The 115343-nt window shown below is 71.3% G+C and carries 82 protein-coding genes and 4 pseudogenes (1 of these 86 running past the window's edge); 34 read left to right on the top strand and 52 right to left on the bottom strand.

From position 1 onward, the window contains the following. Positions 1–712 carry the 3' portion of a cobalt ECF transporter T component CbiQ gene (cbiQ, locus tag ACFYZ3_RS17515; protein ID WP_388518093.1) on the top strand. It extends 38 nt beyond the left edge of the window, so the window shows 712 of its 750 coding nt (coding positions 39–750); its start codon lies beyond the left edge, outside the window; its stop codon occupies positions 710–712. Beyond that, complete coding sequence (locus tag ACFYZ3_RS17510; RefSeq protein ID WP_388518090.1) at positions 709–1563, top strand: ATP-binding cassette domain-containing protein; 855 nt, start codon at positions 709–711, stop codon at positions 1561–1563. The genes cbiQ and ACFYZ3_RS17510 overlap by 4 nt, the downstream gene beginning before the upstream one ends. A 47-nt stretch (positions 1564–1610) precedes the next feature. Here ACFYZ3_RS17510 and ACFYZ3_RS17505 read toward each other — a convergent pair whose 3' ends face one another. From ACFYZ3_RS17505 to ACFYZ3_RS17480, 6 genes are all read right to left on the bottom strand, one after another. After that, positions 1611–3227: an MFS transporter gene (locus tag ACFYZ3_RS17505; protein WP_388518087.1), complete on the bottom strand. Its 1617-nt coding sequence runs from the start codon at positions 3225–3227 to the stop codon at positions 1611–1613. 186 nt (positions 3228–3413) lie between these two features. After that, positions 3414–4061 (bottom strand): TetR/AcrR family transcriptional regulator, encoded by a 648-nt coding sequence (locus ACFYZ3_RS17500; protein WP_388518084.1) that lies wholly within the window; start codon positions 4059–4061, stop codon positions 3414–3416. 148 nt (positions 4062–4209) lie between these two features. Beyond that, positions 4210–6507 (bottom strand): glycosyl hydrolase family 18 protein, encoded by a 2298-nt coding sequence (locus ACFYZ3_RS17495; RefSeq protein WP_388518081.1) that lies wholly within the window; start codon positions 6505–6507, stop codon positions 4210–4212. A gap of 98 nt (positions 6508–6605) precedes the next feature. Continuing rightward, on the bottom strand, positions 6606–9347 hold the full coding sequence (locus tag ACFYZ3_RS17490) for a TIR domain-containing protein (RefSeq protein ID WP_388518078.1): 2742 nt from the start codon (positions 9345–9347) through the stop codon (positions 6606–6608). Between the two features lie 2 nt (positions 9348–9349). Continuing rightward, positions 9350–10051 (bottom strand): hypothetical protein, encoded by a 702-nt coding sequence (locus ACFYZ3_RS17485; RefSeq protein WP_388518076.1) that lies wholly within the window; start codon positions 10049–10051, stop codon positions 9350–9352. 232 nt (positions 10052–10283) lie between these two features. After that, entirely contained in the window at positions 10284–10895 is a 612-nt protein-coding gene (locus tag ACFYZ3_RS17480; protein WP_388518073.1) for a TetR/AcrR family transcriptional regulator C-terminal ligand-binding domain-containing protein, read from the bottom strand. A gap of 147 nt (positions 10896–11042) precedes the next feature. Between ACFYZ3_RS17480 and ACFYZ3_RS17475 the strand changes: the two genes are divergently transcribed. Next, entirely contained in the window at positions 11043–12539 is a 1497-nt protein-coding gene (locus ACFYZ3_RS17475; RefSeq protein WP_388518070.1) for an MFS transporter, read from the top strand. Positions 12540–12562: 23 nt separating this feature from the next. Here the strand turns inward: ACFYZ3_RS17475 and ACFYZ3_RS17470 are convergent, their stop codons facing one another. The 18 genes from ACFYZ3_RS17470 to ACFYZ3_RS17385 form a co-directional block, all read right to left on the bottom strand. Beyond that, positions 12563–13111 (bottom strand): DUF1062 domain-containing protein, encoded by a 549-nt coding sequence (locus ACFYZ3_RS17470; protein WP_388518067.1) that lies wholly within the window; start codon positions 13109–13111, stop codon positions 12563–12565. 186 nt (positions 13112–13297) lie between these two features. Next, a complete protein-coding gene (locus ACFYZ3_RS17465; protein ID WP_388518064.1) occupies positions 13298–14512 on the bottom strand; it encodes an FAD-dependent monooxygenase in 1215 nt (404 codons plus the stop codon). Further along, on the bottom strand, positions 14509–15906 hold the full coding sequence (locus ACFYZ3_RS17460) for an MFS transporter (RefSeq protein ID WP_388518061.1): 1398 nt from the start codon (positions 15904–15906) through the stop codon (positions 14509–14511). Before ACFYZ3_RS17460 ends, ACFYZ3_RS17465 begins: the two co-directional genes overlap by 4 nt. 14 nt (positions 15907–15920) lie before the next feature. Then, positions 15921–16664 carry a YoaK family protein gene (locus tag ACFYZ3_RS17455; RefSeq protein ID WP_388518058.1) on the bottom strand — a complete coding sequence of 248 codons (744 nt, stop codon included), beginning with the start codon at positions 16662–16664 and terminating at the stop codon, positions 15921–15923. A gap of 14 nt (positions 16665–16678) precedes the next feature. Beyond that, positions 16679–18499 (bottom strand): gamma-glutamyltransferase family protein, encoded by a 1821-nt coding sequence (locus tag ACFYZ3_RS17450; protein WP_388518055.1) that lies wholly within the window; start codon positions 18497–18499, stop codon positions 16679–16681. Positions 18500–18504: 5 nt separating this feature from the next. Continuing rightward, positions 18505–19587, bottom strand: a complete 1083-nt coding sequence (locus ACFYZ3_RS17445; protein WP_388518742.1) for a DUF3500 domain-containing protein — start codon at positions 19585–19587, stop codon at positions 18505–18507. A gap of 25 nt (positions 19588–19612) precedes the next feature. Then, positions 19613–20398 (bottom strand): alpha/beta fold hydrolase, encoded by a 786-nt coding sequence (locus ACFYZ3_RS17440; RefSeq protein WP_388518052.1) that lies wholly within the window; start codon positions 20396–20398, stop codon positions 19613–19615. Between the two features lie 192 nt (positions 20399–20590). Further along, complete coding sequence (locus ACFYZ3_RS17435) at positions 20591–21208, bottom strand: TetR/AcrR family transcriptional regulator (protein WP_388518049.1); 618 nt, start codon at positions 21206–21208, stop codon at positions 20591–20593. An 82-nt stretch (positions 21209–21290) separates the two neighbouring features. Continuing rightward, complete coding sequence (locus ACFYZ3_RS17430) at positions 21291–22439, bottom strand: pyridoxal phosphate-dependent aminotransferase (protein ID WP_388518046.1); 1149 nt, start codon at positions 22437–22439, stop codon at positions 21291–21293. Continuing rightward, positions 22436–23095, bottom strand: coding sequence for an RraA family protein (locus tag ACFYZ3_RS17425; protein ID WP_388518044.1), 660 nt, complete (start codon positions 23093–23095; stop codon positions 22436–22438). Before ACFYZ3_RS17425 ends, ACFYZ3_RS17430 begins: the two co-directional genes overlap by 4 nt. Before the next feature lie 109 nt (positions 23096–23204). After that, positions 23205–25466 carry a peptidylprolyl isomerase gene (locus tag ACFYZ3_RS17420; RefSeq protein WP_388518041.1) on the bottom strand — a complete coding sequence of 754 codons (2262 nt, stop codon included), beginning with the start codon at positions 25464–25466 and terminating at the stop codon, positions 23205–23207. After that, entirely contained in the window at positions 25463–26554 is a 1092-nt protein-coding gene (locus ACFYZ3_RS17415; RefSeq protein WP_388518038.1) for a hypothetical protein, read from the bottom strand. The genes ACFYZ3_RS17420 and ACFYZ3_RS17415 overlap by 4 nt, the downstream gene beginning before the upstream one ends. A gap of 117 nt (positions 26555–26671) precedes the next feature. Continuing rightward, positions 26672–28591, bottom strand: a complete 1920-nt coding sequence (locus ACFYZ3_RS17410; protein WP_388518035.1) for a RiPP maturation radical SAM C-methyltransferase — start codon at positions 28589–28591, stop codon at positions 26672–26674. A 29-nt stretch (positions 28592–28620) separates the two neighbouring features. Continuing rightward, the gene (locus tag ACFYZ3_RS17405; RefSeq protein WP_361006902.1) at positions 28621–29427 is read right to left on the bottom strand and encodes an ABC transporter permease; all 807 of its coding nucleotides are present in this window, start codon (positions 29425–29427) and stop codon (positions 28621–28623) included. Next, the gene (locus ACFYZ3_RS17400; protein ID WP_388518031.1) at positions 29414–30181 is read right to left on the bottom strand and encodes an ABC transporter permease; all 768 of its coding nucleotides are present in this window, start codon (positions 30179–30181) and stop codon (positions 29414–29416) included. The genes ACFYZ3_RS17405 and ACFYZ3_RS17400 overlap by 14 nt, the downstream gene beginning before the upstream one ends. Then, entirely contained in the window at positions 30178–31158 is a 981-nt protein-coding gene (locus ACFYZ3_RS17395) for an ABC transporter ATP-binding protein (protein WP_388518028.1), read from the bottom strand. The genes ACFYZ3_RS17400 and ACFYZ3_RS17395 overlap by 4 nt, the downstream gene beginning before the upstream one ends. Next, positions 31155–33488, bottom strand: a complete 2334-nt coding sequence (locus ACFYZ3_RS17390) for a putative PEP-binding protein (protein WP_388518025.1) — start codon at positions 33486–33488, stop codon at positions 31155–31157. The genes ACFYZ3_RS17395 and ACFYZ3_RS17390 overlap by 4 nt, the downstream gene beginning before the upstream one ends. An 18-nt stretch (positions 33489–33506) precedes the next feature. After that, positions 33507–33647, bottom strand: a complete 141-nt coding sequence (locus tag ACFYZ3_RS17385; protein ID WP_162833366.1) for a hypothetical protein — start codon at positions 33645–33647, stop codon at positions 33507–33509. Between the two features lie 192 nt (positions 33648–33839). Between ACFYZ3_RS17385 and ACFYZ3_RS17380 the strand changes: the two genes are divergently transcribed. Together ACFYZ3_RS17380 and ACFYZ3_RS17375 are read left to right on the top strand one after the other, a co-directional pair. Next, entirely contained in the window at positions 33840–34448 is a 609-nt protein-coding gene (locus ACFYZ3_RS17380) for an MBL fold metallo-hydrolase (RefSeq protein WP_388518739.1), read from the top strand. Continuing rightward, positions 34445–34990: a tyrosine protein phosphatase gene (locus tag ACFYZ3_RS17375; protein WP_388518022.1), complete on the top strand. Its 546-nt coding sequence runs from the start codon at positions 34445–34447 to the stop codon at positions 34988–34990. Before ACFYZ3_RS17380 ends, ACFYZ3_RS17375 begins: the two co-directional genes overlap by 4 nt. Here ACFYZ3_RS17375 and ACFYZ3_RS17370 read toward each other — a convergent pair. Together ACFYZ3_RS17370 and ACFYZ3_RS17365 are read right to left on the bottom strand one after the other, a co-directional pair. Then, positions 34974–35786 carry a hypothetical protein gene (locus ACFYZ3_RS17370; RefSeq protein ID WP_388518019.1) on the bottom strand — a complete coding sequence of 271 codons (813 nt, stop codon included), beginning with the start codon at positions 35784–35786 and terminating at the stop codon, positions 34974–34976. The genes ACFYZ3_RS17375 and ACFYZ3_RS17370 overlap by 17 nt on opposite strands. A 77-nt stretch (positions 35787–35863) precedes the next feature. After that, positions 35864–36508, bottom strand: coding sequence for an RNA polymerase sigma factor (locus ACFYZ3_RS17365; RefSeq protein WP_388518016.1), 645 nt, complete (start codon positions 36506–36508; stop codon positions 35864–35866). A gap of 288 nt (positions 36509–36796) precedes the next feature. Between ACFYZ3_RS17365 and ACFYZ3_RS17360 the strand changes: the two genes are divergently transcribed. Beyond that, entirely contained in the window at positions 36797–37972 is a 1176-nt protein-coding gene (locus ACFYZ3_RS17360; protein ID WP_388518013.1) for a PP2C family protein-serine/threonine phosphatase, read from the top strand. On the opposite strand, the gene ACFYZ3_RS17355 is transcribed toward ACFYZ3_RS17360, so the two are convergent. Then, positions 37956–39383, bottom strand: a complete 1428-nt coding sequence (locus tag ACFYZ3_RS17355; RefSeq protein WP_388518010.1) for a non-reducing end alpha-L-arabinofuranosidase family hydrolase — start codon at positions 39381–39383, stop codon at positions 37956–37958. The two genes, ACFYZ3_RS17360 and ACFYZ3_RS17355, sit on opposite strands and share 17 nt — an antisense overlap. 390 nt (positions 39384–39773) lie before the next feature. Between ACFYZ3_RS17355 and ACFYZ3_RS17350 the strand changes: the two genes are divergently transcribed. Beyond that, a complete protein-coding gene (locus tag ACFYZ3_RS17350) occupies positions 39774–41207 on the top strand; it encodes an endo-1,4-beta-xylanase (RefSeq protein WP_388518007.1) in 1434 nt (477 codons plus the stop codon). Positions 41208–41343: 136 nt separating this feature from the next. Here the strand turns inward: ACFYZ3_RS17350 and ACFYZ3_RS17345 are convergent, their stop codons facing one another. Both ACFYZ3_RS17345 and ACFYZ3_RS17340 read right to left on the bottom strand, forming a co-directional pair. Further along, positions 41344–42003 carry an MSMEG_1061 family FMN-dependent PPOX-type flavoprotein gene (locus tag ACFYZ3_RS17345; protein WP_388518736.1) on the bottom strand — a complete coding sequence of 220 codons (660 nt, stop codon included), beginning with the start codon at positions 42001–42003 and terminating at the stop codon, positions 41344–41346. Positions 42004–42045: 42 nt separating this feature from the next. Further along, positions 42046–42468: pseudogene (locus ACFYZ3_RS17340) on the bottom strand (NUDIX hydrolase); the annotation flags it as partial. Positions 42469–42537: 69 nt separating this feature from the next. On the opposite strand from ACFYZ3_RS17340, the gene ACFYZ3_RS17335 reads away from it, so the two are divergent. Beyond that, on the top strand, positions 42538–43266 hold the full coding sequence (locus tag ACFYZ3_RS17335) for an SDR family oxidoreductase (protein ID WP_388518004.1): 729 nt from the start codon (positions 42538–42540) through the stop codon (positions 43264–43266). Positions 43267–43352: 86 nt separating this feature from the next. Here the strand turns inward: ACFYZ3_RS17335 and ACFYZ3_RS17330 are convergent, their stop codons facing one another. Continuing rightward, entirely contained in the window at positions 43353–44327 is a 975-nt protein-coding gene (locus tag ACFYZ3_RS17330; protein ID WP_388518001.1) for a helix-turn-helix transcriptional regulator, read from the bottom strand. Positions 44328–44463: 136 nt separating this feature from the next. Between ACFYZ3_RS17330 and ACFYZ3_RS17325 the strand changes: the two genes are divergently transcribed. Both ACFYZ3_RS17325 and ACFYZ3_RS17320 read left to right on the top strand, forming a co-directional pair. Beyond that, a complete protein-coding gene (locus tag ACFYZ3_RS17325; protein ID WP_388517998.1) occupies positions 44464–44859 on the top strand; it encodes a RidA family protein in 396 nt (131 codons plus the stop codon). Positions 44860–44909: 50 nt separating this feature from the next. Beyond that, positions 44910–45035, top strand: coding sequence for a hypothetical protein (locus tag ACFYZ3_RS17320; RefSeq protein WP_388517995.1), 126 nt, complete (start codon positions 44910–44912; stop codon positions 45033–45035). An 83-nt stretch (positions 45036–45118) separates the two neighbouring features. Here ACFYZ3_RS17320 and ACFYZ3_RS17315 read toward each other — a convergent pair whose 3' ends face one another. The 3 genes from ACFYZ3_RS17315 to ACFYZ3_RS17305 all read right to left on the bottom strand — a co-directional run bounded on the left by ACFYZ3_RS17315 (position 45119) and on the right by ACFYZ3_RS17305 (position 47326). Further along, a complete protein-coding gene (locus ACFYZ3_RS17315) occupies positions 45119–45640 on the bottom strand; it encodes a hypothetical protein (RefSeq protein ID WP_388517992.1) in 522 nt (173 codons plus the stop codon). Between the two features lie 184 nt (positions 45641–45824). Next, on the bottom strand, positions 45825–46715 hold the full coding sequence (locus ACFYZ3_RS17310) for an ABC transporter permease (RefSeq protein WP_388517989.1): 891 nt from the start codon (positions 46713–46715) through the stop codon (positions 45825–45827). Continuing rightward, on the bottom strand, positions 46712–47326 hold the full coding sequence (locus ACFYZ3_RS17305) for an ABC transporter ATP-binding protein (RefSeq protein ID WP_388517986.1): 615 nt from the start codon (positions 47324–47326) through the stop codon (positions 46712–46714). The genes ACFYZ3_RS17310 and ACFYZ3_RS17305 overlap by 4 nt, the downstream gene beginning before the upstream one ends. Positions 47327–47588: 262 nt before the next feature. Between ACFYZ3_RS17305 and ACFYZ3_RS17300 the strand changes: the two genes are divergently transcribed. Then, complete coding sequence (locus tag ACFYZ3_RS17300; RefSeq protein ID WP_388517983.1) at positions 47589–48950, top strand: NAD(P)-binding domain-containing protein; 1362 nt, start codon at positions 47589–47591, stop codon at positions 48948–48950. A gap of 89 nt (positions 48951–49039) precedes the next feature. Here ACFYZ3_RS17300 and ACFYZ3_RS17295 read toward each other — a convergent pair whose 3' ends face one another. Continuing rightward, the gene (locus ACFYZ3_RS17295; protein WP_388518733.1) at positions 49040–50386 is read right to left on the bottom strand and encodes a hypothetical protein; all 1347 of its coding nucleotides are present in this window, start codon (positions 50384–50386) and stop codon (positions 49040–49042) included. 823 nt (positions 50387–51209) lie between these two features. On the opposite strand from ACFYZ3_RS17295, the gene ACFYZ3_RS17290 reads away from it, so the two are divergent. The 9 genes from ACFYZ3_RS17290 (at position 51210) to ACFYZ3_RS17250 (ending at position 75791) form a co-directional block, all read left to right on the top strand. Beyond that, positions 51210–52418, top strand: coding sequence for an SDR family oxidoreductase (locus ACFYZ3_RS17290; RefSeq protein ID WP_388517980.1), 1209 nt, complete (start codon positions 51210–51212; stop codon positions 52416–52418). A gap of 67 nt (positions 52419–52485) precedes the next feature. Then, the gene (locus ACFYZ3_RS17285; RefSeq protein WP_388517977.1) at positions 52486–54069 is read left to right on the top strand and encodes a PfaD family polyunsaturated fatty acid/polyketide biosynthesis protein; all 1584 of its coding nucleotides are present in this window, start codon (positions 52486–52488) and stop codon (positions 54067–54069) included. Positions 54070–54119: 50 nt separating this feature from the next. Then, positions 54120–60374: an SDR family NAD(P)-dependent oxidoreductase gene (locus tag ACFYZ3_RS17280; RefSeq protein ID WP_388517975.1), complete on the top strand. Its 6255-nt coding sequence runs from the start codon at positions 54120–54122 to the stop codon at positions 60372–60374. A gap of 62 nt (positions 60375–60436) precedes the next feature. After that, entirely contained in the window at positions 60437–67171 is a 6735-nt protein-coding gene (locus ACFYZ3_RS17275) for a beta-ketoacyl synthase N-terminal-like domain-containing protein (RefSeq protein WP_388517973.1), read from the top strand. Between the two features lie 252 nt (positions 67172–67423). Next, positions 67424–69046: an Hsp70 family protein gene (locus ACFYZ3_RS17270; protein WP_388517970.1), complete on the top strand. Its 1623-nt coding sequence runs from the start codon at positions 67424–67426 to the stop codon at positions 69044–69046. 30 nt (positions 69047–69076) lie between these two features. Then, on the top strand, positions 69077–70255 hold the full coding sequence (locus ACFYZ3_RS17265) for a tetratricopeptide repeat protein (RefSeq protein WP_388517967.1): 1179 nt from the start codon (positions 69077–69079) through the stop codon (positions 70253–70255). Continuing rightward, on the top strand, positions 70252–70857 hold the full coding sequence (gene grpE / locus ACFYZ3_RS17260; protein WP_388517964.1) for a nucleotide exchange factor GrpE: 606 nt from the start codon (positions 70252–70254) through the stop codon (positions 70855–70857). Before ACFYZ3_RS17265 ends, grpE begins: the two co-directional genes overlap by 4 nt. Positions 70858–70868: 11 nt before the next feature. Then, a complete protein-coding gene (locus ACFYZ3_RS17255; protein WP_388517962.1) occupies positions 70869–72812 on the top strand; it encodes a caspase domain-containing protein in 1944 nt (647 codons plus the stop codon). A gap of 18 nt (positions 72813–72830) precedes the next feature. After that, positions 72831–75791, top strand: coding sequence for a CHAT domain-containing protein (locus ACFYZ3_RS17250; RefSeq protein WP_388517959.1), 2961 nt, complete (start codon positions 72831–72833; stop codon positions 75789–75791). A 712-nt stretch (positions 75792–76503) separates the two neighbouring features. On the opposite strand, the gene ACFYZ3_RS17245 is transcribed toward ACFYZ3_RS17250, so the two are convergent. Then, positions 76504–77037 (bottom strand): hypothetical protein, encoded by a 534-nt coding sequence (locus tag ACFYZ3_RS17245; protein ID WP_388517956.1) that lies wholly within the window; start codon positions 77035–77037, stop codon positions 76504–76506. A gap of 96 nt (positions 77038–77133) precedes the next feature. Between ACFYZ3_RS17245 and ACFYZ3_RS17240 the strand changes: the two are divergent. Next, positions 77134–78194, top strand: a pseudogene (locus tag ACFYZ3_RS17240) (amidohydrolase family protein). A gap of 588 nt (positions 78195–78782) precedes the next feature. Next, entirely contained in the window at positions 78783–78968 is a 186-nt protein-coding gene (locus ACFYZ3_RS17235) for a hypothetical protein (protein WP_115744656.1), read from the top strand. Positions 78969–79199: 231 nt separating this feature from the next. Here the strand turns inward: ACFYZ3_RS17235 and ACFYZ3_RS17230 are convergent, their stop codons facing one another. From ACFYZ3_RS17230 to ACFYZ3_RS17210, 5 genes are all read right to left on the bottom strand, one after another. Beyond that, positions 79200–80972 (bottom strand): amylo-alpha-1,6-glucosidase, encoded by a 1773-nt coding sequence (locus ACFYZ3_RS17230; RefSeq protein ID WP_115744655.1) that lies wholly within the window; start codon positions 80970–80972, stop codon positions 79200–79202. 88 nt (positions 80973–81060) lie between these two features. Further along, positions 81061–81927 carry a carbohydrate ABC transporter permease gene (locus ACFYZ3_RS17225; RefSeq protein WP_115746640.1) on the bottom strand — a complete coding sequence of 289 codons (867 nt, stop codon included), beginning with the start codon at positions 81925–81927 and terminating at the stop codon, positions 81061–81063. Next, on the bottom strand, positions 81924–82895 hold the full coding sequence (locus ACFYZ3_RS17220; protein WP_387065088.1) for a carbohydrate ABC transporter permease: 972 nt from the start codon (positions 82893–82895) through the stop codon (positions 81924–81926). Before ACFYZ3_RS17220 ends, ACFYZ3_RS17225 begins: the two co-directional genes overlap by 4 nt. A 20-nt stretch (positions 82896–82915) precedes the next feature. Continuing rightward, the gene (locus ACFYZ3_RS17215) at positions 82916–84157 is read right to left on the bottom strand and encodes an extracellular solute-binding protein (protein ID WP_115744653.1); all 1242 of its coding nucleotides are present in this window, start codon (positions 84155–84157) and stop codon (positions 82916–82918) included. A 123-nt stretch (positions 84158–84280) separates the two neighbouring features. After that, complete coding sequence (locus ACFYZ3_RS17210; protein ID WP_115744652.1) at positions 84281–85324, bottom strand: LacI family DNA-binding transcriptional regulator; 1044 nt, start codon at positions 85322–85324, stop codon at positions 84281–84283. Between the two features lie 420 nt (positions 85325–85744). Here ACFYZ3_RS17210 and ACFYZ3_RS17205 point away from each other — a divergent pair, with 420 nt between their 5' ends. Then, positions 85745–89407, top strand: coding sequence for a LamG-like jellyroll fold domain-containing protein (locus tag ACFYZ3_RS17205; protein ID WP_388517949.1), 3663 nt, complete (start codon positions 85745–85747; stop codon positions 89405–89407). Between the two features lie 981 nt (positions 89408–90388). Here the strand turns inward: ACFYZ3_RS17205 and ACFYZ3_RS17200 are convergent. After that, entirely contained in the window at positions 90389–90544 is a 156-nt protein-coding gene (locus ACFYZ3_RS17200) for a hypothetical protein (RefSeq protein WP_205351065.1), read from the bottom strand. A 282-nt stretch (positions 90545–90826) separates the two neighbouring features. Here ACFYZ3_RS17200 and ACFYZ3_RS17195 point away from each other — a divergent pair. The 3 genes and pseudogenes from ACFYZ3_RS17195 (at position 90827) to ACFYZ3_RS17185 (ending at position 93684) form a co-directional block, all read left to right on the top strand. After that, positions 90827–92034, top strand: a pseudogene (locus ACFYZ3_RS17195) (ABC transporter permease). Positions 92035–92221: 187 nt separating this feature from the next. Then, on the top strand, positions 92222–93070 hold the full coding sequence (locus ACFYZ3_RS17190; protein WP_115744650.1) for an oxidoreductase: 849 nt from the start codon (positions 92222–92224) through the stop codon (positions 93068–93070). Next, positions 93067–93684, top strand: a complete 618-nt coding sequence (locus ACFYZ3_RS17185) for a TetR/AcrR family transcriptional regulator (protein WP_115744649.1) — start codon at positions 93067–93069, stop codon at positions 93682–93684. Before ACFYZ3_RS17190 ends, ACFYZ3_RS17185 begins: the two co-directional genes overlap by 4 nt. 291 nt (positions 93685–93975) lie before the next feature. On the opposite strand, the gene ACFYZ3_RS17180 is transcribed toward ACFYZ3_RS17185, so the two are convergent. Next, entirely contained in the window at positions 93976–94752 is a 777-nt protein-coding gene (locus tag ACFYZ3_RS17180; protein WP_115744648.1) for an alpha/beta fold hydrolase, read from the bottom strand. Positions 94753–94865: 113 nt separating this feature from the next. On the opposite strand from ACFYZ3_RS17180, the gene ACFYZ3_RS17175 reads away from it, so the two are divergent. Beyond that, on the top strand, positions 94866–95735 hold the full coding sequence (locus ACFYZ3_RS17175; RefSeq protein ID WP_162833362.1) for a helix-turn-helix transcriptional regulator: 870 nt from the start codon (positions 94866–94868) through the stop codon (positions 95733–95735). A 251-nt stretch (positions 95736–95986) separates the two neighbouring features. On the opposite strand, the gene ACFYZ3_RS17170 is transcribed toward ACFYZ3_RS17175, so the two are convergent. Beyond that, complete coding sequence (locus ACFYZ3_RS17170; protein WP_115744646.1) at positions 95987–96181, bottom strand: hypothetical protein; 195 nt, start codon at positions 96179–96181, stop codon at positions 95987–95989. Positions 96182–97159: 978 nt separating this feature from the next. On the opposite strand from ACFYZ3_RS17170, the gene ACFYZ3_RS17165 reads away from it, so the two are divergent. Genes ACFYZ3_RS17165 through ACFYZ3_RS17150 form a run of 4 tightly spaced genes read left to right on the top strand, consistent with a single transcriptional unit; the run spans position 97160 to position 102307 of the window. Continuing rightward, entirely contained in the window at positions 97160–98524 is a 1365-nt protein-coding gene (locus ACFYZ3_RS17165) for a helix-turn-helix domain-containing protein (protein ID WP_388517944.1), read from the top strand. Beyond that, positions 98521–99258, top strand: coding sequence for a toll/interleukin-1 receptor domain-containing protein (locus ACFYZ3_RS17160; protein ID WP_115744645.1), 738 nt, complete (start codon positions 98521–98523; stop codon positions 99256–99258). The genes ACFYZ3_RS17165 and ACFYZ3_RS17160 overlap by 4 nt, the downstream gene beginning before the upstream one ends. Then, positions 99255–101243, top strand: a complete 1989-nt coding sequence (locus ACFYZ3_RS17155) for a hypothetical protein (RefSeq protein WP_388517940.1) — start codon at positions 99255–99257, stop codon at positions 101241–101243. The genes ACFYZ3_RS17160 and ACFYZ3_RS17155 overlap by 4 nt, the downstream gene beginning before the upstream one ends. After that, positions 101240–102307, top strand: a complete 1068-nt coding sequence (locus tag ACFYZ3_RS17150) for a hypothetical protein (RefSeq protein WP_388517938.1) — start codon at positions 101240–101242, stop codon at positions 102305–102307. Before ACFYZ3_RS17155 ends, ACFYZ3_RS17150 begins: the two co-directional genes overlap by 4 nt. Positions 102308–103133: 826 nt before the next feature. Here ACFYZ3_RS17150 and ACFYZ3_RS17145 read toward each other — a convergent pair. From ACFYZ3_RS17145 to ACFYZ3_RS17120, 6 genes are all read right to left on the bottom strand, one after another. Continuing rightward, positions 103134–103526 carry a type II toxin-antitoxin system death-on-curing family toxin gene (locus tag ACFYZ3_RS17145; protein ID WP_388517935.1) on the bottom strand — a complete coding sequence of 131 codons (393 nt, stop codon included), beginning with the start codon at positions 103524–103526 and terminating at the stop codon, positions 103134–103136. Next, positions 103523–103717, bottom strand: a complete 195-nt coding sequence (locus ACFYZ3_RS17140) for a ribbon-helix-helix protein, CopG family (RefSeq protein ID WP_030862426.1) — start codon at positions 103715–103717, stop codon at positions 103523–103525. Before ACFYZ3_RS17140 ends, ACFYZ3_RS17145 begins: the two co-directional genes overlap by 4 nt. Positions 103718–104335: 618 nt before the next feature. Continuing rightward, on the bottom strand, positions 104336–105520 hold the full coding sequence (locus tag ACFYZ3_RS17135; RefSeq protein ID WP_388517932.1) for an ABC transporter permease: 1185 nt from the start codon (positions 105518–105520) through the stop codon (positions 104336–104338). Positions 105521–105627: 107 nt separating this feature from the next. After that, a complete protein-coding gene (locus ACFYZ3_RS17130) occupies positions 105628–106353 on the bottom strand; it encodes an ABC transporter ATP-binding protein (protein WP_388517929.1) in 726 nt (241 codons plus the stop codon). Next, positions 106350–107438, bottom strand: a complete 1089-nt coding sequence (locus tag ACFYZ3_RS17125; protein WP_388517927.1) for a hypothetical protein — start codon at positions 107436–107438, stop codon at positions 106350–106352. The genes ACFYZ3_RS17130 and ACFYZ3_RS17125 overlap by 4 nt, the downstream gene beginning before the upstream one ends. Before the next feature lie 70 nt (positions 107439–107508). Further along, positions 107509–108216, bottom strand: coding sequence for a hypothetical protein (locus ACFYZ3_RS17120; protein WP_388517924.1), 708 nt, complete (start codon positions 108214–108216; stop codon positions 107509–107511). Between the two features lie 112 nt (positions 108217–108328). On the opposite strand from ACFYZ3_RS17120, the gene ACFYZ3_RS17115 reads away from it, so the two are divergent. The 3 genes from ACFYZ3_RS17115 to ACFYZ3_RS17105 all read left to right on the top strand — a co-directional run bounded on the left by ACFYZ3_RS17115 (position 108329) and on the right by ACFYZ3_RS17105 (position 111591). Further along, positions 108329–109081: a response regulator transcription factor gene (locus tag ACFYZ3_RS17115; protein WP_388517921.1), complete on the top strand. Its 753-nt coding sequence runs from the start codon at positions 108329–108331 to the stop codon at positions 109079–109081. 34 nt (positions 109082–109115) lie between these two features. Beyond that, positions 109116–110909, top strand: a complete 1794-nt coding sequence (locus ACFYZ3_RS17110; protein WP_388517918.1) for a sensor histidine kinase — start codon at positions 109116–109118, stop codon at positions 110907–110909. A gap of 187 nt (positions 110910–111096) precedes the next feature. Beyond that, entirely contained in the window at positions 111097–111591 is a 495-nt protein-coding gene (locus tag ACFYZ3_RS17105; RefSeq protein ID WP_388517915.1) for a hypothetical protein, read from the top strand. Between the two features lie 70 nt (positions 111592–111661). Here the strand turns inward: ACFYZ3_RS17105 and ACFYZ3_RS17100 are convergent. The 3 genes and pseudogenes from ACFYZ3_RS17100 to ACFYZ3_RS17090 form a co-directional block, all read right to left on the bottom strand. After that, a pseudogene (locus tag ACFYZ3_RS17100) lies at positions 111662–111902 on the bottom strand (transposase); the annotation flags it as partial. Between the two features lie 47 nt (positions 111903–111949). After that, entirely contained in the window at positions 111950–113191 is a 1242-nt protein-coding gene (locus ACFYZ3_RS17095; protein ID WP_388517912.1) for an amidohydrolase family protein, read from the bottom strand. Between the two features lie 182 nt (positions 113192–113373). Then, on the bottom strand, positions 113374–113817 hold the full coding sequence (locus tag ACFYZ3_RS17090) for an Rrf2 family transcriptional regulator (RefSeq protein ID WP_388517910.1): 444 nt from the start codon (positions 113815–113817) through the stop codon (positions 113374–113376). Positions 113818–115343 lie beyond the last annotated feature (1526 nt).

Raw genomic sequence — 115343 nt, 5'->3', positions numbered from 1 at the left:
GCGCCGCCGCCATCCCCTGGACAAAGCCGTGCTCGGTCTCGGCCTGACCGTGCTCGCGATCTCGCTGCCGCCCTGGCCGGGTGCCGCGCTGGTGCTGGTGGCGGCGCTGGCGGTGCTGCTCGGCCCGGCGGGCGTGCCCGGGCGTCGGCTGTGGCGGGCCTACCGGGTACCGCTGGGCTTCTGCGTGACGGGGGCGCTGCCGCTGCTGGTGCAGGTCGGGGGCCCGGACGGGTTCCTGTCGGCGGCCGACGGCGGCGCGGTGCGCGCGGGTGGGCTGCTGCTGCGCACCTCGGCGGCCTCGCTGGGGGTGCTGCTGTTCGCGTTCACCACGCCGATGTCCGACCTGCTGCCGCGCCTGGTGCGGGCCGGGGTGCCCGCGCCCGTCGTGGACGTGGCGCTGGTGACGTACCGGATGAGTTTCCTGCTGCTGGACTCGGTGCGCCGGATCCGTCAGGCGCAGGCCGCGCGGCTCGGGCACACCAGCCGGGCGGCGGCCTGGCGTTCGCTCGGCGGGCTCGGCGCCACCGCGTTCGTGCGGGCCTTCGACCGGGCGGCCCGGCTGCAGACCGGGCTCGCCGGGCGCGGTTACGACGGCACCCTGCGCGTGCTGGTGCCCGAGGCCCGGGTGTCGGTGCCGTTCACGGCGGCGAGCGTCGCGCTCCTTGCGGTGCTGGCCGCTCTCACCCTCGTACTGGAAGGACCCCTGTCGTGAGCGAACCGGCGCGGTCACCGGAACCGGCCCTGCCCCTGGTCGCCCTGCGGGGCGCGTCGTTCGCGTACGAGGAGGGGCCGGACGTGCTGACGGGCCTGGACTTCGCGGTGCGCGAGGGGCGCGCACTGGCGCTGCTCGGCCGCAACGGCAGTGGCAAGACAACGCTGATGCGGCTGCTCAGCGGCGGACTGAGGCCGCGTGCGGGGACGTTGACGGTCGACGGGGAGCCGGTGACCTACGACCGCAAGGGGCTGACCCGGCTGCGGACCACCGTGCAGTTGGTGGTCCAGGACCCGGACGACCAGCTCTTCGCGGCCTCGGTCGGCCAGGACGTGTCCTTCGGCCCGCTGAACCTGGGGCTGCCCGACGCGGAGGTGCGCTCCCGGGTCGGGGAGGCGCTCGCCGCGCTGGACATCGCGGCGCTGGCCGAGCGGCCCACGCACCTGCTGTCCTACGGGCAGCGCAAGCGGACCGCGATCGCGGGGGCGGTCGCGATGCGGCCCCGGGTGCTGATCCTCGACGAGCCGACCGCCGGTCTCGACCCGGACGGGCAGGAGCGGTTGCTCGCCACCCTGGACCGGCTGCGCGCGGGCGGCACCACCGTGGTGATGGCCACCCACGACGTCGACCTCGCCCTGCGCTGGTCCAACGACGCCGCCCTGCTCACCCCGGACGGTGTGCGCACCGGCCCGGCCGCCCCGACGCTGGCCCGCGCCGACCTGCTGCGGCAGGCCGGGCTGCGGCTCCCCTGGGGCGTCGCGGCGGCCGGGCTGCTGCGGGCGCGGGGCCTGCTGGCGGACTCGGCGAGGGGTCCGCGGACGGCGGAGGAGCTGGCGGCGCTGGCCGACTGACCGAGCGGGGGCGGGTGCGGGCGGCGCAGGGCGGGGGCGGGGGCGGCTCAGCTCCCGGAACGGCTGAGTTCGGTGTCCCGGGCCTCCGTCGTGTCGGCCTCGGCCTGGGCCGACCGCCGGGCGCGGCGGCCGGGCAGGACGGCGAGGACGATCAACGTGCCCGCGGCCATGATGACGCCGCCGACGAGGCTGGTCGTCGAGACGCCGTGGGCGAAGGCCCGGTTCACGGCGTCGGCGAGGGCCTGCGCCTGCTCGGGTCCGGCGGCCGGGCTGGTGGCGAGCCGCTCGGCGACGGCGAGTCCGCCGCCCACCGAGTCCTGGGCGGTGTCCAGTGCGGCGGCCGGGAGCCGGTCGCCCACCAGGCCGGCCAGTTCGTCCCGGTAGGAGGTGCCGAGGAGGGAGCCCAGGACGGCGATGCCGAGGGAGCCGCCGAGTTCCAGCGCGGTGTCGTTGGCGCCGCCGCCGACGCCGAGTTCGCTCTCCGGGAAGGAGCCCATGATGGTGTCGGTCGCCGGGGAGACGCTGAGGCCGATGGCGAGGCCGAGCAGCAGCATCGGGGCGAGGAAGTCGGCGTAGGTGGAGCCCTGGTCGATCAGGACCAGCAGGAAGACACCGACGGTGCCGATGGCCATGCCGGAGCCGACCATGGCCCGTACGCCCAGCTTCGGGGTCAGCCGCCCGGTCACCGCGGCACCGACGAACACGGCCCCGGCCAGCGGCAGCAGCCGTACGCCGGTCTCCAGCGCGCCGTAGCCGAGGACGAACTGGAGGAACTGCGTGGCGTAGTAGATGGCGCCGTAGGTGCCGAAGAAGAAGAACAGCACCGCGAGCATCGAGCCGCTGAAGGGCCGCAGCAGGAACCTGCGCACGTCCAGCATGGGGTGCGGGTGGCGCAGCTCCCAGGCCACGAAGGCGATCAGACCGGCCCCGGCAACAACCGCCGCGGCGACCGGTCCCGCGCCCCAGCCGAAGTGCGGGCCCTCGATCGTCGCGTATACCAGGCTGCCGACGGAGACGATGGAGAGCAGCCCGCCGACGTAGTCGATGCGGCCCGCACCGGCCGCCCGGGACGGCGGTACGAGGACCAGCGCGCCGATGACGGCGAGGACCGCGACGGGGACGTTGACCAGGAAGGTCGAGCCCCAGGCGTGGTCCTCCAGGAGCCACCCGGCGACCAGTGGCCCGACCGCGATGGCGAGTCCGGAGGTGGCGGTCCAGGCCGTGATGGCGCGGGCGCGCTCGCCCCTCGGGAAGACCGCGACCAGCAGGGACAGCGTGGCCGGCATGACGACGGCGGCGCCGACGCCCATGACGGCGCGGGCCGCGATGACCAGCCCCGTCTCGTGGACCAGGCTGCCCATCACCGAACCGCCCGCGAAGATCACCAGACCGGTGACCAGGGCCCCGCGTCGGCTGTACTTGTCGCCGATCGCGCCGAGCACCAGCATCAGCGCGGCGTACGGGACGGTGTAGCCGTCGATGACCCACTGGAGGTCGCTGCTGCTCAGGCCCAGGTCGGTCGTCATGTCCGGGGCGGCCACGATCAGGGACGTGTTGGCCATGACGACGATCAGCAGGCTCAGGCAGAGCACGAGGAGAGCCCACCAGCGCCGGGCGTAGGGCCCGGGCATCTTCTCGACGGGGGTGGTGGCGAGTAGGGGCATGGAGGCTCCCGGAGACAAGCGAGGGCGAGTTAATTGCCCATGAGTGAGCAGACAAGAGCAGCGTAGTTTGTTGCACATGGACGTGCAAATAAGGCGCCCGCCAACCGGGGGCGCCTACTGAACGGGGAGAGTGGCCTACTCGGCCGAACGGGGAGGGCGGCCTACTCGGCCGAACGGGGGGGCGGCCTACTCGGCCGGGACGGACTTCGCGCGCACCGCCGGGCGCACGGCCTCGACGACGGCCCGCGCCCGCCGCTCCGGCACACCGGCCGCGATGAGCATGGCGGCGGCGGTCCGGGTGCCGTCGTCTTCCAGGGCACCGGTGTTGACCTGCTCCAGGAGCGCGACGACCATCGCCTCGAGCCCCGCGCTCAGCACGGCGGGGGGCAGGTGGGCCGGGAAGGCCCCGTCCCGCTGGCCGCGCTCCAGGATGGCGGTGACCTCGGCGCGGGCCGGGGCCAGGATCTCGGCCACGCGCTCCACGCCCAGGTCGTGCCGGGCCAGGGCCAGCAGCATGCGGTAGCGGTCTCCCACGGACCACATCAGCAGCGTGAAGTGCGCCAGCGCCCGGTCGGCCGGTTCGTCCGGCTGCGCCGCGTCGGCCATCGCGCCCCGCAGCACCTCGGACGCCTCCTCGGCGAGGGCCTCCAGGAGCGCCGCACGCCCCGGGAAGTGGCCGAAAAGGGTACGCCGTACGACACCGGCGGCCCGGGCCAGCTCCTCCAGCGTGGTGTCCGGGTTCCGCCCCAGCTCCCGGCGGGCGGTGGCCAGGATGCGCGCCCGGTTCGACCGCGCGTTGCGGCGCTGCGGCTCACGGGCGACGGGCTTGGTCACGGGAACCTCGGGGCGGTGCGGCGTGCGGGTACGAGTGCGGGGCTCCCATTCTGGCACGGAGGGCACGAGGCCCGGCCGCACCCGGCTCGCCACCGCTTCTGCGCGGAGTGGCGGCGAGCCGGGTGCGCCGTGCCGGGTGCGCCGTGCCTCACTTCAGTCCGTTGTCCAGCGCGGTCATCAGACGGCCGTCCGAGGTGTCGCCGGACATCTCCCAGACGAAACCGCCCAGCAGCCCCTTGGACTTGACCCAGTCGGTCTTCTTCCCGATCGACCAGGTGTCGTCGAAGGACCACCACTGGCCCCCCGGACCGGTGTAGCCGAAGGTGGACACCGACTCCTCGTCGTGGTGGACGGCCATGGACGGGTAGCTGCCGATCAGGTTGCTGTAGCCGCGGACCCCGGCCTCCGCGGGGAACTGGCCGGGTGCCGCGCCGCCCGCGTCCTGCCACTCACCGGCGACGCCGCCCTCGCTGACGCCCTGCCAGCCGCGCCCGTAGAAGGGGAAGCCGACCGTCAGTTTGCGCGGGTTGACCCCGGCGTCGAGATACGTCCGGATCGCGTTCTCGACGCTGAAGTGGAAGGGGTAGGGGTCCTCCGCGTCGGCGTAGAGGTTGGAGGCGTGCCCGGTGCGGTTGGGCTCCCAGGAGTTGTCGCTGCCCGAGCCGTGGAAGTCGTACCCCTGCACGTTGGCGTAGTCGAGGGAGTCGAAGATCCTGGTCAGGTCCCAGCCTGCCTCGATCTTCGCCGGGTCGGCCGGGGTGAACGCCGTGAGCAGCTTGTGCTCGCCGCCGAGCGCGTCGAGCTGGGCGCGGAACTCGGCGAGCAGGGCGGTCAGGTTGTCCTTGTCCTGGGCGCCGTAGTGGTTGCCCGGGTGGCCCTCGGAGCCCGGCCACTCCCAGTCGATGTCGATGCCGTCGAAGATGCCGGCCGCGGTGCCCGGACCGCCCGCGCCGTTGTAGACGGGCAGGTTGCCCTTGATCCACACGTCGATGCAGGACTCGACGAACTTCTTCCGGGACTCCGGCGTCGCGGCGGCGTCCGAGAAGAACTTCGAGTACGTCCAGCCGCCGAGCGACACGACGACCTTGAGGTGCGGGTACTTGGCCTTGAGCTTCTTCAGCTGGTTGAGGTTGCCGCGCAGCTTGCCCCAGCCGTCGTCGGCGACCCCGTCGACGGACTGGGCGGCGGACATGGGCCGCGCGTAGTCGGCGTCCGCGTCACCGGCGCCGGTGCCCTCGTCCGGGTCCTGCGGGTTGCCGGAGGTGCCCTTGGTGACGCCGGCCTGGCAGGTGAGGCCGGTCGGGTCGAGGTTCTCGAAGGCGTAGTTGACGACGTCCAGCTGCTTCGCCGCGCCGGAGGTGTCGAGGTTCTTCACGAAGTACTGGCGCCCGTAGATGCCCCACTGCACGAAGTACCCGACCTTGAGCTGCTTGCCCTGGCCGGCCACGTCGTCGGTGGTCGCCTTCACGGCCGCGGAGGCCGCCGAGGAGTTGTCGGCGGTGTCCCGGGCCTTGACGGTGAAGGTGTAGGCGGTGGCCGGGGAGAGTCCGTCCACCGTGACGGTGGTGGTGTCCGCCCCGACGGTCTTCGCCAGGGTGCCGCCGCGGTAGATGTCGTAGGCGGCCACGGCCACGTTGTCGGTGGACTCGTCCCAGGCCAGGCCGACGGTGGTGGCCGTCCTGCCGGTGGCGCGCGGGTTGCCCGGCGCGGTCGGCGGCGTCGGGTCGGTCGCCGGGTCCACCGTCTCGACGGTGAGCGGTTCACTGGCCGGTCCGACGTTGCCGCGCCTGTCGATGGCCCGGACGGTGAAGGTGTAACTCGTCGCCGGGGTCAGGTCGGTGACGGTCGCGGAGGTGCCGCTCGTGGTGGCGACGGTCTCCGTGCCCTTCAGGACCTCGTAGGAGGTGACGGGGTGGTCACCGGGCCGGGCCGCGGCCCATTTCAGCGTGACCCTGTGCGCGGTGACCGCGGTCGCCTCCGGTGCGCCGGGGGCGGTCGGCGGCACGTCGGGGGTGCCGTCGCACTTGTCGCCGTTGACGGTGCAGCCGGTCGGGGTGCCGACCGGGCCGGTCGCCGAGAACTGGTAGCTGTAGGGCTCGGTGGTACCGCCCGCCGGGACCCTGCCGTTGTAGTAGGCGTTCTCGACGGTCACGTGCCGGCCGGAGACCGTGGCTTCGCCGTAGAGGTGCCCGCTCACGGACACGCCCGGCGGCAGGTCGAACTCCAGGGTCCAGCCGTCGGAGGCGGCCGTGCCGTTGTTGTGGACGACGTATTTGCCCGTCCATCCGGACCCGTTGCTCTGGGAGGTGAAGGTCGCCGTCAGTGTTCCGGCCGCCTGGGCGGGTGCCGCGAGCGCGGTGAGCGCCGCGAGCGGCAGCAGCAACGCGGTCACCAGGGCGGCGATCCGCGTTCTGATCCTGGTCGGTGGTCTGCGCCTGTGGTACATGGCTCTCCCTGTGGTGGTGGGGTGGTACAGGGGTGAGGTGAACCGTGCGCGCGTGAGGGAGTCGAGCGCCCACAACGTAGAAGGTCTGGACCAATGCGTCAACCGTGCGCTCGGGGCTTGCCCGCGCACTGGTCCCGGTAGCCGAAGCTGTCCGAGATCCACTTCTTCCAGTCGGACTCGGACATGTTGTAGGTGATCCGCGCGCACAGGTCGCCCGCCGGGTCCCGGAACATGTGCCAGACCCGGGCCGCCTTGTCGGCTCCCAGGGAGATGAGACGACCGCCGTCCCGGCTGAAGGCGACGGCCTCGGCGGGACCGGTGTGGGCGGGGATGCGGGCGGAGACCTCTCGGGCTCCGTGCGGATGGATCACGACGGAGCCGTCGTCGCCCGCCGAGGCGAACCAGCGGCCGTCGGGGCTGTAGGCGACCGAAAGCACCGTGCCCCGGTGCACCCCCACCCCTACGAACGCTTCGGCATCGTGCTCCTGCCGCCAGACCGTGCCGTCCCGGGTTCCGACGATCAGAGTGCGCCCGTCCGGGCTGATCACCAGGGCGGTGACCCTGTCCTGGGCGTCGAAGGTGCGGACCCTTCCGGCCTTCGCGTCGGCGACGCCCCCGGTGTCGTCGCAGGCGTACGCGACCTGCATCCCGTCCTGGCTGACGGACAGATGCTGCGCCGAGCACCTGATGTCGATCGACGCGCTGGGCGTACCGGCGGCCTTGGCGTCGAGATCTTCGAAGAGGAGCTTGCCCGCGTACGAGCCGACCACGATCTGCCGGCCCCAGGGCATGAAGGCCGCGCTGCTGACCGGACCGACGGAGGAGTCGAGGGCGACCGTGCGCGCCTCGGGCCCCTCCGCCCACAGCCGCAGAGCGTCGGGGCTCACGATCAGCAGGGAGGTGCCGTCGGGCGAGTAGGACAGGCTCAGGACACCCTGCGGGAGGTCCAGTGTCGCCACTTGGACGCCGGTCTCCTGGTCGAAGACGCGCACCCCTTCGCTGCCGCCGACCGCCACCTTGGCCCCGCGGGGGTCGACGGCGAGGGCGTCCGGGGCGCTGGCGTCGTCGGGCCCGGTTCGCAGGAGGGCGTTCCGCGCGTCCCAGCGGCGCAGTGTCGCGTCCTCCCCGAGCGAGACCAGTTCACTTCCGCCGCGCGAGAACGCGACGAAGTCGACGGGACCCGCGTGGCCGGTGAGCGGAAAACCGATCGGGGACCCGGTCGCCGGGTTCCACTGGCGGATCGTCCTGTCGGCCCCCGCCGTGGCGATGCGGGAGCCGCCGGCGGCGAAGGCGATGGCCCGGATCGCGCCCCGGTGACCGGACACGGCCCGGCCCGCCGCCTCACCGGAGTCCGGGTCCCAAAGGCGCAGTCCGCCGTCTTCGGTACCGACGGCGAGGGCATCCCCCTCCGGCGCGAAGGCGATGTCGCTGATCACGTCGTGCGGGTACGGAATGACGACCCCATCGGCACCCACCGCGCCGACGTCCCGGACGTGGACCTCGGACCCCCCGTTGTTGAGCGCGTCGAAGGCGAGCTTTCGGCCGTCGGGGCTGAAGACGACCCGGTCGCCCGTCACGCCCAGGGGTTCTCCGAGGCGCCTTCCGCTGCCGGCGTCCCAGATCCGCAGGCCTCCCCCGGCCACGGCGACGGTCGTCCCGTCGGGACTGAGCGCCAGGGAAGTGGTGGTGCGGCGGTCCGTGGCGAATTCGTTGATCTTCTTCCCGGACGCCGCGTCCCAGAGCACGACGGCCGTTTCGAAGGCCGCGGCAAGACGTTTCCCGTCGCGCGAGAACGCGAGGGCGAGCACCCTGGAATCCGTCATTTCCGCGGCTTCCAGGGCGGGCCCGGACGGGCGGCCGGTGGCGGTACTCCAGAGCGTCGGCCGCTCCTTCCCCCCGAAGGCGACCCGCCCGCCGTCGACCGTCATGGCGGCCCGGCCGTCGGGACCGCTGTCGACTTCGGTGACCCGCAGCAGGTTGGGGCGGGAGTAGGCGGCGTCGAGCGCGGCGTCGTAGGCGGCGCCCTCCACCGACGGTCTCCCGGCGAGGGACCGTGCCGCCATCAGCCGTCCATAGGCTCTGACGTCGTAGCCCGTCTCGGCATTGGCCAACTCGACCTGCGCCCGCTGGATCGCGCTCATCACCGTGGCGTCACGGGCGTTCGCGTTCGCCCGGTCCCTTTCGGCCGTCGCGAACCAGTACTGGATCCCGAAGGAAACGGCCAGGGTGAGGATCAGTGCCATGGCCAGCGCGCCCACGAGCAGCAGTGCCCGGTGTTCCTTGACCTCGGCGTTGTCCAGTGCGCGTTTCGTGGATCCGTGGATCGGAGCCGCCAGCGTCGCCACGGCGTCGCGGAAACCCGCGTGCCACAGGGAGAGGCGGTCGGCGTCACGGGACCAGGTGAGGTCCTGCCACAGCGGTTCCGCCTCGAAGTACCCCGACAGACTCCGCGGCAGGGCGTCGGTCACCGACCAGTCGAAGTCTCCCGCTTCGTCGTCCCACCTGATGGTCCCGTCGGTCAGCGCGATGAGGAAGGTGTCGCTCGTCCTGTTGCGCTGCCAGAACTCGATCTCCTTGCCCACCCACTTCGACTCCGCGGCGGCCGGCGAGGCGAGCAGCACGAAGAACCGCGCGTCGGCGAGCGCGCGCTCGATCGAGGCGCCCAGGGCGTGGGAGGCGGACAGGTCCGTCTGGTCCCGGAAGACGTTCAGTGCCCGGATGCGGTACCACTTCTTGGCGAGGCGGGTGAGTCCGCGCTGGATCGACGGGGCGAGCCGGGAGTCGGCCGCCCGGCTGTACGACACGAAGGCGTCGATCCGCCTGCCGTCACCGCTGCCCATCCCTACGGGCGGGCCGTCCGCCCGGCGTCGCGCCGCAGGTCGTCGGCGTCGTCGCGTGGCCCGGGTACCTGCCCGATCAGCGCGTCGGCCTCGCGGACGCCGGCCAGGCGCGCGAAACCGGCCGCGTAGCCGTGGATGTGCTGCTGCACGAGCTGGAGTTCGGCCCGGCAGGCTGCGTTGTCCGACCAGGTGGATTCCGAGCCGTCCGGATGGGCCAGTTCGAACTCGCGCAACCGCGGGTGCCACTTCGACAGAAACGGCCTCAACTCACGGTTGAGCATGGTGATCGCCAGGTACTCCACCGTCTGGCCGCTGGGGACGACGGGAGAGGGGCGGGTCACCTTCAGCGTCTCCCGCGTCGTCGCGAACAGCCCGTACATCGACGTGAGGGCCTCGCGGACGACGCCCTCGTCGTCGGCGAGGGGTTGGGTGGACACCCGCGTCACCGTTTCGACGAACATGTGCCAGGCGACCTGTCGCGAGTCGTTGTTGACCGCGAAGGTCAGCTCGCTCAGCTGCGGGATGGTGACCTTCACCTCGGTCAGGCGCGCCGCCTTCCGGTACCACTCACTGGCCAGCAGCGCCACCACGGCCGCGAGCGCTCCCGTGACGGCGAAGAGGCTGCGGCTGGTCACCCGGGTGAGGCTGTAGAGGACCAGACCGGCGATCCCGCCGGTGACCGAGGCCAGCAACAGACGGATCACCGCCCGGCGGACGACTCTGACCTCCCAGCGCGGTCGGTCACCAGGCCGCACAGACAGCTTCCTCACCCGCCCCCCTCGAATGTCCGGACGGGGAGAAGATATCGCCCCGGCGGGGCCGGGCGAAGTCGAACACGGGGATTCCGGCCCGGCCGCGAGGGACAGAGGTGTCGCGGCAACACACCTTTGCGCCCGGGCACTTGACGCGGACCGGGCCGTCGTCACCTTGTTCCGTTCAGCCCGTCACCCACACACCCGCGCGCGCGGCGGTGCTCGCCGCGCGGGCCGCACGGTCGGCGTCGGCCTCGGTGAGGGGCCGGCCGGTGTTGAGCAGCGCGTAGTAGAGCGGAGCGGAGACGGCCGCCACGACACCGTGCGGGTCGGTGCCGTCCGGGACTTCACCCCGGGCGACGGCGTCCCGCACACAGCCGGCCCATTCGTCGACGCGTACGGCGTAGAAGCGGTGCAGGGCCTCGGCCGCCTGCTCGTTGCAGAGGGAGGCCGCGATCAGCGCCTTGAAGAGCCGCCCTTGGCGGGGGTCGTCGAGCGTCTTGACGACGAGGCGCGCGTTCGCCCGGAGATCGTCCTCCAGTGCGCCCGTGTCGGCACGGGGCAGCGACTGGTCCGCCATGTCGGCCAGCAGGTCGGCGGCGAGACCGCCCGGGGTCCCCCAGCGGCGGTAGACCGTCGTCTTGCCGACGCCCGCGCGGCGGGCGATCTCCCCCAGGTCGAGCGCGTCGAAGCCCTCGGCGGCGAGCGCGTCGCCCGCCGCCAGGAGGACGGCCTCGCGGATACGGGCGGTGCGGCCTCCGGGGCGCAGGGTCCCGGGGGCGGCTGGGTCCGGCATCACGACTCCCTCGTCTCTCTCACGGCGCGCTCACGACGCCAGGCCTCCACCTTATCGGAACCACAGTTCCTTTACCGCCCGGCATCGTGCTACCTTCCGGAACCGTAATGGAACCTCAGACCCATTAACGATTCCGAAGGGAACGCCATGCCCACCACCACCGCCACCGCCGGGGCAGGGGCCACCGCCGGGGCAGGGGCCGATCCGCAGCGGCTCACCGGCCGGTCGAAGCTGGTCCTCGCGGTCCTGCTGGTCGCTCAGTTCATGCTGGCCGTCGACTTCTCGATCCTGAACGTCGCACTGCCCGCGATCGGCGACGGACTCGGCTTCTCCCTGTCCGACCTTCAGTGGGTCGCCACCTCGTTCGCCCTGTCGGCCGCGGGCTTCACCCTCTTCCTCGGCCGTATCGGCGACCTGGTCGGACGCAAGAGGATCTTCATCGGCGGCATCGGCCTCCTGGGCCTCGCCTCCCTGCTCGGCGGCCTCACCACCAGCCCCGAGGTATTGCTCGTCGCCCGGGTCGCCCAGGGCCTGGCCACCGCCGCCGCCACCCCGGCGGGACTGTCCCTGCTGACGACCTCGTTCGCCGAAGGCCCCCTGCGGCAGAAGGCGCTCGGCATCAACGGCGCCCTGATGTCGGCCGGCTTCACCACCGGAGCGATCCTCGGCGGTGTCCTGACCGATCTGCTCTCCTGGCGCTGGGCCTTCTTCGTCAACGTGCCCGTGGCGCTCGCGGTCGTACTCGTCGCCCCGGCCGTCATCAAGGAGTCCAGGCCCGTCGCCCGGGCCGGCCTCGACCTGCCCGGCGCGCTCACCGTCACCCTCGGTCTGCTCGGTCTCGTCTACGGCATGACCCGGGCCGGCGAGTACGGCTGGACCCACCCGCACGCGCTGGCCGGGCTGGGCGGGGGCGCGCTCCTGCTCGCCGTGTTCGTCCTGATCGAGCGCAGAGTGGCGGCGCCGCTGGTACCGCTCGGGACGCTGGGGCGGCGCAACGTGGCCTGGGGCAATGTGCTGGGTCTGCTCGCCTTCGCCACCGAGACCTCACTGGTCTACCTGCTCACCCTGTACCTCCAGAAGACCCTGGGCTTCTCCGCCCTCGCGGCCGGTGTCTCCTTCGGCGTCCTCGGTGCGGGCACCGTCGTCGGCGGGCTGGTCGCCCCCCGATTGCTCGCCAGGACGTCCACGCCGGCCGTGCTCGTCCTCGGCGGCCTCGTCCAGGCGGTGTCCACGGCGGCCCTGCTCCTCCTCGGTACGACGACCGGGTCGTCCCTCGCCCTGCTGCTGCCCGCCACCTTCTTCGGCGGCGTCGGCAACATGCTGGTCATCGTCGGTTTCATGGTCACGGCCACCAGCGGACTGCCGGACGCCGAACAGGGCCTGGCCACCGGCCTGGCCTCGATGTCCCAGCAGGTCGGCATCACCATGGGCACTCCGGTCATGTCCGCCGTCGTCACCGCCGGCACCGCCGGGGCGGCCACCGCCTCCGCCGTCCACCGGGGCGTCACGACGGCCGTCGCCGTCAACGCGGCCCTGGTCCTCCTCGGCGTCGCCGTCGCCGCGCTCTTCCTGCGCGGCGGCGCCGACCGGCCGTCCGGGGTGACGCCCCGCGGAAGCCGGCCGGCGCCGCGGACACGGTCGTGACCGGCCCCGGTCCCGAGGAGGGCTCAGCGTTTGAGCGTGAAGGTGAAGTCGTCGGACAGCCTGTCGCTCAGCCGGACTGCCGAAACGAGTCTGCCCTCCGTGATCAGTCTCCCGGCCTCGGCCCGCGAAAGACCGCACCCTTCAGCGATCAGCCGCACCGGCCGGACAGGGATCCGCGCCGCGAAGCGAACCGAGACATCGATCACCTCGCAATCCGGGTGAACTGTTCCGCCGGTGTCGAGGCGCCAGGCGTCGTCCCAGTCGAGGGCGACGCGGTTGCGGCGCCGCACGACCGGATCCTGCAGCAGTTCGGCCGCCAGGCCGGGGTCGTTCGCATGCAGGCGGTCCAGCAGCCCGGGCGGTACGGAGCGCACGTTCATCCGCTCCAGGACCGTGAGCTTCGCCGTGTCCCCGCAAGCGGTGCAGTGCACGAGGAGCCAGGCGTCGAGGAGCTTGTGGTGCGCGTTGACGCGGAACTTGCCGCTTGCCCGGAAGTGTCTGGACGCACACGTGTGGCAACGGCGGAGGACGAGGGGCAGGCAGGTGGGTACGACGACCCAGTTGTCGAGCACAGGGGTACACCGGTTTCAGTGAGAAGACCGCAGCAGAAAGGAGCGCGTGGCACATGAGCGGCGCGCGACGGATCAGCACTCGGGGGGTCTCACACGGTGTACAACGGCACGTCCTTGCCTGGGCGACTCGGTCCGGCAGCACGGTAGTGACACACGGCGACGGTCTTCCAGCGGTTTTCGGGCGCCTCACCGCGGGCCGGGTTCGTCGGGGAGGCCGCCGAAGGACGGCAGGACCAGGGCCGAGTGGGCCGGCCGGGGCTGCGGGGCGGGCAGGGCGCTGAGGGCGCGCAGTCGGGCGTTGCGCTGCTCCAGCGCCTGGGCGGTGGTCGGGAAGAGGGTGGCGCCGCCCTCGCCGACCAGGTCCTGGTTCAGGGTCACGAAGTCACGGGTGGCGTGCTCGTACGCGGCGAAGCCCTCGGCGTGGTCCCGGCCGGCGAGTGACCCGGCGAGCATGTAGGCGCCGACGAGGGCGAGGCTGGTGCCCTGGCCGGTGAGGAACGAGGGCGCGTACGCGGCGTCGCCCAGCAGCGCGACCCTGCCCTCGGTCCAGCGCGGCATCCGGATCTGGCCGACCGCGTCGAAGAACACGTCGTCCGCGTCGTGGAGGGCACCCAGGATGCCCGGGACCTCCCACCCGGCGTCGGCGAAGACGTCGGCGAGCAGGGCCCGTTGGGCCTTCGGGTCGCCGAAGGCGTCGTAGGGCGGCTCGGGCTGGGCGAAGTTGAGGAAGGCGTGGACTTCCTCGTCGTCGCCCACGGCGTAGACGGCCGCTGCCCTGCCCGGGGTGTTCCACATGACCGTCTCGTGGGAGAGGCCGAGGGTGTTGGGCATGGTGAACACGGCGAAGCAGTAGCCGAGATGGCGGTGGAACTGCTCCTCGGGGCCGAACAGCGTCTCGCGGGTGCGCGAGTGCATGCCGTCCGCGCCGAAGACCATGTCGAAGGTGCGGCTGCCGCCGCCGTGGAAGGTGACGTCGACTCCGTGGGCGGACTGGTCGAGCGTGTCGACGGAGTCGTTGAAGAGGAACTCCACGTCGTCCCGGACGGCCATGTACAGCGCGTCGGTCAGGTCCCCTCGCCGTATCTCCAGGTCCCGTCCGGTCACTCCGCCGGTGACGGCGTGCGGGTGGAGCGAGGTCACCTCGTCGCCGTCCCCGTCGAGGAAGGTGATCCGGCGCAGGTCGATGTGCGCGTCGCGCAGTCGCGGCAGGATTCCCATCTTCTCCACGACGTCGAGTGCGGTGCCGCGTACGTCGATGGGGTAGCCGCCGCTGCGGAGGGTCCCGGCCTTCTCCACCACGGTGACCTCGTAGCCGTGGCGGTTGAGCCAGAAGGCCAGGGCGGGTCCGGCGATGCTGGCCCCGGAGATCAGGACGCTGCGCCTCGGTGCGGTGCGGGTCATGCTTTGACTCCTTTGCTCATGGTGCGGGTGACGAACAGGGCCGACAGCACGACGATGCCGGCGATGACGAATCCGGTGACGTAGGACGATTCGGCCGCGATCTCCGACCCGGAGGGGGTTCCGGCGGTGAGGAGAGCGCCGCCGAGCTGGCCGCCGACCGCGGAGCCGAGCACGCGGCTCACCAGGATCAGGCTGGTGGCGATGCCGGTGTCGTCCGGGTCGACGGCGGTGGCGGTGCTGGTCATCATCGCCGTGACGCACAGGCCGTTGGCCAGCGCGATCAGCACCTTGCCGACGACGAGGTGCCAGATCTCGGTGTGCACGGCCGCCACGGCGAGCAGGCCGACGGCCATCATGACGACGCCGGTGTTGACGACGGCGCGCGAGCCGAAGCGCCGGTCCCCGAGCCCGCCGAGCGGCCCGGCCAGCGTCGCGGCGATGGCGCCGGGCAGCAGGTAGAAGCCGATCTCGGTGGCGCTGGCCCGGAATCCGTAGCCGTCGCCGCGCTCGTCGAGCAGTTGCGGGACGAGATAGACCGCCATCGTGGTGCCGAGGCAGATCACGAAGGTCAGCACGCACGCCTTCCATATCGCGGGCCGTGCCAGCATGTTCAGGTCGATCATCGGTGCGGCCGCTCGCCGTTCGACCCGCACCCATCCGGTGACGAAGACGGCCAGCAGTACGACGAGGGCGACGAGCACGAGTGGCGCCGAGCCGGCTTCGGGCGCCAGCGCGAGGACGAGCATGAGGGTGACCAGCATCCCGCTCAGGAGCAGCAGGCCGGGCCAGTCGATCCCGGCGTCGTCCGACCGGCCCGGTGGATCGGCCGGCATCAGCCTGTTCACCAGCAGGGTGGACCCGACGACCGCGATCGTCGGCAGCGCGAACATCCAGTGCCGGGAGAGCTGTTCCGCCACCGGGCCGGCCGACAGCATGCCGACCATCGACCCGCCGACGAAGAGTCCGCTGACCACGCCGATGGCCACCTTGGACTCGCCGGCGGGGAGGTGTTTGCGGACCACGATGAACGACAGGGGCAGTGCGCCGATCATGGCGCCCTGCAACACCTGTCCGACCAGCAGCACGGGCAGGTTCGGCGCCAGGGCGGACACCGTGCCGCCGAGCGAGACCACCGCCATCAGGCGGATCAGGACCTTTTTCCCGCCGTAGCGGTCGCCGAACTTGCCCGCCAGCGGGGTGATGAGCGCGCCGGTGATGAGGAGGACGATGCTGAGCAGTGCTCCCTCGGACTGGCTCATGTCCAGTTCGCGTTCCAGGAGCGGGATCGTCGGTGACACCACCGATTCCAGGGCGCCGGTGGACAGTGCCAGTATGCCGAGGGCGCCGACAGCGGCCTTCCCGATGGGGACCGGGGGAGCCAGGGTTGTGGTCATGCGCGTCCTTTCCGTCATGGCCGCAGGAGGGCCGTCGATGGAGCGGTCGAGGAAGCCGGTGCGGGAGCGGTCGACGGAGCCGGTGCGGGAGCGGTCGAGGCAGATCCGGTCGTGGCCGGGGCCGCCCGGCTGCCGAGAGCCGTCACGGCCAGCGCGACGCAGGCCGCCACCGCCACCGCGAGGCCCTCGTGCACCTGGCACAGCAGCGCGCCGGCCGCCGCTCCGGCGACGATGAGCGTGACGGCGGCGGTCCGGCGCAGGGCGCCCCGGCCGCGGGCCGCACCCAGTCGGGAGTCGGCCGCGAGGCCGGTCAGCGTGGAGGTCACGACCACCGTGGTGACGTCCTTGACGGCCAGGTGGCGGGCGATCGCCGCCTGCGCCCCCATGGCCAGGGCGAGTGACGACGCCATGCCCGCCCGGGCGCCGGAGGTGTCCGCGCCGACGACGGCCGGACCGAGGGCCGTCGCGGTCAGGACCAGTCCGACGCCGCCCAGCAGCACCGTGCACCGGCCGCTCCAGCCCGGGGCGGCGGTGCGCAGCACCCGCCCGGCCGTCGCCGCGCCGGCGAGGAAGGACGCGAGCGCCACGACCGGCCCGAGCACCGGCAGCCCCGTACCGCCGCCCGTGGCCGCCATGCCGAGGATGACCACGTTGCCCGTCATGTTGCCCGCGAACACCTGGTCGAGGCGCAGGTAGCCGACGGCGTCGACGACGCCGGTCGCGAAGGTGAGGGCGAGCATCAGAGCGGGCTGCGTCACCCGCAGACTCACGTTCATCGTCCGGCCGCGTAGCCCTGGGCGCCGCGCGGGTTCGCGGCCGCCCGGAGGACGCCGCTGTCCGGATCGCGTGTGACGACGGACAGGCGGCCCTGGCTCCACGGCCCGGAGACGGTCACGTCGTGGCCGCGTGCGCGCAGTTCCTCGACGACCGCCCCGCCCGCGCGCTCCTCGATCACCAGTCCCCCGGGCGTCCAGGTCCGCGGCCAGAACGAACTCGGTACGGCGGTGGTGTGGAAGGCGGGTGCGTCGATCGCCGCCTGCGGGTCCATGCCCAGCGCCAGCGTGCGTACCAGGTAGATGAGTTGCCACTGGTCCTGCTGGTCGCCGCCGGGTGTGCCGAGGGCGGCCACCGGGTTGCCGTCGCGCAGCAGCAGGGTCGGCGTCAGGGTCGTACGCGGCCGTCGGCCCGGTGTCAGGCGGGAGGGGGCGGCCGGGTCCAGCCAGGTCATCTGGAGCCTGGTACCCAGCGCGAAGCCCAGGTCCGGCACCGCGGGCGAGGACTGGAGCCACCCTCCCGACGGTGTGGCGGAGACGATGTTCCCCCAGCGGTCGACGACGTCGATGTGGCAGGTGTCGCCGCGGGTCTCCCCGGTCTGCTGCACGGTGGGTTCGCCCACGCCGTCGGCCTGCCGGTCGGGCCCCCGGGTGACGAGCGGCGGCATGTACGGGGTGACGCCGATGTGGCCGGGCCGGAAGGCGGTGGAGGCGAGCGGGCGGATCAGACTCGCGCGCTCCTTGCCGTACCGGGGGGACAGCAGCCGGCGCAGCACGGCCTCCGCCTCCGCCGGATCGCGGTGCCCGTAGTACGCCTCCCGGTCGGCCATGGCCAGCTTCAGGGCCTCGGTGAGGGTGTGGATGCCCTCGGCGGTCGACGGATCGAGCCGCGCGTCGTCGAAGTGGTCCAGCATGGTGAGGGCCTGGAGCAGCACGGGCCCCTGGGACCACAGGCCCGCCTTGGCCACCGTGGTCCCCCGGAAGCGCGCGGTGACCGCGGGCTCCAGGGACGGCTGGAAGTCGGTGAAGTCGGCGGCGGTGAGGACTCCGGCGTGGTCGCCGCCCGAGGAGTGCCGGTGGGGCACGGCCGCGAACCCGGCGACGGCCTGCGCGACGAACCCGGTGCGCCAGGCGCGCCGCGCGGCGTCGATCCGGGCGGTCCGCGTCCCGCCCCAGGCCGCCGTGCCCGCCGTGCCCAGCCGGCGCAGGGTGCGGGCGTAGACGGGATTGACGAGAGTGGCGTACGGCGCGGGGACGCGGCCCTCGGGCATCCACAGCGCGTACGACGTCGGCCAGTGCGTGCGGAAGAGCTCCTCGACCGTGGCCAGGACGCGCGCCAACTGCGGTACGACCGGCACTCCGTGTTCCGCGTAGTCGATGGCGTAATCGAGGACGTCGGCGAGTTCCCAGGTGCCGAACTCGGCGAGCAGCCAGAGCCAGGAGTCGACGGCGCCCGGGACGGCGGCGGCGAGCGCTCCCGCGCCCGGGACGTGGTCGAGCCCTTCGGCCCGGAAGTGCTCGATGGTGGCGCCGCGCGGGGCGTGCCCCTGGCCCGCCAGTACCTGCGGCGACGGGTCCGCGGCGGTCGCGAGCACGGCGACGAGGTCACCGCCCGGGCCGTTGAGGTGGGGTTCGGCGACGTGCAGCACGAAGGCACCGGCCACGGCGGCGTCGAAGGCGTTGCCGCCCCGCTCCAGTACGGACTGGGCGGTCGCGGTCGCCAGCCAGTGCGTCGACGCGCACATGCCGAAGGAGCCGCGGAGGGTGGGGCGGGTGGTGTGCGCAGGGGCGTCGGGCGGTGACGGTGGTCGACCGGCCATGTCAGTCACGATCCGTTCGGGTGGTGGGCGGCGTGATGGGCGGCCAGGACGTCGCCGCCGAAGTCGGTCTCCGGGTCCCGCCACACGGCGTGCGCGTGGTTGGCGCCGCGGTGGACGTTGGTCCACTCGATGAGCAGCCGGGGGCCCTGAAGCCGGTAGTAGTGCGGCTCGCCCGGCGCGGTCGGGCCGGCCCAGGCGAGGTGTACGGCGTCCAGTGCGGCGGGGTCGTCGTAGCGGGGCAGGGGGGAGACCCCGTCCGGGACGCGGTCGAGGTAGGCGCCGAGCAGGACGCGCAGCAACTCCCGTTGCGCCTGGTCGAGTTCCGCGCCCGGCACGCCCTTGGGCGCCGGGGTGAGGGCCAGCGCCCGCCGTTCGTCACCGTCGAGTCCGGTGGACGGCTGCTCGGCGCGGTCCGGGGTGTGGGTGCCGGGGCGCCAGAGTTCGCCGCGCCTGATCACGCGGTCGCCGACGCGGGCGCTGTTGCCCGCCACGACGTCGTTCGGGGCGCGGGGCAGCAGGATCGCGCGGGCGGCGGCCTCGGGGCGCAGGGAACGGACCAGTTCGCGCGCCGTGTCCTCGGCCGTCCCCAGCGGGCGCAGCGTCGAGCCGCCCAGGAGGGGCGAGGCGGCGGGGTCGGCGCCCAGAAAGCAGGGGGTGGTGGCGACGACGCGCCCGCCCACGACGAGGTTGTTGAGCGAGACGTGGTGGCCGCCGAACCGCCAGCCCCACGGCCGCGGCCCGCCGGGCTCGCCGAAGACGCGCAGGTAGTACATGCCGGGGTCGCGGGTCCGCTCCCTCCCCCAGTTCACCGAGAAGCCCTCGACGTGGTCGAGCACGTTCTCCAGACCGAGCACGGTGGCGACGGTGACGTATCCGGCTTCGGACAGCCCGCCGGCGACCAGTCGCATGGCCAGGCGGTGCTGGGCGGGGCGCTGCTGGTGGAAGGTCAGGCCGCCGTGGTCCGTGGGCGTGTAGTACCAGCGGGTGCGTTCACCCTCGGCCTCGCCCGGGGCCGGTGCCGGTCCGGTCGCGGCCTCGCGCTGGTCGGCGTCCAGGGAGTGCAGCCACGCCCGGGCGGCCTCGGCCATCCGGTCCGCGACGTCGCGGGCGGCGTCAGTCACGTCCCTCGACCCCGAGGAACTCGCGCACCCAGTGGGCGACCGTGTCCGCGAACTCCACCGCGATCCCGTGGCGTCCGCCCTCGATCGGGCGCAGCTCGGCGTCCGGGATGCGTCGTTCCATCAGGAGGGCGCCTTCGTAGGGCGCCAGCCGGTCCTGCGTGCCGTGCACGATCAGGGTGGGTGCGGTGATGTCCCCGAGGCCGTCCCGTATCTCGTGCCGGCGGGCGGCGTCGTGGCGGCGGACGCTCTGCTCGGGGGTGCGGCGGGTGAGGGTCCCGGCCGGCCGGGCACGCTGCCCGCTCTGGCCCTCGGGCGTGAAGAAGAAGTCCGCGGCCGCCTTCTGCCGGTCCTCGTGGGACATCTCCAGGAGTTCGTCGATCGCCGCGCTGCCCATCGCGTAGCTCGGCGTGGTGGCGACCAGGACGAGCGACGCCACCCGTTCGGGGTGCCGGCGTGCGGCGTGCTGGGCGACGGCGCCGCCGAAGGAGGTGCCCAGCAGGTGCGCCCGCGCGAGCCCCAGCGCGTCGAGCAGCGCGACGAGGTCGTCGGCGAGGACCTCGGGCGTGTAGGGATCCGGCGGGTTCACGGTGATCCCCGAGTCGCGCTGGTCGTACGAGATCGCCCTGATCCCCGCACCCAGTCCCGCGCGGAGCGTGGCGAACTGGGTGCGGTCGCTCTCCCCGCCGTGGACGAGCAGGAGCGGCACACCGTCGCCGCTGTCGAGGAACCCGACGTCGAGTTCACCCGCTCGTACGGTCTCTTGCTGCTGCTTGGTCATCACTGACCTCCACTAGAGAGATAATTTTCTTATTCGAGATTCTTCTATCACTTCATGGGCCGCCTGAAGGAAGGCTCCGACGCGGGTGCGTTTGGTGCCTGGCGACGAGGTGCAGCGTGGGTGGACGGCTACGGGCCGGGCGTCATACCCGGGAGCCAATCTGGAGTGATACCGGAGTAGGGGGAGGGGCGGTCAGCCCGCCCGCACCCACCCGCGCAGCGCGCCGCAGTACGCCTCGGTCAGCCGGGCGATGACCTCACGGCGGGACAGACCCGTCTCCCGCAGCAGGTCCTGGATCTCCCGGGGGTCGAAGATCATGTTGCTGAGGAACAGGGCGTGTTCGAGCATCCCGTCCGGCAGGCCGATGTCGTCGAGCAGTCCGCGCACGGGCTCGCTCCAGGCGTCCCGCAGCGCGACGATGATCTCGTTGCCGTCGTGCAGCCGCTCCAGGTAGCCCCGGCGGGACCGCAGTTGCACCAGCGCCGGGCCGTGCTCGGCCAGCAGGTCCACCCACTTGTCCACGAGGGCGTCGAACAGCGGCCGCCCCTGCGCGGCCGAGGCGAGGCTGAAGTCGCGGAGCTCCTCGACGACGCTGAGCACATAGGCCGCCAGCACGTCGTCCACCGAGGAGTAGTAGCGGTACGCGGTGGCCGGACCGATCTCCGCGCGGGACGCGACCGCCTGCATGGTGAGCCGGTCGGGCGCCTCCCGGGCCAGCTCACCGACGGCCTGGAGGAGGCGGCGGTGGTTGCGCCGGGTGTCGCTGCGCGGCTTGCGCCGCCCGCGCGGGGCGGCCTGCTGGTCGGTCACGGGCCTCCTCCGCCTCACAGAAGTGCAGGCAAAGGGTATCGCCTCGGTGTGCCGGCCCCGGCCGAGGTGTCGTGCGCGGCCCTCAGGAGCGCGCCTGGGCGAAGTAGCGGACGATCCGCTCCAGCCCGACCCACAGGTCGTCCTCGGAGGCCGCGAAGGAGATCCGGAGGTGCCCCTCGCCCGAGGGCCCGTACTCGGCACCGGCCCGGACGAGCACCTGGCACGCGGCGAGTTCGCGCGCGACCACCTCCGAGGGCAGGTCCGCGTCGTAGCGCAGGAACCCGTAGAACGCGCCCTCCGGCGGCACCAGGTGCAGTCCGGGCACGCCGGACAGCCGCCCGACGACCAGGTCGCGACGCTGCCGGTACCGGTCGGCCATGGCCCCGACGACGCCGTCCGGCAGGTCCAGGGCGGCCAGGGCCGCGTGCTGGACCGCCGTGTTCAACGAGCCGTTCCAGGTCCGGTGCACCTGGGCCGCCGCGTCCAGCACCTCACGCGGCCCGGTCAGGTATCCCACCCGCCAGCCGGTCATCGCGTACGTCTTGGAGAACGTCTGCACGTACACCGTCCGCTCGCGCAGCGACTCGATCTCCAGCGCCGAGGTCGGTTCGTGGCCCGGGTAGGTCAGCCGGTGGTACGCCTCGTCGCTGACGACCAGGACGTCGGTGCCGTCGAGGAGCTTGCCGAGGACCTCGAGTTCCTCCCCGCGGTGCACGATGCCGGTCGGGTTCGACGGGTTGGAGAAGATCATCATCTTGGCGCCGGGGAGCGCGGCGGCCAGCGCGTCGAGGTCCCAGTGCAGGTCCGGGGCGAGCGGGACGAAGTCCACGGTGCCGCCGGCGAGGACGACCAGGTCGGCGTAGAGCGAGTAGGCGGGCTCCGGGACGACCACTCGGTCGCCGGGGCCGATCGTCGCGAGCACGACCGCCGCCAGCGCGGCGGTGGCGCCGTGGGTGACCAGGACGTCGTCCGCGTCCCACGCCCCGCCGGGACGCTCCGGCAGCCTCGCCGCGAGCGCGGCACGCAGCTCCCGCAGGCCACGCTGGTCGGCGTAGTGGGTGTGCCCCTCGCGCAGGGCGGACACCGCCGCCTGAACCACCGTCGGCGGCGTCGGGAAGTCCGGCTCCCCCATGGCCAGGGAGACGGCCCCCGGCGGGGCCGGGGCGAGGGCCGGGCGGCGCGAACGGCGGCGCAGTTCCGCGATCCGGGAGGCGGGCGGGGTGGCGATCATCGGGCCACCACCGCGCGGTCGGGGCGCGCGGCGAGGATGCGCCCGCGGAGCGCGTCCTCCTTCTCGGCGACCCCGTCGACCGCTTCCACGACCTCCGCCACCCGCCGCCGGGGAACGACGACGACGCCGTCGGCGTCACCGACGAGCACGTCGCCGGCCTCCACGACCATGCCGCCGACCGCCACCGGAGCGCCGACGGCACCGGGCCCGTCCTTGAAGGGTCCGGCGGGGGTGATCGCCCGCGCGTACACGGTCAGGCCCATCTCGGACAGGGCCCGTACGTCGCGGACCGCGCCGTCGACCACGGCGCCGGTGACCCCGGTGTTCACCATGATCTCGCCGATGAGGTCGCCGACCAGCGCGCGGGTCGTGTCCCCGTGGCCGTTGACGACCAGGACGTCGCCGGGCCGGGCCTCGTCGAGTGCCCGGTGGACGGCGAGGTTGTCGCCCGAGCGCACGTCCACCGTGAGGGCGTTGCCCAGGAGGGCGGCGCGTTCGGTGAGCAGCCGGATGCCGCCGTCCATGACCGTCATCCGCTCCAGCGCGTCGCCGACGTGGGCGGCCGGCACCTCCCCCAGACGGCGCGTCCCGGCCGCGGCGGCGCGGTCCCAGCTCGGAGCGACGGACACGCCGTCCGTCGCCGCAGCAATGAACACGATGACACTCCCTTCTCATGACGCACCTCTTAAATGAGGTAGTCATCTCAGATAAGAGTGACCATAGCCGTCCCACCGCCCGGCCACAATGCCCGGCGGCGTCGAGACGCTAGTCGGCCGCGATCGTCACCCGGTCCAGCCGGACCGCCGTCGGTGCCGCGGCGATGGAGCGGACCACGTCCTGGGACCGCTCGTCCGCCACCTGCCCGAAGATCGTGTACTGCCCGTTGAGCCGGGGCGTCGGCGCGAGCGTGATGAAGAACTGCGAACCGGTGCTGTCCCGGCCGAGGTTCGCCATGGCGAGCTGGAAGGGCTGCTCGAATCCCCGGTCGGGGCGGATCTCGTCCGGTATCCGGTATCCGGCGCTGCCGTGCCCGGTCCCCAGCCGGTCGCCGCCCTGGACGACGAACCCGGGCACTCGGCGGTGGAAGACCGTGCCGTCGTAGAAGCCGCCGCGGCCGGTGGTTCCGGTCAGGGGGTCGGTCCAGGCGCGGCTCCCGGTCGCCAGGCCCACGAAGTTGTCCGCGGTGTAGGGGGTTTCGTCGGGACGCAGGGCGAGGCGGATGTCGCCGCACCCGGTGTGGAGGACCGCGGCCAGGGTCCGGTAGGTCCGCAAGGAGGCGGAGAAGGGACGGCGGGCGGGTGTCCGGCGGACCCGGACCGGGGCGTCGCGCAACGGGTCGCCCTGGGGGTCGAACGCGGTCGGGTCGCTGCGGTCCCCGCATCCGACCGTGCCCGGGGCGCCGTTGGCCGGGGCCGACGGGAGCGACAGGGACGACGAGGACGACGGGGACGAGGGCGAGGGCGAGGGCGAGGGCGACGGGGACGACGACGAGGGCGACGGGGGCGACGGGGGCGACGAACCGAGCCACACCGGGTGGCCCTCCAGCGACTCCAGGCGGTGGGCCCGCCACAGCTCGCGGACCTCCGCCGAGGCGTGGGCCAGCAGCGTGTCGAGGTCGGTCGCCGCCTGCGCGTCGAGCACCGCGCGCATGGTCGTCGTGTCGTGGTACTTGTCGAAGAGCGAGCCGTTGTTGTGCTCGAGGGTGAAGCACTGGTCGACGAAGACCCGGTCGGGCAGCTCGTACTGGACGTAGCGCCGCATCATGGCGGCCACCGGGGCCCACGCCTCGCCGCCGAACTCGACGCCCGGACCGGCGAAGGCGTCGGTGGCGAGCCGCAGTGCCGGGCCGTGTCCCCGCTCGCGGCGCACCCGCTGCCAGGTGACGCGGCTGTCGCCCTGGTTGATCTCCGTGATGAAGTCGGCCAGTTCCCGCGGGTGGTGCCGGGTCCTGGCCCGCTCGTAGTGGCCGAGTTCGTTGCCGATCACGTTGTCCAGGTGCCCCGCCAGCTCGGCGCACAGGTGGGGCAGCCATGAGGACAGCCGTACTCCGGCCCTGCGGTCCCCCGCCGCGGACAGCCACTCCAGCAGGTAGAAGTCCGCGGCGAGCGAGGACGGGTCGACGGAGTCGACGAACCAGCGCGGGCTGTGGGCGCGGAGCTCCGCGGCGATCATGGTCAGTGCCTCGTCGCGGCCGATGTCGCCGTCCAGGTGGCGGGGCCAGTGCCGTTCGGCCACGGAGTACAGCCGCGTGTAACGCCACTTGGTGCCGAGCACGTCGGCGCAGGGACGGTGGGCGGGATCCCGCGCGCGGACCAGGTGACCGGCCGTCAGCTCCACGAGGATCTTCGTGAGGACGATGCGCAGCCGGCGCTGGTACGGAGCGCTGCCCGGCAGTCGCCGCACCAGTTCGGTGGACAGATGGCCGTCCGGAAGCGCGCCGGACTTCAGCTGCGCCCAGCCCAGCATGGTCAGTACGGCGTCCGCGAGCGTCGATCCGCGGAAGCGGCGGCAGTCGGCGTACAGGCCCGTGACCGTGCCCGCGTCGGTCAGGAAGCCGGTGGCGGGCGGGGCCGGGGCGAGCGGCACCAGGTGGAGGTCCAGCGTCCGCCCGGACTCGGCGGTGCCCAGGGCCGCGCGGAGGGGAGCCAGGCAACGCCCGTCCCCGAGGAAGTCGTCGACCGCCGCGACGGCCTGCTTGCGGAGCTCCTCGAACGCGGGGAGGGCCTCGGCGAGGGTGGGGGCGGCAGCGGTCAGCGCGGTGGTGACGAGTTCCGTTCCGGGCCGGAGGCGGTCGTCGTCGACGAGGGCGGCGAGGTCCTCCGGCCGCCGGGCGGCGGCCAGGAACGCGGGGATCCCGGAGCCGAGGGCCCCCGCCCAGGACCGCAGACCGTCGCGGTACAGGTCTGCCTCCGGGACGACCGGTCTGGGCAGGAAGGTGGGTTCCCAGGAGCCCGTGCGCCCGATCAGCTCGCGCTGGAGCGCGAGGGCGAGGTCGAGCGTGTCGCTGCGCCGGTGCCGGAACCTCACCTCGCCTCCCGCTGTCCGCACTGCTCGGTGAGCAGACCCGCTTTCCGCAGCTCGGTGACGAGCCGCCGGCACCTCTTCGCGGTGAGTGCGGCGTACCCGGGCGCCCTCGTCGACAGGGCGCCCGCGTACTCGACGACGGCCTCCGGGTCGAGCCCGTGGCTCAGTCCCCACACCAGCGCCGCGTCGTGCGGCAGCCGGAAGTGCCGGCCGGCGGGCTCGACCAGCGTCACCATGTCGTCGTAAACGCGCGGGAAGTACTGCGGGGATCTGCGCAGCGGTCCGCTTCCCTGCCGCCAGAGGGGCCAGTGGGAGAGGTCGACGCCCTGCCAGCCGAAAGTGGCGGTGGCGATGAGGCAGGTCTGGGCGAATGCCGTGAGCGCGGCCAGGCCCCTGTGCGGGTCGTCGGCCAACGGGTTCTCGCGCAGCAGTTGCTGGAAGTGGGCGAAGGGGAAGTCCGCGGGGCCGCTGCGGGCGAGCTGCCGCCACACCCACTTCTCGCCGAAGTAGAGATCGCCGCAGGCCGCCGCCAGCGCCTTCCCGGCACACAGCAGGGCACGCCGTCCGGCCAGCGCGGCCGCGTCCAGGTCGTTCGGGTCGTCCGACCGGCGCAGTCCGAGGCAGTCCTCGGCCGCGAAGAACGCGGCGAGCATCCCGTTGTTCATGACCAGCCGGGCCAGCCGCCTGGGGTGCTCGTCCAGCCGTTCGCGCAGTGCGGCCAGGGCGCCGGAGTCGGTCACGACGTCGCCGGTGCGCAGCCGGACGGCCAGCGCGACCTCCCGGTCCGACAGCGGCGGCCCGGGGTGGTCCGAGCGCAGCCCCGGGGCGAGGACCCGGTCGACCAGCGACTGGAGGGTGCCGAGGCGGAGTTGCTGTACGTCGACACGGACGGTGTCGGCGAACATCTGCCTGCGCACCTCGTCCACCGACGAGCCGACCAGGTAGACGTCGATGTCGCTGGTGGCGCTGCCCAGGCCGACCAGCGAACTGCCGGCGACGAACGCGGCGTCGGCGTCCGTCGACGCGGCGAGGCGCGAGGCGATGCGCCTGCCCAGGCGCACCCGGTCCCCGGCCGACGGCACGGCGGTCATGTGCTCTCCCTCCTCGACACTCCTCGACATTCCTCGGCACTACTCGGCACTACTCGGCACTTCGTGGCACTTTGTGGCGCTCCTTGGCGCTCCTCGGCGCTCCTTGGCGCGGGGCGGCTACCAGCCGGGGTTCTCCGGCAGTGCGAGCCCGAGGTACTTTCCGTCGTCCGAGACCATCACGCCCGCGCGGCAGCAGCGTTCGAGGAAGGCTTCGACCTCGTCCTCGGGGACGGACAGGTCCCGTTCCGCCAGCCGCCGGGAGACCGCCGCCGGGGTGCGGGGGGCGTCACCGCAGATCTCGTAGGCCGGTGCCGTCCAGCCCGTGAGGACGGCCCGTGAGGGCCGGTCGGTCCTGCGGTCGACGAGCGTCAGTTTCCCGGGCAGCCGTTGGTAGACGAGGCTCGGCCGGGCCTCGCCGAAGCGGGTCCGCCAGTGCGCGACGGCTTCGTTGAGCGCGGCGACCTTCTCGTGGGACACGGTGCCGGACGCCTCGTAGTCGAAGAAGTACGCGATCTTCTCCCGGTCCAGCGAGGGTGGGTAGACGTGGCTGTAGCTGGCCCGGGGCCGGACGTTGCCGATGGGGAAGGACGGGTCGGTGAAGTAGGGGCTGAAGCGCTCCAGCCAGATCCGTCCGCAGCCGCCGGGCGGCTGGAGGTGGTGCAGCAGGGGGAGCAGGCGCAGTTGCTCGGCGTAGTCCTCCTCGGTCTCCCCGGGGAATCCCGCCAGGATGTTCCACGCCACGTCGATTCCGTAGTAAGCGGCCCATTTCAGCAGCCGGATGTTGATCAGCTTGCTCGCGCCCTTGCGCATGAGTTTCAGGACGTGGGTGCTGAGGCTTTCGATGCCGGGCTGGATGCGCAGGATCCCGGCGTCCTTCAGGGTGGCGAGCTGGTCGCGGGTGAGATTGGCCTTCACCTCGAAGAACAGGTTGACGTCCCAGTGCTCCTCGGCCAGCCGTGCGCACAGGGTCGAGAAGTACCCCATGTCGAGGATGTTGTCGACGGTGTCGACGTGCACCGCCGGGTAGTCGCGCAGCAGCGCGCCGAGTTCGGCGAAGGCCCGCTCGCCGGACTTGGAGCGGTAGGCCATGCCGAGCGCGTTGAGGCCGCAGAAGGTGCAGTGGTGCTTCTGGCCCCACCAGCATCCCCGGGAGAACTCGACCGGGAGCCGTACGGGTGTGCGGCCCAGCAGCCGGGTGCGGTCGAAGCGGTCCAGCCAGGCGAAGTAGTCCCGGTAGTCGGGGGTGGGGAGGTCGTCGAGGGACTGCGGGCGTTGTGCGTCACCGGTCGGCGGCGCGTCCGTGGCGGCGTGGTCCAGGACGCCGGGGACGGGGGTGCCGGTGCCGTCGGCGATGTTCTTCAGCAGCGCGGGGAAGGCGACGTCGCCCTCACCCGTCACCACGTGGTCGAGCCAGGGCAGCTTCCGCGCGTACTCCGCTCCCATCTCGCCGTCGAAGTTGGCGCCCCCGTAGACCAGCCGCACACCCGGGTGGAACTCCTTGATCTTCCTTCCCAGGGCGAGCGACGCCGTGTTCTGCAGGAAGGTGGAGGTGAACCCGACGACGTCGTACTCCCCCCACTCCGCCCGGGCCGCGCATGCGGTGATCCACTCCGGCAGCTTCTCCCGGCGCAGTTCCACCAGGCCGTCGAGGCCCTCGCCGGTGAGTTCCTCCCAGAGGGACTTCACCTCGGGGTAGGCCGCGAAGTAGTCGTCGTCGGGGGTCACCTCGCCGAACGCGGCGTAGGAGAAGAGCCACTCCCCCATCAGGTGGAGCCGCTCCGAGGCGATGTTGGCCACCGCGTCGTACGCCTCGCTGCCGAAGACGGAGGCGAACTCGACGTTGAGGTAGTGGCTGTCGCAGGCGTGACCGGCCCGGCGGGTGATCGACTGCAGCAGTCCGCACTGGATGGAGGGCGCGTGGATGCGCGCCCAGGGCATGTTCACCAGGGCGACGCGCAGCGCTCTGCCCGGCGGTCCGGCGGACACCGCGTGGTCCGCCTCGGTCCGCACGGCCAGGGGCAGGCGGATGACGCTCATCGGTTCCCCCTCGGGTGTGGGCACAGTGGTCACTCGAAGTCGTCGTGGCCGTGCCGGCTCGCGCGCCGGGCCTGGACGAGGATCGACACGGCCGCCAGGACGGTGAACCCGGCACCGGCGGCGACCTCCAGGCCCAGGTCCCCGAGCCAGGGCCGGCCTGCCGTCCCCGCGCGTACGGCGTCCAGGCCGTGCCGGGCGGGCAGGACCTGGCCGACGGCGTCCACCCATCCCACCCTCCCGGGCGGGACGATCGCGCCGCTGCACAGCATGACCAGGTAGACCAGGACGTTCGGGGCCACCACGTCGGCCCGTCTGCCGACCGTCATGGTGGCTCCGGCAAGGCCCAGCACGCTGAGGGTCAGCGCCATCAGCGCGTACACCCAGGCCCAGGGGAGCAGGCGCAGCGCGAAGTCCGTCATGCCGAGCAGCGGCGCCGCGATCGCGCCCTGGACGACGAGGAGGAGCGAGCCCATGACGGGGTAGGGCAGCGCCCGGGCGATCTGGGTGACGGTGGGCGACAGGGCGCCGGTGCGCACCCGCGCGAAGGTGGCGTACTGCTTGTCCAGGACGGGCACGGCGACCACGCCGTTGACGTTGGTGCCGCTCAGTGCCAGGACGAGCGACCCGGCGAAGGCGTACTCGCGGTGTCCGGGGCCCGCGAGGACGCCGGCGAGCGTGGTGAAGAACAGGATCTGGAGGACCCCGCGCGGCAGGGTGGCACCGAGCAGACCGGCCGGCGTCTGGACCGCGCGGTACTCGAGCCAGCCCATGCGGGCCGCCTCGGCCGCCCGCCAGAGCGGCAGGGCGCGGGGCGTGGCGGTGTCAGGCGAGGTCAAGCGTCCCCTCCTTCCGGGACCTCCGGACGGACCGGTGGTAGGCGAGGCCCGCGACGGCGGCGTAGCCGAGCGTCAGCAGCACGGCGGCGGCCAGCGGGAGGACCGTGATGCCGCCGGTGGCCCCGTCGACCAGGCAGTCCTTGATCCAGTGCAGGCTGAGCAGTTCGGGCGCCCAGCGCAGCCACCCGGGCAGGGCGTCGGTGGGGATGAGCAGCCCGCCCACGGCGAAGACCGGGTACATCAGCGCGTGGGACCACACCAGCCCGTTGCGGGTCACCAGGAAGAGGCAGGACACCAGCACGCCGAGGGCCGTGCCGGAGCACACCAGGACCAGGAGGGACACGGCGATCCATGCCGGGTGCGCCATGCTCAGCGGCAGGCCCAGGGCCGCGGCGGTGACGCCGGTGCTGACGAGGATCGCGGCGACGCTGGTGACGGTCGCGCCGAGGCTCTTGCCCAGCAGGACCAGGTAGGGCGACCAGACTCCCGAGACGCAGCGGGCGAGCGTGCCGAAGCTGCGCTCGCGGCGCAGGACTCCGCCGCTCATCCAGACCGTGGAGCCCCACAGCGCGGTCAGCATCACCGCCACGACGAGTTCGGTCGCGTCTCCGGGTCCGGGGCGGCCGGTCTCCACGGCGATGACGAGGAACACGGCCGGGAGCATGCCGGAGTTGACCAGCAGCAGGGGGTTGCGCCGCATGGCGCGCTGTTCCATGCCGAACGCGGTCGCGAACATCCACAGGGCACCGCTCATCGTGCTCCGCCGACCCGGCTGCCGGCGGCCAGGCGCGCGGCGACGTGCGAGTAGACGTCCTCCAGCCGCACCGGCTCGATGCGCACGTCCAGGACGCTGACGTGCGCCAGTGCCTTCTCCAGCAGGCCGAAGGAGCCGACGTTCCAGTCCCGCACGTGGAGTCGCAGGGTCCAGGCCCCCTCGGCGGTGTCGACGCCGCCGACGGCGATGTCGGAGGACGCGAGGGCCACGGCGTCGGGCGGGGCGCCGGTGCCGCGCACGACGACCGTGGCGGTGTAGCCGGCCTGTCGGGCGAACTCGTCGACCGGCAGGTCCGCGGCCAGGGTGCCGTCGGCGAGGATGATCACCCGGCTCGCGAGCCGTTCGATGTCGAGCAGGTGATGGCTCGTGAGCAGGACGGAGACACCGGTGTCGCGCAGTGCGGCGACGGTGCCGCGCAGACGTTCGGCTTCGACCGGGTCCAGGCCCACGGTCGGTTCGTCGAGCAGCAGCACGCGCGGTTCGGCGATCATGCCGATGGCGATGTGCAGGCGCTGGCGCATCCCCTTGGAGTACGTCTCGACCGCGCGGTCGGCCGCGCCGGCCAGGCCGACCTGCTCCAGGGCGGCGTCCAGCTTGGCGTCCAGGCCGCGTCGGCCCACACCGGCGAGCACGGCGAAGAACCGCAGGTTGTCCCGGGCGCCCAGCTTGGCGTAGAAACCGCGGTCGCCGCCCAGGACGACGCCGGTCATGCGGCGTACCGCACGCAGGTCGCGGGTGACGTCGTGGCCGAAGAGCCGGGCGGTGCCGGTGGTGGGCAGCAGCAGGGTGGCGAGGATCTTGGTGAGCGTGGTCTTGCCCGCCCCGTTGCTGCCCAGCAGGCCCACGATCTCGCCCGCCCCGACCTGGAAGCTGACGTCGCGCAGGGCCACTATGTCGCGTCCGCGGTCGGTGAAGGTGCGGCCGAGCCGCTCCACGAGGATCGCCGGTTCGCTCAACGTCCCGCCTCCGTGGGCCGGTTGTCCGCCGCCTCAGGGGGAAGGGCGGCACGGGCCGCGGCGAGCCGGGCCAGGGGGACCCGCGGCGGCGCGCACGAGACGTGGTCGTATCCCGCCTCGGCGAAGAACCGCACGGCCGCCTCGTCGGCCGCCTGTTCGCCGCAGACGCCGAGCGTGATGCCGGGGCGCACCGCCCGGGCGTCGTCGGCGACCCGGCGGGCGAGGAGTCCGACGGCCTCGACGTCGAGCCGGGCGAAGGGCGACGTGTCGAGCAGGCCCAGGTCCTGGTACGCGGGCAGCAGGTGGTGTTCGGCGTCGTCGCGGGACAGACCCCACACGAGCGCGGTGAGGTCGTTGGTGCCCAGGGACAGGAAGTCCGCCCGGCGGGCGAGGGACCGGGCCAGCAGCGCGGCCCGGGGCGTTTCGACCATGGCCCCCAGCGAGATGCCCGTCTCGGCCCGCGTGGTGCCAAGGCGGGCCGAGACGTCGTCGAGGACGCCGCGGACGAAGTCCAGCTCCCTGGGCGTGCTCACCATGGGGACGAGGAGTTCGGGCCGGGGGTCGTGGCCCGAGCGGCGCAGCGCCTGCGTCGCCTCCGCCAGCGCCTTGACCTGTACGGCGGTCAGCGCCGGCAGCAGGATGCCGGTCCGTACGCCGCGCACGCCGAGCATGGGGTTGTGTTCGTGCAGCCGACGGGTGAGGTCGAGCCGGTCCCCGTCGGCGGGCGCGCCGGTGGCGGCCGCGGTGAGGGCGGCCTCGGTGAGGTCGGGGAGGAATTCGTGGCGGGGCGGGTCGAGCAGGCGGACGGTGACGGGCAGCCCGTCCATCGCCGCGAGGACCGCCGTGATCTCCGCCCGCAGGAAGGCGTGGACCGTGGCGAGGCCCTCCGTCAGGTCGGGGCCGGGCCGCGCCGTCAGCACCCGCTGGAGCACCTGGTGGTGTTCGCCGAGGAACATGTGCTCCAGGCGGCACAGTCCCACCCCGCTCGCGCCCAGCGCCCGCCCGGCGGCGGCGTCGGCTCCGGTGTCGGCGTTCACCCGCACGGCGAGGGACGGCAAGGTGGACGGTGCGGGCAGTGCGGACAGCGCGTCGTCCAGCCAGCCGGGAAGCGCCGCCGGGGCGCGCCGCCGGGCGGAGGGCCCCTGGTGGCCGCCGAGGTGGACCAGTCCGGTGTGTCCGTCCACGGTGATCAGGTCGCCGGCCCGGACGGTGTCCCCGCGGGCGGTGCGCAGCACCCGGGCGTCGGCGTCGAGGACGCCGTCGGCGAGGGCGGCGACGGCCGGCAGTCCGAGCCCGCGCGCCACGACCGCGGCGTGGGACGTCTGTCCGCCCCGCTCGGTGACGACGGCCGTGGCGGCCAGCAGGCCGGGAAGGTCCTGCGGTCTGGACTCGGTGAGGACCAGGACCGGCCGTTCCCCGTCGGCCTGCGCGGTGACGGCCTCGGCCGCGCTGAAGACGACGTGGCCGCAGGCGAGGCCGGGGGACACTCCCTGGCCGCGCGCGGCCACGGGCAGTCCGAGGGCGAGGACGCCGGCGGCAGCCGCCTGTTCGACGTCCAGGGGCTCGACCAGCCGTACCGCCTGGGCGGGGGTCAGCCGGCCGCTTGCGCGGCGGTCGGCGACGACGCGCAGGAGGGCGGCGCCGTGCAGGACGGCGCGGGTGGTCCTGACGACGGTGAGGCTGCCCCGTTCGACGACGAACTCCACTCTCACCGGCCACTCGAGTGCGGCCTCGGCGGCATCGACCGCCGCCCGCAGATGCGGGCCCCAGGGCCGGGTGCCGAGGAGTCCGGCGAGATCCGTCCCGCCCTCGGTCAGCAGCCGGGCCGCCGGTGCACCGGCGAGGAAGGAACCGGTCAGGCCGGGCCGGCCGGTGGCGGGATCGCAGGAGTGAGCGAGTCCGCTGCCGCCGTCGGGGCCGCACCACAGCGGCTGCCGGGCGAGCGCGAACCGGGACGGGCTCGGCTCGTCTCCTGTCAACGCCCGTATCAGGGTGATGACTTGCTCGACCGGGTCGTCCGGCAGCGGGGTGCCGGGGCGCGCGGCGGCGAGCGTCGCTTCGAGGTCGGCCCTGCGCCGTGCGGCGAAGTCGTCGCCGGCGAGCCCTGCCAGCCATCGCCGGCCGGCAGGGCTCATCCCGACGAACGACAGGCAGCCGCCCTTCAGGCAGGGCAGCCAGGCGGTCAGGAAGACGGGGTGCTCCGCACTGCCGAGGCGACGGTCGGGATCGAGTTCCGCGATCGCCTCGCGGAGGGCGTCGTCGGCGGCATCGACCGGCAGCCACCGCACTGAGGCAGCGGGGAGGCCGTCCGGCGGATGATGCGTGACCACGTACCGAATCCCCGGACCCTAACGGTTCACGAACTCCGGGCGGACACCGAGCAGGTACACCCGGTCATCCAGGTCAGCGGCTTCCTCCGGGGTGATCGGAGAGAATTCCAGCTCGGCCAGGTCGGCCAGTTCCTCGGTTTTCTCGTTTGATGTGTCCATGAGATGAAGCTAACCGCAAGCCACTCTTGCCACAAGGTGAACTCTGGGGACACGCAGTCAAGTTGACGCGATGTCGCTCCCGCGGAACGCCGGGCGCTCCCGGAAACGCACTGCTCGGCCTGGGCTCTTCGGGGCCACCGCGGAGGACGTTTCCGGCCACTGACCGAAGGTGCCCCGCGTATGCCCCGGGCTATGCTCACCTGGGTGCGGATTATCAAATACGTCCATTCCTGCGTCCGCCTGGAGCACGAGGGCGGCACGCTGGTCGTCGATCCCGGTGTGTGGAGCGAGCCCGAGGCGCTCGCCGGTGCGGACGCGATCCTGGTCACGCATGAACACAACGACCATGTCGACCTGTTGCGGCTGAAGGGACTGGACGTGCCCGTCTACGCCCCCGAGTCGGCGCGGCTCCCGGGACTGGACTTCAACGGTGTCGTCGCCGGCGAGGAATTCACCGCGGCCGGGTTCCGGGTGACCCCCCGGGGCGGGCGGCACGCGCGCATCTACGGCGATCGCCCGGACTGCGCGAACCTGGGCTACCTCGTGGACGACCGCCTCTACCACCCCGGGGACTCCCTCCACCTGCCCGACCGGCCGGTGGAGACCCTGCTGGTGCCCCTTCAGGGGTCGTGGATGAAGACGGACGAGGCCATCGACTTCGTCCGCGCCGCCGCCCCGGAACGGGCCTTCGGCATCCACGACGGGCAGGTCAACGAGCGCGGCCTGAGCAGCCTGAACGGCTGGCTCACCGACGAGTGCGGCAGTCGCTACCGCTGGCTCGCGCCGGGTGCGTCCGCGTGACGCCCGAGCCGTCCGGCCCCCTCCTTTACACCGTCGACCGTCCGCACCGGCCGGGCCGACTGAGCACCATGGCGCGGCCGCGCGGCGGCGCGCACCTGGCCGGCGACATGGCGGCCCTGCGCGACGCCGGCGTCGACGTGCTCGTCTGCGCCCTCCCCGAGGCGGAGCGCGCCGAACTGGGACTCGCCGACGAGCCCCGCCTCGCCGAGGCCGCCGGACTGCGGTTCGTCGCCCTGCCCGTCCCCGACTTCACGGTCCCGTCCGCGCCCGCGGTACTGCCGCCGCTGCGGGAGCTGACCGAGGGGTTGCGGACCGGCGCCCATGTCGTCGCGCACTGCCGCTGCGGCATCGGCAGATCCTCCCTGATCGCGGTCTGCCTGATGATGCTGGAGGGCTCGGCACCGGAGACCGCCTGGGCCGCCGTGCGACGCGCTCGGCGCGCCAAGGTGCCGGACACCGAGGAACAGCACGCCTGGACACTGGAGTTCCTCCGCCGGATCTCCCCCCGGGGCCAGGACGGCGGCCCTACTCCCGGTCGGTGAACTTCGGATCCTCGGCCTGGTTGTAGATCTCCCTGCCCGACGCGTCGTAGGCATGGACGTAGGGGCTCGGGCCCGTGTAGCGCGGGCCGGGTGGCGTGTCCGGGGAGAGCGCGGCCCCGTAGACGAACGCGCCGCCGGCCATGCGGGCCGGGTACTGCTTCGGGTCCTCCCCGTAGCTGATGGTGATCTTGGCGACGTCGGACGAGTAGTGCCCGGCGCCCAGCGTGAGGTACTTCCCCTCTCCTGCGGGCACGAGCATGGAGTCGAAGTACTCGACGATCCGACCGGTGCCCCACAGTCGGTCGTTGATGAAGGTGGGCGGGGAGTCCTGGCTGGTGCCCTTGTCGCCCTTCGACTGGCACTGCACGTACTGGCCGGCGGAGTCGACGGCGACGACCACGCCGTCCCAGTCCTGGGTGGCGAGGGGCGTGCGGACCGCGACGACGGCGTGGTAGCGCGACGCGTCCGGCCCCAGGCAGGAGGAGAGGATCCGGGTGGCCGTCCCGGCGTCGATCGGGGTCGTGGTCGCGTCGGTGACGGTGAAGTCGGCCTCGGGCGAGGTCCCGCCGGGCGAGGACGATGCGCTCGGCCTCGGCGCCGGAGTGGAGTTGGCCGGGCCTCCGCCGCCGTGCGCGGGGTCGGCGGCACCCGGTCCGGCGCTCCCCGATCCGCCGAGGACGACCACGGCCGCGACGCTCACCGCCGTCACACCGGTGGCGACACCGAGCGGCACGCCCCACCCGAGTCCCCATCTGCGCTGCGGCGAGGCCCCGTTGTCCTGTGGACCGATCTTCATGAGTAGTTCCTCTCGGGTCCGCCGGTGGTTCGGCAGATCACGATCGGAAGGAGCCGCGGGAACGCCCTGCGGGTCGTTCATCGTGCGACCTCCTTCTCGTTGACGGGATTCCTGGAACTGCACGGCGGTGGGGCCGCGGCTCCGCCGAGGTCGGCCCCCAGCCTGCGCCGCGCCCGGTGCAGCCGGGACTTCACGGTTCCCACCGCCACCTTCAGCACCGCCGCGGCCGCCTGCTGGTCGAGGCCCGACCAGACACAGAGTTCGACGACCTCGCGCTCGTGCCGCGGCAGCCGGGCCAGCGCCCGGTGGATCTCCGACATACGGCGCTCGTCGTCGACCAGCCCGGCGACCCGGTCCGCGTGGTCGCCCACCGACTCCTCGTGGGAGACGAGCCGGTGCAGCAACGCCTCGGCCCGTCTCAGCCGCCTCCTGGTGTTCGACAACTGGCCGTTGGCTATGCCGAGCAGCCACGGCAGCGCCGAGTCGCGGTCGAGCACCGTCTCCGACCGCCGTCGCCAGGCGTGCAGGAACACCGTGGACGTGAGGTCCTCGGCCTCGGACCAGTCGGCCGTCCGCCGGAACAGATGGTTGTAGACGGCCTTCCCGTGACGGTCGAAGATCCGGCCGAAGGCCTCGCGATCGCCGTCGACGGCCCTCGCCCACAGCTCCCGGTCGGACACCCGGCCGACCGGTACGGCAGGACCGGCGTCGTTCAGTTCCATACCCTGTCCATGTCCGGCAGCCGGCCGAAGGTTCCCGCCGGAATCACCCGGGTGGACGCACTTCGGCACGGGTACGGCCAGCCTCCTTCCAGCACTTCAACCGGATTGGATGATCGAGGACGCCCGTCTGTCGCCGCATGCGGCACTCCACCGCCCGATCACACCGCCTGATCACACCACCCGATCACACCGCCTGATCACACCACCCGATCACACCGCCTGATCACACCACCCGATCACACCGGCCGATCACACCGGCCGATCACACCGCCACCGGAGGTTGCGCGCATGTTCCGTCCGTCGCGTGCGGCCCCGGCCCCTGCGGAGGGCGGCGCGGACCTGGACGACGGCACCTCGATCCGCACGCCTCCCACGCGTGTCGTCGCCCTGGTGACGGTCGCGGCGACGGTCGTGACGGTCGTCCTCGGCGCGGTGACCGAGACCGCCGTGCTCCTGATCGGGCTGCTCGTGTTTCTCCCCGCCTTCGCCTCCGCGCTGTGCACCCCACGCCAGACCACGTTCGTCTCCGCCTGGGTGAGCATCGTCGTCATCGTGCCCGTGGCCCTGTCCACGGAGCAGCTCGCCGACCGGGTGACCCTGGCCCTGTTCGCCCTCGGCTTCGGCGCACTGGCCGTCTACGGATCCTGGCTGCGCATCACGCGCGAGGGGACGCTGGTGCGTCTGCGGTCGACCGCCGCCGCGATGCAGCGGCAGATCCTGCGTCCGCTGCCGCTGCTCACCGACGACGTACTCGTGGACGGCGTGTACGAGCCGGTGCAGCAGGACAAACTCGTCGGCGGCGACATCTACGACGTGGCGGCCACCCCCTGGGGCACCCGGGTATTGATCGGCGACGTCCAGGGCAAGGGGCTCCCCGCCATCGGCATGGCCATCGACGTGGTCGGTGCCTTCCGCGAAGCCGCCCACCGCGAACCGACGGTCACCGCGCTCGTGGACGCGCTGGAGGCCGCGGTGGTCCGGCACAACGGCTACGCGGAACAGCGCGGTGAGCCGGAACGGTTCGTCACCGCCGTCGTCCTGGGAGTGGACACCGGCGCCGAGACCCAGCTGGTCACGTGCGGCCACATCCCGCCGTATCTGCTGCACGACGGGACCGTCACCGCCGTGGGCGGCGGGACGGAGCATGCGCCGCTCGGCCTGGCAGACCTCGTCGACGAGCCGCGCACGGTGTCCTGGTTCCCCTTCCCCGCCGGGGCGACGCTGCTGCTGTGCACCGACGGACTCACCGAGGCCCGCTCCCCCGCCGGCACCTTCTACCCGCTGGAGACACGCCTCGCCGGCCACGTCGACATCACCGCGGGCCGGCTCACCCACGCACTCGTCGACGACGTCCACGCCTACACCGAGGGCGCGCAGCAGGACGACTTGGCGGTACTCGCCGTACGCCGCTCACCGCAGCGCACGGCGTCACCGTCCATCGCGAAGATCAGCGCCGGAGGGTGAGGACACCCGGCCGCCACGGCAGCGAGTTGTAGTCCCCACCCGCGTTCGGGGACTTGCCCTGGTAGAGGAATTGCAGGTTGCAGGGGTCGATGGTCATGGTCTGGTCGGGGTTGTCGCGGACCAGGTCACCGTGGCTGATGTCGTTGGTCCAGGTGGCCCCGCTGTTGGCCTTGCCCGCGAAGGGGTTGCTCTCACTGGCGGCCTGCGGCGTCCACGACCCGTTCAGACTGGAGGCCGTGAAGGAACGGAAGTAGCGCCCGTTCGCCCCCATCGCCTCGACGATCATGAGGTACTGGTTCTGGCCCTGGACCTTGTAGACCTGCACGCCCTCGAACAGGTTGGCCTTCGTGTCGCTCATGATCGTCGTGTACGAGGAACCGAAGTTGCCCGGGAAGTTTCCGATCGGCATGCTCGCCCGGTAGATCTTGCCGTTGTCACCGGCGAAGAACAGGTACATGTTCTGCCCGTCGGCGATCAGGGTCTGGTCGATCGGGCCGGTGTCGGAGCCGGAGATGCTCCCGGTGAACAGCGGCTGCGGAGCGGACCAGCCGTTGGGGTCGGTGGGGTCGCTCGACGTGCGGTAGATGAAGGGCCAGGAGCCCCACTGGTACGCGAGCACCCAGATGTTCTTGGGCGCGAAGTAGAACAGCGTGGGCGCCACCGCGGCCTGGTTCATCGCGTTCTGGCCGGCCGACGCCATGTCCGACCAGTTGGTGAAGGGGCTGAACACCATCGAGCCGTACGACGACCCCGACGAGGTCGACCCGTAGACCAGGTGCCTGCCGTTGTGCGTCACCGTGGTGAAGTCCTTCAGCGCGACCCACCCGCTCCTCGGCTGTGCCAGGACCCCGGTCGAGGACCACCGGTACGTCGACGGAAGAGCACACGTGCCGTCCGTCGGCGGCGTACCGGTCAGACCGGTCCACTTCTGGTTGCCGCCGCCGTTGCACGTCCAGAGCTGCACCGCCGTGCCGTTGGCCGTGCCGGCGCCCGCGGCCTCCAGGCACAGCCCGGACTCCACGCCGACGACCGTGCCGTCGGAATTCACCCGCCACTGCTGGTTCGCTCCGCCGGTGCAGGACCAGATCTGCACCCGGGTGCCGGGCGCGGTGGCGTGCCCCGGAACATCCAGGCACTTGTTGCCGTACACGGTGAGCTGATTGGTGTCCGTCGACGTCCACTGCTGGTTGGTGCCGCCCCAGCAGTCGTACATCTGCAGGAGCGCGCCGTCGGTCTGGCTGCCGCCCAGCACGTCGAGACACCGGTTCGAACCGACACCGCGCAGGGCGCCGCTGCCGGCCGCCTGGGCGGGGGCGGTGGCGACGAGCAGCGCCGCCAGCGCGGACAGGGCCGCGACCACGGCGGCGAGCACCGCGGACGTATGCCCGCGGCGGAAACTTCCTCTGTGCATGGGAACTCCCTCAACTTGGGTGGGCGGTTCCTTGCCGGGCTGGAGAGCGACACAGCATGTTCGTAATTTCGAACATCGGTCGAAGAGTCGAGCGCTCCGCATCATAGAGAACCGGCGAACGCCGTCAATACCCCTCGCATGCATCGCCGCCACCTCGAAACTTTCAAGAGAAGCGACCCACCCGATATCGCACGTCACCTGGCACGTCGCCCAGCGGTGGCTCAAAACCTCGCAGATCAGGCCTGGCTCACTCGGCTTCGAAACTTTCGCAGAAGAACTGAAACTTTTCCGGTGCCAAGTATTGACCGAGCATCGTCAACACCTCAATCATTCCTGTCTGACTTCCCTGCGCTCCAGTCCTTCCGCGACCACTACTTTGGAGGCACAGTCATGGGCTCCTACGCCCTTCCCAGATCCGGTGTCCGCAGGAGCATTCGCGTCCTGCTGTTGGCGCTGGTCGTCGGCGTCCTCGGCACGGCCACCGCACTGATCGCGCCGCCGAGAGCACACGCCGCCGAGAGCACGCTCGGAGCCGCGGCGGCGCAGAGCGGCCGCTACTTCGGCACCGCCATCGCCTCGGGCAGGCTGAGCGACTCGACGTACACGTCGATCGCGGGCCGTGAGTTCAACATGGTGACGGCCGAGAACGAGATGAAGATCGACGCCACCGAACCGCAGCGGGGCCAGTTCAACTTCAGCTCAGCCGACCGCGTCTACAACTGGGCGGTGCAGAACGGCAAACAGGTACGCGGCCACACCCTGGCCTGGCACTCCCAGCAGCCCGGCTGGATGCAGAGCCTCAGCGGCAGCGCACTGCGCCAGGCGATGATCGACCACATCAACGGCGTGATGGCCCACTACAAGGGCAAGATCGTCCAGTGGGACGTCGTGAACGAGGCCTTCGCAGACGGCAGTTCGGGAGCCCGGCGGGACTCCAACCTGCAACGCAGCGGCAACGACTGGATCGAGGTCGCCTTCCGCACCGCGCGTGCCGCCGACCCGTCCGCCAAGCTCTGCTACAACGACTACAACGTCGAGAACTGGACCTGGGCCAAGACCCAGGCCATGTACAACATGGTGCGGGACTTCAAGCAGCGCGGCGTGCCGATCGACTGCGTCGGTTTCCAGTCGCACTTCAACAGCGGCAGCCCCTACAACAGCAACTTCCGCACCACCCTGCAGAACTTCGCCGCCCTCGGGGTCGACGTGGCCATCACCGAACTCGACATCCAGGGCGCCCCGGCCTCGACCTACGCCAACGTGACCAACGACTGCCTGGCCGTCTCGCGCTGCCTCGGCATCACCGTCTGGGGTGTGCGCGACAGCGACTCCTGGCGATCGGAGCAGACGCCGTTGCTGTTCAACAACGACGGCAGCAAGAAGGCCGCGTACACCGCCGTCCTCGACGCACTCAACGGCGGCGACTCCTCGGAGCCCCCTGCGGAAGGGGGACAGATCAAGGGCGTCGGTTCGGGCCGCTGCCTCGACGTGCCCGACGCCAGTACCTCCGACGGCACCCAGCTCCAGCTGTGGGACTGCCACAGCGGCACCAACCAGCAGTGGACGTACACCGACGCCGGAGAGCTCAGGGTCTACGGCGACAAGTGCCTGGACGCCGCCGGCACCGGCAACGGCACCAAGGTCCAGATCTACGGCTGCTGGGGCGGCGACAACCAGAAATGGCGCCTCAACTCCGACGGTTCCGTCGTCGGCGTCCAGTCCGGCCTCTGCCTCGACGCCGTCGGGAACGGCACGGCCAACGGCACCCTGATCCAGCTCTACACCTGCACCAACGGCAGCAACCAACGCTGGACCCGCACCTGACCGGACAGTACTGACGGTCCCGGGTCGCCGCCGTGCCGGCGGCGACCCTCGCGATCGGTCTGCTCGCCGCGAACCCCGCCCCTGCGTGCGGAGCCGACATCCCGTCGGCTCATCGGCGCTCGTCGACTCGTCGTCGTCATTCGTAGCGCAGGCGCAGCGACTCCCGTTCGGCCTCCTCGATCTGGTCCAGGGTCAGGCCGGGCAGGTTCAGCTGCGCCAGGGTCACCTCTGCGCTGGTCGGCTGGGCGTCGGCGGACGGCCACCGTTCCGGTCGCCAGGCGTTGGCGCGCATCAGTGACTTCGGGCAGTGCGGATAGACCTGCTCGACCTGCACCACCAGGGCGGTGACCGGCGGCTTTCCGACGGGAGTGAGGTGGGAGAGCAGCTCCGGGCGCGCCGAGACACAGGCGCGTCCGTTGACCCGCAGCGTGGTCGGGCGCCCGGGGACGAGAAAGAGCAGCCCGAGGCGTCCGGTCTCCAGCACGTTGCGCACGGTGTCGAGCCGTTTGTTGCCGGTCGCGTCGGGGATCACCAGGGTCTGCTCGTCCAGTACCGAGACGAACCCGGCCGGCCCGCCACGTGGCGTCACGTCCGCCCGGCCCTCGCGGTCCGCACTGCCGATGAACACCAGTGAGGAACAGCCGATCAGCGCCCGGGTCTCCTCGGTCAGGCGGTCGGTCTCCTTGCGCAGCGAGTTCGGGTTCGGCTGCGGGTAGAGCTCACGCAGCTGGTCCGTGCTGGTGAGGGCGTCCGCCCGGAGGAAGTCGAAGAGCGAGTCGGCAACGGCACTCGCTATGAGGTCGTGGATCAGGTACTCCCCTGGTCCGCGGTTCTCCTTGAGGCGGGTGAGATCGCCGGGGCCGAACCAGTCGTAGGCGGAGTGCTTGGACCGTTCCAGCCTCGGGTGGTCCAGGTCGCCGTGCACCTCGACCAGGTAGTCGGCCTCGTGACGCAGGCCACCGCCGTCGTCCCCCGTCCAGGTCGTGGTGCCGAGGAACCGTCGCACGCGGGTGAGGCGCCAGCCGGTCTCCTCCTCGACCTCACGTGCGAGTGCCTCCAGAAGCGTCTCGCCCTCCTCGACATGACCGCCCACGATGTCCCAGGCCCCGGGGAACAGGCGACGGTCCCGGCTCCTCTTCTGGGCAAAGGCACGGCCCTCCCGATCGAGGACAACCGCGCCCACGGTCCAGACCTCGTCCGCACCAGGGCTGGGCACCTCGACATCATCATTGACTGTGAACGACCGTTCGTGAGCGACCATGGCCGATAGCGTAGAGCCGCGGCGCACGGCGCCACCCGCTCCACGAACCGGCGACTGGGGAACGACACCATGAGATGGGACAACCACCGCGTCGTCATCACGGCCGCCGGCCGGGACTTCGGACGAACCCTGGCCATCCGCCTCGCGGACCTCGGCGCCGAGGTCTTCCTCTCGGCCCGCCAACTCGCCGCCGCCCAACGGGTCGGCGACGAGATCCGCGACCGCGGACACCACAGGGTGCACGCCTTCGCCTGCGACCTGACCGATCCCGCCTCGATCCGCGACTTCGCCTCCGGCGTCGCGGAACACACCGACCGCGTCGACGTACTCGTCAACAACGGCTCCCGCTACCTCGCGGGGCCGGACCTCCTGTCGGCAACCGACGCCGACGTCGTCGACACCCTCGCCTCCGGCGCCACCGGCACGGTCCTGACCACGAAGAACTTCCTGCCCCTCCTGCTCAACTCGGACACACCCGATGTCGTGACGATGGTCTCCGCCTGCGGAACCCCGGGCCACCACCGCTCGGACGCGCACGACGCCTTCTACGCCGCCAAGAGCGCCCAGGCAGGGTTCACCGAGATCCTCTCCAAGCGCCTGCGCTCCCAGGGAGTCCGGGTGATCTCGCTCTACCCGCCCGACTTCGACAACACCGACCCGCTCTCCGCGGAGTGGGAGACCACTTCGCGCAGAGCCGAGGACGCCCTCACCGCGCGGTCGCTCGTGGAGTGCATCCTCTTCGCCGTCGCCCAGCCCCGGGACTGCTTCATCAAGTCGTTCCACTTCGAACAGGCCTGACCGCCCTTCGCCGGCGCAGGGCGCCCACGCAGGTCGCGCCGCCGAGCAGGGCCTTCAGCTCGAACTCGCGGGAGTGGACGGAGCTTTCAGGTCGGTGGCCCATAGCGGGCCGCGATCGCCGTCGCGCGGTCGTGCAGGGAGGCGCGCAGCCACTGCGGGGCCTCCACCTCGGTGTACTCGGCGTGCTGCCACAGCGCCCATTCCGCGTGCCGCGCGTCCTGGAAGACGACGTGCAGCCGGAGCCGGCCGTCCTCGCCGGTCTCCTCGGAGCGGACCGCCAGGGCGGTGGCGACCAGGTGCTCCCGGCGGTCGGGATCCACGCGGACCACCACGACGGCGGTGTCGCCGCCGGTCCGGAACCGCACGTTGCGTTCGTGCCAGGCCCGGTCCAGGTCCACCGTGTCCGAACGCTGCGCGGGTTCGTCGAGCTCCTCGGCCGCCAGGATTCGGCTCAACCGGTAGGTGCGGTCCTCGGTGCCCCGCTTGGCCAGCAGGTATCCCTGATCCCTGACGGTGACCAGGCCGATCGGGTCCACCGTGCGCCACTTCGGGGGCCGGCCCACGGCCTCGTAGTGGATGCGCAGTCTGTGCCCGGCGAACACCGACCGCCGGACCGCTGCGGCGATGGAGTCCGAGACCTCCTCGGGGGCCACGCGGCGCGAGAGGAGATCGGTCTCCGGGTCGATGAGCAGCCGCTGGGCCGCTCCGGCGGCGGTGTCCCGCAGCCCCTCCGGCAGCACGTCGACCACTTTCAGTACGGCTGAGGCGAGCGCCGATCCCAGACCGAACAGCTGCACGCCGCGCCGTGATCCGGCGACCACGAGAGCGAGTGCCTCGTCGTGGTTCAGACCGGTGAGCGCCGTCCGGAAGTCCGGCAGCAGCGCGAACCCGCCGTGCCGGCCGCGCTCCGCGTAGACCGGGACCCCCGCCGCGGAGAGTGCCTCCATGTCGCGCAGCACCGTCCGGGTCGACACCCCCAGCTCACGGGCGAGCGTCTCCGCGGTCGTCCGGCCTCGCTGCCGCAGCAACAGGACCAGGGAAACCAATCGGTCGGCGCGCATGGGCAAACCGTAGCGAAATACATGACCAAGGGTGTCATGTATTCCTGCCAGGCTTCATCGCACGACGTCAGAGCCCGGCGGCTGCCGAAGCGATGGGCGTGCGCAGTGTCATGAACCGAATGGAGCAGGTGCGGCGATGCAACGCAACGCGGTCAACCCGGTGTCGTGGTCGGTCGAGATGGGCTTCAATCAGGGCGAGGTCGTCTCCGGGCACTCGCGCACCCTGTACATCTCGGGCCAGACGGCGATGAGCAAGGCGGGCAAGCCCGAGCACGACGGCGACATGGCGGCGCAGTTGGCGCTGGCCGTCGACAACATCGAGGCGGTGCTCGGCGAGGCGGGCATGACCCTCGCGAACCTCGTCCGGCTGAACGTCTACACGACCGACGTCGATCTGCTCTTCCAGCACTACGGCGTGCTGGCGGGCCGTCTGGGAGCCGCCGCGGTCGCTCCGACCACCACCATGCTCGGTGTGACACGGCTGGCGATCCCCGGTCAGATGGTCGAGCTGGAGGGCACCGCCGTCGCGTGACGTGACCCCGTCTCCACCGCCGCTCGGGCCCGTCGAGGAACACCGGTGCGGTGCCGCGGGTGATCGTCGCCGACAGGCTCCGCTCCTACGGCGCGGCCCAGCGGTTCCCCTCCGCGTCAGCGGCATCCATCCGGGAGCACGTCACCGGCGTCACCGGTCAGGGCGTCACGACCTGAGACAAGGCCCGCGGTACCGGCACCGAGTGCCGCTCTCGCGGGTCCTGTGGCCTGCCCGGATCAGGAGGAGAGGCGCCGTCCGGCTACCAGCCGGCCTTCACCGCGTTGTAGGCCGTACGGCAGTCGGCGTTGGTGGCGTCCGTGGCCAGTTTCTCCATGGAGTCGCGCCAGACCGTCTTGGCGACCCTTTCCATCTCCCGGGTCTCGGCCGGGACGTTCGGGGCGTGCTTCTTGATCGTCGCCAGTGCGGACCTGGCGAACTTGTTGCACACGGGTCCGGCGGCGTTCCGGTAGCGGGTGTCCAGGTCCGTCGCGACCGCCTGGCCGTTCTGGGTCGCCCAGGTGTTCCAGGCCGCGCACGCCACCTCGGTGAACACTGCCTGGTCGGCCTCGCTCAGCCCCAGCGCCTGGCCCATCATGGTGTTCTTGGCCTTGTCGGGGACCGTGAAGTCCACGACGGGGAACTTGTCGAGGGTTTCGAGCAGCGCTTCCTGACACGCGGGCGGCAGCGCCGCGGCCTGTGCGGTGGAGGGAACGGCCAGCGTGGAGACGGAGACCAGGGCCGCGGTGAGGACGGCGCGCCGGGCGGTACGCGAGAGAGACATGGGGGGTGCTCCTTGCACGGGTGAACGGGTCGTTCCGGGCACCGATTCAGCGCCCGACGGCTACAGAACGATCACCGCGTGACCAGGTCACGGGCATATCTGCGGGGCAGGGGGCGAACACGGAGTCGACGGCCGTCCGTGCGAGGGACGAGTCCCCCGAGCGGCCCCGGGGGCAGCCGGGCGGTCAGGCGGGTCCCGCCCTTTCCGGCGCCGGGCGGGGCTCCGCCGGGGGCGGCTCTGCCGGGGGCCGGTGAACGCCGGGGCCCCCGTTCGCTCCAGCGCCGCGGGGGGCCGGAAGCGGTGGTGTCCCGTGCCGCACGAGCGCGTTCCGGGTACGTCGGCGGAAGACCAGGAATGCCGCCGCCGACGCGCCGGTGAGCCAGAGGCACTGGGTCAGGAGCGCCCGGCCGCCCGACGCGTCGGAGAAGGCGGCGGACATGCTGGCCTGAACCGCTCCGTAGGTCGGGAGGAAGCGCACGACGGCGCTGTCGGACCCGGAGCTGGAGAGGGGGTTCTGCAGGGCGACGTCGAGGACGCTGATCATCAGGATCGCGAACATCCCCTCGACCTCGCGCCGGAGCACCGACCCGAAGACCACGCCGAGCGCCCCGTAGGTGAGGGCCGCGCCGAACAGCGCGGCGGTGAGCAGCAGGGGCTGTCGCGGAGTCCAGGCGAACCCGGCGACGGCGGTGGCGTACACGGAGATCGCGACGCAGACCAGCGTGAGCGCGGACAGTTTGGCGAGGACGAGGTGGTACCGGGGGTAGCCCGCCATCGCGAGCCGGCGGTCGAAGGCGCCCCCGGTGAACGTGGCCGCGAACATCATGAAGCCGGCGATGAGAGTGACCGCGTTCAGCGCGCCGGTGATCTGGGTGAGGTGGTTGCCGGGCGGGGAGAGCACCTCGCCGGTCGCCCGGAGCCGGAACGGGGCGGGCTGATCGGGGATGGTCACATAGGCGAGGGCGATCCACACCGGGATGTACACGACCACGAGCAGCATCGCGAAACGGTTGCGGGCGTGTCCGATCAGCGCGTACCGCGATGCCGTGACGAACAGGGACAGATGCCTCCTCACGCCGCGGCCTCCGTACGCCGTTCCTGGAGGTGCAGGCGCCCGCCCTCCAGGCGCCAGAGCTGGTCCAGCCGGTCGATGTCGTACGCGAGGTGCGAGACGACCAGCACCGAACGCCCGGCGTCGCGCAGCCTGGTCGCCAGTTCCCAGAAGCGCAGGTAGGTCTCCCAGTCGAAGCCCTGGTAGGGCTCGTCCAGCAGGAGTACGTCCGGGTCGTGCATGAGGGCCAGGGTCAGGTTGAGCTTCTGCCGCGAGCCGCCGCTGAGCCGGCCCGCGCGCTGGTCGAGGTACTCGGTGAAGGCCAGGGTCTCCATCACCTCCTCGGCCCGTTCGAGGCCGGTGAGGCCGAACGCGCTCCTGAAGAAGTCGAGATGCTGGCGGACGGTGAAGGAGTCGTCCAGCACCACGGTCTGCGGGCAGTAGCCGAACCTGCCGCTGTGGTGCACGGCCCCCCGGTCCGGCCGGAGTTCGCCGGAGAGGATCTTCAGCAGGGTCGTCTTGCCCGCACCGTTCTCGCCGACGATCCCGGCCAGGGTGCCGGGCCTCAGCCGGAGGCCGACGCCCCGCAGGACGGCGTGCTGCCGGTAGGAGTGGTGCACATCGTGGACGTCCATCGCTTCGCTCCGTCGTACCTGAACTGCCTGCGGTCCGCGGAACCCGTCCGCGCGTGCCCAACGAGTCGGCCGGGCGGGGGAAACGGCAGCCGGGAAGAGCTGCCGCCCTACGGCGTCAACCTGGCGCCGGTCCGTCACGCGTGCGGCGGGAAGCCTGCCCGAAACCGCCTCGGCTGCCGTGGCGGTGGCTACGGTGACCGGGCTCCCGGAGCGGTCGTACCCATCTGACGTGAAAGGCCGGTCGGCCATGCGGAGAACGTGCGTGATCGGAGCCGGCCCGTCCGGCCTGGCCGCGAGCAGAGTCCTCGCCTCGCGCGGCATCCCGTTCGACTGCTGTGAGGCGGGCTCGGGCATCGGCGGGCTCTGGCGCTACGGCAACGACAACGGCATGTCGGGGGTGTACGCGTCGCTGCACGCGAACATCTCCAAGGAGAGCATGTCCTTCTCCTCGCTGCCGATGCCGGAGTCCTACCCGGTCTTCCCGCACCACACCCAGGTCCTCGCCTACCTGGAGAGCTACGCGGAGACCTTCGGGCTGCACGGCCACATCGGGCTGCGCACGGAGGTCACCTCCGTGCGCCCCCTGGAGGGCGGCGGCTGGGAGGTCACCCGCCGGAGCCGAGGAGCGCCGGAGTCGGAGACCGGCCGGTACACCGAGGTGGTGGTGGCCAACGGGCACCACTGGGACCCGCGTCTTCCGGACCCCGCCGTGCCCGGGGCCGGGGAGTTCGAGGGCTCCGCCGTCCACGCACACGCCTACCGCTCCCCCGAGCCGTACGCCGGGCGGCGGGTACTCGTGGTCGGGATGGGCAACTCCGGGTGCGAGATCGCGGCGGAGATCTCCCGTACGGCGGCGCGGACCTTCCTCTCGGCCCGCGCCGTGGCGCACGTGTTCCCGAAGATGCTGCTCGGGCGGCCCGCGGACCACTGGGCGGTGAGCAGAGCGGCCGCCCTGCCCCGCTTCCTCCAGGACCCGGCGATGGCACTCATGCTGCGGCTGGTCCGTGGCGCCCCCGCGCTCTACGGGCTTCCCGCACCGGTGCGGCGGCCTCTCGCCGCCCATCCCTCCACCTCGGACGAGCTCCTCGTCCAGCTGGCCCGGGGCGCGGTCACCGTGAAGCCCGGCGTCCGCTCCTTCGGCCGGGACTCGGCGTCCTTCACGGACGGCAGCCGCGAGAGCGTGGACGACGTGGTGTACGCCACCGGGTACTCGCTGTCCTTCCCCTTCCTGGACCCCGCCGTCTTCGCCGCGCCGGAGGGCCGCACCGAGCTGTATCTGCGCACGGTGCCGCCCCGGCTCCCCGGGCTCTTCTTCATGGGGCTCGCACAACCGGCGGGAGCGGCCTTCCCGTTGCTCGAACCGCAGGCCGAATGGATCGCCGACCTGATCGAAGGGGAGGTCCTCCTGCCGACGCCCGCGGAGATGACCCGGTCGATCGCCCGCGCGCGGGAGCGGCACGACAAGGTCTACGCACAGACCTACCGGCACGGGATCGAGATCGACATCCGCACCTACCGGCGAGCCCTTCGCCGGGAGCTGCGGGCGGGCAGGCGCCGAGCGCGCCGGGCAGCCGCTCCCCGCCCCGAGGCGCCTCGTCCCGCTCCGGTGTCCGACACGGTGTGACGAGCCCTCCGCCCCGGTACCGGGGCGGAGGGCTGGTCGCGTACGGGAGCGGGGCGGCACTGAGCCCGCGCCCCGGCCCGTACACCCGCTCAGCCCCGCTGCACGCTCTTCTCCAGCTCTCGCACGGCCTGTTCCCACAGCTCCGGCAGCAGCTCGCCCAGCGGCAGGGCGCGGTCCGCGACGAAGGACACCTCCGCCCAGTCGCCGAAGAACGACAGCCCCACTCCGCAGAGGTGTCCCGGCACGAGGAGCGGCAGCAGGGCCGTCCCCGTCACCCGGGTCTCCCCCAGGCTGCCCTTTTCGGCCAGCGGCATGGACGTGGCCATGACGTTGGTGACGCGCGGGGACAGCATCCTGCGCAGGTACCACGCGGTGGGACGGTCCGGCATGAAGCGGACCAGGTCCTGAACGGCCTGTCGCCAGGTGTCGCCCCGCAGCTTCCGGGTCACCGCCACGACCTGGTCCAGCCGTCGCAGCGGCGCCTCCTCGTCCGGGGAGCCGTCCGGGCGGTCCGGGACGGGGCCCACCGGCAGGTCGACCGGAAGGGCGAAGCACCGGTTGCCCCAGGTCTGCTCCTCGACGGACCGCCGCGCGTCGACGGGCAGTACGGCCGTCACCCGGGGCAGTGGCACACCGGAGCGGGCCGCCCACACCGACAACGCCCCGGCCAGCGCGGCGAGATGCGCGTCGTGGGCCGAGCCTCCGCGTCCGGCGCCGATCAGCCGCAGGGTGTCCACGGGGACCCGCCCCCGCCACAGCCGCCGCTCACCGGTAAGGGCGAAGGCCGGGTCCGGGCGGTGAGCGCGCACGGCGAAGGTACGCGCCAGGAACCTCGTGGCCAGCGCGACGGCCGCGCCGAACCGCCGGGGCACGCCGGCCACGCCGCTCCCGCCCGGCAGCGGACGGGCCGACGGCTCCCCGTCGCCGAGCATCGCCCGGAACGTCATGGCGGCGGCCGAGCCGTCCTGGCAGGCGTGGAGGAACCGGTAGCAGAGAGCGTAGGCGTCGGGTTCGTGGCCGTGGATCAGCCAGACCCCCCAGTAGGCGCCGGGCGCGAACGGGGCGTTGAGCGCGCTGTGCAGGGCGGCGTCCCAGCCGGCGGGTCCGTCGGCCACCACCTCGTGCACATGCCGGTCGACGGAGAAGTCCTCGGACGGCTGCCACCCGGGCCGCCTGCCTTCCGTCACCCGGCTGGTGAGCAGGGGCAGTTCTCCGAGCCGGAACGCCACGTACGCGCGGAGATCGGCCAGGCTCGGGGGCGGACCGCTGAGATACGCGACACCGCCCGCGTCCCAGCGGACCTCGGGGCGGCGGCGCTCCAGGTCGAGGAACGCGCGGTCGACCGAGTGGGTGGGATGACGGGGCAGGGGGACGGACCGCTTCGGCCGGGCGGAACCCGTGGAGGGGTCCGCGGGCGCGGTGGGCGGGGCGGACACGGTGGACTGCTCGGAATCGGGCATGCGGGTGCGGGCTCCCGTTCGGGCCGACGGCGGTCGCGGTGACCACCGGTGGTGGGACGGAGGTACGGCAGCGCGCGAAGGGCGGGGAAGCCGGCGGGCCGGGCCACCCCAACCCACCCGGGCCGGTCGCGCTGCCGGGACCGGCGGCCCACCAGGATGCCCGGCGAGCGGGACGGCGCCGGACGGCCGCGGCGGACCGGCCCGGCTCCGCGGGTGGGTTGCCGGACGGTTCCGCGGCGGTCGCCGGCGCCTGTTCTCCGCACCTCCCGGCCTCGGTTTTCCGTGCCCCGGCGGGCCCGAGCGCCCGGCGCGCGCAGCCGTGTCCCGGGGCGCGGCCCGCGAGGGCGTGAACCCGGCGTACCGTGACGAGTTCCCCCGAAAGAGGGACCGGAAGAGGGACCGGTCCCCGAGCGGCGTGCTGCGGCGGCACCGACGGTGGAGCGACATCCTCCGTTCGGGTGACCAGGGCGGATCGACGGGCATGTTCCGTCCGCCGTCTGCCATTGTGTGGCGAGCGCCGGAGATCACCAGGGTTCGAAGGCCCGGTGAACCCGTCCAGGACGGGCGTCGGGAGAGCCGGTGGGCACCGGCAGCACCGGACCGGCGGGACGATCCGGACCGTGCGCGGTGCGATCGTCCCCGACCGTGCTCGGCGCGATCGTCGACGACGACCCGCGCCGCGGGACGGTCGCCGCCGTGCCGTCGATCCCGCTTCCGGTCCACCGCCCGCCGGTGCTCCGCCTCCGCACGCCCCGCACGGCAGGGGACCGCCCTTCTCACCGCTCTGGGAGCCACGCTCGTGCACGTCGCACTCACCGGCGCCACCGGATTCCTCGGACTGCGCCTGTTACGTCGTCTGCTCGACACGCACGCGTCGGTGACGGTCCTGGCCCACGCGGGTTCGGGCGACGCGCTGCACCGCATCACCCGTTCCCTCGAACTGACGGGTGCGCCGAGCGCGTTCCTCGCACGGCTGCCGGAGCGGCTGAGGGTGGTGGAGACCGATCTGGCCCTGCCCCGGCTGGGCCTGTCCGCACGGGCGTTCCGGGAGCTGGCCGACGGCCTCGGCGGGATCTGGCACAGCGCGGGAAGCATCCATCTGGAGGGGGACCTTCCGGAGCTGCGGCGGACCAACGTCGATGGCACCCGCCACGTACTGGAACTGGCGGCCGCCGGGCGGGCGGAACCGGTGGTGCGCCATGTGAGCACCGCGTTCGTGGCCGGCGCGCGGCGCACCGGGGTGGCCTACGAGGACGAACTGGACGACGGCGCCGGTTTCGAGAACGCCTACGAACAGTCCAAGTACGAGGCGGAGCTGCTGGTTCACGCCTGGTCCCGCGAGCACGGGCGACCGGCCCTGGTGCTGCGGCCGAGCGTCCTGGTCACGGACGTGCCCCCGCACCCGGAGCTGCCGTCGCACCCGCTGCAGGTCGTCGAGCGCATCCTGCGCGACGCCCGACGTGCGGCCGTCGCCGCGCCACCCACCGCCACGAGCCCTGCCGCCGGGGCTCCGGGCGGTCCTGCCCGCGGCGCTCCCGGGTCCCCGGGCCCCGGGGACCGGCCCCGGGTACGGACGGTGGGGCACCCGCACGGCCGGCTGAACCTGCTGCCGGTGGAGCACGCGGCCGACGTCATGGTCCGGCTGTCCGAACTGCCGTCCTCACGCGGGGTCGACACGTACCACGTCGTCCATGACCGCGACGTCCCCGTGCCCACCCTCGTCGCCCTGCTGGAACGGCTCGTCCCCCTCTCGATCGACCTGGTCGACACCAAGCCGGAGGACCCCTCGGCGTTGGAGACCCTGATCGACTTCTACCCGGGCATCACGGCCTACCTCGCCCACCGGCGGCGGTTCGACGACACCCGAGTGCGGACCCGGCTCGGTCCGGCGGCGGTCTGCGCTCCGGTCGGTCCCGATCGGCTGTGGGCCGGACTGTCCCCGAGGGGCGAGGTGCTCCCCCGGCCCCCGGACACCGCACCCGCCCCTCCGCCCGTCCCCTGCGCCTGAGCGTCCCGTACCTCGCCGTCGGCACCCGCCCGACCAGCAGCAACCGTCCCGTCCCGTTGGAGCTTCCGTGTCCGTTCTCGCCGCTCCCAGCGCCCCTGCCGCGCGCCCGCCGGTCTTCTCCGCCGAGGGGATCGCCGCCCGTGTCCGGCTGATCCGGGAACCCGTGCACGTCGTCAGCGGCCCGGACGGCCGGGAGTTGGGCCTGGCGACCGGGTCCCCGCCCGCCGGCCCGGTGCTCGGCACGCTGCCGCCGCTGTACCCCGAGTGGCTCGGCGGCCGGACCTTCTGCGAGGCGCACGGCGTCCGCTTCCCCTATGTGGCGGGGGAGATGGCGAACGGCATCGCGACCACCGGCATGGTCGCGGCGATGGCGCGGGCGGAGATGATCGGCTTCTTCGGCGCGGGCGGCCTGCCCCTCCCGGAGGTGGAGCGGGCTGTGCGCTCCCTGACGCAGGAGCTGGGGTCCCGTACGAACTGGGGAGTCAATCTCATCCACTCACCGGCCGAACCGGAGCTGGAGTGGCGGGTCGCGGAGCTTCTGCTGCGGTGCGGTGTCCCCCGGATCTCGGTGTCGGCCTTCATGGAGCTGACCCCGGCGGTCGTCCTGTGCTCGGCGAAGGGCCTGCGCCGGGGTGCGGACGGCGCCGTCGTCCGGCGTACGCGGCTGCTCGCGAAACTCTCCCGTCCCGAGGTGGCCGAGAGGTTCCTCGCCCCCGCTCCGCCCGCTCTGCTGGACCTTCTTGTGGCGCGCGGGAGCCTGACCCGCGAGGAGGCGGCCCTGGCGGCCCTGGTGCCGGTGGCCGAGGACATCACCGTCGAGGCGGACAGCGGCGGGCACACCGACAACCGGCCGTTACCGGTCCTGCTGCCGCGTATCGCCGCCCTGCGCGACACGGTCTGCCGGCGGTTCGGGTACCGGCGACCGGTCCGCCTCGGCGCGGCCGGGGGCCTCGGCACCCCGGACGCGGTGGCCGCCGCCTTCGCTCTCGGCGCGTCCTACGTGGTCACCGGTTCGGTGAACCAGACGGCGGTCGAGGCCGGTCTGTCCGACGAGGCCAAGGCGATGCTGTGCGACGCGGACGTCGCCGATGTCGCCATGGCGCCGTCGGCCGACATGTTCGAGCTGGGCGTGCAGTTGCAAGTGCTGTCGCGAGGCACGATGTTCGCCCGGCGGGCCGGCCGCCTGTACACGGCCTACCGCGACCACGGCTCGCTGGAGGAGATCCCGCCCCCGCTGCGTACCGTCATCGAACGCGACGTGCTGGGCGCCCCGTTCGAGGAGGTCTGGCAGCGCACGCGCGCTTTCTGGGACGAGCGCGATCCGGCGGAGACCGTCCGTGCGGAGGCCGACCCGCGGCACCGCATGGCCCTGGTCTTCCGCTGGTACCTGGGCAGTTCCAGCCGGTGGGCGATCACCGGGGAGAGCGCTCGGCGGGCCGACTACCAGATCTGGTGCGGACCGGCCATGGGCGCGTTCAACCGGTGGGTGGCCGGCACTTTCCTGGCGGAACCGGCCCACCGGTCCGTGACGCAGATCGCCCTCAACCTGCTGGAAGGGGCCGCGACGCTCACTCGCGCCCATCAACTGCGCACATACGGCGTTCCGTTGCCCTCCGAGGCGTTCACCTGCACGCCGCGCGAGCTGGCATGAGCGGCGCCGCCGCAGCACCGTCCGCCGCCGCCCGCCCCCGAGGAGAGACCATGTCCGGCTCCACCCCCCGCCAGGTCCCCGTCGCCGTGGTCGGCGTGGGGGCGCTGGTTCCGGGCGCCACGGACGCGGCCGGCTACTGGCGGATCGTGACCGGCGGCCGCGACCTGATCACCGAGGTCCCCGCCTCCCGCTGGCGGGTGGAGGACCACTACGATCCGGACCCGGCCGCCCCCGACAAGACGTACGCCCGCCGGGGCGCCTTCCTTCCCGAGGTGGACTTCGACCCGATGGCCTACGGGGTGCCTCCCGCCAATCTGCCGGCCACGGACACCTCCCAGCTGCTCGCCCTCATGGTCGCCGACCAGGTGCTGAAGGACGCCGGCGGGACGTCCGGGATCGACCGGGACCGGACCGGCGTCGTCCTCGGGGCGGCCGCCCTCGAACTGCTGCCGCACATGTACGGGCGTTCCCAGCGCCCCGCGTGGCTGGCGGGGCTGCGTGAGAGCGGGCTCGACGAGGCCGAGGCGCAGGCGGTGTGCGACCGCATCGCCGCCCGCTTCGAGCCGTGGCGCGAGTCGACCTTCCCGGGGCTGCTGGGCAACGTCGTCGCGGGGCGGATCGCCAACCGGTTCGATCTGCACGGGGTCAACCACACCACCGACGCCGCCTGCGCAAGCTCGCTGGCCGCTCTGTCGACGGCGGTCGGGGAACTGTCCCTCGGCCGGGCAGACCTGGTCGTCAGCGGCGGCGTGGACACCGGGAACGACGTCGGCATGTTCCTGTGCTTCTCCAAGACGCCCGCGCTCTCCCCCAGCGGCGACTGCCGCCCGTTCGCGGAGGCGGCGGACGGCACGATGCTGGGCGAGGCGGTCGTGATGTACGCCCTGAAGCGTTTGTCCGACGCGGAGCGCGACGGCGACCGGATCCACGCCGTGATCCGGGGCATCGGCACCTCGTCGGACGGCCGGAGCACAGCGATCTACGCCCCGCTGCCCGAGGGACAGGAACGGGCCCTGCGGCGCGCGTACGAGGAGGCCGGCTACGGGCCGGAGACCGTGGAGCTGGTCGAGGCGCACGGCACCGGTACGAAGGCCGGGGACACCGCGGAACTGGCCGCGCTCAACGCGGTGTTCGGCGCTTCGGGACGTCCGGACGGCCAGTGGTGCGCGATCGGCTCGGTGAAGTCGCAGATCGGGCACACCAAGTGCGCGGCGGGTGCGGCGGGGCTGCTCAAGGCGGTGATGGCCCTCCACCACAAGGTGCTCCCGCCCACGGTCAAGGTCGAACGGCCGAACCCGGCGGCCGCCGCCCCTGACGGCCCGTTCTACGTGAACACGAAGGCCCGGCCATGGGTGCGGCCGGCCGGTCATCCGCGCCGGGCGGCGGTGTCGAGTTTCGGCTTCGGCGGCAGCAACTTCCACGTCACGCTGGAGGAATACACCCCGCCGGCCGTGCCCGCTCCGTCGTCGAGCGCGCACGCCGACCCCCTTGCGCGCCCCGCGCCGAAGTCCGCCGGCCGCCCTGCCCTGCGCCACCGCACGGCGTCGAGCGAGCTGGTCCTGTTCGGCGCCGCTTCGCCGTCCGCCCTGGTGGAGCGACTGCCGGAGGACGGGCGGCCGCTGGCCGAGCTGGCGAGGGAGAGCCACGCCGCGTTCTCGCCCACCGCCCGGGTGCGGCTGGCCGTCGTCGCCACCGGCACCGATGACCTGCGGGAGAAGTACGCGCAGGCGCTCGCGCTCATCCGGCGGCGCCCCGAGGTGTCGTTCTCGGCCCCTTCCGGAATCCGGTACGCGTACGGGGAGCCCGCACCCGGCCGCATCGGCTTCCTGTTCCCCGGGCAGGGCTCCCAGTACGTCGGGATGGGGGCCGGGCTCGCGATGCTGGCCCCGGCCGCGCAGGCCGTGTGGGACCGGCTGGGCTCCACCCGCTTCGACGGAAGGCCCCTGCACCGGGCCGTGTTCCCGCCGCCCGCCTTCACCGAGGAGGAGCGCGCCGCCCGAGCGGCCCTGCTGGACGCCACCGAGTGGGCTCAGCCGGCGCTGGCGGTGCACGCGCTCGCGCTGCTGGCCGTGGTGCGGGAACTGGGGCTGCAACCGGACTGCGTGGCGGGCCACAGCTTCGGCGAACTGGTGGCGCTGCACTGCGCGGGCGCCCTGGACGCGGAGTCGCTGGTGGGGCTGGCGCGTCGCCGCGGCGAGCTGATGCGGGAGGCGTCAGCCACCCCGGGCGCGATGCTGGCGGTGGCGGCGGACCGCGTACGCGTGGCGGAGGTACTGGCCGACGGGGACTTCGACGACATCTGGCCGGCCAACCACAACTCGCCCCGCCAGACGGTGCTCTCGGGTTCGGCGGCGGCGGTCGAAAGGGCGAGGAGCGCCTTCTCGGCCGCGGGGATCGCCGCGCGCGGGCTGTCCGCGTCGACCGCCTTCCACAGCCCGCTGGTCGCCCCGGCTGTCGAGCCGCTCGCCGCCCACCTGCGCACGGTGACGTTCTCGGAACCCCGGATCGAGGTCTACGGCAACACGGACGCGGCGCCCTACCCCTCCTGCCCCGACGCGGTGCGCCGCCGAGTGGCCGATCACCTCGCCTCGCCGGTCCTCTTCCAGGACCAGATCGAGGCGATGTACGCGGCGGGGGTGCGGACCTTCGTGGAGGTCGGCGCGGGCGCCACGCTCACGGGCCTGGTCGGGCAGATCCTCGGCGACCGTGAGCATGCGGCAGTGCCCATGGACCGGCCGGCCGGGGCGGGCACCGACACCTTCCACGCCGCACTCGGCGAACTCGCCGTACGGGGCGTACCCCTCGACCTCACCCCCCTCTGGACCCCCTACGCATCGCCCGGAACACCAGCGAAGGAGCGCGAGCCCCGAATGACCGTGAAGATCAGTGGAGCCAACTACGGTCAGCTCCCGCCCTCCGGAACCCCGCGCGTCGAACCGACGCACGCCCCGGACCACGGGCCGCGCCCCGACGCCGTACCGGCTGCCGCCCCGGCACCGGAGGCCGCCCCGGCACCGGAGGCCGCCCTGCCCCCGCGGCCCCCCGTCGACGTGCCACTGCCACCGGTGTACGTGCCGGCTGCCGCGGCCTCGCAGCAGGAGTTCGCACCGTCGCACCCTGCAAGGACGCCGGTGGACTCCCGCCCGGTCATCGGCGACGACCGGCAGCCCGCCGTCGAGAGTATCCACCGGCAGACGGCCGAGACCCACCTCGCCTGTCAACGCCTGCTGACGGACAGCCACATGGCCTTCCTGAGGATGACCGAGACGACCCTGGCCGCGCTGCTCGGTGCGCCGGTCCCGGGCGCGGTCCCGGACATGGCAGCCCCCGCTCCGCTGCCGCTCCCCCGCTCCGCCGGCCCGCTCGACGTACCGGCCGCGGTGGCGGCGCCGGCTCCCGCCGTCGCTCCCGCCGCCCCGGTGGCTCCTGCGGCGGTCCCCGGGTCCGCGACGCCGTGGCGCGTGCCGGAGGCGGGCGCCCCTCCGGCGGGCGACGCGGTGCGCCCCTCGGCTCCGGAGCCGGCGCTACCGCCCGAACCGCCGGCACGGGACGCGTCGGCACCGCGCCGAACAGCGTCGGAGCTGTCTCCGCCGGAGCTGTCTCCCTCCCAGCTGTCTCCCTCGGAGCTGTCTCCCTCGGAGCTGGAGGAGTTGCTCCTGTCGGTGGTGGCCGAGCTCACCGGCTATCCGACCGCCATGCTGCACGTGGACATGGACCTGGAGGCGGACCTGGGCGTCGACTCCATCAAGCGGGTCGAGATTCTGTCGGCCGTGCGCCGCCGGGTGGGCGACGTGGCGGTCGGGGACGCCGGACGGCTCGGCAAGCTCCGTACCCTGCGCGAGATCACCGAGGCACTCGCCTCCGGCGCCCGGACCGCCGGGCCCGCGCCGGAGCCGGACGTCCCTGCCGTGCCCGCGCCCCGCGCGGACGCGTTCGAGCCCTCCCCGGCAAAGGCTCGCGAGGACGCCCCGATCTCCACGACCGTCGATGCCCCCGCCGTCCGGGGCGGTGGATCAGGGCGGGCCGCCGAGGACGCGGCGGCGGACGGGTGGACACCCTTGACCCGGCTGGTGCCGCGCATGGTGGAGTCCCCTGCGTCCGGGCTGGCCACGGCGGGACTGCTGGACGGACCGGTCGTGGTGAGCGGTGAGGACGTGGCGGGGTGCCCGGTCGTCGGCCTCGTGGCCCGGAAGCTGGCGGAGCGCGGTGTGGACGCCACCGCCGTGGTGGAGGTGCCGGAGGGAGCGCGCGGCGTCATCCACCTCGGCGGCCTCTCCTCGAACGGCACACCGGACGAGGCCCGGGAGGTCCACCGCTCGGCGCTCCGCGCGGCGCGCGCGATGGCACCGCGGGCGGCGGGGGGCGGCGGCCTGTTCGTCACCGTCCAGGACACCGGCGGCGACTTCGGGCTCGGCGGACACACGCCCGGCCGTGCGTGGCTGGGCGGGACGGCCGGACTGGCCAGGACCGCCGCGAAGGAGTGGCCGGACACCCGGGTGAGGGTCCTCGACTGCGAGCGGGGCGGGCGGGACGACGAAGAGGTCGCCGACGCGATCGTGTCCGAACTGCTCGAAGGCGGAGCCGACACGGAGGTCGGCCTTCGCGCGGACGGCACCCGCGCCCTGCTGCGGATGGTGCCCGGCCCGCTCACACCCGGCGGCGCCCCGCGCGTCGGCGAGGACTCCGTGATCGTGGCCACCGGCGGCGCCCGCGGGGTGACCGCCGCCGCGCTGCTCGACCTGGCCAGGACCCACCGGCCGCGGATCGTCCTGCTCGGACGGACGGAGGCCGCCGCCGAGCCCGACGGCCTGGCATCCGCCACCGACGAACGGGCCCTCACCCGGCTGCTCGCGGAGCGGGCCCGCGATGCGGAGGGGTCCTCGCCCGCCCGGATCGCGGAGGAGGCCCGGAGGATTCTCGCCGCCCGCGAAGTACGGGCGACGCTGGCCGGGCTGGAGGCCGCCGGTTCGCCCGCCCGGTACGTCAGGGTGGATGTCCGCGACGCCGAAGCCCTCACCGCGGCACTGCGCGAGGTGCGCGCGACGTGGGGGCCTGTGACCGGCATCGTGCACGGGGCCGGTGTGCTCGCCGACAAGCGGATCGCGGACAAGACCGACGAGCAGGCCGAGCTGGTCATGGCCACGAAGGTGGACGGCCTGCGGGCGCTGCTGACGGCGACGGCGGACGATCCCCTGGACACGATTCTGCTGTTCTCCTCGGTGGCCGCCGTGTTCGGCAACGCGGGCCAGAGCGACTACGCCATGGCCAACGAGGTCCTTCAGCAGGTCGCGTCGGCGGAGCAGGCCCGCCGCCCCGGCTGCCTGGTGCGCTGCGTGGCCTGGGGACCCTGGCGGGGCGGCATGGTCACCCCGGCCCTGGCCGCGCACTTCGGCCGGTCCGGGGTGCCGCTCATCCCCCCGGCCCAGGGGGCCGCTGCCTGCACCGCCGAACTGGACGGTGCGGCCGGCGAGGCCCGTGTCGTGCTCACGGCGGGCGACGGGCCGGCCGCCGCGGACGAGCGGTTGCGCGCACAGGTGCTGGTCAGCTCGGAGACCCTGCCGCAGCTGGCCGACCACGCTCCCGCCGGTGTCCCGGTGCTGCCCGTGGCGCTGGTCCTGAACTGGTTCGCGGGCGCCGCGGCGGCCTGGCTGCCGGCCGAGGGGCGGCTCGTCCTGCGTGATCTGCGGGTGTACCGGAAGTACGACCTGCCGGACCTGGAAGGCGTGGGCCACCGGCTCACCGTGCTCGGCAGCCGGGGCGCGCCCGGCTCCCCGGCCGGGCTGGAGGCGGAGCTGCGGGGCGAGGAGGGCCCGGCGTACTTCCGTGCCGTCGTGGACAGCGGCGACGGTGCGCCCGGCCCGTCCTCCTGGGACACTCCGGCGGACCTGAAGCCGCTCGACGTGACCGCGCCGTACGACGGGGGCGTCCTCTTCCACGGCCCCCGGTTCCACGCCCTGCGCGAAGTGCGCGGTGTGTCGGAGGACGGGGCGGAGGCGACGGTCGCGGGGATGCGGTCCCTGGGCTGGCCGGGCGGGCACGGTCCGCTGGATCCGGCCGCCGTGGACGGCGCGCTGCAACTCGCGCTGCTCTGGGGCGAGAAGGTTCTCGGCACTGCGACCCTGCCGATGGCCGTCGCGGAGTGCCGGGTGTATCGGCGCGGCCCGGTGGACGACGCCGTGCGCTGTGTGGTGCGCGGACGGAAGGCGCACGACACCGGGGCACGCTGCGACGCCGCGCTGATCGGCCCCGGCGGGTCGGTCCTGCTGGAGCTGACCGGCGTCGAACTCGTCAGCCGCCCCTCCTGACCGGGCACTCTCCCTCCCCGTCCGAACCCGCCCTCTCCACCCCGCCGTGAAGTGAGACCCGCATGCGTTTCGAACCGATCGCCGTCGTCGGCCGGGGCTGTGTCCTGCCCGGCGCACTGGACCCGGACGGGTTCTGGGAGAACGTCGCCGCCGGACGTACGAGTCTGACGGCGGCCCCGGAGGGCCGGTGGCGGCTGCCGCGCCACCGGGTCATGGGCACGGTGGACGACCACCTCGACCGCACCTGGACCGACATCGGGGGGTACGTCGAGGGGTTCGAATCCGTCTTCGACCCGGAAGGCTTCCTCCTCCCCCCGGAGCGGATCGCGACGCTGGACCCGCTCTTCCACTGGGTGCTGTACGGGGTACGGCAGGCGCTCGCGGAAGCGGGCCGCACCACACCGCTGCGGCGCGGCGGGCTGATCCTGGGCAACCTGTCGTACCCCACCCCCACCGGGGCAGCCTTCGCCGAACACGTCTGGCTGTCGGCGCAGCGCCCGGCGCTCCGCGACGCGCTGCTGGCGGGTGGACGCCACCCCCGCCCCGATGCCCGCAACCGCTTCTCCTCCGGCCTCCCGGCCCTGCTCGCGGCCCGCGCGCTGGGGCTCGGGGCCGGGGCGTGGTCCCTCGACGCGGCCTGCGCCTCCTCGCTGTACGCGGTCAAGCTGGCGTGCGACCGCCTGCACGACGGCACGGCCGACCTGATGGTGGCCGGTGCGGTCAGCCGGCCCGACCCTCTCTACCTGCACGTGGGGTTCTGCGGGCTGTCGGCGACGAGCCGTACGGGGCGCAGCCGCCCCTTCGACCGGGACGCGGACGGCCTGGTGCACGGCGAGGGCGCCGGGTTCGTCGCCCTGGCGCGGCTCTCCGACGCCCGCGCGGCGGGGCTCCCCGTGTTCGGTGTGATCCGCGGGGTGGGGCTGTCCAACGACGGGCGGGGGTCCGGTCTGATCAGCCCGTCCGAGGAGGGCCAGGTGCGGGCGATGCGCCTGGCGTACGAGGCGGCGGGCGTCGCTCCCGAGTCGGTGTCGCTCGTCGAGTGCCATGCGACGGGAACGCCGGTCGGCGACGCGGTGGAGGCGCGGGGCATGGCCCGGGTCTTCGGGGCCGCCGACGACCTGCCGATCGGTTCGGCGAAGTCGAACATCGGGCATCTGCTGGCCTCGGCGGGCGTGGCGGGGCTGCTGAAGGTGCTGGGCGCGATGCGCGCCGGGGTGCGCCCGGCGACGCTCGGCGCGCGTCACCCGCTGGACGCCCTGTCGGGCACGCCGTTGCGCGTGCTGGACACGCCGGAGGAGTGGGCGGGGCCCCGCAGGGCGGCGGTGAGCGCGTTCGGGTTCGGCGGGACCAACGCCCACCTGCTCCTCGACGACCCGGACGACGCTCCCCCGCCCTCCGTGCCCCGGCCGGCGTACGGACCGCGGTCCACGGCGCGGCGGGCCGCACCGGCGGACGGGGCACCGCAGGCCCCGGTTCCGGGACCCGACGCGCCGGACACCCCGGCCGCGGCAGCCGACAGCGGTGCGCCGGGAGACCGTACGCCCGGGGCATGCGCGGTACCCGTGGCGATTGTCGCCATCGGGGCGCGGGTCGGGCAGGGAACGTCGATCGAGGACCTGCGCCGGGCGGTGCTGGGCGGTGAACGGCGCGGCCCGGTCGCGGAGATCGCCGTGCGGCTGACGGGCCTGTGCTTCCCCCCGCTGGCCCTGGAGCGGACCGTACGCCATCAGCTCCTGGTGCTGGAGGCCGCCCGGGAGGCCGCCCGGTCGGTGAGCCTGCCCCGGGAGCGGACCATGGTGGTCATCGGTACCGGCGTGGACCCGGAGGTGGCCCGGGCGGGCGCGCGCTGGCGGATTCCCCACTGGTTGCAGGAGTCGGGTGTGCCCGTCACCGCGGCGTCGGCGGAACTCGCCCGGGACGCCTTCACCACGCCCATGACGGCGGAGGGGGTGGTGGGCAGCATGCCGAACCTGGCGGCGAACCGCATCAGCACCCAACTGGACCTGGCGGGACCGAGTTTCACGGTGTCCGCCGAGGAGGCGTCCGGGCTGGTGGCGCTGGAGACCGCGGCCCGCGCCCTGCGGTCGGGGGAGGTCGACGCGGCGCTCGTCGGCGCCACCGACCTGTCCTGCGAGGCGGTCCACCGGGCCGCCCTGCGGGAGACCGCTCCCGGTGTGGAGCCCGGTGACGCGGCGGTCGTCCTGGTCCTCAAGCCGCTGGAGGCCGCCCGCCGGGACGGGGACACCGTTGTCGCCGTGCTGGACGAGGAAGCCGGCGACGAACCCGACATGGTCGTCGGCGACGGCCCGGACGCGGGGTTCGATCCGGCGTCCGCCTTCGGGCGCGCCCATGCGGCATCCGGGCTGGTGTCCGTCGCCGTCGCGGCGCTCTCGCTCCAGCACCGCGCGGTCCCCCGCCCCGACGCGCCCGCCGACACGGCGGCCGTCGCCCACACCGCGCGGGCCGTCGCCGTACCGGCGCAGGGGCCGGTTATGAGCGTCCGGCTGCGCGCCGGGGACCCCCGGCCGTGGCTGCCGGGGTCCGCCCCGCGCCTGCGCGTCTTCTCCGGAGCGGACCGCGCGGAGGTGCTGGCCGCACTGGAGGCGGGGACCGAGTCCTCGGCGGGACCGGCCCGCCTCGCTCTCGTGGCGGACGGCGGCACCGCCTGGGCGGAGCGCCGCGAAGCGGCCCGTCGCTGGCTGGCGGAGGGCGGGACCCGGCCGGCGGATGTCCTGTACCGGGACGCGCCGGTCGGCGGAGAGACCGCCTTCGTGTACACGAACGGCTCGGCCGCGTACCCCGGGATGGGCCACGCGCTGACGCTGGCGTGCCCGTCGCTGGGCGAGAGCGTTCGTGCGAGGCACCGGGCGATCGGGACGCGGCTGCGCTCCGGGGCGGGGCCCGGGGTGCTCGACCAGATCTGGTCCGTCGCCGAACTGGCGGTCTTCCACACCATGTTCAGCCGTGAGGTGCTGGGCCTGCGGCCGGACGCCGCGATCGGCTACTCCTCCGGCGAGTCGACGGCACTGGTCGCGCTGGGCGCGTGGCCGGACGCCTCGGGGCTGTACGAGGCGACGCGGGAGAGCGGGCTGTTCACCACGGAACTCACCGGTGAGCTGCGGGCGGTGCGGCGCTACTGGCGGCAGCGCGGCATCGGCGGCGACCGTTGGTCGAGCTATCTGGTCGCCGCGCCGCTGGAGGCCGTCCGCGCGGAGCTCGCCGGGGAGCGGGCGGTCCATCTGATGGCGGTGAACGCGCCGGGGGTCTGCGTCGTCGGCGGCGAGTCCGGGGCGTGCGCGGCCGTGGTCACCCGGCTGGGCGTGGACCGGGCGATCGAGCTGGACTACGACATGGCCGCCCACGCCCCGGAGTTGGCGGAGGTTCGCGAGGTGTGGCGCGAGGCCCACCGCCGCCCCACGGTCGACGTGCCGGGGGTCCGGTTCTACAGCGGGGCCACCGGCCGGGCGTACCGTCCGACGACCGAGCGGGCCGCCGAAGCGCTCACCGCTCAGGGGCTGGGCACGATCGACTTCGCTGCGACGATCGAGCGGGCGTGGGCGGACGGTGTCCGCGTCTTCGTGGAGCACGGCCCCCGGAGGCTGTGCACCGGCTGGATCAAGCGGATCCTCGGGGACCGGGAGCATGTGGCCGTCGCGCTGGACACCCCGGACGACACCGGGCTGCGGAACCTGTGCCTGGCCGTCGGCGAACTCGTGGTGGCCGGAGTGCCGGTGCGGGCCGACGCGTTGACCGCCCGGCTCGCCGAGGCCGCCACCGGTCTCCCGGCCCCCGGACCGACCGTCACCGTCGCCGTGCCTCCCACGCCCTGCCTGCCGCCCCTGGAGCCCGCCGTGACCGTTCTGCCCCGGGCCCCCGAGCTGGTGCCGGTGCCGGAGCAGCCCGCTCCCGCGGAACGGCCCGGCGCCCCGGTCGCCGCCGTACCCGCCGCCGCGGTGGGGCCGGTGGCCCGGCTGTCCGACCCGTCGTCCCGGGCGCCGGGGACGACGGCGGTCGCGGGCGCGTTCGCCCGGCAGAGCCGGCGGGCCGCCCTGGTGCACGAGGAGATCATGGCCGCGCACGCGGAGGCCCACCGGCGGTTCCTGCACGTGTCCGCGCTGGCCGTCACGGCGCTGGCGGCGGGCGGCCGGGCGGACGCCGGACGCGCGGCGGTTCCCCTCCCCCCGGGAGACGTTGCCCCGGTGTCTCCGGGAGGCGTCGCATCCGTGCAGTCGGGAGGCGTCGCGTCCCTACAGTCGGGAGGCGTCGCGTCCCTGCAGTCGGGAGGTGTTGCCTCCGCACCGCCGTCCGGCGCCCTCCCCGTACGACCGCCGTGCGCGCCGCCCGTTCCGGGGGCGAGGCCGCTGTTCGACCGGGCGCAGTTGGAGTACCTCGCCTCCGGGGAGATCTCCGCCCTGTTCGGTCCGCGCTTCGCCGAGCAGGACCGGTACGCGGTGCAGACCCGGATGCCCGGACCGCCCATGCTCTTCGCCGACCGGGTCACCGCCATCGACGCGGTGCCCGCGGCGCTCGTCCTGCCGGGGCCGGTCCGTACGGACGGGCGGATCTGGACGGAGACCGACGTCCTGACCGACAGCTGGTACCTGGACGCGACGGGACGCATGCCGGCCGGCGTGCTGATCGAGGCGGGGCAGGCCGATCTGCTGCTGCTCAGCTGGCTGGGGGCGGACCTGCTCAACCGGGGCGAGCGCGCCTACCGCCTGCTCGGCTGCGAGGTGACGTTCCACGGCGGCCCGCCCCGCCCCGGCGACACCCTGCGCTTCGAGATCCATGTGGACGGCCACGCGGAGGCGGACGGGGTCCGGCTGGCCTTCTTCCACTACGACTGCTACGTGGACGGTGAGTTGCGGCTCAGCGTCCGCGAGGGCCAGGCCGGGTTCTTCACCGCCGCCGAGCTGGCCACCAGTGGCGGGGTGCGCTGGGACCCGGCCGAGCACGCTCCCGGCGACGACCTGCCGTTCGACCCTCCGGCCGTACGCTGCGAGCGGACCCGCTTCGGCACGGACCGGGTGCGGGCCCTGGCGCAGGGGTCGCCCGCGGAGTGCTTCGGGCCGGGCTGGGAGGCGACGGCAGCCCATGTGCGCACGCCCCTGCTCGACGGGGAGACGCTGCGCCTGCTGGACGAGGTCACCGTGTTCGACCCCGTCGGCGGGCCGTGGGGCCGGGGGTATCTGCGTGCCGAGACGCCGGTGTCGCCGGACGACTGGTTCTTCACCGGCCACTTCAAGAACGACCCCTGTATGCCGGGCACCCTGATGCTCCAGGGCGGTCTCCAGGCGATGGCCTTCTATCTGACGGCCTCGGGCCACACCGTCGACCGGGACGGCTGGCGTTTCGAGCCGGTCGACACACAGCCGTCCCGGGCCATGTGCCGGGGCCAGGCGACCCCGGAGTCACAGAGGGTCGTCTACGAGGTGTTCGTCCGGGGCGTCTCGGCCGGGCCGGTGCCGACGCTCCACGCCGATGTCCTCGGGTCGGTGGACGGCAGGAAGGCGTTCCTGGGGCGCGGTATGGCGCTCCGGCTGGTACCCGACTGGCCGTTGTCGCAGTGGCGGGGCTCGGGTCCGCCCGCCGTGCAGGAGGACGGAGCACCGGTGCCGCCGCCACGGCTCGGCGGGCTGTCCGGGCACCGGGAGGAAAGGGCGGTGGCCGTCGCGGCCGACGGGTTCCGCTTCGACTACGCGTCGTTGCTGGCATGCGCCTGGGGCAGGCCCAGCGAGGCGTTCGGCACCATGTACGAGCCCTTCGACGGCACCCGCAGGGTCGCCAGGCTGCCCGGGCCGCCGTACCACTTCATGAGCCGGATCGTCTCGGTGGACGGCGTGCAGGGCGGGATGCGGGAGGGCAGCGTCGTCGTCGCCGAGTACGACGTACCGGACCGGGCGTGGTACTTCGAGCAGAACCCTTCCGGGTGCATGCCGCTCGCGGTCCTGATGGAGGTCGCGCTGCAGCCCTGCGGGTGGCTGGCCTCGTACATCGGCAGCGCGACGACCAGCGAGCAGGATCTGCTGTTTCGCAATCTGGACGGAGCGAAGACGCTCACCGGCGAGGTCACCGCCGGGACGCGCACGATCCGCACCCGGGCCGAACTGACCCGTCTCTCGCGCAGCGGGGACATGATCATCGAGTCGTTCCGGGTGGTGTGCACGGCCGACGACGCGCCGCTCGCCGAACTCACCACGGGCTTCGGCTACTTCCCCCGGTCGGCGTTCGACGACCAGCAAGGTCTCCCGGTCCGGGCCGAGGAGCGCGCCCGTCTCGACGAGCCCTGCGACCGAGTGGTGGACCTGGCCGCCCGGCCCGCCCGCTACTGCGCCGGGGAGCCGCGCCTGCCGGGCCGCATGCTGCTGATGCTGGACCGGGTCACGGGCTCCTGGCCGAGGGGCGGAAGCGCGGGGCTCGGCCGGCTGCGGTCGGAGAAGGACGTACGCCCGGACGCCTGGTTCTTCCGGGCCCACTTCTTCCAGGACCCGGTACAGCCCGGCTCGCTGGGGGTCGAGGCCATGTGCCAGCTGCTCCAGTACCACCTGATCGAGGGCGGCGCGGCGGACGGGATCGTCCACCCCCGGTTCGATCCGGTGCTGCCCGGCCGGGAGACGGTGTGGACGTACCGGGGCCAGATCACCCCCGCCAACCGGCTGATCCGGGTGGACATGGACATCGTGGAGACCGGTACGGACGCATGCGGGCCCTATGCCGTGGCGGACGCGACGCTGTGGGGCGACGACACGTGCATCTACCGGGTACGGGGCCTGGGGATGCGGGTGGTACCCGCATAGCGCGCCTCACTGATCGTCCTGTTCCTCGGTCTGGTCTGCCGAGGTGTCCTCCGCGCCGGTCCGTTCGACGAGCACGGCATGTCGCTCAGGGTCGGTGCCGGAGCACTGGTCGTGCCGGCGCCGGCATGTGTTTCGGACGCGCCGCGGGCCGGCCGAAACCTCAGCCGGCTCTCACCGAACGCCGGTCAAGCGGCCTTGGAATGGGCATGATGAGTTTGTTGGCAGGGTCACGTGCAAAAGGGGGATTCAGCGGTGGCGCGTGTGGTGGGCATAGACCTCGGGACGACGTACTGCGCCGTGGCCGTCGCGGACCGGGCGGGAACTCCGTCCATCGTCCGCAACCGGGAGGGCGAGAACATCACACCGTCCGTAGTGATGTTCCAGGGCGACACCGTGGTCGTCGGATCCCAGGCGAAGCGGTCCGCGGCCACGGCTCCCGACCACGTGGTGCAGTTCGCCAAGCGCTACATGGGGGAGACCAACCCGATCTATCACTCGGAGTCCGGCACGCCGTACCGGCCCGAGGAGATCTCGGCTCTGCTGCTCAAGCGTCTCAAGGAAGACGCCGAACTCATGCTGGACGAGCCCGTCGAGCAGGCGGTGATCACCGTACCCGCGTACTTCGACGATGCCCGGCGCAAGGCGACGCAGGACGCCGGGCGGATCGCCGGACTCGAAGTGCTGCGCATCGTCAACGAACCCACCGCGGCCGCGCTCGCCTACGGCCTCGATCAGTCCTTGGCGGACGGCGGCGGGGAGGACGGGGACGATGGTGAGGCGATCGGCACGGTGCTCGTGTACGACCTCGGCGGTGGCACCTTCGACGTCACCGTCATGCGGGTCGAGAACGGCGACTACACGGTGATCGCCACCGACGGGGACCGCAACCTCGGCGGCTTCGACTGGGACGGCGCGCTGATGAACCACCTCAACGGCGCGTTCATGGCCTCGGGCGGTCCCGACCTCAACGAGGACAACGTCCAGCAGGCCGAACTGCGCGACAAGGCGGAGATCGCCAAGCGCACCCTTTCCCATGCCCCGCAGGCCGTCGTGATGTTCTCCGTGGGCGAGCGCCACGAGCAGATCCGGGTGACCCGCGAGAAGTACGAGGAGATCACCGCAGAACTGCTCGACCGCACCCGCATCATCACGGAGGGCGTGCTGGAGGAGGCGCGGCTCGGCTGGGACGACATCGACCGGATACTGCTCGTCGGCGGTTCCACCCGGATGCCCATGGTGCCGAAGCTGATACAGCGGCTCTCCGGCAGGGAGCCGGAGCGCGGCATCGCCCAGGACGAGGTGGTCGCGCTCGGCGCCGCACTGGTCGCGCTGGACGCCTCGGTCCGCGCCGAGGAGGCGGAGGAGAAGCGGAAGTACGTCGGCAGCGGAGCGAGCGTCGAGTCCTCCCCAGGCGACGGTCTGGCCCGCCTGACCAAGGGCAGGGTGAAGTCCATCAAGGACGTCACCTCGCAGTCCCTCGGCATGGTCACGACCGACCTGGACAACCACGACCATCAGTTCAACACGGTGATCATCCCGCACAACACGCCCGTGCCGGCCAAGAGGAGCGACATCTTCCTGACCCTCTACGACCGGCAGCGACGGTTCCGGGTACAGGTGACCGAGGGCGACGACAAGGACTTGGCGTACGTGAAGACGGTCGGGGAGAGCACCATCGAGATCCCGCAGTACCCGAAGGGCGCGCCGTTCGAGGTGGTTTACTCCTACGACGTCGACGGCATCATCCACGTCGAGGTGAAGGACGGCACGACGGGCAAGTGGCTCGGCGAGTTCGAGCTCGAACGCCCCGGCAATCTGAGTCAGACCGAGCTGAGCGAGTTCAGTGACCGTGTCGCCCGCGTCTCGACCCTCTAGGTCCCGACTCTGCAGCCGGAGCCGACAGCGATGACGACCGACGAAGTCCCCGACTACTACGCGGAGTTCGACATCGACCGTGCCGCGAGCGCGGACCAGGTCTCCCGGCAGCTCGACCGGGCCTTCCGCACCTGGTCGAGCCGGGCAAGCCGGGCCCCCGACGCCAAGAGGCGGCGGGAGGCCGAGGACAAGGTCGAGCTGGTCTCCCAGGCGCGGAGGGAACTCCTCGACGCCGACCGGCGCCACGCCTACGACCGCAGACTGGAGCAGGCGCGCCGGAGTGCCCGCGTGCCGGCCCCCGCGCCCAAGTCCCAATCCCAATCCCAATCCCAATCCCAGCCACAGCCACAGCCACAGCCACAGCCACAGCCCACCCTGCAGGTCCGGAATTGGGTGTGGCACGCCCGCAGGCTGATGAACGGGGGTGACGACGAAGGCGCTCTGTACGAGCTGCGGCAGGCCGTGCACCACGACGAGCGCAACGGCGAGGCCTGGCGTCTGCTCGGTGCCCTGCACGCCAAGCAAGGACAGCTGAGCGACGCCCTCCAGGAGCTCCAGCGGGCCCGCGCGCTGCTCCCCCACGACGCGCTCACCCACTCTCTGACGGCCCAGGTGTGGGAGCAGCGCGGCGATCACGTCAAAGCCGTCCCCTGGCACCTGAAGGCGGTTGAGCTCGCACCTGCCGACGTCGGTCTCCGGATCGCCGCCGCCGACAGCCTCTACCGGGTCGACCGCTACGACGAGGCGCTCAGCAACTACGAACGTGCCCTGACGGAGCGGCCCGGCCACGACGGCGTCCGCAACCAGATCGGCTGGATCTGGTTGCGGCGCGCCGAGAGTGCCATGGTCTGGCACCCGGCCAGGCAGCGGTACGTCATCGCCGCCGCCGACAGCGCCCCGACGGTCACGCACTGCGTGGACCAGGGGCTGGCCGTCGGTGCCTCGGACGGCGCACTCCGCGACCAGCTGACCACGTACCGGGTGCACGCGAGCGAGGCGCTCGGCAGGACCTGGCGCTGGTACAAGAGCATGGGCTCGGTCATGGGCGTCTGCGCGGCGCTGGCGCTCGTGCTGCCGCTTCCGCTTGTCGTGCTGCCCCTCGCCGGGTTCTTCGGACTGCCGATCGCGATGGGCATCAAGCCGCGTTGGCAGCACACCTACAACGAGCTGCCTTCACACCAACGGCCGCCGACCGGGAGAGTTTCATGACCACTCCGCCGCCACCGCCCCAGCCGGGGGACCCGGCCGTACCGCACCCCGCTGAGCCGACCCCACCGGCGCCGGACCCGCGGCCCGGCCTCGGCCCCGTGCCCGCTCCCCCGGCCTCCGCGCCGGGGTCCGACCCGTTCGCCGTCGTGGCGGACGCGGTCGACGGCATGCGTGCCGAACTGGCCTCGCTCGGTGACCAGTTCCGCCGTCGGCTGCTCAACGACCGGGAGGCCCGCCGCAGCCTCGACGGTCTGCTGTCGGAGCTCGACCAGGCGCGCAAGGCCGCTGAGGGCCGTATCGTGCAGCCGCTGCTCTACGATCTCGTCCTCGTCGTCGACCGGGTCGAGCGACAGGCCGCGCAGGGCGACGTCTTCGCCGGCTCCGTCGCCGCGGAACTGCTGGGTGTCCTGGAGAAGTACGGCATGACCCGCATGCCCGTCGCCCACGGCCCGTTCGACCCCGAACTGCAGGAAGCCGTCGGAACGATCGCTGCGCCCTCCCCCGAGCAGAACGGCCGGATCGCCGAAGTGGTGCGGCACGGCTACCGGATGGACGAGCGCATCGTGCGACCGCAACAGGTCCGCGTTCACACCGAGCGGTGAACGGCGGCCGGATGGGAACCGTCCACGCCCTCCTCACGGGAATCAACGCCTACCCCGCCGACCGTTGCACACCGCTCACCGGATGTCTCAACGACGTGGAGGCCGCCGAGGAACTGCTGGTACGACGCACCGGTGGGCGGCTCGAGCTGACGAAGCTGCTGAACGGCGACGCCACCGTGAGCGCTGTCGCGGCGGGTATCCGACACCGCCTCGGACGGGCGAGACCCGGGGACACGGCGCTGTTCTGGTTCTCCGGCCACGGCACCGAGCAGCCGGCCACCGAACGGGCGCACCTCGACATCGAGGCCACCGGCCGCTGTCAGGCACTCGTATGCGTGGACGGCCTGCTCGTCGACAAGCGCCTCGGCGTGCTCCTCAACGAGGTGGCCGCGGGCGGCATCCACACGGTGGCGGTGCTGGACTGCTGCTACGCCGGCGGCGCCACCCGCGGTCGGCACCTCACCGAGCGCTTCGCGTCCCCCGACGCCGCCTGGTTCGCGGCGGCCGCACGCGACGCTCGCCTTCCCGAGCAGCCTGCGCAGCACGTACTGCTCGCCGCCACCCGGCTCGACCAGCCCTCCTACGAGGGACGGTTCAAGGGCCGGACCCACGGCCTGTTCAGCTACGCCCTGTTGGGCGCGCTGAGGACGGCGAGCCCGACCGCGACGTACCGCGAGGTGCACGCCGCCGCACGGTCCCGGCTGCAGGTCTCCTGCACGTACCAGCGGCCGACGCTGGCGCCCGCGGAACCGGGCGGAATCGCCGACCAGCCCTTCCTCGGCGGCGCCGGGGCCCGCGTTCCCAGCCCGTACCTGTTGTGGGAGGACCGGCAGGACGGCTGGCAGGTCGACTGCGGGAGCGGCCACGGCCTGCCACCGGGACCGGGCACCGAGTTCCGGGTGACCCGGCCGGACACGCCCCGGCGGGCTCCTGAGCGGACGGCGGACGTGGGCCGCACGGTCAGGGCCGCGGCGGTGGGCTTGGAGCGCACCGTCGTCGAGCCGGTGTGCTGGTCGCCGAAGCCGGCGGAGGTCTACCCGGTGGCTCTCTCCGCACTGGCCGTGCCGCCCGCCTCGGTCGCGCTGACCGCACCCGACGACCCCGCCGCGGCGCGGGCGCTGGCACGGGCGATCGCCGAGGCCGGGCCCGGTGGCGGGCCCTCCCCGCTGCTGCACCGCGTCGGACGGCCGGAGGACGCCGGTGCCCTGCTGTTCCGGATCGAGGCCCGCGGAGGGCAGGCGCACGTGCTGCGGCGCGACGGCTCTCCGTTCGTCGCCCCGTTGCCGCTGGACGGGCCCGGGGACGCGGACCGGGTCGCGGCCTGTCTCGTTCATCTGACCCGCTGGCACCAGCTCCGCGACCTCGAGGCGCCTCCCTCCCCGCTGACGGGACGGATCCGCCTGGAGATCACGCCCTGGGGCAGCGACACTCCGTTGGTGCCCGACGGCAACGGAGAGATCGCCTGCCGGTACGGCCTCGGGCCCGCCGGCCCCGTGCCGCCCCTGGTCTCGGTACGGATCCGCCACCTGGCCACCGCGGGGCGCCGGCTGTGGTGCGTCCTGCTCGACCTCACCGACAGCTACGCCTCCCACACCGGGCTCTTCGACGACGGCCGGTTCGTCGGACCGGGCCACACCGGGTACGCCCTCGACAACCGGCCCGTGCAGTTGTCCCTGCCGGCGCACAGGACGCCGAGGCCCGGCGCGTTCGTCCGGGACTGGCTGAAGCTGATCGTCTGCGAGGGCGAGTTGAACACCGTGCCCTTCCATCTCGACCGCTGGGACCCGCTCGCACCCCTCGGCAGCCGGGGCACCGCACTCCGGCACGCGGACGGGCTGCTCCGGTTCGACGCACCCGCGCGGAACAGCAGGGACGCTCATCCGGAGGAAGCGGGCGGCCCGGGGCAGTGGGCCACACAGACGGTCCAGGTGCGTACCGAGGTGCCGCGGTGCTGAGGAGGGCGGCGGTCAGGGATGACTGATCGCTTCGACCTCGAGTCCCTGATGAGGTCGGTGAAGGCGGTGATCGGTGACCGGCCGTGGAGCACGGCGATCGGGCAACTCGGCACGGTGGTCGCGGAGCACGCGGCCACGGCCGATGCCGCGGCGGCCTTCGAGCTCTATTACGCCCACTGGCGGAGCATGCCCGGCACCGACCCGCGCCACCCGGGCTTCGCCGGCTATCTGCTTCAGCTCGTACCGCTGATGCGGCAGAGCGGACCCTGTTGCACCCTCGAGCAGGCGCAGGAGCTGGCGGCGGCGGCGCGGACCGTGCCGGACCCGCAATGGCAGGCGCACATCACGGGGGTCCTGGCGCTCGTCGTGGTGCACGACACCGCCGCCACGAACGCCGATCCGGAGCTGCTCGAGAAGGCGGTCGAGGATCTCGGCGCGGCTTCCGGCCTGCTCCCCGCCACGGACGGGACGACCGCCGCCACCGCCACCGCCACCGCCTTCCGCATCGGCCGCGCGGTGGCGCGCGCGGAGCACGCGCGGCTACGGGGTGGCGAGGGCGAACTCGACGTTTCCATCGAGGAATTGACCGCAGCCCGACGGGACCTGACCGACCGGCCGGACGACCAGGCGTACCTCACCTGCTACATCGCCTGCCTCCGCGTCGGCCGGGCCTACCTCGGCAGGGACGAGGAGGCAGTGGACCGGTACATCCGCGAGCAGGAGATCGCGCTGGCCCGGTTGCCGCGCCACCACCCGGGGCGGGGCAGCGCCGAGTCGTGGCTCGCCGCCAACCGGACCATGCTCCGGAGCCTGATCTTCCAGCGGACGGGCCAGTCCTGGCCCGGACCGCGTCCGCGGCTCGACGCCCGCAAACGGCCGGACCCGACGGATCCCTACGCACTGGTGCAGACCGCGGTCGAAATGATCGCCGGGGCGGGGGACGACGGGGACCGGGAAGCGACGGCCGAGGCGATCGGCCTGATCCGTGAGGCACTGGAGCAGTGCGAGGAGGGCGGCGAGCACTGGATGCGGTGCGCGGCCCAGCTGGCCACCGCTCATCTCATTCAGTCCGGTCTCGTCCGCTGGGAGCCCAAGCCGCTCAGCCACCTGTCTCCCGCGGGCCGGGAGATCATCGCCCACACCGACCGGGCCATCTCGCTACTGCGTCGGGTCCGGCGCCTGGCCGAGGGGCCGGCCCACCCGATGTGGACCGGTGTCGGCTGCCTGCTGGCGAACGCGCTGCGCTCGCGGTCGATGATGATGCCGCAGTTCCGGACGGCGGCAGCCGCCCGGCTCGGGAGGGAGTCGCGAGAGATCGGCCTCGCCGCGCTGTCCGGCCTCGCCTGGAACGTCCTTCTCCAGTCCGGTACCGGTCACGCCATGGAGGCGGGCAGCAGGGCGATGGAGGAAACCTGCCTCGACGTCGCCCGCTGGTGCGTCCTGGACGGCGAGCTGGCGGACGCGGTTCTGGCGCTGGACAGCGGCCGCGCCTTGATGTTGCACGCGGCGCAGGTCAGCGCCACCGTGCCGGACATGCTGAGGCAGCTCGGCCAGGACGGGCTGGCCGAGGAGTGGCGCACGGCCGGGCCGGTGCCGCTCGAGCCGGAGCCCGGCCCGTTCGGCGGGCTCGAGCCCAGGTCCGTGCTCCGGCCGACCGGGCCCGATGTGCGGCTGCGCCGCCGGGTGCTGAAGGTGCTGGCCGCATCGCCGTACCGCGACAGGCTGCTCAGGACTCCCGCCGTTGCCGAGATCACCGGGGCGCTGCGGACCCTAGGCGCCGACGCGCTCGTCTACCTGGTGCCGACGGGGGAACTGGTGCTGCCGACGGGGCGGAGCCGGACGATTCCCGGCGCCGCGCTGATCGTCGGGGCCGACGGGGCGCTGCGCTCGGTCGCGCTGCCTGACCTGCGCCTCGATGCCCAGGAGCTCACGGCGTACCAGGCCGTCGGCGGGGCGGGCGGCGACCCGCGCAGGCGCGGGGGTGGGAGTCCGCGCAGGGACGCGGGCCCGGTGGCCACACCCCAGGGCGGGGTGCCACCGCCCGGGGCCGAGGCCCTGGACCGATTGTGCGGCTGGGCCTGGAAGTCCGTCATGGCTCCCCTGGCGGCCGAGTTCCGCGCAAGCGGCGACTCCCACGGCGCCCGGCCCGGCCGGTCCCGTGTTCCGTCCGTCGTGCTCGTCCCCCTCGGCGCGCTCGGTGCCGTACCGTGGCACGCCGCCTGGCGAGCCGCAGGACCGGGCCGGCGGTACGCGCTGGAGGACCTGCGGGTCTCGTACGCACCGTCTGCCCGGACCCTGTGCGAGGTCGCCGGCCGAACTCCCCCCGAGGCCGGTGCATCCGGCGGCCCGGCATTGGTGATCGGCGACCCCACCGGGGATCTCAGGTACGCGGGCGAGGAGGCGGAGGCGATCCACCGTGTCTTCTACCCGAACGGTACGTATCTCGACGCGGACACCGCTGATGCCGCAGAGGTGTCCGCACGGCTGGCGGGCCTGCGCGGTGGCGTGCTGCACCTGGCCTGCCACGCACGGGTCGATCCCGGCGAGCGGCACAGCGCGTACCTGGACCTGGCCGGGGGCAGCAGTCTGGCCGCGGAGGAGCTGATCGAGGGCACGGTCCGGCGCATCGCTCCCGGTCTGGTGTGCCTCGCGGCCTGCTGGAGCAACGTCTCGAGCCGCGGTTACGACGAGGCGTACAGCCTGGCCACGGCCTTTCTGACGGCAGGCGCGCACACGGTGCTCGGCACGCTGTGGCCGGTGCCGGACGAGGAGACCTCGTTGCTGATGTACATGACCCACCACTACCTGCGGCGCGAGGCGCTGCCGCCGGGGCAGGCCCTACGCCGGGCCCAGCTGTGGATGCTCGACCCACAGCGCAGAGTCCCGCCCGAGATGCCGGCCCGCCTCGCTGTCCGGGCCCGGTACATCCGCCCCGCCAACCTGGTCGGCTGGGCGGGCTTCACCCACCAGGGCTGGTGACCATCGGGGCTGCACGGTCGATACCGAGCCCGCCCCGCGACGGCCCCGGTAACGCCCGGAGCTCCGAAGCGAGCGTCGAGATTCCTCGACGGAACCCTGAAAGCGCCGCCGAAGCGACCGTCTACCTGGCAGCGCAAGCGGCAGGGCGATGCCGATGGTGGCCACCGACGAGCCGACCGCGGACAGCGCCGCCGCGATCAGCACAGAGCAATCCGACCGCTCGAACCGCTACCCGGAGGGAAACAGTCCGAGCAATCCGCCCGGACAGCGAAAGCTCAGGTCAGGACCCCTTGCCAGCAGGCTCGATGATCGCCACGCACTCCACATGGTGCGTCATGGAAAAGATATGGGTCCGCGACTGCTATGAGAAAGGCCAGGTCAAGGCGGGTTTCTCGGCCCGCTGTGTCGCGCGTCGGCGCCCTGAGCGTCAATCGAGCGTCACGGTCGACAGACCAGTCATGCTCCGTGTCCGCCGACCCGGACGCGGAGGGGTGGGCCGACCTCTGCCGGCCGCCGAGGCGTACCAGGAAGCCGCCGAGCAGTTGCGCGACGGGCGAGACGAGGCCCGGCTCTGCCCGCGACTTGAACCTCTCCCTGCCGCTGCTCTTTGCTCTACCACTCGGGACGAGCGGCCACTCGCCCTCCACGCCTCGCTGGACGAAAAGCAGAGAGGGTCCTCCCGGCCCTGCCCACCGGGCCTCGCTTGCCTCACCTACGGCCGGGGCTCCTTGCCGACCGCCCCGACTGCGGTGTGCTGACCGTGACCAGGCGGACGACTCCGCCTGCCGGAGGTCCATGGGCCAGCCGGCCGAGCCAGTGCCAGCATGGGCGGGAAAGCGGGGGCGTTCGCATCGTCCGGCTCATTGACACGGCTTGCTGCCCCGCCTCGAGCGAACGGCTGTGCGGACAGTCGACGAAGCCATTCCGCCAAGAGTTGCTCTTCGGCTTCACTCAGGGCGTTCTGGCTGGGCAGCGCAGCACGCAGGGCGCGGGCGGCGCCGGCCGCGCCCTGTTCCTGGATGGCCGGTTCGCGGGTGGTGACAGTGGTCACCATGGCTTCGCGCACTGCGCGGATTCGAGCTGCTCCTTGGCTGCCAGGACGGGTGAAACCGCGCTCCGCCACCGCGTCGCGGCCGCCGCGCTCCAGCAGGTCCATCGCGGCGTCGACGACCCGGCGGCGCGTCTGTTCACGCGCCGTGGCGCCGGGCTCCGCGGCACGCCGCGCAAAGGTCGGTTCAACAGGCATGGCCCGACGATAGCGCCATCACACCGACAACAGAATCAACGTTATCGACTACTCGATTCCATCGATAGTATCGATGATAACGTTTGAACAGTTCCGATGGAGAGTCAGAGGGGAACCGTCATGCTCGACCGTTTGCGCATAGTCGGAGTAGAAGAGACCGTCGTCGTGCCGGCTGTCTACGAGGCTTACGAGCGGGTGGGATCGCCCCAGATCCCGGCGCGCGGCTTCGGGGACAGTCCCGTTGCAGAGAATCTGCACATGGTCGGTGAGCAGCGGCTGGCCCACATGGACGATCAGGGCATCGACGTCGCCGTGCTGTCCCTGTCGTCTCCGGGCGTGCAGGACCTGCCGAAGGCCGACGCCGTCGCGGTGGCCCGCGAGGCCAACGACCAGCTCGCCGAGATCGTCGCTTCCCGGCCCGACCGTTTCCAGGCGTTCGCCGCGGTCCCCACCCGGTCACCGGCCGCGGCCGCGGCAGAGCTGGAGCGCGTGGTGATCGAGCTGGGCTTCCCCGGCGCCATGCTCTACGGCCGCACCGGCGACAAGCTGGCCGACCACCGGGACAACGACGAGCTGTACGCGATGACCGAGAGGCTGGAGTGCCGCTGCACTTCCACCCGCAAACGCCGGTTCAGCCCATCATCGACGCCTACTACTCCGACCTTCCGGCCCCCATGGGCCCGGTGCTGGCCGGAGCCGGCCTCGGCTGGTACTACGACCTCGGCGTCCAGTACCTCCGCATGATCTTCTCGGGGGTCTTCGATCGGTTCCCCGACCTGCAGGTGATCGCCGGACACTGGGGCGAGGTCGTGATGTTCTACCTCGACCACACCGGCTTCTTCGGTGAGGCAGGCCGTCTGCGCCAGCCGCTCGCCGACTACTTCAAGCAGAACTTCTGGGTCGCGGGCAGCGGCACCAACAGCCCCCGCTACCTGCGCTGGACCGCCGAAGTGATGGGCACCGACCGGATGCTGTACTCCACCGACTATCCCTTCACCTACGGCTTCCGTCCCGGCGGATTCCCCTACGTCGACACCAGCAACGGCGAAGCCCGCGCCTTCCTGGAGAACTCGCCCTTCACCGACGAGCAGAAGGCCGACATCGGCCACCGCAACTGGGAACGCCTCACCGCCCGCGCCAAGCGCCCGTCCGCCTGAAGCGCTACCCACATGGGCCGACCGGAAGGCCACCACCCCCTCCGGCGGGCCCGTCGTCAGTCCCCGGAACCTGCCGAAGCGCACGTGTCACAGCACCCTTCCTCACTCCCAGCCGGGTTCCTCCCGGCCGGGTCTGTCAAAACGATCGGCTCTGCTCCGTAATGGGCGGTAACGAGGGGTGACGACCGTCCGGTTCAATCAGGCGGGCCGGGAACTGGTCGGCGCCGAGTTTCAGATCCGAGTGAGGCCGCCGACGCCGAGGACTCCGCCCGTCTTCCCGCCACACCCCCCGTCCGCCCGGGGGCCTTCGCGCTGCCGAAACCCGTGACTTCCGCCTGGAGGTGACCACGGAACTCTGCCGCGCCCCCGGAGACACCGCGCTCACTGCCTACGGGCCTCGACGCCCTGGACGAGCCGCTGCAGGCCCGCATCGGCATCGCCCCCGACGTCACACTCCTCATCCAGCACGGCACCGCCGTCGGCTGGAGCCTCACCGACCCCGCGCGCTACCTGACCACCGGCTTCGCCGCCTCCGACCCGGCTCCCCCCGCCCCGGCCACCCGCTGCCCGCTCACCAAGTGCCTGGACTTGGTCACCACGGAGCTCCTCGACGAGGTGAGGGACCGGGCCCCGGCCGCCCTGGACCGGCTCCGGGCACTGGAGCAAGCTCTGCGGACCCAGCGCGAGGACCGCCACCGAACCGACGCCCTTCTCTCGCTCATCGCCGACCTGGTCGAGGACTACGCCGACCGGCCGACCGGGCAGAAGCCGTGAACCACCGGCCTGCCCCGCCCAGTTGGCAACGACGCGGACAACCGGAGGCGCAACGCCGTCCAGATCCGTTGGGCACCCACAACACCCCGGGCGGCGACCGCACCGCGGGCGGCGACCCGGTGGACCTCGCCACGGGCCTACGACCCCAGGTTGTGCTGGGGGCCACGGCCTGGACCGCTTACTGGAGGCCGTCGCCGGGCTGTCGGCAGTCTCGGAGGTCCTTGCAGTGCCTCATCTGGACGAAGACGTGCTCGACACGGGCACCGATGAGTCGCCGCCGCGCCTCACGTGTGCCTCGGCGAGCAGGAGGTAGCTACTGGCGGTCCAGGTGTAGGCGCGGTCCCGCAGGCCCGTTCCGGTCAGGGCGTCGAAGTTTTCAGCGAAGCCGTGGTTCTCGCACAGGGCGCGGAAGCAGGCGCTGATCTCGTCCGCCAGCCGGTGCTGTCCGGCGCGGCGCAGTCCGTCCTCGATGAGGACCGTGGCGGGGGCCCAGATCGGGCCGCGCCAGTAGCCGTCGGAGAGGTAGTGCGGGGAGGTCGGCAGTTCGGTGGCCAGTCCGTACGGGGTCAGATGGGCCTCGATACGGGCGGCCAGCACGCCGCTGACGTCATCGGGCAGATGCTCGCCCAGCACGATGGGCATCAGGTCGAGGAGGCTGTCACTGTGCCAGGTGTTGCCGCTGTCAACTCCTCGGGCGACGAACCGGTCGCCGCTCCAGAGCTGGTCGAGCATCGCCGCCTGCGTCGTCTCGGCGACTCGCGTCCACCGATGGACATCCTCCGGTATATCCAAGTGCGTTGCGAGTTCAGCTAGTTCGCGAAGCTGGAGCACGAGGAAGGCGGCCAGGTCCGCGGTGACGACCACGCGTTCGGGGTCGAAGGTGGTGGCGTTGTCCCAGCCGCTGTCGTTGCCGTGCTGGTAGTGGGGCAGTGCGGCCCCGGGCGCACGTCGTCCGGTGAGCCAGAAGTCCGTCCAGCGTGTCAGCCTGTCGTACGTCTCAGCCAGCTCCTCCGGGCCGGGCGGCATGGTCAGCCGACGTCGCAGGTAGCCGAACGCCCAACCGTGGATGGGCGGTTTGACGAAGTTGTGGAGGACCTCGGAGTGGGTGACCGAGTCGGGCAGTGCCCCGGCCCCGTCCTGGTGGTCGAAGGGCAGGTGATACTGGTCCCACGCCAGTTCGGGCTGTCCGGGGGCCAGAGCCAGGGCGTTGAAGCAGTGGTCCCAGCTCCAGACCTTGTCCATCCAGTGCTTGGACATGAGGACGCCGGGCCGGGTGACCAACCCCGCCGGATGGACGGTCGCGGACCACACGACGTAGGCGGCGAGTTCGGCGGCCGGGGTGGCGGACGACCGCCAGGGGGCCACCGTGTCCACGAAGTCCGCGAAGGAACTCTGCGCGGCTTCGACGATCTCGTCGAAGGCTGCCGCCCGGGCGTACGTGGGGCGGGCTGTGTCGAGTTCCTCGATCGCGATCTCCCATGGGCCGTCCGCGTCGGCGGCGACGGTCAGGCAGCGGTCACCGGCGCCCAGAGCCTGGCTGCCGAAAGTATCGGCGACCGTGCCGGAGAGCACGGTGACGCGGTAGCGGCGACCGGTCTCGTACGAGGTGAACACGTACGCGTCGGCGGACGCGTCGTGGAAGAAGTAGGTGCCGCTGAACGGGGTCAGCGTCCGGGCCGCCGCGGAGACGCGCAATGGCAGCCCCACACCGCGCAGGCGCACCGTGTCCGGCGACTCGTAGGCCAGATCGACACGGCCGGCGGCGCCGATCCAGCTCAGCAGGCTCGGAGTCGCCGCCACGCGGATCTCGGCCCGTTCCCCCGTCGCAGCGTCCAGCGGCACGAGGCCCAACACGGCGTGCATGCCGTTCTGGTGCGAGACGAGGTGGAGGTCCTCGGCCCAGATCTTCTCCGCCAGCACCGGGGAGATGTCGAACCAGGAACCGTACGTGCTGAACGGGATGTCCTGGACGGAGAAGGCCGGACCGGATCGGGCGGCGGTCATGAGATGTCACTCGTTTCTCGGGCAGGGGGCGCCGGCCGTCCGGCGGACGGGCACGGCCGTGGCGAGGGGGAAGGAGTGGTGAAAGAGGTCAGTCCTTGACGGCGCCGGCGGTCACACCGGCGGCGACGTAGCGCTGGGCAAGGACGAGGATGACCGCGGCCGGCAGCGAGGCCACGACCGCGGTGGCCATGATGGCGTTCCACTCCTGATTGTTGTTGCCGATGTAGTGGTAGATGCCGAGGGTGATCGGCTCGTGGGGGCCACCGTTGACCAGAGTTCCGGCGAAGACGAAATCGGACCAGGACCACAGGAACGCGAACAGGGACACCGTGACGACGGCGTTGCGGCTCATCGGCACGACGATCGACCAGAAGGTACGCAGGGGCCCGGCTCCGTCCGTCTTCGCCGCCTGCATCAGCTCGCCGGGGATGCCGGACATGAACGCGGTGAAGATGAGCACCGCGAAGGGAACGGCCAGGGTCGAGTCGGCGACGATCAGGCCGGGGACGGACTGGAGCAGACCGAGGCTGAGGTAGATGGCGTAGAAGCCCATCGCCATGATGATGCCGGGAATCATCTGGGCGACCAGCAGGACGAAGCCCAGGACACCGCCGCCGCGCGGGCGCAGCTTGGCCAGGGCGTAGCCGGCCGGAGCGGACAGGGCCACGGTCAGGACGACGGTGCCCAGGCCGATGACAAGGCTGGTACCCAGGTAGGGCAACTGCTCGGCGAAGACGGTGCGGTAGCCGTCCAGGGTGCCGTCGACGGGGAACAGGTCCGGTGGGCTCTTGCGCATGTTCTGGTCGCGTGTCAAGGACACGTTCAGCATCCAGTAGACCGGGAAGAGCATGATCCCGGTCAGCAGCAGACCGACGGCCGTCTTTCCCCAGGTACGCCTGCCTCTTCCCCGGGTGGGCTTGGTGCTTCCCCGCGTGTGCGTGGTGTTTCGGTTCATGACCATGCCTGCTTTCGCTGCACCCGGATATACACCAGTCCGAAGACCAGGGCGGCCACCACCAGCAGGTTGCCGACGGCCGCACCCGGCCCGAAGGCGGGAAGCAGGTTGCCGAATCCGAGTTGGTAGGACCAGGTGGCGAAGGTGGTGGAGGACTCCGCGGGGCCGCCCTTGGTCATGATCCAGATGATGTCGAAGACCTTGAGCGTGTAGACCAGGCCCAGGAGCAGGGTGATCGCGGACACCGGGCGCAGCAGTGGGAAGGTGATGCTCCAGAACCGCCGCCAGGCACCCGCCCCGTCCAGGGCCGCGGCCTCGTACAGCCCTGCCGGAATGGACTGCAGGCCGCTGTAGAGCACAACGAGGTTGAACGGTACGCCGATCCAGATGTTCGCGATGATCACCGAGGTCAGCGACCAGCTCGGCGAGGTCAGCCAGTTCACCGGGGCGATGCCCATCCCGTGCAGTGCGGCGTTGACGATGCCGGAGTCGCTGTTGAGCATCCACGACCAGGTGGAGGCCGACACGATCAGGGGCAGCAGCCAGGGCACCAGGAACAGGGCCCGCAGCGTGGCGGAGAGGCGGAAGTGCTGGTGGAAGAAGACCGCGAGCGCCAGCCCGATGACGTACTGGAAGGCCAGGCACACAACGGTGAAGAGGACGGTGTGGAGCAGGGCGGGGAGGAAGGTCGCGTCGGCGAGGACGGTCCTGTAGTTCTCCAGGCCCGTGAACGGGGCATCGCCCTGGACGAAGGAACGGACGGTGTAGTTGCGCAGGCTCAGGTCGATGTTGCGGTAGAGGGGGTAGGCGTAGAAGAGAACGAGGTAAAGGGTCACCGGGGCAAGGAAGGCCCAGGCGGTCCACTGCTGGGATGTGGGGCGGCGCCGTGTCCGGGACGGTGCGGCAGGGGCCGCCTCACCGGCGCCGGTCTCGGACCCTGAGAGCGGCAATTGTGTCATGTGACTCATCGACAGTCCCTGACGTCCTGCTACTTGGCAGCGGACTGAGCGGCGGCAAGCGCGTCCTTCGGAGACTTCGAGCCACTGAGGGCGGACTGGACGGCCTTCCACAACTGCTCCGAGATCTTCGGATACTTGGTGCCCAGATCATCGCTGGTGCGACCCTTGGCCGCCTTGACCGCATCCACCCACGGCTTGAGCTCGGGGTCGGCTGCCATCTGCTTTCCCTGCACCTCGGTGGTGGGGGCGACGTAGGAGAGGGTGGTGTCGGTGTCGTACAGGTTCTGAGTGCTGGTCAGACAGGCCGTGAGCTTCTGCGTGGTGGTGTAGCGACCGGCGTCGCCCTGCACCGGGAGGGTGACGAACTCTCCACCGGTCGGGGGCGCGGCGCTGCCGCCGTCGGAGCCCGGTATGGGCAGGACGCCGTAGTCGAATCCCGCCTTCTTGGCGTTGGCGAGCTGCCAGGTCCCGTTCTCGGCGAATGCGTAGTCGCCGGTCGCGAACTCCTGCCAGCTGGTGGTCTGGGTGTTGTTGAGTACGGAGTTGGGGGCGTAGCCCTTGCCCAGCCAGTCCGTCCACAGGGACAGCGCGGAGACGGCCGCGGAGGAGTCGATGTCGGTCAGTTCCGCGCCCGAGCCCCAGAACCACGGCAGGAACTGGAAGCTGCCCTCCTCCGTGCCGATCGCGGAGAAGGTGATGCCCTTCTTGCCCGCCTTCTTGACCTTCGCCAGCGCCGCCGTCATGGTCGGCCAGTCCTTGACCGAGGCGATGTCCACCCCGGCCTCCTTCAGAACCTCCTTGTTGTAGTACAGGGCAAGAGTGTTGGCGCCGATCGGAGTGCCGTAGGTCTTGCCTTTCAGCTGGCCGGCCTCGAGCAGGTTGGGGTCCACGCCCGAGGTGTCGAGCTTGTTCTCGTCGGTGGTCGTGAGGACGCCGGCCTCGGCCAGGGTCGACACCACCGGGTTGTCGACGATGAGGACGTCCGGGGAGTTGTCCTGCTGCGCGGCAAGGAGTGCCTTGTTCGCCAGGTCGCTGGTGTCGAAGCCGGTCCGCTTGATCTGCACGTCTGCCTCGGCGCCGCAGGAATCAAGGAGCTTGTCCCAGGCCGAGCCTTTGGCGAACTGCGGGTAGGGGTCCCAGACGGTGTACGTGCCGTCGTCGGCCCCCTTCGCCCCGGTGCCTCCCGAGCCGCAGGCAGTGGCGCTGAGGGCGACGACCAGGGCGGTCGCAGCCGCGGTGGTCAGACGGCGCTTTCTGGCGGAGCTGTTCATCGCGGGTTCCTTTGTCTTGAGCATGCGGGTGCCGAGGGCGGTGAGCAGGTGGAGAGCGCGGGCATGCCGAACGGCGCGGGGGGACCGGTTCGGGTGTCCAGTGGTCTGACGCGTAGGGGGTGATCAGGGCGTACGGGGCCCGGTGTCCGCCGGGGGTGTGGCGCCGACCGGCCCGGTGCTGGCCCGCAGGGACACCGGTGGTACGAGGAGGTGGTGCCGGGGCGGTGCGCCGGGGTTGTCGAGCCGCTCGACCAGGAGGTCGACGGCCAGACGGCCCAACTCCGCCGCCGGTACGTCCGCAGCGGTGAGCTGCGGGGTCACCGTCTGCGCCCAGCGGCTGGCCACGACGCCGGTGACGGAGAAATCACGCGGCACATGGCGGCCGGCCTCGACCAGCCCTCGGTAGAGACCGCCGAGCGCGGCCTCGTTCAGGGTGACCAGGGCCGTGGTGGCCGGATCGTCGTGCAGGATCCGTTCCAGACACGTCTGGCCCGAAGCGGGGTCGTCCCCACAGCAGTACGTCCGGACCGTCAGCCCGCGTTCGGCCGCGGCCTTCGTGAAGCCGTCCAGACCGCGGTGCGCGGACTCGTACCCGCTGCGCAGCAGTTGCTCGGGACGGTTGACGAAGGCGACTCGGCGGTGCCCGAGATCCGCCAGATGGTGCACGCACGCCTCCACCAGCGCGGTGTGGTCGAGCCCGGCCCACCAGCTGCCCTCGGGCCGCGCGGTACGGCCGATGGCGACGAACGGAAAGTCCACAGCGGCCAGATGGTCCACCCGGTCGTCCTCGAGACGGATTTCCATCAGGATCGCGCCGTCGACCCGCCGCTCCCCCAGCAACCGCTGGAAGGAGCGGTCGCTGTCCACGCCACTGGGGGACAGCAGTACGTCGTAGTCGTAGGCCGCAGCGGCCTCCACCACACTGCCGATGAAGTCCAGTTGCATGCCCGTGTAGTGGTTCCCGGCCGGCGGGAAGACCAGCCCGAGCGTGCTGGTCCGCCCGTTGGCCAGGGCGCGGGCGCTGGCGCTGGGTTGGTAGCCCAGCTCGTCCACGACCTGCTGGATCCTCCTTCGGGTGCCCTCCGAGACCGGGCGCTTGCCGCTCAGCGCGTAGGACACGGTGCTCCGCGAGACACCGGCCCGGCGGGCGATCTCACCGATGTTCACGGCGACTCCTTCGTCGAACCGGTTCGCATGGAGTGAAGGTAGGAATCGCCGGAGCGGCTGTCAATACTCGGAACACACTTCACCAAAGCCCGTCAGTGAGAAGGAAAATTCTTTCCGCCGGGGGGATTGCTGGCCGCATTACCCGGTGCTAGCTTCGCCGAACCGGTTCGATGAAGCGATCCCTCCGCCGAACCGACGGGGCAAGAAGCCCCCTGGGCCCGATCCGCCTCCACTCCGGAATCCGAACCCGGAACCCGGAGCCTGGAACTGCCTTTCCGCTCCTTGGAGCGCAGCTGACCGAACGGGTTCGGCGTACTCCTCCCCAGGCTCTCCGCACGGAACGGCACTTGGACGAGCCGCCGACCGAGGAGGGCCGGCCAGATCCCGGAACCCCTGACTCAAGGATTGAGGACGCAATCCATGCCATCCGCTGACAGATCCGCCCGGCGCCGAAGCTCGGCCGCCGTGGCCCTGGCTCTCGGCGCGGGCCTGCTGGCCACACCCGCCGCGCCGGCGCAGGCGGCCGACGCGCCCCGGCCCGCCGCTCACTACACCTTCGACCAGGACGACCTCGCCTCCGGAAAGATCAGCGACAGTTCCGGCCACGGTCTGACCGCGAGCCTGCTCAACGGATCCACCGCGCAGTCCGTCACCGGCACCGGCGGAGGCAAGGCGCTGGCTCTGCCGGGCGGGGCGCCCACCTCCGACGGTGCGTACGTCCGCCTTCCTCGCGAAGTGGTCGGTGAAGCAGACGACCTGACGGTGTCCGCCCGTGTGAAGTGGGGCGGCGACAAGTCGGCCTGGCAGCGGATCTTCGATCTGGGTAGCAACGACACCAAGTACCTCTTCGCCACCCCGTCCAACAACAGCGGCCTGCTGCAGACCTCGGTGACCACCGGCGGAGGAGGCGCGGAGGCGCAGACCCGCGGGTACGCGATGCTGCCCGCGGACGAGTGGCGGACGGTCACCGTCACCCTCGACTCCACCACGGGCCGGGTCACCACCTATCTCGACGGTGTGGTGGTCTCCTCCGCCGCGACCAGCATCAAGGCCAAGGACCTGCTGGGCACTTCGGCCACGACAGCCGGCTACATCGGCAAGTCCTTCTATCCGGACCCCCTGTTCAAGGGGGCCATCGACGACTTCACCGTGTGGCACGCGGCGCTCAGTGCCGAGCAGGTGGCCGGTACGGTCGGAACTCTGCCCACCCTCAAGGAGCTCTCGAAGACGTCCTTCGAGGTCCGTACGACGTCCGGGACCGCTCCATCCCTCCCCGCCGCCGTCCGCTCCTCCTTCTCCGACGGCTACGACCGCGACACACCGGTCACCTGGAACGACGTACCGGCCGACAAGTACGCCCGGCCGGGAACCTTCACTGTGGCGGGAACGGCAGCCGGGCGCACGGTGCGGGCGACCGTCACCGTGGTCCGCGAGGGTCAGCTCACCGTCGACCTCGGATCGGACACCGGCGCGTTCCACGGCGGCGCCTCCGGCACCCTCTACGGCGTGTACGGACCGGACGTCCCCACCAACAACCTCATGGAGGGCATGGGCCTGCGCACGGTCTCCACGAAGGCGCAGGACGGCCCGCAGCACCCCGGCGCCGACGCCCTGGAGGTGGTCAAGCCGCTGGCCGACGCCACCGACGGTGACGTGTACATCTACATGACCGACATCCACCGCGGCTTCCCGTACCAGTGGCCGGGCGATACCCCCGAGCAGAAGCTCAAGCTCTACCGGGAGAAGATCGTCAAGCAGGTCGACCAGGTCCTGAAGCTGCCGAAGGAGTACCAGGACAACGTCGTCTTCGTGCCGTTCAACGAGCCCGAGGGCAACATGTTCGGTACCGGCGAGTGGAGCTACAACAAGGTCAGCTGGCTGAACGACCCGGACGACTACTTCACCGCCTGGGACGACTTCCACCAGCTCATCAGGAGCAAGATGCCCGAGGCCCGCATCGCGGGCCCCAACACCAGCATCCTCTTCGACCAGGTGAAGGGTTTCCTCACGCACGCCCAGGCCGCCGGTACTCTTCCCGACGTCATCACCTGGCACGAGCTGAGCCACCCGGAGGCGGTGCGCGAGAGCGTCGCCAAGTACCGGGGATGGGAGAAGGACCTCTTCAAGGGCACCGCCAAAGAGGGCACCCAACTCCCCATCAACATCAATGAGTACGCGTTCAACTACCACACCTCCGTGCCCGGCCAGATGATCCAGTGGGTGTCCGCGATCGAGGAGTCCCAGGTCGACGCCGACATCGCGTACTGGAACATCGACGGCAATCTCTCCGACTCCGCGGTGCAGTCGGGCCGCGGCAACGGCCAGTGGTGGCTGCTCAACTCGTACGCTTCGATGAGCGGACACACGGTGAAGGTGACCCCGCCGTTCCCGGGCGAGAACTACACCATGCAGGGTGTCGCCACGCTCGACGAGAAGAAGAAGCAGGCCCGGCTGCTCTTCGGCGGGTCCACCGGCAAGGGCCACATCACCTTCGACAACGTACCGGAGAAGATCTTCGGCGACCGGGTGCACGCCTGGGTGCGGGAGATCGAGTGGAGTGGCCAGCTGGGAGACTCCCCCGGGCCGCAGCTGCTCGCGGAGCGGGACGTGCGGGTCGGTGACGACGGCACGGTCGTCGTCGGCTTCGGCGACGGCGGACTGCCGAAGCTGAAGGAGTCCTCGGCGTACGAGATCATCCTCAGCCCGGCGGGGAAGGCCGCCGGCACACAGTCACCGTCCACGCGCTGGAAGTCGTCGTACGAGGCGGAGGACGCCGCCCACACCGGGTCCGGTTACTCGAAGAACGGCCCGGAGGGTTCGCCCCGAGACGTGTCGAAGTTCTACACCTCGGGCGGCTACGACGTGGGGGGCCTGCGCACCGGCTCGGACCTCACGCTCGACTTCACGGTGGACGTGCCCGAGGACGGCACGTACGACCTGAGTGTCTTCGCCAACTCCCTCAACACCTTCGACAAGGTGAAGGAACAGGGCCCCACCAACGTCTTCCTGCGCGTCGACGGCAAGGCGGCCAGCGAGCAGGAGCTGCACCTTCCGCTCGGCTACAAGTGGGTGGTGTGGGACCACGCCGACACCAAGGTGAAGCTCACCAAGGGCAAGCACACCCTGACGCTCGCCGCGAAGAGCGCCGACGGCAAGCGCGCCACCCAGGGCGATGCCATCGTCGACCGCCTCCTCCTCTCCCTCCCGGGGGCTTCGGCCACCGCCCAGGTGTACGAGGGCGAGCTGGCCTGGCCGGCCCGCGGGGCGCGGCCCGTGTACGAGCTGCCGGAGCAGGCCGGGACCCCCGCCACCGGCTCCGGCGCGGTCCGGCTCGGGAAGGGGCAGACCGCCACGTTCTGGGTCCACTCACCCGCCGACCGCGAGGCCACCCTCGAGGTCGACACCCTCCGCAGCGCGAACGCCCGGCTCACCGTCAACGGACACGATGTCCTGCGCCTGTCCCAAGGCAGGAACAGCGTGGCGGTCTCCCTTTCGGGAGGCGTCAACAAGGTGACTGTAACCGGAGGTTCGTCCAGCACGCTCGTGGACCGGCTCACGGTCACGCCCACCCAGGGCGCGCTTCCGACGCGTACGTACGAGGCGGGCGACGCCGAACTCGCGGGCTCGGCCACGCTCGCCCCGCTCTCCCTGGCCACCGACAACACGGCCGTCACCGGAATCGGCGGTGAACCCGGCAACGGCAACACCGCGACGTTCACCGTCGGCGCCGACCGGGCCGGCCTGTACGCGCTGCGCGTCCGCTACTCCAACCCCGAACAGTCCGAAGCCACCCACTACAACCCGGACCCGCTCGCCCGCCACGCCGACATCACCGTCAACGGCGACGAGATGCGCCGCGTCGGCTTTCCGCACAGCTTCCACCGCAATAATTTCTGGGAGCTGACCATCCCGGTCCACCTCAAGAAGGGACAGAACACGGTCTCCTTCAGCTCCGAGGAGCTGCCGAACTTCGACGGCACCACCTACGCCTCGGACACCTTCCCCGGCGTACTGCTTCGCTCCCGCTACGCGCCGCTGATCGACCGGATCACCGTCGCGCCGTACGCGCGGAAGGTGCGATGAGGTCGTCACCACCTGCGGCACGGTGACACGCACGGTGGTCGGGTAGCAGGGGCGCCATGCCCTCACCCTGTCCAGCAGGGCGCACCCGCTCGACCATCGATCCGCAAGCAGGCGCCTGGGTCCGACACAGTCGGCGGTCCCGGGCGCCGGCCTGATCGACGTCGTGTGGCCACGACCGAAACCCCGTCCGTCAACGACCGCCACCGCGCCGCCGAAGGCCGCTCGGCCGGTTTCGCCGTACGTCCCTCACCGCGGTGCGACAGCCCCGGGAGCGGTTCCGAGAGGACTTCGGCAACCACTACGGGCAAAGGCCGACGACACCCTCTGAGTCCCCGGGGGACGTCTGCGCCGCCATCACCGTCCCCACCGGCTTCCCAACCCGAAGCACATCGAAGGATCTGGGAACTGAACCTGCCCAGCATGGTCCGAGGTACCGAAATCGCCCCGGGATCGCCCCAGTGACCAGAGCAATGCGACTGGCCCAGGGCCCCGAGGCAAGCGGCATCCGAGCGTCAAGAAGCTCCCAACGCGACCCGGAAGACGCCGCCGATGCGGGCGTCTCCCTCATGAATGCGCAGGTCAGGCAGCCTGCGAGGATCGATCCGTCCGCTCGACCCGCTGAGCGGACGGAAACAGGTCGAACGCCCGTCCCCCGCCACAAACCCGCAGGTCAGGCACCCTTGTCCGCAGGCTCCAGAATCGCCACGCACTCCACGTGCGACGTCATCGGAACGATGTCGGCCTGAGCGAGCCACGGAAAGACCAGGTCAGAGCCACTTTTCTCAGAGGCCAGCTGGCTCCTCGCCCTGCGTAGCCCCGGACTCGTCGCAGAGACCGCCACGGCGCCTCCGTCCCAGGCGATTGACACGTACAGGTGGCGCCATGCACCGGTGCGGGGTTCGTACGGCTGGTTCCGTTCCATGGCCGACGGCTCAGGAAAATGCGTGTGAGGATGGTATGAGTTGTCTGCGTTCGTGCAGGTCAGCCTTGCGGCATCTCGGCCCACACACGGGCGGCCATCGCCTCGGCCTCGTCCTGCGGTGTTCCCGCCCGTACCAAGATGATCCCGCGAGACTGGTCCGGAAACGTGACCTCCCGCATTGCCGTACCCAACGGGCCCGTCGGATCGTCCGACATGGCGCCTCCCTTCGGCGGCTACCGTCCACGCCAAGGGGATGTCGCCCAGAAGACACGGACCCTCGGCCAGACGGAGGACAGCCCCGCGGACAGCACAGGATCACCTGCGCTCTGACAGCAGCCTGATCGTCGGCCGGCGACGCGTCGTGGCTCCCAACGACTTCGTCATCGAACTGCTCCCGGAAATCCACCGGCTGATCGCGGCCAGCCCTTCCGTGACACCGGCCCTCGCCGGCCAGGTGCGCCGTCACGCCGCCGAACACGGATCACGCCGAAGGCAGGATCGGACCGGTGCGTCTCGCCCCTCTCGATGTGCTGGTCCTGGGGCTACTCGGCCTGCGCACCCGCAAGCTGCGCGCCGCGCTGTCGGCACTCGGTATCTCGATCGGCGTCGCCACGATGATGGTGGTGACCGGGATCCCGGCCTCCAGCCAGCGGGCGCTGATGGACGAGATGACGGCGCTCGGGTCCACCATGCCGCGAGTGCCGCCGTTTTCGGGACAGGCCGTGCAGGTCGAACTGCCCGAGGAATCGATCAACATGGTGCGCCGCATCAAACCGGTCACCGAGGCGAGCGCCGTGGCCAACACCCATGCCGCGGTCCGGCGTTCCGACGTCATCGGTGACGACGACCTCTCCGGTACCGGACTCAGTGTCCTCGCGACCCGACGCGACGTGCGGAGCGTGGTGGGAGGAGAAATCTTCTCGGGCAGGTTCTTCAGCGCCGCCGACGAGCAGTTCCCACGGTCGTCCTGGGCTACCGGGCCGCCCGCCAACTCGGCATCGGGGAAATCCCCGAGAACGACCCGGCTCCACAGATACAGATCAACAAGTCGTGGTTCACCGTGATCGGCATCCTCCACTCCGTACCGCTTTCCGACGATCTCGACAACGCCGTACTGACGGGATGGCCCGCCGCCAAGAGGACACTGCGCTTCGAGAGAAACCCCACGGCCATCTTCGTCAAGGCACGGGACGCTCATCTGGAAGACGTACGGTGCGTACTCCCCGCCACCGTGTTCCCGGAGCAGCCCGGACAGGTCCAGGTCAGCCGCCCGTCCGACGCCCTGGCGGCCAAACGCGCCACACAGAGCAGCTTCTCCTCGCTCTTCCTGGGCCTGGCCGGTGTCGCACTGCTGGTAGGCACTGGTAGGCGGCATCGGCGTGGCCAACACCATGGTCATCTCGGTCCTGGAGCGCCGAAGGGACATCGGGCTGCGCCGGGCACTGGGCGCGACCCGCGGTCAGATACGCGTCCAGTTCCTCACCGAGTCCGTGGGCCTGTCGCTGCTCGGCGCACTCGCCGGAACCCTGTTCGGCGCCCTCGCGGACATCAACTACGCGCACTACCAGGGCTGGCCGGCGGTGATACCGCTGACCTCGGTCACGGGTGGCTGTCTGGGCGCCGTGCTGATCGGCATGGCGGCCGGTGTCCACCCCTCGGTCCGCGCGGCACGCCTTCCCCCACAGAGGCACTGGCGTCGACGTGACCGGCGGCGGCACCGCGGGTGCCGGAAAGGTCGTGCCATGACGCGGCCCCTTCACGAGATCGAACCTTCATCCGAGCCGGGCCTGCCCACCATGAGAATCAACGTGGTGACGGTAAAAATCTACAGTGTGTAGACTTCTTGCTGGAGGGAGCGGTTCGGCTCCTCGCAAGACCTCTCTGGAGGAACAGTGCAGAAGCAGAACTGGCTCATCACCGGCGTCAGCACGGGCCTCGGACGCGCCTTCGCCGAGGCCGCCCTGGCTGCAGGCCATACCGTCGTCGGCACCGTCCGCTCCGAGGAGGGCCTGCGGGCCTTCGAAGAACTCGGGCCCGGTACGGCTCACGGTCGCCTGCTGGACGTGACGGACGACGACGCCGTCCCCGGTGTGGTCGCGGAGGTGGAGCAGAACGTCGGCCCGCTGGACGTCGTCGTCGCCAATGCCGGCTACGGCCTGGAAGGAACCTTCGAGGAAACCCCGCTGGCCGAGGTGCGGCGGCAGTTCGAGGTCAACGTTTTCGGAGCGGCGGCCACCCTACAGGCGGCGCTGCCCCACATGCGCGCACGCCGCCACGGACACCTGATGGCCGTCACCTCCATGGGCGGACTCATGGCCGTGCCCGGCATGTCCGCCTACTGCGGCAGCAAGTTCGCCCTGGAGGGCATCCTCGAGGCGCTGGGCAAGGAAGTCGCGCAGTTCGGCATCCACGTGACGGCGATCGAGCCGGGCTCCTTCCGCACCGACTGGGCCGGACGGTCCATGACACGCGCCGCACGGACCGTCGACGACTACGACGAGCTCTTCGCCCCCATCCGCGAAGCACGGCAGAAGGCCAGCGGCAACCAGCTGGGCAACCCGGCCAAAGCCGGGGACGCCCTCGTGCACATCGCATCGCTCGAACGCCCGCCGGCCCACCTCGTCCTGGGCTCCGACGCGCTGCGACTGGTCACCGCCGCACGCACGGCCGTGGACGAGGACATCCGCGCATGGGAGGCACTCTCCCGTACGACCGACTTCGCCGACGGCGCGCAGCTGTGACGCCCGGCCACCACCCCGCACGGAGCCGTCGCGCCGCCGAACGCAAGGGCGACGTCCGGGAGCGGGCCATCCTCGACACCTGCGAGGCCCTGCTGGCGGACAAGGGATACGACGCCATGACCGTCGGCGACATCGCCCAGGGCGCCGGCATCACCCGCGGCGCGCTGTACTTCTACTACGGTTCCAAGCAAGAAGTGGTCACCGCACTCGTGGCCCGGACCGTCGAGCACCTGTGGGAACGGTCGAGGGCCACCGCGCAGGTCGACGAGCCGCGCCGGGCCATCGCGGCGGCCATGCAGCGCACGGTCGAGCTGTGGAACGAGCACGGCCTGGTCATGCGCACGGCGATCGACCTGTCGTTGACCGTGCCGGAGATCGGCGAGCTGTGGAACCACACGGCCGACCTGTTCATCGCGGCCATCACCGCCGTCCTGGAACGTGCCGGCATCCAGTCCGGCACCGCACCGGACCAGGCCCCGGCGATGGCACGCGCCCTGTGCTGGATGATCGAACGGACCTTCTACCACGCCTCACAGGAATCCCGCGAGGAGCTCCACAATGCGTCGGCGACATGCGCACACATCTGGCTGACCAGCGCCGGTCTGACCACATGAAGTTACTGCCGGTCGCGGCGAGGCACGAACCCTCGAAAATCCGGTCGGGTTATGGCCATTGGCGTGGACAGCTGTTCGTATCCTCGTGCGGCAAGGGTGCTGGTGGCCAGATGCCGTTCGTAGGCGATCCGAGCTCCAGCTTCTCGCTCCGGGCCGGTCGTCGTCCTTCACGGCCACGGCCGGCCCCCTCAGCGTCTGCCCCCAGGCCGAAGCCTTCATCGACCAGATCCCTGTCCTGCGGCATGTGTGGGGTGATCAGGGGCGCGGCCGGCCGTCGGGCCACGGGGACGGTCAGGCTGCCGGCGCGAATGCGGTGATGGCGTCGACGAGGTCAGCCGGGGCTTCCAGCGGGATCAGGTGACCGGTGCGGGGGACCACCACGAAGTCTGGGTGCGAGAGGTAGGGCACCAGGTTGTCGCGGAGCACGCCGACGGGTTCCACCTGGTCGCGCTCTCCCGCGATGACGAGAGCGGGTACGTCGATCATGCGGGTGTGTTCGGTGACGTCCTGCGCGATGCCGTGCAGCGGCCACTCGGTGCGGGCGGCGTCGGCGACGGTCCGCGAGTCGGTCACGATCTGCGCCCTGACCGGCCCGGGCAGCTCGGTCGCGGTGAGGACGTGATCCCGTGCCCCGGCCACGGACTCGGCGGAGTCGTAGGCGTGCGACAGGGCTTGCTGGTACTCGGGAGTGACCTGTGCGGCAGGCTTCGCCGGGCCGGAGCCGACGAGGACCATGCCACGGAGGCCGGCGGGCCGGGTGGCCGCGACCAGCTGGGCGACCTTGCCGCCCATGGAATGCCCCACCAGGACGTAGTCGGTGACCCCCGCGTCCGCGAGCACGGCGAGTGTGTCGTCGGCGAGCTGACCGAGCGTGTAGGGACCGGGCAGAGCGCTCGACCGGCTCCACCCGCGGAAGTCGACCGTGAGCACGTCACGGCCCGCCAGGCGGTCGACGACGAGGTCCCAGGTGCGGGCGGAACCACCCCAGTAGTGCAGGAACACCAGAGTCGGTCCGGCCCCCGTCCGATGGTCGTAAGTGGGCAGTAGCGTCTGCTGCGTCGTGTCCATGATGACTCTTCCCCGGTCGATGCGCTGGGCGATTGCCCCGTGCATTCATTGAAACTTCTACACCCGGGCGGGTCATTGGAGTGACTGGTCACCCGATGGTGAAAACTGGACACGTGAGCATGATCCGGCAGATGACCTACCAGCCTGCGGGACGCCCCGCCGGCTCAGTCGAGACGATGACGTTCGGCCGCCTTCGCGAGCTGAACGACGGCGGCACGCAGCGCGCCGACTTCCACGTCCTCGCCGTCGTCGACGCCGGCCCCGGCTCGGTCACCGTCGACTTCCGCCGCCACCCGCTCCAAGACCGGTCCGCGGTGTGGATTCCACCCGGCGCGGTGCACCGGTGGGACGACATCGCCGACGTGTCAGGACACCTCGTACTGTTCGTGCCGACCGCGCCGGTCACCCACGCCACCCGAGAACTGGCCGCCTCCCCCGACCCGGCCGCGCACTGGAGCATCCCCGACGCCGACTGGCCCTTCGTCGACACGGCGCGCAGCCACCTCCTCCTCGAAGCATCCGCCCCACCCGATGACTCCCGGACGGAGCTGCCCGGAATCCTCCTCTCCGCGCTCATCACCCGGCTGCACCCACCGCACGCAGAAGCACGACTCACCCATCCGGAGTTCCGGCTGTTCCGCACCAGCGTCGAAGCACACTTCCGGCAACACCACGACGCCGGCCACTACGCCCGCACGCTGGGTTACGCGCCCCGCACCCTCTCACGAGCGGTGCAGCAGGCCACCGGCCGCACCGCGAAGGCGTACATCGTCGAACGGATCACCCTGGAAGCCAAACGGCTCCTCGCACACGACCGCCTCACCGCCGCCCGCTGCGCCGACGTGCTCGGCTTCCCCGACGCATCGAACTTCTCGGTGTTCTTCCGCAAGGCGACAGGCATGCGCCCGGGCGCATGGCAGACGGCGGTGGCCACCGAGTCAGGACGCACCCACAAGAACACCCACATCAATGCGGAGGCGTGACCATCAGCAGCACCGCACCACCCGCCCGCCCGCCCCGCTCCCCAGCGCGCACCACGGCCTGATCGGCCTCAAGCAACGCGCCGAACTCCTCGACGGCTCCCTCTCCGCCGAGCCCACCCCGCAAGGCGGATTCCAAGTCGCGCTACGAGCCCCCTCGCGGCCAGTCTGAGCACGCCCCGGCCACAGCTCGCGCAGTCGGCGGAGCATACGGCCTGCCAGGATTTCGTCGATCTGGAGGTAGCGCTCACCGGTCACTTCAGGTATCCCAGGATCTCCGCATCGCCGTCCATGAGTTCGACCAGGACGTCATCGACCTTCAGCTCGGCCCGGTCCTGGGCGTCACGGATAGCCTCGATGGCAAGTTCCTGCTTGGTGCGGCCCTCCTGGCGGGCCCGCTCCGTAGGCTTCGCGTCCAGGTCGTCAGGGAGTCGGAGTGTCATCGCCATTCGTGCTGGTACCTGACCGGTATCAGGTGGCGCGGTCAAGTCTCGCGCGCCAAAGCGTGGGCGAAGATGGCGGCTCGCAGCGCCTGCGAAGGTGCAGCAGAGACTTCCGCTTCGGGCGTCGTCCGAGCGTCAAGAATGCCCGAAAGCCCCTGCGAGGGCGTCGCCCACGCAGGCACCTCACTCACGAACCCGTAGGTCAGCGATCCGCAAAGATCGATCCATCGCTCGGACCGTTCCACGGAGGGAAACAGGTCGAGTACCCACCCGGACAACAGAAGCGCAGGTCAGGACCGCTTGGCCTCAGGCTCAAGGATCGCCACGCACTCCACATGCGACGTCATCGAAAAGGCGTCGACCTGAGCACTCCGTGGAAAAGTCCAGGTCAGAGCTATTCTCTTAGCTCGACGTCCTGTGTCTGAGTACCTGGAGCGTCAAACGAGCGTCACGTTGACGAGCGGCAGGACGTCCCAGTGTCCGCGTGGACGACAGTGCATTCGGTGATGAAGCCAGCGTCCGTAAAGGGCCGGACAATCTACGGCGCCAAGGTGCATCAACTCCAGCCACATCCTCTCGTCCAGTGGCCGCGCCCGCGAATGCGCCGACTCCGACCAGCACGCCAACCAGGCAGGTCGGCGGCGAGCACGGCGCGTCATAGGCCCATCGCCGCCTGCGTTTGTCGCTGCCCAGCCAGCGGGACAGGACCATCGGTGTGGCCTGCGGGTGGTGATCTTCAGCAGCCCTCAAACCGCGGTGACACCGTCGCCTCCCCGGCGTCGTGTGTTCGGCGTAGCAGGCGCCCCAGTGCCCCTCTCGCACTCACTGAAAACGAAGGCAGCCACCCGCCCGCCGGAAACACGAGCATCGGTCTTCGGGAAACCCAACTGCCCCGCACGAGCTTGCCGCACTCGCCATAGGAGAAGGAAACGGGAAACAGCTTCGATCGCCTTGTCCGTCCGGGAGTTGGTGCCGCACTCTTCCGTGCAGTACCGCCTCAGCCCGGACGACCGGGTTCGGGAGGTGCCCGTGCCACATCCGTCCACATCGTTCGGCGAGGAACTGAGGAAGCGGCGTCTGGAGGCCGGACTGAGCCTGACGGACCTGTCCGGTCTCGTGCACTACAGCAAGGCGCAGCTCAGCAAGGTCGAGCGGGGCATCAAGGCGCACAGCCGAGATCTCGCGCGGCTGTGCGACGCCGCACTCGGTGCCGATGGGGCACTGATCGCCCTGGGCACCCCTACCGCTGTCGACTCACTTGCCGTGTCGGCCCCAGGCCGGGTCGAGGAGGAGAACTGGATGATGCAGTTGTCACCGGACGGCCCGAATTCGTTCGGGCCCGTGGGCCGCCGTGAGGTGATGAATGCCGGCGTCGCCTCGCTGATGACCTGGAGGTCGAACGGATCAGGTCCGGCTTCCCCAACCGCCGGCGCGGGCATGCTGGAAGCCTCACGCTCCCTGTTCACGCACTACCGCAGACTCGGGCAGACCGTGGATCCCGGCCTGCTCCTGCCCGTTCTGATCGCGCAGACACACACGCTGCGGGAGCTGTCGGCGCAGAGCGACAGCGGCACCAGGCGTCGCCTGCTGGCACTCGGTTCCCGGTACGCCGAGTACGCGGGCTGGCTGGTGCAGGAGACGGGGGACGAGCGTGCGGCGCTGTGGTGGACACAGCGTGCGGTCGACCTGGCCGCCGCCGGCGGTGATCAGGCACTGGCAGGTTATGCGCTGGTCCGTAGGGCGTTGGTCACGCTGTACAGGGAGGACGCCGAGCAGACGATCGCGCTGGCCCGCCGGGCGCAGAACGACGTGCTGCCGTCACGGATCCGCGGTCTCGCCGCACAGCGCGAAGCGCAGGGTCACGCCCTCGCCGGTGATGTCGGCGCCTGTCTACGTGCCCTGGACCGGGCTCGTACTCTGCTCGCCCGCCGGGACGGCACTGCCGAAGGTGCTGACGGCCCGGTGATCGGATCCATGCATCTTCCCGATTCGGTCGGCATGGTCACCGGCTGGTGCCTCGTCGATCTCGGGCGACCGCGCGAGGCGGGCGAGGAACTGGATCGACAGCTCACTCTGGTCGGCCCCGACGCGGTGCGTACGCAGGTCCGGTACGGCGTACGTCGCGCGCTCGCCTATGCCTGCGCTGGCGAGATCGACCACGCCTGCGCGCTGACGGAGCCATTGCTCGACGGCGTGACGGCGGTGCGCTCGGCGACCGTCACGACCGATCTCCGACGGCTCGTCAGGGTGTTGGGTCGCTATCTGGACCACCCACCGGTACGTCGGCTGGCGCCGCGGCTCGGCACCTTGTCACGCCCGACCATCCCTCTTGAGGAGTCACCGTCATGAGCGAGATCTTCATCAACTACCGGACAGGAGACGGAGAGAAGACCGCGGCTCTACTGCGTCAAGGATTGTCGCACCGCTTCGGTCCGGGACACGCGTTCCACGCGTCGCAATCCATCGTCCCCGGTGAAAGCTGGCCCGAACGGCTGCTGGCCGCGGTACGGCGCAGTTCCGTACTCCTGGCCGTCATCGGTCCGGACTGGACGAACTTCCGTACCCGGTTGGAGGATCCCGAGGACTGGGTGCGCAAGGAGATCGAGGAGGCTTTCGAGTGCGAGGTCCCGGTGGTCCCTGTCCTGGACGGACGCAAAACCAGTCGGCTGAGTAAGGCTGATCTGCCGCACGCGTTACAGCGGCTCGCCGATCTCCAGTCCATCGCGTTCGACTCCGGTGACACCGAGGTGTGTGTCGCGCGCATCGGTGACCTGATGGCCGACCTGGTTCCCGGCCTTGAAGACCGGTCCGGGACCGAGACGGGGACGCCCCCGCCGGGCAGCGTTACCAATTCCATCGGGACCGTGAACGGTACGGCCGTACAGAGCCGTGACTTCAGCGGTGACGTCGGCACGGTAGTCAAGGGTACCCACGGTCCTGTTCACACCGGGAACGGCAACATCTACTCGCATTCACGTCAAGTCTCGGGTGGCGACGGGATGACGTACTCCGAAGGTGACCACCACGGCGCCGTCCAGCACCGGTTCGGTGAACGGGACGGTCACGAGGACAAGGACCGGTGAGCCAGTACACCAGTACCTGGGTCCGGGACTCGGGCGTCACGGTCACGGGCTCCGGCGACGTCTACATCGGAACGCAACTGCAGGACTCGGACAAGCCGGCGTTCCGCCGCATCGCCGAGGACCAACTCCACCGACTGCGCTACGTACTGGTCGCTCCGCCGCGCATGGGTGAGGCTCGTGCCGTACTCGCCGACACCGGCACCGTCATCCTGGACGGTGCGCCGGGCATCGGCCGGTCGGCTGCGGCCCGCGTACTGCTGCACGAACATCACCGGGACAGTGGTGTCTTCCACGAACTCCTGCCCGGTGAGGAGGGGGAGCTGTCCCTCCAGGACCCCGCTCTGGTCGGGACCGGTGATCAGTTGCTGCTGGATCTGTCCGCCGCGGACGACCGCCGCTGGGCCGCGGCCCAGGCCGACCTCCCGGCGCTGCGCAAGGCCGTGCACGAGCAGCGGGCTCACCTGGTCGTGGTCATGCCGACCCGCAGCATTCTCGACGCCGACCTCCAGTACTGCCGTGTGGTGCTCGGACAGCCACCCGGAATCGGCGTTCTGCGGCGGCATCTGCGCTTGCACGGTGTGCCGCCTGAGCAATATCTCCGGCCGGATGGCACCGTCACCGGGTTCCTGACGGCGAACAGGCCGATGCGGGAGATCGCGGAATTCGCCGACCTGGTGCGCCGAGCACGCGAGGCCGGTCAGCCCGGAGACGGATTCAGTCAATGGTGTGAGGCGGCCTGGCGGGCGCGAAACGACGGCCGACGGGAAGCCGCCGCGCTCGTCACCAAGCTACGGGAGGCGCCCCAACGGGCCCTGATGATCGCGGTGTCCATGCTGCACGGGGCGCATGCCGATGTCGTTCACCGCGCGGCCGAGCAACTCCTGAGCGCCCTCGGGCCTCCGTCGGAGGGTGACTCGCCGCTGCAACACCGGGACCTCGCCGAGCGACTCCTTGAGATCTCGGCCACTGCCACCCTCAACGGACAGGTCCGGTTCGAGAGGCTGGATTTCGACTCCGCCGTTCGTGCCCATTTCTGGGACCACATGCCCGATCTCCGCCCTCATCTCGGCACCTGGGCCGCGAGCGTGGTGGAGCTGAACGACCCGCACGTCGTCCCCGTCGTACGCGACGGCCTGGTGGAACGAGTGGCCGGTGAATATCTGCGGACCGGACGTGCGGACGGGCTGGGGGCACTCATCGAAGGCTGGAGCACCGGTGGGACGAGCCGCCCTCGTCTGGAAGCGGCCGTTCATGCGCTCACCTGCGGGTTGGCGGACCCGGTGCACGCCAGAGCCTTCCGTGAGCAGATCTACCAGTGGTGCGCCAAACGGAGCCTGAAGGGGGAGCTCGCGCAGGTGCTGGTCCGCGTCTGTGCCGACGTCCTCTCGACCAGTCATCCCGATCAAGCCCTGGTCAGGCTCTACCACCTGGCCCGGCGTGAGCGCGGCACGACGCGTGCCCGGCAGGCGCTGTGCGAGCTGGTGGCGCGCAGCCGCCGACTGCACCGCGTGCTGCTCGACCGTCTCGCCCATTCCGACTTCTCACCCGCCAATCTCGGGATCTTCCTCCAGGCCAGCGACCCCGAACTCTTGACACAGCACACCGGCACCTCGCACACGCTGGTCGACGAACAGGGCGCACAGGGCTCCCTGACGACCTGTTGGCACGCGGTACTGGCCGAACTGCCGCCTCCGCAGTGGCAGGCCGAAGTACGCCGTTGGTTTCACTGGGTGGCCGCCGACGCCGGACCGCACGGCGGGCTCCTGCTCGGCCTCCTCGTCAGCGCGGCACAGCGGTGCACAGAGGAACGGGGCAAGGTCTTTGCTCTGCTGTACACGTGCGCCCGCGACGCCGAGCGCACCGGCCCGGGAGATGCGGCGCGGGCCGCGGAGATCACCGGTCTGCTGCTCCGCAAGATCAGCGCGGCTCAAGGCATCGCTCCGGCCACACCGCCGACGACCTCACCCGGGGGTACTCGACCATGACCACCGCACGGAAAACCACAACCGTCTTCCTCACCGTTCTGAGCGGCCTCCTGCTGAGCATCGTCGGTCTGACTCAGCGGTGGCCGGCATGGACTTGGCCACTGCTGGCAGTGCTGCTGTTCGTCGTCCCCGCAGTCGTCTTCCGGATCGCCGCGATGCGCCGCGGCACAGTACCGGTGGCTTTCGAGGAACAGCTCACGGCCGCCCCCGTGGAACGCACGGAACACCGTGTCAGCCAGGTCGTGCTGCCCAGCAAGTGGGCCGACTACGACTTCGTCTTCTCCGCGACCGTGCGTTGGTACCTCGTCGACGCTTCCGTGAGTGGCCCCGTTCTCAACCCGGCGAGTCTCGCCGTCGACGCGGTCCTGAAGCGGGCCCACGCCATCACCGAGCAACGAGAACCAGTCCGGGCCTCACTCGTCGAGCAGGAACTGGCCGGCGCCCTCAGCCGGATGCTGCCCGAGCCCACCGGGCACCTCCAGGCGATGGCGGAGAACGTCCAGCTCGTCCTGGCGGAACAGGACCAGGAACGCCTCGACAAGCTCGCCGACGTACGCAAGGACGAGGAAGTCTGGGTGCACCAGCGCAAGTACGAACAGAGCAGGCGCCGGTACCTGGGCGAGGACGTTCTCAAAAACACCGGCAGCGCTGTGGTCTGGTGGCTCACCAAGAACGACGAACACGTGGAACATACGGTGAACGACCTGGCCCTGCTCGCTCAGCTCACCTCGGCGGCCAATGACACCGACATTCCCGAACGGCTTCGGGATCTGATCTCTCAGCAGGCCGGCGAGCCGACGACGTCGGACTTTCCCAGGGAGGAGCCTCCCTCGGCGCCGCAGGGACGGGAAACGGCCACGATGCATCTCTCCGACTTCCTGAACAGCATCGGTTTCACCGACGGTGACGTACGCCGTCCGATGCTCGCCGCACAGATCGCCGGCCTCATCAAGGAGCAGAACCGCCACGAGACCGCCGAGGAGATTCAGCACCACTTCGATCCGCCGGCGTCCCTCGCCCCGGACGACGACGAGGCACCCACCTCCGGCTCTCCCCTCGCCTAGGAGAAGACAGATGGACAGCGAACTGGCCGTTCGCGGCGTCGGGTGCCGCCACACTGGTCTCTCTCATGGTCACCGATTCCTGGACACAGGCCCGGGAACTTGTCGGGCGGCACCTGACCCGCGCAGGTGCGGACCCCGACACGTTCGATGACCTGCAGGACACCAGGGCCCGGCTCCTCGCCGCCGACTCCACGGAACGTGAACGGACCGCCCGCGAGATCAGCCGCAGATACGGTGATCGTCTGCGCCGACTCGCGGATGCCGACGACGGCAGCGGTGAGGCCCTGCGTACTCTGCCGACCTCGTTACTACAACTCTCGGCGTCCGCGGCACACAGCGAGCGCACGGTGGACACCGCATCAGCGGGGGCGTCCAGCACGGCCCCGTCGTCCAGTCGGGCACCGTTACTGGGCTGACCTTCTACGTGGATCACGTCGATCGCACGGATCGCCACCAGTGCCGGCGCAGCGAGGGCACCGCGCGTTCCTGGACTCGGTCAGCCTGTTCCTGCCCAACTCGGATGATACGGATGTCGTGACAACGCGAGTTGGCCGCCCTGGGGCAGCCGCGTAGAGCTACGCGACGCCCGACGGTCACGGCATCCCGGAACCCATCCGGCTAGGTCGTCGGCATCGTCGGCATTGCGTCGAGCGGCGGGGCGGGAACCGGCAGGAGGTGTGCGTCGACCCAGGTATCCCCCGTCGCCCCGGTGGTCCAGGAGGCGACGATTGCGATACTCCCGGACCAGCCAATGCGGCCATGTGTGGGTGGCGTTCGACAGCTCGTGGGCAGGGCACGCGCGTGTCCTGCCCTGCGTCGTCGAAGGTCAGGGAACGGGGAACCAGACCGCCAAGCGCTTTGCAATGACCGGTACATCGACCTTGTCCTGCGCGACGTCCTCGACGAACGGCCCAGCAACGGAGACGGGCGGCGGGACGGTGCTGGCACTCACGCCGTTGAACCGCAGGAAGACACGCATGGCGAGCCAGGCGGTGCGCTTGTTGCCGTCGATCAGCGCGTGATTACGGGCAACGGAGTGAAGCAACGCCGCCGCCTTCTCGTGCAGCGTGGGATACAACTCGGCCCCGAACACGTTCGTCCGGGGTCGCTCGATCGCCGACACCAGAAGGCCCATGTCGCGCACGCTGTGCTCGGTGCCGTTGACCGTGCGGGCGATGGCCAGGATCTCGTCAATCTGGACGTAGCGTGCGTTCGTCACTTCAGGTAGTCCAGAATCTCCGCATCGCTGTCCATCAGCTCGGCCAGAACGTCATCGACCTTCAGCTCGGCCCGGTCCTGGGCCTCACGGATGGCCTCAATGGCAAGTTCCTGCTTGCTGCGGCCCTCGCGACGAGCTCGCTCGGTGAGCTTCGCGTCCAGGTCGTCAGGAAGTCGGAGTGTCATCGCCATACAGGCATGATACCTGACCGGTATCACGGCCGGCGGTTCGAGCCGCGCCCCCTGAAAACGTGAGGTCCAAGGCACCTGATGAAGAGGTGCAGCAGAGACTTCCGCTGCAAGCGTCATCCGAGCGTCAAGGATCTCCGAACGACCCTCTCAAAGCGTCGCCGATACAAGTCCCTCGCTCACGAATGTGCAGGTCAGCGGGTTGTGGAGATCGACCCGCTCGAACCGCTACCCGGAGGGAAACAGTCCGAGCAATCCGCCCGGACAGCGAAAGCTCAGGTCAGGACCCCTTGCCAGCAGGCTCGATGATCGCCACGCACTCCACATGGTGCGTCATCGAAAAGATATCGACCTGAGCAAGTCTCGGAAAAGACCAGGTCAAAGCCTTCTTCTCGGCTCGCTGTCCTGCGCACGGACGCCCAGAGCGTCAAACGAGCGTCATGACGACCCAGCCATTTCTCCCGGGGGCGAGACCTTCAGCCCTGGGGAAGACTGAGCACGGCCCGCTGGTAGACCGCGTCCACCGTCTCTTGCTCCCTCTCGCCGACTGCCGTGATGGAGGAGGACGCCCATCGGTCGGCTCACGTCGCAACCGGCGGCTCCCGACACCGGAGAGCGGGATCACCCCGTGCTCAGCGCCTCGGTCGGTGCCAGGCGGGCAGCGCGCACGGACGGGTACATCCCTGCAAGGACGCCGATGGCCATCGCTCCGCCCGTGCCCATGGCGATGGCGGACAGCGGGATCACCGGTGGCCAGCCCTGGTACGTCACGTAGGCGACGGTGGCGAGAACGCCGATCACCGTTCCTGATACTCCACCGAGCAGGGAGAGCACCAGGGACTCGGTCATGAACTGGCCGCGGATCTGTCCCCGGTTGGCGCCCAGCGCACGCCGGAGGCCGATCTCGCTGCGTCGTTCGAGCACGGAGATGTACATGGTGTTGGCGACTCCGATACCGCCGACCAGCAGGGCCACCCCCGCCAGTCCCAGGAAGAGCACCGAGAACGTGCTGTTCACGGCGCGTTTGGCGGCCAAGGCATCCGATGGCCGGCTCACCTGCACCAGCCCGGGGAGCTTCGGGTACACGGTGGCGGGAAGGACGTCGGCCACAGCTTCCATGGCGTCCTCGTCGGCTCGCACATAGATGACCGTGGGGTGTCCGTCGAAGCCGAGCTCCTGCTCCGCCGCCTGCCAGCCCACCAGTACGGAGCGGTCGAGGTCCTCGGCGAGAGGGATCGGATCGAGGACGCCGATGACCGTGAACCACGTCTGATCAATGACGACTTGCGGGGCCTCCTGCCCCGGGACGATGCGGGGGATTCCCAGCCGGGCAGCGGCTTGGTGGCCGAGCACGACGGTGGGTAGCCGGTTGGTGGCGGGGGTCAGGAAACGGCCCGACCTCACCCGGCCGTTCACGGCGGGAAGCAGGTCGTCCTGGCCGGCGAGAACGTTGAGCCCGAGTCCGTCGTTGGGGTCTGTCCGGTCGGAGCGCCGGACGATCGCATGCGTGTTGGCCACGGCACTCGTGCGGCTCACCGGCGCGATCCTGGCGGCCATTGCCGCCGCTTCCCGCGGCAACAGCACCGGGGGATTCTGGTTGGACTGCGGCTGCGCTCGGAGCAGGTTCGTGCCCAGCGCCGCGAGCTGCCGGTCGAGCGCACTGTGGCTCGACGCCGGAATCCCGGTGACGAGGACGAGGGTGAGGGTGCCGATCGAAATGCCGAGGGCGGAAAGCGCCGCCCTCATGGGGCGAACGCGGATGCCGAGAAGGCCGAGACGCAGGATGTCCGACGGTGCCAGTCGCACGGGTCGGGCCGGATCGCCGCGCTCGACGGCGGCGGAGGGGTTCGGGACGTGGCGCCCCCGGGCTTCTCTCAGATCCAGGTCGTCCCGATGGCGAGTTCTCCCACGGGTCACGCGTCGCCCCCAGGGGTCAGAGACGCCTCAGGGTGTGAGTCGGTGACGACGCGCCCGTCACACATCTCGATCCGGCGTGGCAGGCGCGCTGCGATGTCCCGGTCATGGGTGATGACGGCGATGGTGGTGCCTTCGCTGTTCAGCTGGGTCAGCAGATGGAGCACGGACTGTCCGTTCGCAGTGTCGAGAGCGCCGGTCGGCTCGTCGCCGAGTACCAGCGCCGGTTCGTTGACCAGTGCTCGGGCGATGGCCACTCGCTGGCGTTCGCCTCCCGAGAGTTGGTGCGGCAAGTGGCGTGTGCGATGGGCGAGACCGACACGGTCCAGGGCGGTGACGGCCATCGGCTGCCGACGGCGGCGGGGCACGCCCGAGTAGAGCAGTCCGGTGGCGACGTTCTCCTCGGCGGTGAGGCCGTCCGTGAGGTGGAAGTGCTGGAATACGAAGCCCAGCCAACGTCCGCGCAGCGCGGACAGTGTCCGGTCGGACAGCTGTGCGGCGTCCTGGTCGCCGATCCACACCGTGCCGCCCGTCGGTCTGTCGAGGGTGCCCATGATGTTCAGCAAGGTGGATTTTCCGGACCCCGAACGGCCGACGATGGCCAGCAGCTCGCCCGCCCGGATGGTCAGGGATACGTCATCGAGGGCGGTGACCCCTCCCGCGTACACCTTGCTGACGTTTCGCACGGTGAGCACGGCCGAGCCCGTTCCCGGCGGGCTTGTCATGATGCCGTCACCACCACGTCGCCTTCCTCGATGCCGGCTCCGCTGACCTCCACGAGCCCCTTGGCGAAGAGGCCGGTCGTGACCCCGACCAGCTTCCCGCCGGGACGCTGCAGCGCGTAACCGCCTTCGCTCAGGGCGAGGAGGGCACCTACGGGGACCACCAAGACGTTCTCCCTGGTCCGGGCCGTGAAGACGACCTGTACGGACGCCGCGTCGAGCTTGGCGACATCGTCGGCGTCCGACGGCTGGACCCTCACCTCCAGGGTGGGCGTCGTGTCGGTGCCGGCACCCGCTTCGGCGGCGTTGCCGCCCTGCACGGTGGTACCGATGGACCCGACCGTGCCAGGAACACTCTTGGTGTCGGGAAGGATGATGGAGACCGCGTCGCCTTGGTGCATGGACCCGGCACTGCCCGCGTCGGCCTCCACCGTGACCGTCTTGTCCTGCGAGGTGAGGGTGAGGACTTCTTCGGTGGCCGGGTCACCCAACTGCGCCTTGACGGCGTCGACGCGTGAGGGGCCGGACAGGACCACGGCCCGGTCCGGGGCCAGAGTCCCGGTGGCCTCCTGGCCGGTGTCGTGCTGCCAGCGCTTGAGCGCTGCCAACACTCCGGTGGTCAGTTCGGTGCCGGCCTCGCCCGCCTCGCTGCCCTCGCGCGATGCCGCGGACCGCTGCGGCCGAGGGCCGATGTCATAGCCCAGGGCTTCCAGGTTCTCGACGAGAACGGTCACGTCCCGCCCGGTCGTCCCCGCCTTGTCCAGCTCACGGAAGAAGGGAGTGTCGCCGAGGAACGCCGTGACCGGCTCGTCGTTCACCCAGTACAGGGGCTTCCCCCGTGAGACGACCGAGCCCGGGGCGGGCAGCCGGCTGATGACGCCCTTCCCGGACCCCTTCACCGTGACCTGCCCCCCGAAGCCCAGAACTCCCGGCAGCGTCCGGGAGTCGGACAGGTCGGCGCGCTTCACCCGGGTGGTCTGAGCGGACGGAGCTGCCGCGGGGCCGGGTTGCCGGCGCTCACCGTGGTCCGACAGCGCTCTCGCCCCGTAGACCCCGCCCGCGGCCACCACGAGGACCGCCACTGCCACGGTCCCCTTGCGCACGGTGCGGAAAGCCCTACGCGGCCGTTTTCGGGACGAGTTGCCACGGGGCGAGCCGCTACTTGTCACCGAACGCCTCCAGCGAACACGACTGCTCAGCCTCGGGGACTCCGGATTCCGGCAGGGTGCCCGTGGTGTCCTTGTCATAGGTCCAGCTCAGGCCGTCGGCGCTGACACTCGTGTCGGCGACGAGGTGGATCTTCATGCCCTTGCGCTGGAGGCACTTGACGTACACGCGGAAGTCGTCCGCGAAGTGCGGGTTGCCCTCGGGCGTGGTCTCGGGAGGCTGAAGCGGCAGCTTGACCAGGCAGGCCTCGTAGGCGGGACGGTACTTGGGGGCGTCCGCCCTGCCCTGCTCCGGGGCTGCCTGCTTGGCGCCCGCGAGGGCCGCCCGCTTGGTGTTCATCGGTACGCCGTGCGCCTGCAGGCATGCGTTGTAGGCATCCGTGAGCCGCTGCTTCTCCTCCTCGGAGGTGTCCAGGCGCAGCTGAGGGCGCTTGGCGTCGACGGCCGAGTCCTGGGCCTCGTCCTTCGACGCCGGCTCCTTGCCCGTCGGTGAGCCGGACGCCAAGGTGTCCACGCTCTTGCCGGAGCCGGCCTCGGCGTCCTCACCGCTGCCGCATGCGGCGAGCGACATTCCGGCGACCACGGCCAGACCGGCGGCGAGAGCGCGCAGCCGCGGGCGGCGCACTGGCGGATTACGGGAGTGCTCCGGGGCGTCGACGGGGCCGCGGAGCACCGGCGAGTGCTGTGCATGCCTGTTCATGCCGATCAGCGTTCACCAGCATTGTCAGGTGATTGTCAGGAACTCATGGCGATGGGGTCTGCTTCCCACGGCACGGGCAGAACACTGCCGTTGTCGTTCCTAAACTGACGCCATGCGTGCACATGTGATGGTGGCCGAAGACGACGCCGATCAGGCCGAACTGGTCCGTCGCTACCTGGAGCACGAGGGCCACGAGGTGACCCTGGCTCAAGACGGCCGCTCCGCCCTTGACCTATTGCGCGGCCGACGCCCGGATCTGCTGGTCCTCGACGTGATGATGCCCCGGGTCGACGGACTGGACGTGTGTCGTGTCATACGTGCGGAGCCCCGTCTCGCGAACCTTCCCGTGCTCATGCTCACGGCCAGGTCGTCCGAGGACGATCTACTGCTCGGCCTGGATCTGGGCGCGGACGACTACATGACGAAACCGTTCAGCCCCCGCGAACTCATGGCGCGCATCCGGTCGCTGCTGCGCCGCAGCGACAGAGCCCCGGACGCCGAGACCGACCGGGAAGCACGCAACGCCGTCCTGCGGGCCGGGCCGGTGACCGTCGACCGTGTCCGTCACGAAGTGTGGGCGTACGGCCGTGCGATCCGCTGCACGCCGGGAGAATTCCGCCTCCTCGACATGCTCGTCGAGCACGCGGGTCAGGTGCTGTCCCGGACCCAGATCCTTGAGCGTCTGCACGGCTCCGACCCCTTCATCACCCTCAGGACGGTCGATGTCCACGTCATGAATCTGCGCCGCAAGATCAAGGACGTTCGACCGGGCCCGCAGGACGTCATGCCTCTGGTGACCGTGTACGGAGTGGGCTACAAGCTCACGAACACTCCGCACGACCAGCAGGCGCACCCGTATGGGTAGGTTCCGCAAGGGAAGAAGGGTCCGGATCTCGGCCGTGCCGCTGCGGCGCAGTCTGCTGCTGCGCCTGCTGGCGGTGTCGGCACTCGTGTCGGTCTGCTCGATCACCGCCACCGCATGGGTGGTCCTGCAGACCACCGCTGTCGTACTCAGCCGCGAGCGAGGGCAAGCACTGGCCGACGACGCCCGGATCTACGACACCCTCCTGGGATACGCCGCGGCGCACCCGAGTTGGAACGGCGTCCAGCCGACCGTCGACCACCTGGCACAGTCAGGCGGTCACCGCATCGTTCTGCTCGGTGAAGACGGGCACCTCCTGGCGGACTCGAACGCCGACCGGAATCGCCCCTTCCAGCCTCCGCAGCAGGCATCCGCGGTCATCGACCCCCTGGCCGTCGACCCCGAGTTGAACAAGAACACGGACGACGGCCGGTCAGGCACGGAGCGGATCGACCCCCGGGCAGTGGGACCGTTCAAGCTGTCCGAGGAAGACAGCGAAAGGCTGACGCGCACTGCGAAGCGAGTGGTCCTGTGCCTGCGCGAGTTCTACGACACCCAGGCCCACGTTCAGATGTCGCCCGCCGGACGCCCGAAGGTGGTGGTGCCGAACCCCGGCGGTACACCCACCCTCGGTGAGCAGCGCTGCTCCCCCGGGTTCACTGATCCGACACCGTCGGAAGAGAAGGCCCTGGAGGGACTCACGAGCCTCGTCAACGCGTGCCTGGCCCGTCGGGAGGTGGACGGGGTGAGGCTCGCGATTGACGGCAGTTGGGAACCCCGGACCCGTCACGCACCCCCGGCCTCGACAGTCCTGTCGTGTCTGACGACCAGCCGCAGCCAGCAGTTGGCACCGTATGTGGCACCCGCCGCGCTGCTGTACGTCAGCAGTCCCGGACGTACGGCGACGACGTTCTTCGACCTCTCCTCCGCGAACCGGCTCCGCATCGCGGGCTGGGCCGCCGCCGTGCTGGTGATGACGGTTACCGTGACCACGCTGACCGGCATCCGCCTGGTGAAGCCGCTCAGGACACTGACCAAGGCGGCCATGCGCATGGAGGGCGGGGAGGCGTCCCCGAGCGTGCTGGTCCGGGGAGGCGATGAGATCGCCAAACTGTCGGCCGCCTTCAACGCGATGTCGCAACGCCGCGAACAACTGGAATCAGCACGCCGGGACATGACCAACGACATCGCTCATGAACTGCGCACCCCGGTGAGCAACATCCGGGGCTGGCTGGAGGCGGTGGAGGACGGCATCGCACAGCCCAACGCCGATCTGGTGACCAACCTGCTGGGACAAGCACTCCAGCTCCAGCACATTGTCGACGATCTTCGGGACCTTTCCGCGGCAGAAGCCGGCGAGCTCCGTCTGGTTCCGGCGCCCGTCGAGCTCATGGAGCTGCTGGCTGCCGTCGCCGTGGCCAACCGGGCCACGGCGACGGCAGCAGGCGTGACCATCACGGTCGTGGACACAGGACGCGTCCCGGTCATCGCTGATCCCGTACGGATACGCCAGATGATCGGCAACCTCGTGTCAAATGCGATCCGCTACACACCCGCGGGCGGGTCGGTCACTCTGAGTGCCCACGTCGACCTCGACACCGTCGTGATCGACGTGGCGGACACCGGGACCGGGATCTCGGCCGACGAGTTGCCGCACATCTTCGACCGGTTCTGGCGCGCGGAGAAGTCCCGCAGCAGACAAAGTGGCGGCAGCGGCCTCGGACTGGCCATCGTGCGCCGCCTGGCCGAAGCACACCAGGGAACGGTGACCGCGGCCAGCACGCCGAACGTCGGCTCGACTTTCACACTTCGCCTGCCGCACCACTCATGAAGTGCGAGAAGTGGTTCAGCGCCGGGGCGGGTCGAGCCAAGTCGGCTGCAGTGAGGATGCGACGTGGTGACACTCCCGGTGGGTCTGCCCCCTCGGCCGACTGACGTCTCGACTGTCCTGTTGGGGATTTGTCGGCCCGCCGGGTGTCACCACGCACTCGGCCGGACGGGCGTTTGTGACCCAGGCCATGAACCAGATTCGTGGCCTGCTCGTCTCCGCCCCGGCAATGCTGCGGGAGCAGACCACCGGTCTGGACCGGGCCGCGTTGCTACGGACCCTGGCCCGGCTGCGGCCGGGCGGGGACCTGTCCCGCCCACTCGCCGCGGCCCGGGCCGCCCTGCGGCGGCTCGTCCGCCGCCACCAGGCCCTGGACGAGGAGATCACCGAGCTCAACGCGGAGATCGTCCCGCTGGTGAAGCAGGCGGCCCCGGCACTGCTGAACCTGTTCGGCGTCGGCCCCGAGACCGCCGGTCAGCTCCTGGCCTCGGCCGGGGACAACCCCGAACGCATGCGCTTCGACGAACGCACCCGCGCCCACGTCGAACGACGCACCGAGGAAGGGCTGAAACAAGAAGACATCATGCGCTGCCGCAAGCGATTCGTCGCCCGCGAGGTCTACCGCGCCCTGACCACCACACCAACGGAACGAATCACTCAAACCGATCTCGCTCCTGCCGCTTGACAAGCATAGGAGCGTCCCGCGCGTGTTCCATCGGCACTCGCGCAGTCCCGGGGCGGGGTGCGTCAACGCAGCAGGGCGCCTTCCACCCGCAGGTCGCACCGCAGTTCCTGGACCGTCTCGAAGTCCGACAGCCCGTGCAGGGCCTGCAAGGTGACCGCGGCGGCCAGGATCTGTGGCGGCATGCTCGGCCGTCCGTTCGCCGAGGGATACATGTCCGCGAACATCTCCGCCGGGAACAGCTCGCCGCGGTGCTGGGCCAGGAACGCGAACACACTCCCGGCCGGGATCAGCTCCCGGCAGGTCTGCCACACATCCGGCCCGACCGTCTCACCGACCCACCAAGATCTTCATGAGTCTTCTAGCGTTTGTCGACGGCGAGTTCGCCGTTCAGGATCACCATGCGGAGGTCGCGTACGTTGCGGATGTCCGTGGTGGGATCGGCGTTCAGCACGAGCAGGTCGGCGCGCTTGCCGGGGGTCACCGTGCCGAGGCCGGGGCGGACACACTGCCTCGACGCACCGCTGGTGCCTGCGGCCAGTACCTGGGTGGGCGTCATCCCGGCCGCCCTCATGAGTTCGGCCTCTTCCAGGGTGTTGGCTCCGAACAGGCCCCGACCGCTGAAGGTGTCACTGCCCAGCGCGATGTGCACGCCGGCCTCAGCGACCTTCCGGAGATTGTCGCGGGCGTCCGGGTGGGCGTCGTCGATCCAGAGCGTGGGTGTGTAGGTGATGCCGCGTTCGAGCATCAGGTCGATGAGCGAGTGGTCGGTGAGGGGCTCGACGGTGACACCGTGCTCCAGGCCGTCCGCCCCGGCCTCGATCGCCTCGCGTGCCGCGGCTTGCTGGGTGGTGTGGACGGTAACCCGAAGGCCCCGCTCATGCCCGGCCTCGATGCCCGCCCGAAGGAGATCGAGGGGAAGCCGTTCCAACGCGACACCATCCGGAAAGGCGGGGTTCTGCCAGAGGTATCTCGGCCCGCCGGAGTGTGCGCACGCGCCCTCTGACAGGAGTTTGATCGCGTCCACCTTGTGGTCAGCCAGGTGGTGCACCAGGTCGCGGATCTCCTGCACGCTGCCGGCCTCTCCCGTGAAGCGTTCGCGCGCCCAGGGGTTGTCGCGGAAGACAGTGGCGGCGGGGTGCCCGTCGCGTCCGGTGATGCCGCAACCGGTCGCCAGCAGGCGCGGGCCCCGCAGCGTGCCTGCGGCGATTCTGGCCCGTGTGTCCAGGATTCCGTCCGTCGGATCACCCACCGACTTGATGGTGGTGATCCCGTGGTCGAGGAACAGCCCGAGCCGTTCAGGAAGCTCGTTCTCCTCGAAGGCCCGCATCGAATCGGGATCGGAGACCGCGCGCACGTCGTAGAAGTGGACATGAGTGTCGATCAGTCCCGGCATGACCCATCCTCCGGCCGCATCCACCTCCTGTCCGCCCCTGAGCGGCTCGGCCGATACGGAAGCGATCCGTGCGCCGTCGACGGCGACGTCATACAGACCGGTGAGCACCTGGCGGCCGTCGAAGACACGTGCGCGACTGATCACGAGGTCGTAGGTCACAGGACCGCGAGCCTCGGCGCTCGCGATCGCTTCGTCTTCCTGGTTCATTGCTCTCACTCCTGGCACGTTCTGAGCAGGTGCTCAGGTTCGGGTGCGCGTAGATGGACCGTGCGGGCTGACACCGGGAGCCGGGAGACCCTGGAGTACCGCACCCCGGAACAAACTGAAATCAAACGAGTTACAGTTTGGGCGTGCGTCGTGACGTGGGACATGTGTGCGTCACCGCTGAATCAGCGGTCCTTCGCTTCGCCGTCGGAGGCCAGTATCTGTTGCAGCAGGGCGGCGATCGTCGTCCGGCCGAGCCGCTCCTCCAGAGCTCGCTCTGCGTTCTGGAACTCGACGTCAAGCAGATCGCCGATGTTGCGGCCGACCACGCACGCCCCGCTGGGCGGATGAGGGTGCCTCGAGAAGACCTGCTCCCCCTCCACGGCGGCGTACGCGTCATAGAGCGTGATGTCCCGCGAGGTGCGAGCAAGGGACCAGCCGCCTCCCCGCCCCTCGGTGGACCGCACCAGATGAGCGTCTCGCAAGCGGCCGAGAATGCGCCGCACGAGAACCGGATTGCTTTCCAGACTGTCCGCGATCTCCGCGGAAGTCAACGAGCCTCCACGCCGGTGCGCCAGCATCGCAAGCGCGTGGATCGCGACCGCGCTCCTACTGCTGAGCCCCGCCATCTCCGACTCCTGCCGCCGCCGACAAACTGCCACCAACCTAGTTGCAGTTAATTCGATGGTCAACCGAGTCGTCCGGGGGCCTCGGACCCGAAGCGGGCCGGATGCGCCCTGGTCGGCTCATCGCCTTCACGGCCCGACACCTCCGGTCGCCCGGCACGGATACCCACCCGCCGAGGTCTTGGACGCGGTCGAGCTCATCACCAAGCAGCTGGAGTTTTTCGCCCGAGAGTGGACGCGAGAGGAATTCAAGGACTGACGGCTTTGACAAGCAACAGTCCACACTACGCGGCGATGACAACCTTGACACCGGACGGCGAACACGGTGGACCTCGTGCCGCAGGCAGGTGTGGTTCGAAAACCGGGTGCAGCGCATGCAGGCCGATATCCTCAGACTCGACGGCGAAGACGGTTCGCTCCTCGTCTCCGCGCCGGAGCAGGAACCAGTCCATGAGTCGGGTCAGTCGGTACCGGTGACGCCCGCCCTCGGTACGGCAGACGCGTCACCGTCATCGAGGCCCCGCAGGTTGGTGAAAACGGAAGGTTCCGCAAAAGCCCGACATATCGATTGACCCGCGCTATCTGATCCAGGACGACCACCTCACGCCCCGTCAGAAACAGCGTCAAACGAGCGTCAAGAACATTTCCCGAACCCGTCCCTTACGGAGTTGAGGCCGAGCGTTCTCGACTCACCCCTGCTGCGAAACCGCAGGTGATACGCGTGGCGGGAACCTACAGCATGCTCCACGCGGTGAACCTACGGAAACATGTCGGCACAATCCGCCCGCAACCTGGGGAATCAGAGAATCAGCAGGTCAGCGGCTCTTTACTGCGGGCTCAAGAATTGCCACACACTCCACGTGCGACGTCATCGGGAATAGGTCGGAAAATAGGATCATCCTAAAATCCCAGGTCAGACGGCATTTACAGGCCCTCCGTCGACCCGAAGCCCGCCGTGAGCGTCAGACGAGCGTCAAGCGATCCCGCCTGGCAGGCCGTTCAGGACCGGGTGACTGCTGACCTCACGGCCGATCTCGACAGACATGAAGGGCTCCCCGTTGCACCGCACAGCCGCTTGAGTACTACACGTAGTTGGGCCGACGCCTGAAGGCTGACTCCCGGGCGAGCACGGCAGCCTCACCCTGTGCGCACTCCCGCTTCCAGGCCAAGCGGCACCGATGCACCGGCTTTGCGGTCGCAGCCGCATGCCTTCACACTGGCAAGCTTGCCGGCGGGAGTGCAGCCTCTCGCTCTTCCTGGGACAGCCCGGCAGACCTGTGGGTGCCCGGAACATTTCGGGCCGAGGAGGACACCGCAGTCTCCCTCGTCGCCGGGTCCGGCCACTCCACGCCCTTCCGCCGGCGGGCTACGCGAGGAGGTTCAGTCGAGCGCCCATGCCTTCCCACGCATCAAGTACCGCTTCGTGGGCTCCGGGGGTCTGATGCAGGTTCGGGTGACAGGTTCGGTCACGCGGCCTGGAGAGCCGGAGTGGTCATGACGGTCTCGAATTCGATGGGGGTCAGCCGGCC

Source organism: Streptomyces sp. NPDC001599 (genome assembly GCF_042893535.1).
Lineage (GTDB): Bacteria > Actinomycetota > Actinomycetes > Streptomycetales > Streptomycetaceae > Streptomyces.
This window is presented reverse-complemented; position numbering and strand designations above follow the sequence as displayed.

What these genes read in the sequence shown, in the direction of transcription:
- ACFYZ3_RS17350 (WP_388518007.1), top strand. Translation starts at nt 39,774, where the DNA reads ATGGGCTCCTACGCCCTTCCCAGATCCGGTGTCCGCAGGAGCATTCGC.
- ACFYZ3_RS17255 (WP_388517962.1), top strand. Translation starts at nt 70,869, where the DNA reads ATGGGAACCGTCCACGCCCTCCTCACGGGAATCAACGCCTACCCCGCC.
- ACFYZ3_RS17450 (WP_388518055.1), bottom strand. Translation starts at nt 18,499, where the DNA reads ATGGCCGGTCGACCACCGTCACCGCCCGACGCCCCTGCGCACACCACC.
- ACFYZ3_RS17480 (WP_388518073.1), bottom strand. Translation starts at nt 10,895, where the DNA reads ATGCCGGACCCAGCCGCCCCCGGGACCCTGCGCCCCGGAGGCCGCACC.
- ACFYZ3_RS17275 (WP_388517973.1), top strand. Translation starts at nt 60,437, where the DNA reads ATGCGTTTCGAACCGATCGCCGTCGTCGGCCGGGGCTGTGTCCTGCCC.
- ACFYZ3_RS17330 (WP_388518001.1), bottom strand. Translation starts at nt 44,327, where the DNA reads ATGCGCGCCGACCGATTGGTTTCCCTGGTCCTGTTGCTGCGGCAGCGA.
- ACFYZ3_RS17205 (WP_388517949.1), top strand. Translation starts at nt 85,745, where the DNA reads ATGCCATCCGCTGACAGATCCGCCCGGCGCCGAAGCTCGGCCGCCGTG.
- grpE (WP_388517964.1), top strand. Translation starts at nt 70,252, where the DNA reads ATGACCACTCCGCCGCCACCGCCCCAGCCGGGGGACCCGGCCGTACCG.
- ACFYZ3_RS17130 (WP_388517929.1), bottom strand. Translation starts at nt 106,353, where the DNA reads ATGACAAGCCCGCCGGGAACGGGCTCGGCCGTGCTCACCGTGCGAAAC.
- ACFYZ3_RS17280 (WP_388517975.1), top strand. Translation starts at nt 54,120, where the DNA reads ATGTCCGGCTCCACCCCCCGCCAGGTCCCCGTCGCCGTGGTCGGCGTG.
- ACFYZ3_RS17355 (WP_388518010.1), bottom strand. Translation starts at nt 39,383, where the DNA reads ATGCACAGAGGAAGTTTCCGCCGCGGGCATACGTCCGCGGTGCTCGCC.
- ACFYZ3_RS17430 (WP_388518046.1), bottom strand. Translation starts at nt 22,439, where the DNA reads ATGATCGCCACCCCGCCCGCCTCCCGGATCGCGGAACTGCGCCGCCGT.
- ACFYZ3_RS17120 (WP_388517924.1), bottom strand. Translation starts at nt 108,216, where the DNA reads ATGAACAGGCATGCACAGCACTCGCCGGTGCTCCGCGGCCCCGTCGAC.
- ACFYZ3_RS17365 (WP_388518016.1), bottom strand. Translation starts at nt 36,508, where the DNA reads ATGGAACTGAACGACGCCGGTCCTGCCGTACCGGTCGGCCGGGTGTCC.
- ACFYZ3_RS17380 (WP_388518739.1), top strand. Translation starts at nt 33,840, where the DNA reads ATGCTCACCTGGGTGCGGATTATCAAATACGTCCATTCCTGCGTCCGC.
- ACFYZ3_RS17400 (WP_388518031.1), bottom strand. Translation starts at nt 30,181, where the DNA reads ATGAGCGGTGCCCTGTGGATGTTCGCGACCGCGTTCGGCATGGAACAG.
- ACFYZ3_RS17115 (WP_388517921.1), top strand. Translation starts at nt 108,329, where the DNA reads ATGCGTGCACATGTGATGGTGGCCGAAGACGACGCCGATCAGGCCGAA.
- ACFYZ3_RS17245 (WP_388517956.1), bottom strand. Translation starts at nt 77,037, where the DNA reads ATGCCTGTTGAACCGACCTTTGCGCGGCGTGCCGCGGAGCCCGGCGCC.
- ACFYZ3_RS17370 (WP_388518019.1), bottom strand. Translation starts at nt 35,786, where the DNA reads ATGAAGATCGGTCCACAGGACAACGGGGCCTCGCCGCAGCGCAGATGG.
- ACFYZ3_RS17230 (WP_115744655.1), bottom strand. Translation starts at nt 80,972, where the DNA reads ATGACCGCCGCCCGATCCGGTCCGGCCTTCTCCGTCCAGGACATCCCG.
- ACFYZ3_RS17265 (WP_388517967.1), top strand. Translation starts at nt 69,077, where the DNA reads ATGACGACCGACGAAGTCCCCGACTACTACGCGGAGTTCGACATCGAC.
- ACFYZ3_RS17415 (WP_388518038.1), bottom strand. Translation starts at nt 26,554, where the DNA reads ATGACCGCCGTGCCGTCGGCCGGGGACCGGGTGCGCCTGGGCAGGCGC.
- ACFYZ3_RS17170 (WP_115744646.1), bottom strand. Translation starts at nt 96,181, where the DNA reads ATGGCGATGACACTCCGACTCCCTGACGACCTGGACGCGAAGCCTACG.
- ACFYZ3_RS17460 (WP_388518061.1), bottom strand. Translation starts at nt 15,906, where the DNA reads ATGACCACAACCCTGGCTCCCCCGGTCCCCATCGGGAAGGCCGCTGTC.
- ACFYZ3_RS17200 (WP_205351065.1), bottom strand. Translation starts at nt 90,544, where the DNA reads ATGTCGGACGATCCGACGGGCCCGTTGGGTACGGCAATGCGGGAGGTC.
- ACFYZ3_RS17250 (WP_388517959.1), top strand. Translation starts at nt 72,831, where the DNA reads ATGACTGATCGCTTCGACCTCGAGTCCCTGATGAGGTCGGTGAAGGCG.
- ACFYZ3_RS17495 (WP_388518081.1), bottom strand. Translation starts at nt 6,507, where the DNA reads ATGTACCACAGGCGCAGACCACCGACCAGGATCAGAACGCGGATCGCC.
- ACFYZ3_RS17220 (WP_387065088.1), bottom strand. Translation starts at nt 82,895, where the DNA reads ATGAGTCACATGACACAATTGCCGCTCTCAGGGTCCGAGACCGGCGCC.
- ACFYZ3_RS17360 (WP_388518013.1), top strand. Translation starts at nt 36,797, where the DNA reads ATGTTCCGTCCGTCGCGTGCGGCCCCGGCCCCTGCGGAGGGCGGCGCG.
- ACFYZ3_RS17150 (WP_388517938.1), top strand. Translation starts at nt 101,240, where the DNA reads ATGACCACCGCACGGAAAACCACAACCGTCTTCCTCACCGTTCTGAGC.
- ACFYZ3_RS17225 (WP_115746640.1), bottom strand. Translation starts at nt 81,927, where the DNA reads ATGAACCGAAACACCACGCACACGCGGGGAAGCACCAAGCCCACCCGG.
- ACFYZ3_RS17490 (WP_388518078.1), bottom strand. Translation starts at nt 9,347, where the DNA reads ATGGGCAGCGGTGACGGCAGGCGGATCGACGCCTTCGTGTCGTACAGC.
- ACFYZ3_RS17160 (WP_115744645.1), top strand. Translation starts at nt 98,521, where the DNA reads ATGAGCGAGATCTTCATCAACTACCGGACAGGAGACGGAGAGAAGACC.
- ACFYZ3_RS17440 (WP_388518052.1), bottom strand. Translation starts at nt 20,398, where the DNA reads ATGACCAAGCAGCAGCAAGAGACCGTACGAGCGGGTGAACTCGACGTC.
- ACFYZ3_RS17325 (WP_388517998.1), top strand. Translation starts at nt 44,464, where the DNA reads ATGCAACGCAACGCGGTCAACCCGGTGTCGTGGTCGGTCGAGATGGGC.
- ACFYZ3_RS17465 (WP_388518064.1), bottom strand. Translation starts at nt 14,512, where the DNA reads ATGACCCGCACCGCACCGAGGCGCAGCGTCCTGATCTCCGGGGCCAGC.
- ACFYZ3_RS17305 (WP_388517986.1), bottom strand. Translation starts at nt 47,326, where the DNA reads ATGGACGTCCACGATGTGCACCACTCCTACCGGCAGCACGCCGTCCTG.
- ACFYZ3_RS17410 (WP_388518035.1), bottom strand. Translation starts at nt 28,591, where the DNA reads ATGAGCGTCATCCGCCTGCCCCTGGCCGTGCGGACCGAGGCGGACCAC.
- ACFYZ3_RS17090 (WP_388517910.1), bottom strand. Translation starts at nt 113,817, where the DNA reads ATGGCGGGGCTCAGCAGTAGGAGCGCGGTCGCGATCCACGCGCTTGCG.
- ACFYZ3_RS17475 (WP_388518070.1), top strand. Translation starts at nt 11,043, where the DNA reads ATGCCCACCACCACCGCCACCGCCGGGGCAGGGGCCACCGCCGGGGCA.
- ACFYZ3_RS17315 (WP_388517992.1), bottom strand. Translation starts at nt 45,640, where the DNA reads ATGTCTCTCTCGCGTACCGCCCGGCGCGCCGTCCTCACCGCGGCCCTG.
- ACFYZ3_RS17445 (WP_388518742.1), bottom strand. Translation starts at nt 19,587, where the DNA reads ATGGCCGAGGCCGCCCGGGCGTGGCTGCACTCCCTGGACGCCGACCAG.
- ACFYZ3_RS17335 (WP_388518004.1), top strand. Translation starts at nt 42,538, where the DNA reads ATGAGATGGGACAACCACCGCGTCGTCATCACGGCCGCCGGCCGGGAC.
- ACFYZ3_RS17180 (WP_115744648.1), bottom strand. Translation starts at nt 94,752, where the DNA reads ATGGACACGACGCAGCAGACGCTACTGCCCACTTACGACCATCGGACG.
- ACFYZ3_RS17215 (WP_115744653.1), bottom strand. Translation starts at nt 84,157, where the DNA reads ATGAACAGCTCCGCCAGAAAGCGCCGTCTGACCACCGCGGCTGCGACC.
- ACFYZ3_RS17505 (WP_388518087.1), bottom strand. Translation starts at nt 3,227, where the DNA reads ATGCCCCTACTCGCCACCACCCCCGTCGAGAAGATGCCCGGGCCCTAC.
- ACFYZ3_RS17140 (WP_030862426.1), bottom strand. Translation starts at nt 103,717, where the DNA reads ATGGCGATGACACTCCGACTTCCTGACGACCTGGACGCGAAGCTCACC.
- ACFYZ3_RS17385 (WP_162833366.1), bottom strand. Translation starts at nt 33,647, where the DNA reads ATGGACACATCAAACGAGAAAACCGAGGAACTGGCCGACCTGGCCGAG.
- ACFYZ3_RS17095 (WP_388517912.1), bottom strand. Translation starts at nt 113,191, where the DNA reads ATGAACCAGGAAGACGAAGCGATCGCGAGCGCCGAGGCTCGCGGTCCT.
- ACFYZ3_RS17105 (WP_388517915.1), top strand. Translation starts at nt 111,097, where the DNA reads ATGAACCAGATTCGTGGCCTGCTCGTCTCCGCCCCGGCAATGCTGCGG.